General features: G+C 57.3%; 88 protein-coding genes, 3 tRNA genes, 1 other RNA gene and 2 pseudogenes (1 of these 94 only partly in view). 65 read left to right on the top strand and 29 right to left on the bottom strand.

Going from position 1 to position 115343, the window contains the following annotated elements:
• The 8 genes from ACVWYU_RS12675 to ACVWYU_RS12640 all read left to right on the top strand — a co-directional run.
• A protein-coding gene (locus tag ACVWYU_RS12675; protein ID WP_248914282.1) for an NAD(P)H-dependent oxidoreductase crosses the window boundary here: on the top strand, positions 1 to 206 show its end. The gene continues 385 nt to the left of window position 1, outside the view; the window shows 206 of its 591 coding nt (coding positions 386-591); its start codon lies off the left edge, out of view; it ends in the stop codon at positions 204 to 206.
• Between the two features lie 222 nt (positions 207 to 428).
• A complete protein-coding gene (locus tag ACVWYU_RS12670; protein WP_247257639.1) occupies positions 429 to 1364 on the top strand; it encodes a LysR family transcriptional regulator in 936 nt (311 codons plus the stop codon).
• A 79-nt stretch (positions 1365 to 1443) separates the two neighbouring features.
• Complete coding sequence (locus tag ACVWYU_RS12665) at positions 1444 to 2337, top strand: NAD-dependent epimerase/dehydratase family protein (protein ID WP_457372823.1); 894 nt, start codon at positions 1444 to 1446, stop codon at positions 2335 to 2337.
• Positions 2338 to 2534: 197 nt separating this feature from the next.
• Entirely contained in the window at positions 2535 to 3980 is a 1446-nt protein-coding gene (locus ACVWYU_RS12660) for a SulP family inorganic anion transporter (protein WP_247257637.1), read from the top strand.
• A 188-nt stretch (positions 3981 to 4168) separates the two neighbouring features.
• On the top strand, positions 4169 to 5518 hold the full coding sequence (locus ACVWYU_RS12655) for a GntP family permease (RefSeq protein WP_457372822.1): 1350 nt from the start codon (positions 4169 to 4171) through the stop codon (positions 5516 to 5518).
• 15 nt (positions 5519 to 5533) lie between these two features.
• On the top strand, positions 5534 to 6394 hold the full coding sequence (locus tag ACVWYU_RS12650; protein WP_457372821.1) for a MurR/RpiR family transcriptional regulator: 861 nt from the start codon (positions 5534 to 5536) through the stop codon (positions 6392 to 6394).
• A gap of 1 nt (position 6395) precedes the next feature.
• Entirely contained in the window at positions 6396 to 7853 is a 1458-nt protein-coding gene (locus tag ACVWYU_RS12645; protein WP_457372820.1) for a D-aminoacylase, read from the top strand.
• A 118-nt stretch (positions 7854 to 7971) separates the two neighbouring features.
• Positions 7972 to 8340 (top strand): glyoxalase superfamily protein, encoded by a 369-nt coding sequence (locus ACVWYU_RS12640; protein ID WP_457372819.1) that lies wholly within the window; start codon positions 7972 to 7974, stop codon positions 8338 to 8340.
• A 119-nt stretch (positions 8341 to 8459) separates the two neighbouring features.
• Here the strand turns inward: ACVWYU_RS12640 and ACVWYU_RS12635 are convergent, their stop codons facing one another.
• Both ACVWYU_RS12635 and ACVWYU_RS12630 read right to left on the bottom strand, forming a co-directional pair.
• Positions 8460 to 9164 (bottom strand): methyl-accepting chemotaxis protein, encoded by a 705-nt coding sequence (locus ACVWYU_RS12635; protein ID WP_425524321.1) that lies wholly within the window; start codon positions 9162 to 9164, stop codon positions 8460 to 8462.
• Positions 9165 to 9365: 201 nt separating this feature from the next.
• A pseudogene (locus ACVWYU_RS12630) lies at positions 9366 to 10244 on the bottom strand (methyl-accepting chemotaxis protein); the annotation flags it as partial.
• 391 nt (positions 10245 to 10635) lie between these two features.
• Here ACVWYU_RS12630 and pmrG point away from each other — a divergent pair.
• Entirely contained in the window at positions 10636 to 11307 is a 672-nt protein-coding gene (pmrG, locus tag ACVWYU_RS12625; protein WP_457372818.1) for a lipopolysaccharide core heptose(II)-phosphate phosphatase PmrG, read from the top strand.
• A gap of 26 nt (positions 11308 to 11333) precedes the next feature.
• The gene (locus tag ACVWYU_RS12620) at positions 11334 to 12164 is read left to right on the top strand and encodes a phosphatase PAP2 family protein (protein ID WP_248914290.1); all 831 of its coding nucleotides are present in this window, start codon (positions 11334 to 11336) and stop codon (positions 12162 to 12164) included.
• Between the two features lie 51 nt (positions 12165 to 12215).
• Here ACVWYU_RS12620 and ACVWYU_RS12615 read toward each other — a convergent pair whose 3' ends face one another.
• The 3 genes from ACVWYU_RS12615 to ACVWYU_RS12605 form a co-directional block, all read right to left on the bottom strand.
• Positions 12216 to 13655, bottom strand: a complete 1440-nt coding sequence (locus tag ACVWYU_RS12615; RefSeq protein ID WP_457372840.1) for an ArnT family glycosyltransferase — start codon at positions 13653 to 13655, stop codon at positions 12216 to 12218.
• A gap of 84 nt (positions 13656 to 13739) precedes the next feature.
• Positions 13740 to 14327, bottom strand: a complete 588-nt coding sequence (rimJ, locus tag ACVWYU_RS12610) for a ribosomal protein S5-alanine N-acetyltransferase (protein ID WP_457372817.1) — start codon at positions 14325 to 14327, stop codon at positions 13740 to 13742.
• A gap of 170 nt (positions 14328 to 14497) precedes the next feature.
• Entirely contained in the window at positions 14498 to 15904 is a 1407-nt protein-coding gene (locus ACVWYU_RS12605; protein ID WP_390958604.1) for a DUF2252 domain-containing protein, read from the bottom strand.
• A gap of 751 nt (positions 15905 to 16655) precedes the next feature.
• On the opposite strand from ACVWYU_RS12605, the gene ACVWYU_RS12600 reads away from it, so the two are divergent.
• Entirely contained in the window at positions 16656 to 16790 is a 135-nt protein-coding gene (locus ACVWYU_RS12600) for a hypothetical protein (RefSeq protein ID WP_457372816.1), read from the top strand.
• A gap of 249 nt (positions 16791 to 17039) precedes the next feature.
• On the opposite strand, the gene ACVWYU_RS12595 is transcribed toward ACVWYU_RS12600, so the two are convergent.
• Positions 17040 to 17888 (bottom strand): hypothetical protein, encoded by an 849-nt coding sequence (locus tag ACVWYU_RS12595; RefSeq protein WP_457372815.1) that lies wholly within the window; start codon positions 17886 to 17888, stop codon positions 17040 to 17042.
• Positions 17889 to 18324: 436 nt separating this feature from the next.
• Here ACVWYU_RS12595 and ACVWYU_RS12590 point away from each other — a divergent pair, with 436 nt between their 5' ends.
• Together ACVWYU_RS12590 and ACVWYU_RS12585 are read left to right on the top strand one after the other, a co-directional pair.
• Positions 18325 to 18525 (top strand): helix-turn-helix transcriptional regulator, encoded by a 201-nt coding sequence (locus ACVWYU_RS12590; RefSeq protein ID WP_457372814.1) that lies wholly within the window; start codon positions 18325 to 18327, stop codon positions 18523 to 18525.
• Positions 18526 to 18957: 432 nt separating this feature from the next.
• Complete coding sequence (locus ACVWYU_RS12585) at positions 18958 to 19614, top strand: inovirus Gp2 family protein (RefSeq protein WP_457372813.1); 657 nt, start codon at positions 18958 to 18960, stop codon at positions 19612 to 19614.
• A gap of 202 nt (positions 19615 to 19816) precedes the next feature.
• Here the strand turns inward: ACVWYU_RS12585 and radC are convergent, their stop codons facing one another.
• The 5 genes from radC to ACVWYU_RS12560 form a co-directional block, all read right to left on the bottom strand.
• On the bottom strand, positions 19817 to 20314 hold the full coding sequence (gene radC, locus ACVWYU_RS12580) for a RadC family protein (RefSeq protein ID WP_457372812.1): 498 nt from the start codon (positions 20312 to 20314) through the stop codon (positions 19817 to 19819).
• A 50-nt stretch (positions 20315 to 20364) separates the two neighbouring features.
• Positions 20365 to 21285 carry a recombination directionality factor gene (locus ACVWYU_RS12575; protein WP_457372811.1) on the bottom strand — a complete coding sequence of 307 codons (921 nt, stop codon included), beginning with the start codon at positions 21283 to 21285 and terminating at the stop codon, positions 20365 to 20367.
• 106 nt (positions 21286 to 21391) lie between these two features.
• On the bottom strand, positions 21392 to 22396 hold the full coding sequence (locus ACVWYU_RS12570; protein ID WP_457372810.1) for a YqaJ viral recombinase family nuclease: 1005 nt from the start codon (positions 22394 to 22396) through the stop codon (positions 21392 to 21394).
• An 81-nt stretch (positions 22397 to 22477) separates the two neighbouring features.
• On the bottom strand, positions 22478 to 23446 hold the full coding sequence (locus ACVWYU_RS12565; RefSeq protein ID WP_457372809.1) for a DUF932 domain-containing protein: 969 nt from the start codon (positions 23444 to 23446) through the stop codon (positions 22478 to 22480).
• 70 nt (positions 23447 to 23516) lie between these two features.
• Positions 23517 to 23846, bottom strand: a complete 330-nt coding sequence (locus tag ACVWYU_RS12560) for a hypothetical protein (protein WP_457372808.1) — start codon at positions 23844 to 23846, stop codon at positions 23517 to 23519.
• A 611-nt stretch (positions 23847 to 24457) separates the two neighbouring features.
• Here ACVWYU_RS12560 and ACVWYU_RS12555 point away from each other — a divergent pair.
• The 9 genes from ACVWYU_RS12555 to ACVWYU_RS12515 all read left to right on the top strand — a co-directional run bounded on the left by ACVWYU_RS12555 (position 24458) and on the right by ACVWYU_RS12515 (position 42775).
• Positions 24458 to 29707: a DEAD/DEAH box helicase gene (locus ACVWYU_RS12555; protein WP_457372807.1), complete on the top strand. Its 5250-nt coding sequence runs from the start codon at positions 24458 to 24460 to the stop codon at positions 29705 to 29707.
• Entirely contained in the window at positions 29704 to 32547 is a 2844-nt protein-coding gene (locus ACVWYU_RS12550) for a helicase-related protein (protein WP_457372806.1), read from the top strand. The genes ACVWYU_RS12555 and ACVWYU_RS12550 overlap by 4 nt, the downstream gene beginning before the upstream one ends.
• Positions 32548 to 32618: 71 nt before the next feature.
• Positions 32619 to 36722: an Eco57I restriction-modification methylase domain-containing protein gene (locus tag ACVWYU_RS12545; RefSeq protein WP_457372805.1), complete on the top strand. Its 4104-nt coding sequence runs from the start codon at positions 32619 to 32621 to the stop codon at positions 36720 to 36722.
• A gap of 9 nt (positions 36723 to 36731) precedes the next feature.
• The gene (locus tag ACVWYU_RS12540) at positions 36732 to 37328 is read left to right on the top strand and encodes a hypothetical protein (RefSeq protein WP_457372804.1); all 597 of its coding nucleotides are present in this window, start codon (positions 36732 to 36734) and stop codon (positions 37326 to 37328) included.
• Positions 37318 to 38067 carry an AAA family ATPase gene (locus ACVWYU_RS12535; RefSeq protein WP_457372803.1) on the top strand — a complete coding sequence of 250 codons (750 nt, stop codon included), beginning with the start codon at positions 37318 to 37320 and terminating at the stop codon, positions 38065 to 38067. The genes ACVWYU_RS12540 and ACVWYU_RS12535 overlap by 11 nt, the downstream gene beginning before the upstream one ends.
• The gene (locus tag ACVWYU_RS12530) at positions 38064 to 38597 is read left to right on the top strand and encodes a hypothetical protein (RefSeq protein WP_457372802.1); all 534 of its coding nucleotides are present in this window, start codon (positions 38064 to 38066) and stop codon (positions 38595 to 38597) included. The genes ACVWYU_RS12535 and ACVWYU_RS12530 overlap by 4 nt, the downstream gene beginning before the upstream one ends.
• On the top strand, positions 38594 to 39283 hold the full coding sequence (locus tag ACVWYU_RS12525) for an RNA ligase family protein (protein WP_457372801.1): 690 nt from the start codon (positions 38594 to 38596) through the stop codon (positions 39281 to 39283). Before ACVWYU_RS12530 ends, ACVWYU_RS12525 begins: the two co-directional genes overlap by 4 nt.
• 58 nt (positions 39284 to 39341) lie before the next feature.
• A complete protein-coding gene (locus ACVWYU_RS12520) occupies positions 39342 to 41528 on the top strand; it encodes an AAA family ATPase (RefSeq protein WP_457372800.1) in 2187 nt (728 codons plus the stop codon).
• Positions 41525 to 42775, top strand: coding sequence for an McrC family protein (locus ACVWYU_RS12515; protein ID WP_457372799.1), 1251 nt, complete (start codon positions 41525 to 41527; stop codon positions 42773 to 42775). The genes ACVWYU_RS12520 and ACVWYU_RS12515 overlap by 4 nt, the downstream gene beginning before the upstream one ends.
• A gap of 143 nt (positions 42776 to 42918) precedes the next feature.
• On the opposite strand, the gene ACVWYU_RS12510 is transcribed toward ACVWYU_RS12515, so the two are convergent.
• A complete protein-coding gene (locus ACVWYU_RS12510) occupies positions 42919 to 43566 on the bottom strand; it encodes a hypothetical protein (protein WP_457372798.1) in 648 nt (215 codons plus the stop codon).
• Positions 43567 to 43785: 219 nt separating this feature from the next.
• Between ACVWYU_RS12510 and ACVWYU_RS12505 the strand changes: the two genes are divergently transcribed.
• The 4 genes from ACVWYU_RS12505 (at position 43786) to ACVWYU_RS12490 (ending at position 50436) form a co-directional block, all read left to right on the top strand.
• On the top strand, positions 43786 to 45267 hold the full coding sequence (locus ACVWYU_RS12505) for a hypothetical protein (RefSeq protein WP_457372797.1): 1482 nt from the start codon (positions 43786 to 43788) through the stop codon (positions 45265 to 45267).
• 72 nt (positions 45268 to 45339) lie between these two features.
• A complete protein-coding gene (locus ACVWYU_RS12500) occupies positions 45340 to 48741 on the top strand; it encodes a TM0106 family RecB-like putative nuclease (RefSeq protein WP_457372796.1) in 3402 nt (1133 codons plus the stop codon).
• A 516-nt stretch (positions 48742 to 49257) separates the two neighbouring features.
• Positions 49258 to 49470, top strand: a complete 213-nt coding sequence (locus ACVWYU_RS12495) for a hypothetical protein (protein WP_457372795.1) — start codon at positions 49258 to 49260, stop codon at positions 49468 to 49470.
• A gap of 372 nt (positions 49471 to 49842) precedes the next feature.
• The gene (locus tag ACVWYU_RS12490) at positions 49843 to 50436 is read left to right on the top strand and encodes a hypothetical protein (RefSeq protein ID WP_457372794.1); all 594 of its coding nucleotides are present in this window, start codon (positions 49843 to 49845) and stop codon (positions 50434 to 50436) included.
• A 562-nt stretch (positions 50437 to 50998) separates the two neighbouring features.
• Here the strand turns inward: ACVWYU_RS12490 and ACVWYU_RS12485 are convergent.
• A complete protein-coding gene (locus tag ACVWYU_RS12485; RefSeq protein WP_457372793.1) occupies positions 50999 to 51874 on the bottom strand; it encodes a WYL domain-containing protein in 876 nt (291 codons plus the stop codon).
• Positions 51875 to 51993: 119 nt separating this feature from the next.
• Between ACVWYU_RS12485 and ACVWYU_RS12480 the strand changes: the two genes are divergently transcribed.
• The 4 genes from ACVWYU_RS12480 to ACVWYU_RS12465 all read left to right on the top strand — a co-directional run bounded on the left by ACVWYU_RS12480 (position 51994) and on the right by ACVWYU_RS12465 (position 60376).
• Positions 51994 to 52248: a hypothetical protein gene (locus tag ACVWYU_RS12480; RefSeq protein ID WP_457372792.1), complete on the top strand. Its 255-nt coding sequence runs from the start codon at positions 51994 to 51996 to the stop codon at positions 52246 to 52248.
• Positions 52249 to 52259: 11 nt separating this feature from the next.
• On the top strand, positions 52260 to 53312 hold the full coding sequence (locus tag ACVWYU_RS12475; RefSeq protein ID WP_457372791.1) for an ADP-ribosylglycohydrolase family protein: 1053 nt from the start codon (positions 52260 to 52262) through the stop codon (positions 53310 to 53312).
• 490 nt (positions 53313 to 53802) lie between these two features.
• Positions 53803 to 54951, top strand: coding sequence for a hypothetical protein (locus ACVWYU_RS12470; protein ID WP_457372790.1), 1149 nt, complete (start codon positions 53803 to 53805; stop codon positions 54949 to 54951).
• A 64-nt stretch (positions 54952 to 55015) separates the two neighbouring features.
• Positions 55016 to 60376 (top strand): sacsin N-terminal ATP-binding-like domain-containing protein, encoded by a 5361-nt coding sequence (locus tag ACVWYU_RS12465; protein WP_457372789.1) that lies wholly within the window; start codon positions 55016 to 55018, stop codon positions 60374 to 60376.
• Between the two features lie 113 nt (positions 60377 to 60489).
• On the opposite strand, the gene ACVWYU_RS12460 is transcribed toward ACVWYU_RS12465, so the two are convergent.
• From ACVWYU_RS12460 to ACVWYU_RS12410, 11 genes are all read right to left on the bottom strand, one after another.
• Complete coding sequence (locus tag ACVWYU_RS12460) at positions 60490 to 62085, bottom strand: hypothetical protein (RefSeq protein WP_457372788.1); 1596 nt, start codon at positions 62083 to 62085, stop codon at positions 60490 to 60492.
• 12 nt (positions 62086 to 62097) lie between these two features.
• Positions 62098 to 63144: a hypothetical protein gene (locus ACVWYU_RS12455; protein WP_457372787.1), complete on the bottom strand. Its 1047-nt coding sequence runs from the start codon at positions 63142 to 63144 to the stop codon at positions 62098 to 62100.
• Positions 63145 to 63567: 423 nt separating this feature from the next.
• Positions 63568 to 64824, bottom strand: coding sequence for an integrase domain-containing protein (locus ACVWYU_RS12450; protein ID WP_457372786.1), 1257 nt, complete (start codon positions 64822 to 64824; stop codon positions 63568 to 63570).
• Positions 64825 to 65008: 184 nt separating this feature from the next.
• Positions 65009 to 65406: a transfer-messenger RNA gene (ssrA, locus tag ACVWYU_RS12445) on the bottom strand.
• 114 nt (positions 65407 to 65520) lie between these two features.
• The gene (locus ACVWYU_RS12440; protein WP_390958659.1) at positions 65521 to 65772 is read right to left on the bottom strand and encodes a hypothetical protein; all 252 of its coding nucleotides are present in this window, start codon (positions 65770 to 65772) and stop codon (positions 65521 to 65523) included.
• 291 nt (positions 65773 to 66063) lie between these two features.
• Positions 66064 to 66339 (bottom strand): hypothetical protein, encoded by a 276-nt coding sequence (locus tag ACVWYU_RS12435; RefSeq protein ID WP_247257616.1) that lies wholly within the window; start codon positions 66337 to 66339, stop codon positions 66064 to 66066.
• A 196-nt stretch (positions 66340 to 66535) separates the two neighbouring features.
• Entirely contained in the window at positions 66536 to 69346 is a 2811-nt protein-coding gene (locus ACVWYU_RS12430) for an FAD-binding and (Fe-S)-binding domain-containing protein (protein ID WP_457372785.1), read from the bottom strand.
• Positions 69343 to 70014 (bottom strand): LutC/YkgG family protein, encoded by a 672-nt coding sequence (locus tag ACVWYU_RS12425; protein ID WP_390958665.1) that lies wholly within the window; start codon positions 70012 to 70014, stop codon positions 69343 to 69345. The genes ACVWYU_RS12430 and ACVWYU_RS12425 overlap by 4 nt, the downstream gene beginning before the upstream one ends.
• A complete protein-coding gene (locus tag ACVWYU_RS12420) occupies positions 70014 to 71468 on the bottom strand; it encodes a LutB/LldF family L-lactate oxidation iron-sulfur protein (protein WP_457372784.1) in 1455 nt (484 codons plus the stop codon). The genes ACVWYU_RS12425 and ACVWYU_RS12420 overlap by 1 nt, the downstream gene beginning before the upstream one ends.
• Complete coding sequence (locus tag ACVWYU_RS12415) at positions 71465 to 72289, bottom strand: (Fe-S)-binding protein (RefSeq protein ID WP_457372783.1); 825 nt, start codon at positions 72287 to 72289, stop codon at positions 71465 to 71467. The genes ACVWYU_RS12420 and ACVWYU_RS12415 overlap by 4 nt, the downstream gene beginning before the upstream one ends.
• A gap of 151 nt (positions 72290 to 72440) precedes the next feature.
• Positions 72441 to 74135: a lactate permease LctP family transporter gene (locus ACVWYU_RS12410; protein ID WP_457372782.1), complete on the bottom strand. Its 1695-nt coding sequence runs from the start codon at positions 74133 to 74135 to the stop codon at positions 72441 to 72443.
• A 263-nt stretch (positions 74136 to 74398) separates the two neighbouring features.
• Between ACVWYU_RS12410 and ACVWYU_RS12405 the strand changes: the two genes are divergently transcribed.
• Complete coding sequence (locus ACVWYU_RS12405) at positions 74399 to 75166, top strand: FCD domain-containing protein (protein WP_090315870.1); 768 nt, start codon at positions 74399 to 74401, stop codon at positions 75164 to 75166.
• Positions 75167 to 75325: 159 nt separating this feature from the next.
• Here the strand turns inward: ACVWYU_RS12405 and smpB are convergent, their stop codons facing one another.
• Entirely contained in the window at positions 75326 to 75808 is a 483-nt protein-coding gene (gene smpB / locus ACVWYU_RS12400) for an SsrA-binding protein SmpB (RefSeq protein ID WP_090315874.1), read from the bottom strand.
• Positions 75809 to 75926: 118 nt separating this feature from the next.
• Here smpB and ACVWYU_RS12395 point away from each other — a divergent pair, with 118 nt between their 5' ends.
• The 3 genes from ACVWYU_RS12395 to ACVWYU_RS12385 are packed head-to-tail and all read left to right on the top strand — an operon-like array spanning position 75927 to position 78079.
• Positions 75927 to 77330: a sodium-dependent transporter gene (locus tag ACVWYU_RS12395; RefSeq protein WP_457372781.1), complete on the top strand. Its 1404-nt coding sequence runs from the start codon at positions 75927 to 75929 to the stop codon at positions 77328 to 77330.
• A 7-nt stretch (positions 77331 to 77337) separates the two neighbouring features.
• Positions 77338 to 77772 (top strand): type II toxin-antitoxin system RatA family toxin, encoded by a 435-nt coding sequence (locus ACVWYU_RS12390; protein WP_390958673.1) that lies wholly within the window; start codon positions 77338 to 77340, stop codon positions 77770 to 77772.
• Positions 77765 to 78079, top strand: a complete 315-nt coding sequence (locus ACVWYU_RS12385) for an RnfH family protein (RefSeq protein WP_248914307.1) — start codon at positions 77765 to 77767, stop codon at positions 78077 to 78079. Before ACVWYU_RS12390 ends, ACVWYU_RS12385 begins: the two co-directional genes overlap by 8 nt.
• Before the next feature lie 60 nt (positions 78080 to 78139).
• Here the strand turns inward: ACVWYU_RS12385 and ACVWYU_RS12380 are convergent, their stop codons facing one another.
• The gene (locus ACVWYU_RS12380; protein ID WP_247257608.1) at positions 78140 to 78673 is read right to left on the bottom strand and encodes an outer membrane protein assembly factor BamE; all 534 of its coding nucleotides are present in this window, start codon (positions 78671 to 78673) and stop codon (positions 78140 to 78142) included.
• Positions 78674 to 78770: 97 nt separating this feature from the next.
• Here ACVWYU_RS12380 and fur point away from each other — a divergent pair, with 97 nt between their 5' ends.
• Positions 78771 to 79175: a ferric iron uptake transcriptional regulator gene (gene fur / locus ACVWYU_RS12375; RefSeq protein WP_003197684.1), complete on the top strand. Its 405-nt coding sequence runs from the start codon at positions 78771 to 78773 to the stop codon at positions 79173 to 79175.
• 75 nt (positions 79176 to 79250) lie between these two features.
• Here the strand turns inward: fur and recN are convergent, their stop codons facing one another.
• Positions 79251 to 80924, bottom strand: coding sequence for a DNA repair protein RecN (recN, locus tag ACVWYU_RS12370; RefSeq protein WP_390958675.1), 1674 nt, complete (start codon positions 80922 to 80924; stop codon positions 79251 to 79253).
• 241 nt (positions 80925 to 81165) lie between these two features.
• On the opposite strand from recN, the gene grpE reads away from it, so the two are divergent.
• From grpE to ACVWYU_RS12330, 8 genes are all read left to right on the top strand, one after another.
• Positions 81166 to 81732, top strand: a complete 567-nt coding sequence (grpE, locus tag ACVWYU_RS12365) for a nucleotide exchange factor GrpE (RefSeq protein WP_090315897.1) — start codon at positions 81166 to 81168, stop codon at positions 81730 to 81732.
• Between the two features lie 102 nt (positions 81733 to 81834).
• Positions 81835 to 83751, top strand: a complete 1917-nt coding sequence (dnaK, locus tag ACVWYU_RS12360; protein WP_090315900.1) for a molecular chaperone DnaK — start codon at positions 81835 to 81837, stop codon at positions 83749 to 83751.
• Between the two features lie 298 nt (positions 83752 to 84049).
• Positions 84050 to 85174 carry a molecular chaperone DnaJ gene (dnaJ, locus tag ACVWYU_RS12355; RefSeq protein WP_090315903.1) on the top strand — a complete coding sequence of 375 codons (1125 nt, stop codon included), beginning with the start codon at positions 84050 to 84052 and terminating at the stop codon, positions 85172 to 85174.
• 9 nt (positions 85175 to 85183) lie between these two features.
• On the top strand, positions 85184 to 85990 hold the full coding sequence (dapB, locus tag ACVWYU_RS12350; protein WP_457372780.1) for a 4-hydroxy-tetrahydrodipicolinate reductase: 807 nt from the start codon (positions 85184 to 85186) through the stop codon (positions 85988 to 85990).
• A 259-nt stretch (positions 85991 to 86249) separates the two neighbouring features.
• Positions 86250 to 87386: a glutamine-hydrolyzing carbamoyl-phosphate synthase small subunit gene (gene carA / locus ACVWYU_RS12345; protein ID WP_090315910.1), complete on the top strand. Its 1137-nt coding sequence runs from the start codon at positions 86250 to 86252 to the stop codon at positions 87384 to 87386.
• A gap of 118 nt (positions 87387 to 87504) precedes the next feature.
• On the top strand, positions 87505 to 90726 hold the full coding sequence (carB, locus tag ACVWYU_RS12340) for a carbamoyl-phosphate synthase large subunit (RefSeq protein WP_090315914.1): 3222 nt from the start codon (positions 87505 to 87507) through the stop codon (positions 90724 to 90726).
• 2 nt (positions 90727 to 90728) lie between these two features.
• Positions 90729 to 91205: a transcription elongation factor GreA gene (greA, locus tag ACVWYU_RS12335; protein WP_047539307.1), complete on the top strand. Its 477-nt coding sequence runs from the start codon at positions 90729 to 90731 to the stop codon at positions 91203 to 91205.
• 34 nt (positions 91206 to 91239) lie between these two features.
• Positions 91240 to 91644, top strand: a complete 405-nt coding sequence (locus tag ACVWYU_RS12330; RefSeq protein ID WP_457372839.1) for an MFS transporter — start codon at positions 91240 to 91242, stop codon at positions 91642 to 91644.
• A gap of 9 nt (positions 91645 to 91653) precedes the next feature.
• Here the strand turns inward: ACVWYU_RS12330 and ACVWYU_RS12325 are convergent, their stop codons facing one another.
• Complete coding sequence (locus ACVWYU_RS12325) at positions 91654 to 91962, bottom strand: YhbY family RNA-binding protein (RefSeq protein WP_007942889.1); 309 nt, start codon at positions 91960 to 91962, stop codon at positions 91654 to 91656.
• Between the two features lie 101 nt (positions 91963 to 92063).
• Here ACVWYU_RS12325 and rlmE point away from each other — a divergent pair, with 101 nt between their 5' ends.
• From rlmE to ACVWYU_RS12240, 17 genes are all read left to right on the top strand, one after another.
• Positions 92064 to 92693: a 23S rRNA (uridine(2552)-2'-O)-methyltransferase RlmE gene (rlmE, locus tag ACVWYU_RS12320; RefSeq protein ID WP_247257605.1), complete on the top strand. Its 630-nt coding sequence runs from the start codon at positions 92064 to 92066 to the stop codon at positions 92691 to 92693.
• Between the two features lie 201 nt (positions 92694 to 92894).
• Entirely contained in the window at positions 92895 to 94805 is a 1911-nt protein-coding gene (ftsH, locus tag ACVWYU_RS12315) for an ATP-dependent zinc metalloprotease FtsH (protein ID WP_390958681.1), read from the top strand.
• Between the two features lie 8 nt (positions 94806 to 94813).
• On the top strand, positions 94814 to 95665 hold the full coding sequence (gene folP / locus ACVWYU_RS12310) for a dihydropteroate synthase (RefSeq protein ID WP_390958683.1): 852 nt from the start codon (positions 94814 to 94816) through the stop codon (positions 95663 to 95665).
• A gap of 16 nt (positions 95666 to 95681) precedes the next feature.
• On the top strand, positions 95682 to 97019 hold the full coding sequence (gene glmM / locus ACVWYU_RS12305; RefSeq protein ID WP_090315935.1) for a phosphoglucosamine mutase: 1338 nt from the start codon (positions 95682 to 95684) through the stop codon (positions 97017 to 97019).
• 66 nt (positions 97020 to 97085) lie between these two features.
• Positions 97086 to 97841, top strand: a complete 756-nt coding sequence (gene tpiA / locus ACVWYU_RS12300) for a triose-phosphate isomerase (protein WP_457372779.1) — start codon at positions 97086 to 97088, stop codon at positions 97839 to 97841.
• A 4-nt stretch (positions 97842 to 97845) separates the two neighbouring features.
• Positions 97846 to 98229, top strand: a complete 384-nt coding sequence (gene secG / locus ACVWYU_RS12295) for a preprotein translocase subunit SecG (protein WP_457372778.1) — start codon at positions 97846 to 97848, stop codon at positions 98227 to 98229.
• Positions 98230 to 98251: 22 nt separating this feature from the next.
• Positions 98252 to 98337 (top strand) — tRNA-Leu (locus ACVWYU_RS12290).
• 97 nt (positions 98338 to 98434) lie between these two features.
• Positions 98435 to 98511: transfer RNA gene (locus ACVWYU_RS12285), tRNA-Met, on the top strand.
• 139 nt (positions 98512 to 98650) lie between these two features.
• Positions 98651 to 99109, top strand: a complete 459-nt coding sequence (gene rimP, locus ACVWYU_RS12280; protein ID WP_149972091.1) for a ribosome maturation factor RimP — start codon at positions 98651 to 98653, stop codon at positions 99107 to 99109.
• A gap of 47 nt (positions 99110 to 99156) precedes the next feature.
• The gene (gene nusA, locus ACVWYU_RS12275) at positions 99157 to 100638 is read left to right on the top strand and encodes a transcription termination factor NusA (RefSeq protein WP_047537517.1); all 1482 of its coding nucleotides are present in this window, start codon (positions 99157 to 99159) and stop codon (positions 100636 to 100638) included.
• 27 nt (positions 100639 to 100665) lie between these two features.
• Positions 100666 to 103188 (top strand): translation initiation factor IF-2, encoded by a 2523-nt coding sequence (infB, locus tag ACVWYU_RS12270; RefSeq protein ID WP_090315942.1) that lies wholly within the window; start codon positions 100666 to 100668, stop codon positions 103186 to 103188.
• 159 nt (positions 103189 to 103347) lie between these two features.
• Positions 103348 to 103749 (top strand): 30S ribosome-binding factor RbfA, encoded by a 402-nt coding sequence (rbfA, locus tag ACVWYU_RS12265; protein ID WP_034148332.1) that lies wholly within the window; start codon positions 103348 to 103350, stop codon positions 103747 to 103749.
• Between the two features lie 3 nt (positions 103750 to 103752).
• Positions 103753 to 104670 (top strand): tRNA pseudouridine(55) synthase TruB, encoded by a 918-nt coding sequence (gene truB / locus ACVWYU_RS12260; RefSeq protein ID WP_457372777.1) that lies wholly within the window; start codon positions 103753 to 103755, stop codon positions 104668 to 104670.
• Between the two features lie 117 nt (positions 104671 to 104787).
• Positions 104788 to 105057, top strand: a complete 270-nt coding sequence (rpsO, locus tag ACVWYU_RS12255; protein ID WP_046820615.1) for a 30S ribosomal protein S15 — start codon at positions 104788 to 104790, stop codon at positions 105055 to 105057.
• Between the two features lie 196 nt (positions 105058 to 105253).
• Positions 105254 to 107359: a polyribonucleotide nucleotidyltransferase gene (pnp, locus tag ACVWYU_RS12250; RefSeq protein ID WP_090315948.1), complete on the top strand. Its 2106-nt coding sequence runs from the start codon at positions 105254 to 105256 to the stop codon at positions 107357 to 107359.
• 139 nt (positions 107360 to 107498) lie between these two features.
• Positions 107499 to 107574: transfer RNA gene (locus ACVWYU_RS12245), tRNA-Thr, on the top strand.
• Positions 107575 to 107912: 338 nt separating this feature from the next.
• Positions 107913 to 108218, top strand: coding sequence for a DUF6388 family protein (locus ACVWYU_RS12240; RefSeq protein WP_248914310.1), 306 nt, complete (start codon positions 107913 to 107915; stop codon positions 108216 to 108218).
• Positions 108219 to 108280: 62 nt separating this feature from the next.
• On the opposite strand, the gene nadC is transcribed toward ACVWYU_RS12240, so the two are convergent.
• The gene (nadC, locus tag ACVWYU_RS12235; RefSeq protein WP_457372776.1) at positions 108281 to 109129 is read right to left on the bottom strand and encodes a carboxylating nicotinate-nucleotide diphosphorylase; all 849 of its coding nucleotides are present in this window, start codon (positions 109127 to 109129) and stop codon (positions 108281 to 108283) included.
• 243 nt (positions 109130 to 109372) lie between these two features.
• On the opposite strand from nadC, the gene ACVWYU_RS12230 reads away from it, so the two are divergent.
• From ACVWYU_RS12230 to ACVWYU_RS12210, 5 genes and pseudogenes are all read left to right on the top strand, one after another.
• Positions 109373 to 111556 carry a DUF1631 domain-containing protein gene (locus ACVWYU_RS12230; protein WP_457372775.1) on the top strand — a complete coding sequence of 728 codons (2184 nt, stop codon included), beginning with the start codon at positions 109373 to 109375 and terminating at the stop codon, positions 111554 to 111556.
• Positions 111557 to 111620: 64 nt separating this feature from the next.
• Positions 111621 to 112196 (top strand): 1,6-anhydro-N-acetylmuramyl-L-alanine amidase AmpD, encoded by a 576-nt coding sequence (gene ampD, locus ACVWYU_RS12225; protein ID WP_248914312.1) that lies wholly within the window; start codon positions 111621 to 111623, stop codon positions 112194 to 112196.
• Positions 112193 to 113029, top strand: coding sequence for a regulatory signaling modulator protein AmpE (ampE, locus tag ACVWYU_RS12220; RefSeq protein WP_457372774.1), 837 nt, complete (start codon positions 112193 to 112195; stop codon positions 113027 to 113029). Before ampD ends, ampE begins: the two co-directional genes overlap by 4 nt.
• A gap of 207 nt (positions 113030 to 113236) precedes the next feature.
• Positions 113237 to 114328, top strand: a pseudogene (locus tag ACVWYU_RS12215) (methyl-accepting chemotaxis protein); the annotation flags it as partial.
• Positions 114305 to 115234 (top strand): methyl-accepting chemotaxis protein, encoded by a 930-nt coding sequence (locus ACVWYU_RS12210; protein ID WP_425524320.1) that lies wholly within the window; start codon positions 114305 to 114307, stop codon positions 115232 to 115234. The pseudogene ACVWYU_RS12215 and the gene ACVWYU_RS12210, both read left to right, overlap by 24 nt.
• Positions 115235 to 115343 lie beyond the last annotated feature (109 nt).

Raw genomic sequence — 115343 nt, 5'->3', positions numbered from 1 at the left:
AGCAAGCGTTTGATGACCCAAGCGACTTCTTCGAAGCCAAAGGTGTGGATGCGGTGTACTTTCCGTTCCACAAGGCCAATGAATTCCTCGGCATGACCGGGTTGCCGACCTTTCTCTGTGTTGACGTGATGAAGCGCCCGAACATCGAAGCCGATGTGGCGCGATACGAGCAGCATTTGATTGAGGTGTTTGGCCTGAAGGCTTGACGCTCCGCTACTATCGATAGCAGGAGCGGGCACTGACCTGTGGCGAGGGAGCTTGCTCCCGCTCGGCGGCGAAGCCGTCGTAAGATCCGCCAGCGAGATCAACCTGCATCACCGCGTCTGCAGGGTTTTGGCCTGCTTCGCGCACCAGCGGGAGCAAGTTCCCTCGCCACAAAGGGTTGCCCACACAGCAGACCTGTGCAGGACTATCGATAAGGAACACACGTGAAAGCCAGATCCGATGAGTTGCAGATTTTCGTCTGCGTGATTGAATGCGGGTCGATTTCTGCGGCGGCCGAGCAGGTGGGGCAGACGCCATCGGCGGTCAGCCGCACGCTGTCGCGGCTGGAGGCCAAGCTCGATACCACCTTGATCAACCGCACGACGCGGCGCATGGACCTGACCGAGGAGGGCAAGTACTTCTTCGAGCAGGCCAAGCTGATTCTCGATCAGATGGACGAACTCGAAGAGCGCCTCTCCTCGCGCCAGCAAACCCCGTCCGGGCGTTTGCGCATCAACGCCGCATCACCGTTCATGCTGCACGCGATCGTGCCCTACATCGATGAGTTCCGCCGGCTCTATCCGGAGATCCAGCTGGAGCTCAACAGCAACGATCTGATCATCGACCTGCTCGAACAGAGCACCGACATCGCCATCCGCATCGGCATCCTGGCCGACTCGACCCTGCATGCCCGTTCCCTGGGGTGCAGTCCGCTGCACATCGTCGCCAGCCCGGCTTACCTGGAAAAGCACGGCACGCCAAAGGCCGTGGCCGATCTGTCCAGCCACACGCTACTCGGATTCACCCAGAACGAAGGCCTCAACCAATGGCCGCTGCGCTACGTGCACGGTGACCGCTGGCCGATCCAGGCATCGCTCAGTGCCTCCAGCGGCGAAACCATCCGCCACCTGGCGCTGGAAGGCCAGGGCATCGCCTGCCTGTCGCATTTCATGACCATCGAGGACATCCGCGCCGGACGCTTGAAAGTCTTGCTGGCCGAGTTCAACAGTGGTTACCGCCAGCCAATCAACGCGGTGTATTACCGAAATACGCAACTGGCCCTGCGAATTCAATGCTTCCTGGATTTCATCCAGGGCAAATTGGCGCTGTACGCCACTGATGATTTCAACGACGGATTCGTGACTTCTGCGCAAAAGTGATTTGGGTCGGCAGGGATTTTTAGTCAGGGATCGCTGCTTGATACTCGTTGCATCACTTATCAACGCAGGGAGCTCCTCCATGAATGTCTTCGTCACCGGCGCCGCCGGCTTCATCGGCGGCTCGATCGCCACGGGCCTGATCCGGGCCGGCCACCAGGTCAGCGGTCTGGTGCGCAGCGCCCAACAAGCGGAAGAACTGACAGCGCTGGGAATCACCCCGGTCATCGGCACTCTTGACGACAGCGCACTATTGGCCGACCAGGCCCGCGCCGCCGACGCGGTGATCAACGCCGCCAGCAGCGACCATCGCGGTGCAGTACAAGCCCTGCTCGATGCCCTGCGCGGTTCCAACAAGGTGTTCCTGCACACCAGCGGTTCGAGCATCGTCGGTGATGCGTCGGGCGGTCAGTCCGGTGATGTCATCTACTTCGAAGACAACCTGCCGGAACCGACCGTCGACAAGGCTGCACGGGTGGCCATCGACAACCTGATCCTGGCGGCAGCCAGGGACGGCGTGAATTCGGCGGTCATCTGCAACACCCTGATCTACGGCCACAGCCTGGGCGTCCATCGCGACAGCGTGCAGTTGCCGCGTTTGCTGAAACAGGCGCGTAAAAGCGGCGTGGTGCGCCACGTCGGGACCGGCCAGAACATCTGGTCCAACGTGCACATCGAAGACGTGGTGGCCCTGTACCTGCTGGCGCTCACCAAAAACGTTCCCGGCACCTTCTACTTTGTCGAAAGCGGCGAAGCGTCGTTCATCGACATGACCACGGCGATGGCCGAGGCGCTGAACCTGGGCAAGCCGCAAGACTGGCCGCTCAAAGACGCCGAAGCCGAGTGGGGCTATGAGATGGCCAACTATGGCCTGGGCTCCAACAGCCGGGTTCGCGGCAAGCAGGCGCGGGAATTGCTGGGCTGGGCACCGAAGCGCACGTCGGTGGTTGAATGGATTCTTAACGAGATGGTGTGAAGTCTTTATTAGATCGCGTCATCGTTCATCGCGAGCAGGCTCGCTCCCACATTAGACCGCGCCGGTATGGAGAACGCGGTTCACTGTGGGGAGCCTGCTCGCGATAGCGTTTCTGAAATCTCATAAACTGGCCGGGCCGCCCTCGATTCCGTAACATCCGCACACTCTTTCCTGCTACTCCCTGCATGCGGTCCCCCATGAAACCAAAACACCTACGCGCCGATGCCCTGGCCGGCCTCACCACGTCTTTCGCCTTGCTGCCCGAATGCATCGCCTTCGCACTGGTGGCGCACCTCAATCCGCTGATGGGCCTGTACGGCGCGTTTATCATTTGCACCCTGACTGCGCTGTTCGGTGGTCGACCGGGTATGGTCTCCGGGGCCGCGGGTTCGATGGCGGTGGTGATTGTCGCGCTGGTGGTGCAACACGGCGTGCAGTACTTGCTGGCCACGGTGTTGCTCGGTGGCCTGGTCATGCTGGCGTTCGGGCTGCTGCGACTTGGCAAACTGGTGCGGATGGTGCCGCACCCGGTGATGCTCGGCTTCGTCAACGGCCTGGCGATCATCATTGCCCTGGCGCAACTGGAGCATTTCAAAAGCGGTGAGGCCTGGTTGAGCGGTGCACCGTTGTACATGATGGTCGGGCTGGTCGCGGTGACGATGGTGATTGTCTATGTGCTGCCGCGCCTGACCCGCACGGTCCCGCCAGCCTTGGTGGCGATTCTGGGCGTTGGCCTGGCGGTTTATCTGCTCGGTCTGCCGACCCGTACCCTGGGTGACATGGCGCACATCGCCGGCGGCCTGCCGACGTTCGCCCTGCCGGACCTTCCCTGGAACCTGGAGACCCTGCGCATCATCGCGCCCTACGCGATCCTCATGGCGCTGGTCGGTTTGCTGGAAACCCTGCTGACCCTGAACCTCACCGATGAAATCACCGAGAGCCGCGGTTACCCCGATCGGGAATGCGTGGCGCTGGGCGCGGCCAATGTGGTGTCCGGTCTGTTCGGCGGCATGGGTGGTTGCGCGATGATCGGCCAGACCGTGATCAACCTCAGTTCCGGTGGTCGCGGTCGTTTGTCCGGTGTGGTCGCCGGGGTGGCGATCCTGCTGTTCATTCTGTTTCTGTCGCCGCTGATTGAGCGCATACCATTGGCGGCCCTGGTCGGGGTGATGTTCGTGGTGTCGCAGCAAACCTTTGCCTGGGCCTCGCTGCGGGTGCTGAACAAGGTGCCGCTCAATGACGTGCTGGTGATCATCGCAGTGACGGTGATTACGGTGTTCACCGATCTGGCGACAGCCGTGCTGTGCGGCATCATCATTGCGGCGCTCAACTTCGCCTGGCAGCAGGCCCGCGAGCTGTATGCCGACACCCACGTCGAAGCCGACGGCAGCAAGCTGTACCTACTGCATGGCACGCTGTTCTTCGCCTCGACCACACCCTTTCTCAACCAGTTCGATCCTGCCAACGACCCGTCCGTGGTGACCATCGATTGTCGCCACCTGAGCTTTGTCGATTACTCGGCCATCGCCGCGCTCAAGACACTGCGCGAGCGCTATGAAAAGGCTGGAAAGCACCTGCGCGTGCTGCACTTGTCCGAGCGCTGCAAGAAACTGCTCAAGCGGGCACGCGTGCAACACGACTGAGACCCCGCCCCTGGCAGGCGCGATGTAAATCCGCCTGCCTGATTTTCATTATTCGCGACAAGACATGCCTCTGCGCGACACCCCTTACCTCTGCACGAAAATTACTTTCACCTCGTTTGAATATCGCGTCTCGAAATGTTTTAAGAGTTTCACAAAACTTTCGACGTGACCCTCTCGAGGAGTACCGCATGACCCCGTCCTTCGGCTATTGGCTGCTGGTGTACGCCGCGGTCGCCATCATCGCGCTGATCGTGCTGATCGCCCGCTACCGGCTCAATCCGTTCATTGTCATCACCCTGATTTCCATCGGTCTGGCGCTGGTCGCCGGGATGCCGCCGTCCGGTGTGGTTGGCGCGTATGAAGCTGGTGTGGGCAAGACATTGGGGCACATCGCGCTGGTGGTGGCGCTGGGGACGATGCTCGGCAAGATGATGGCCGAGTCCGGCGGCGCGGAGCAGATGGCGCGTACGCTGATCGAGCGTTTCGGCGAGAAAAACGCCCATTGGGCGATGGTCTGCATCGCATTCCTGGTCGGGCTGCCGCTGTTCTTCGAAGTCGGTTTCGTGTTGTTGGTACCGATTGCGTTTACCGTGGCGCGGCGGGTGGGTGTGTCGATTCTGATGGTCGGCTTGCCCATGGTGGCCGGGCTCTCGGTGGTGCATGCACTGGTGCCGCCGCACCCGGCGGCAATGCTGGCGGTGCAGGCCTATCAGGCGTCGGTGGGGCAGACCCTGCTGTATGCCATCCTGATCGGTATCCCGACGGCGATCATCGCCGGCCCGCTCTACGCCAAATTCATCGTGCCGCGTATCCAGTTACCGGCGCAAAACCCGTTGGAGCGGCAGTTCCTCGAACGCGAGCCGCGCGGCAGCCTGCCCGGTTTCGGCATCACCATGGCGACCATTTTGCTGCCAGTGGTGCTGATGCTGATCGGTGGCTGGGCCAACCTGATCTCCACGCCGGGCAGCGGTTTCAACCAGTTCCTGCAGTTCATCGGCAACTCGGTGATCGCGTTGTTGCTGGCGACGCTGCTGAGCTTCTGGACCCTCGGCCTGGCCCAGGGCTTCAACCGTGAAGCGATCCTGAAATTCACCAACGAGTGCCTGGCACCGACCGCCAGCATCACCTTGCTGGTCGGTGCCGGTGGCGGCCTGAACCGGATTCTGGTGGACGCTGGCGTCACCGACCAGATCGTCGGCCTGGCCCACGACTTCCACCTGTCGCCGCTGCTGATGGGCTGGCTGTTCGCCGCGCTGATGCGCATCGCCACCGGTTCGGCCACCGTGGCCATGACCACCGCGTCAGGTGTGGTCGCGCCGGTGGCCATTGGCTTGGGTTACCCGCACCCGGAGTTGTTGGTATTGGCGACGGGCGCCGGGTCGGTGATTTTTTCCCACGTCAACGACGGCGGCTTCTGGTTGATCAAGGAATACTTCAACATGACGGTCGCCCAGACCTTCAAGACCTGGACCGTGCTTGAAACCCTGATCTCGCTCGTCGCCTTCGGTTTGACCGCGGGTCTTTCTTACCTGATTTAGCCGGAGCCGCCCGCCATGGACATCCTCTACCAGATTCGCGCTCGCCAGGATTCCTTCAGCGCCGGTGAAGGACGGATCGCCCGCCTGATGCTCGACGACGTAGGGTTTGCCGCGTCGGCCAGCCTCGACGAGCTGGCACAGCGGGCGGAAGTCAGTACCGCCACGCTGTCGCGTTTCGCCCGTACGGTCGGCTGTCGCGACTTGCGTGATCTGCGCCTGCAACTGGCCCAGGCCAGTGGCGTCGGCAGCCGTTTTCTCGATCCGGCGGGGACGCCCGAGCAGTCGGCTTTTTATGGGCAGATTGTCAGCGATATCGAATCGACCCTGCGTCAGCATCTGTCGGCCTTCGACGAGTCGCGCTTTGCCGACGCGGTGAAACTGCTGGGCAAGGCGCGGATGATTCACGCCTTCGGCATGGGCGGCTGCTCGACCCTGTGCAGCGATGAGTTGCAGGTGCGCCTGGTGCGGCTCGGTTATCCGATCACAGCGTGTCATGACGCGGTGATGATGCGGGTCACCGCCGCCAGCCTCAGCGCCGAACACGTGGTCATCGTCTGTTCGCTGACGGGCATCACCCCCGAATTGCTGGAAACCGTGGAACTGGCGCGCAACTACGGCGCGCGCATTCTGGCGATCACGCGGGGTGATTCGCCGCTGGCGCAACTGGCCGACATCGTGCTGCCGCTGCAAAGTGCCGAGACCTCGTTCATCTACAAACCGACCGCCGCGCGCTACGGCATGCTGCTGGCCATCGACGTACTTGCCACCGAGCTGGCACTGGCCAATCCTGAAGACAATCAAGAACGTCTGCGGCGGATCAAACTCGCCCTGGACGATTACCGCGGCGGCGATGATCACTTGCCGCTGGGAGACTGACATGATGTACGACACGCTGATTCGCAACGCGCTGATCATCGACGGCAGCAACCGCCCCGGCTACCCCGCCGACCTGGCGATTCTGAACGGACGCATCGAGCGTATCGGCGACCTGCACGACGCCCGCGCCACCGAAGAAATCGACGCTGCCGGCCGCGTTCTGGCGCCGGGTTTCATCGACGTGCACACCCATGACGACACCGTGGTGATCCGCCAGCCGCAGATGCTGCCCAAGCTCAGCCAGGGCGTGACCACAGTGATCGTCGGCAACTGTGGCATCAGCGCCTCGCCCGTGAGTTTGCGCGGCGACCCACCGGATCCGATGAACCTGCTGGGCACCCGCGCCGCCTTTGTTTATCCGACGTTCAGCGATTACCGCGCGGCCGTCGAAGCGGCGAACACGACGCTGAACGTCGCCGCGCTGGTGGGCCACACCGCGCTGCGCAGCAATCACCTCGACGATCTGTTTCGCACCGCCACGGTCGACGAAATTGCCGCGATGCGCGAGCAACTGCGCGAGAGCCTGGAGGCGGGTGCACTGGGCTTGTCCACGGGCCTGGCATACGCCAGCGCGTTCTCGGCGTCCACCGACGAAGTGATGCAGTTGACCGAAGAACTGACGGCATTCGGCGCCGTCTACACCACCCACTTGCGCAGCGAATTCGAACCGGTGCTGGAGGCCATGGACGAGGCGTTCCAGATCGGCCGCCATGCGAAATCCCCGGTGATCATTTCCCACCTCAAATGCGCTGGCGCCGGTAACTGGGGCCGCAGCCCGCAGTTGCTGGAATCCCTTGAGCGTGCCGCACAAACCCATCCGGTGGGCTGCGATTGCTATCCCTATGCGGCGAGCTCGTCGACCCTGGACCTCAAGCAAGTTACCGACGCCCATCGCATCACCATCACCTGGTCGACGCCGCACCCGGAGATGGGCGGCCGCGACCTGATGGACATCGCTGCCGAGTGGAACCTGTCGTTGCTCGATGCCGCCCGCCAACTGCAGCCGGCCGGCGCGGTGTATTACGGGATGGACGAGGCGGATGTGCGCAGAATCCTCGCGCATCCACTGTCGATGGTCGGCTCCGATGGCTTGCCGGAAGACCCATTCCCGCATCCACGCCTGTGGGGCGCGTTCCCGCGGGTGCTGGGGCATTTCAGCCGTGACGTAGGGCTGTTTGCGCTGCACACCGCCGTGCACAAAATGACCGGGCTATCCGCCGCGCGATTCGGCTTGAAGGAGCGGGGCGAGATCCGCGAAGGGCATTGGGCCGACCTGGTGTTGTTCGACCCGGCGACCATCCGCGACGTGGCGGACTTCAATGATCCGCAACGGGCCGCAGAAGGCATCGACGGCGTGTGGGTCAACGGCGTTCTGAGTTACTGCGACGGTCAGGCGAACGGACGCAGGGAAGGGCGGTTTCTGGCGCGGGAAGGGGATCTGCGAGACGGGTTTGAGTGAGGATTGGGGGTTGCGTCACAATGATGGCGCATTGATATTAAAGAATGCCATGCCCCAGCCGAATTGCTGACGTACAGCCCGACTCCACTCCGGGCCATTTCCGTCTGGGAGCAACGCGATGAGCCTCGGCAAAACCACCCCGATCCTGCGGATCTTCGATGAGATCACGGCCATGGAGTTCTACGTCGACTTCCTCGGATTCAAGGTCGACTGGCAGCATCGTTTTGAACCCGGCTTCCCGTTGTACCTGCAGGTATCGCGCGGTGAATGCTTGCTGCATCTGTCCGAACACCACGGGGACGGCACCCCGGGCTCGGCCCTGCGCATCGAGACCGATGAACTGGAAGTGTTCCAGCAGCAATTGCTGGCCAGGGAATACCCCTTCGCTCACCCGCAAATTCAGGCGATGCCGTGGGGCAGCCAGGACATGACCGTGACGGATCCGTTTGGCAATCGGTTGGTGTTTACCAATGCGATCAGTGTTTGAGCATCTGCGGTGACAGTCGGATCGCCATCGCGGGCAAGCCCGCTCCCACAGGGCCCGGTGAATACCTGTGGGAGCGGGCTTGCCCGCGATTGGATCGTTGATTCAGCGCTGAGCGCACGTCAGACGCGGAAGTGACTCACCATCGCCTGCAACTGATTCCCCAAGCGCGCCAGTTCAATACTGGATGCTGCCGTTTCGTCGCTGGCCGCAGCCGTCTGTTCGGAGACGTCGCGCACGTTGATGATGCTGCGGCTGATCTCTTCGGCCACGGCGCTTTGCTGTTCGGCGGCGGCTGCGATCTGCTGGTTCATCGACTGAATGTTGGACACCGTGCGGGTGATGCTTTCCAGTGAGGCGCCGGCCTTGCGGGTCAGGGCCACGCTGCTGTCGGTCAGGACACGGCTGTTGTTCATCACCATCGCCACTTGCTGGGTACCGTTCTGCAGACCCGCCACCAAACCTTCGATTTCTTCGGTGGATTTCTGTGTGCGCTGGGCCAGGCCGCGGACTTCGTCGGCCACCACGGCAAAACCACGTCCGGCTTCACCGGCACGCGCCGCTTCAATGGCGGCATTGAGTGCCAGCAGGTTGGTCTGTTCGGCCACGGCCTTGATCACATCCATCACGCTGCCGATCTTGTCGCTTTCCTGTTGCAGCACGCTCATGGCTTCGGTGGAGCGCACCACTTCACTGGCCAGGCGTTCTATCTGGGCAATGGCTTCGCCAACCACTTTGTCACCTTCGCGAGCTTCACCATCGGCCGCGGCTGCCGCTTGCGAAGCGTGCTCGGCATTGCGTGCGACTTCCTGCACGGTGGCAGTCATTTCGTGCATGGCGGTGGCGACCTGATCGGTTTCAACTTTCTGGCTGTTGACCCCGGCGCTGGTCTGTTCGGTCACGGCCGATAATTCCTCGGCGGCGCTGGCGATCTGGGTGACGCCATCGCGGATGCCGCTGATCAGGTCGCGCAGGGTTACGCCCATGCGCGCGATGCCTTGCTGCAACACCCCCAGTTCATCGCGGCGTGTCACCCGGACGTCGTGGGTCAAGTCGCCGCTGGCGATGCGATCGACCACGGCCAGTGTGTCGCGCAGCGGGCCGGTGATCTGCCGGGTAATGATGACGGCGGCAATGACACCGACCAACAATGCCAGCAACGTGCTGACCAGTTGCAGGGTGCGGGCCTTGGCGCTTTCGGCATCACGGCGGTCGAGTTGAATCTGATACAGCGCATCGCTGAGGCTGACGATGGCGGCACCCTCTTCGGTCATTTCCTTGCGTGCCTGCACCACCTCGTTACTCGCGGTTTTGTAGGCTTGTAACGCACTGCGGTAGTTGCCCAGGGCGGTTTCCAGTCGACGCAGTGCGTCTGGCTCTACGTCAGCGAAATGCACATTGAGCTGTTTCAGGCTGGCGATGGCGGCATCCAGTTGGGCGACGGCTTTTTGCTCGGTGTCGGCATTGGTGGTCGCGGTGTAGCCGCGTACTTCGTAGCGGGCCAGCAAGAAGGCTTCCCTGGCAGCGGTGATGGCCTGGAACTGTTCGAAGCGCTGATCGCTCGGCGGCAGTTGTTGCACGCGGGTGTTGAGGTCGTTGATCAGCGTATTGGCGGTTTCGGCATTGGCGGTCATGGCATCGCGGGCGCTGTTGCCGGCGCGGTAGGCGCCACGCATCTTGTTCAGGGACGTCTTGTAGGCGTCGATGACGGCGCCTTGCTCTTTGAGCAACTTGAGGTTTTCCGGGCTCTTGAACTTCACCAGCAGCGCTTGTTGTTGAGCGGAAAAGGCTTCGAGGGTGGTCTGCACGCTTTGGGCGTTGGTTTCGTCGCCGTTGGTCAGCATGTATTGCAGGCGCGCGACCCGTAGTTTGGTCAGGCTGGCGTTGAGCTGGGTGATGTCGCTCATCCAGTTGCTGCGGTCAATCAAACTGCCCAGGCTGGTCCAGCCGGTGAGGGCGAGCACGCAGGTCAAGGCGAGGACCAGGCCAAAGCCCAGGCCCAGTTTCAGGTTCACGCTGATGTTGCCGAACCAGCTATTCATCAAAATTCCTCCAGGAACGTGTTGCTTCTTGATCGTCGGTTGGCTGGAAGATTGTTGTTTTTAGGGCCAGCAAGCGGTGTAGCAAGTGTTTATCGGCCGCAAACATGAGAGCTGAAAGGTTTTTTCAGGGGATCTGTAACAAGGTTTTTGCAGGGTTTTGAGCTTTTTTTCACAATCGTTTCACTTTGAGTCGACGCCCTCCTGTCTAGTCTCATGGCACTATTTTGAGTGGTGCATGCCGGCGAGGCGGCCTGATGTGGTATTGATACTGAGTCTTTTCGGCGTAAAACGCTCGATCGATCTGAGCCGGCTGGCCCGTCATCGCAATGCAATCGTGGTGCTGGCCTCGGCGTTGCTGGTGATACTCCTGACAATATTTCTCCTGCGGCCCGCCGCCGTGCCGGACCTGGCCCATGGCAATGTGGCCGGTGCCCAGGCATTGCTGGCCGGTTGGGCCAAGGGCGACATGATCGTGCTGGTACGCCATGTCGAACGTTGTGATCACTCCAGCGCCGCCTGCCTGGTGGGCAACGACGGTATTACCGAACGCTCGCGTAGCGTCGCGGTGGCAGTCGGTGCGCACTTCGAGCAGTTGGGGCTGAACAAGGCCGACATCTACAACAGCCCGATGCTGCGAACGGCACAGACAGCAGCCTACATGTTCAACAAGGTCGGCACCGGTGAGGACTGGCTGATCAGCTGCAAGGGCACTATGCTGCGCGACGCTTTGGCGCACAAAGTGGCCGGACGCAACCTGATTCTGGTGACCCACAGCGAATGCATGGAGCAGCTCGAGAAAGACCTCAAGTTGTCAGGCTCCACTTTGGGCTACGGCGCTTCGTTGTTTATTTCCGCCGAAACGCCACAGACACCTCGCATGCTGGGCTTCATCGACGCCGCGGACTGGCAATCGGTGACGGGCAAATGAATTCATCTTTTTGATCAGGACACACGATGCAGAGTACTTCCCACCGTTTTTACTGGCTGAATTTCGGCATTCCCCTGGCCTGCGCGGCCGTGGTCTTCCTGATGTTCGACATGACCTCAATCGACCGCGCGTTCAGCAATCTGTTCTTTGATCCAATTTCCCAGACCTTTCCAATCGACCATGTTCGCCTCTTTGAGCAACTGACCCACAAGTGGGCGCGGATCATTCCCAACTGGACCGCTGAAATTGCGTTGATTGGGGCAATCCTGTCGTTTGTCTGGCCGTTGCTCAATCCGCCAAAACATCCGCGACTGGGCAACTTCCTGGAGCGGACCAAAGCCGCCCCTGTGCTTCGATTTGCCAGGGACCATCGTCGGGATTTTCTGTTTGTGGTGTTTGCGTTCGCAATTTGCACCGGGGTGATTCATTTCCTGAAGTCGCATACCAGCGTGTACTGCCCGATTGAAACGACGCTCTACGGTGGAAAAATTGCCCACGTCGAGTGGTACGAGAATTTCCAGCTGTTCAGGGAAGCAGGCGACGGCCGCTGCTGGCCGGGTGGCCATGCTTCCGGGGGCTTTACCATGTTGGCGCTGTATTTCGTTGCGCGTCGCTACCAGTGGCGCTTTTCCAAAGCGGTGATGTACGGGTCGCTGCTGCTGGGTTTCGTCTACGGCACCACGCGAGTGCTGCAAGGCTGGCACTACATGTCCCACACCCTCTGGGCCGGGATCTTCGTATGGCTGGCGTGTTTGCTGACGGCGCTGGCGTTTTACGGCCGGGCGCGGCTGGATCAGCCGGTTCTGCAAAAGCATGAACGGCGGGTAGCTGTAGCGCAGGCTCAGGCAGCCAGTTAATCCAGATGTCGAAATGTAAAACCCGTGATCCCCAGGGATCACGGGTTTTTTTTATTGCCCTACAAAGTAGTAATCCTGCTTCCCGACCTTCATGGATTTGAGCACTTTCAAGGGGGCGGGCGGTTCTTCATTGGCAGCCATGACCGCTACGTTGGAAGGCGACGCCGTCAGGAACTCATGCAGCTGCGCCTCGGTATCCAGTCCTTTGAGCACGCGGTGGGTATAGAACACGCTGGCGCCGCCCAGGCGTTCGCTGGCCTGATACAGCGCGACCTGCTGACCGTTGGCTTGCAGGGTCTGGATCTGCTCGGTCAGTGGCAGGAAGGACAATTTGCGATCGGCCTGGGGGAACACCCATTGTGCAGCGGCGAGGTAGCTGACGATCACCACGGACAGCGTGCCAGCCACCACGCTGCGACGATGTCGGATAATGCTGCTCATCAGGGGCGGGGCGTCTTGCCGCGCCTTCAGTCTTGCGTACAGGACGCTCGCGTACTCGGCGGCGATGACAGCTGCCGCCGGTGTCATCGACATCAGGTACACAGTGCGTTTAGTCGACGCCAACGTCAGCATGACGAACTGGGCCAGGATCCACAGGGTGAAGAACAGCAGGTAACGGTTGGCCATCAGGCTTTTGCGGAAATGCCACAACCCCAGATACACCAGAATGTTCCAGGGCAAAAACGCCTGGGGCAGTTTGGCCAGATAGTAGTAGAACGGTTCGTGATGACCGGCTTCCACGAAGGAGCCACTGAAGCGTCCGACGCTGTTGGTCAGCAGCAGCTCCGTCAATGCCTGGATGCCGCCGCGCTGATACAGCAGCGCCAGCCAGATCATCAGTGGCAGCAACCCCAGCATTGTCAGCAGCCCCGGACGTACCCAGTGCGAGAGGTACAGACGCTTGTCCATCAGGCTTTCTGCGAGCAAAAAGGCGAAGATCACCACCCCCGGCATTGCCAGTCCCAGGATGCCTTTGCTCAAGGTAGCGATGGTGATGCCCAGGGCGAACAGCAGCGCATTGCCCAGGCTCGATTGGCGGTGGCCCTGGAAGAACGCCAGTAGCGTCAGTGTCACGCCGAAGGCGAGCAACGCGTCTTCGCCGACGCTGCGCACGTTACTCCAGTAACTGGCCATGGTCGCCAGCAGAAGAGCAGCAGTCCAGGCAAGGATTGTCGGCCGGCCGAACCGACGCAGCATCGTGAACAACAGCATCACGCTGAACAATCCGGCGAATGCCGAGGCAAGTCGCACTGCCCACGACGTGCCGCCGAAGATGCGAATGGCTCCGGCATCGAGCCACAGGCTCAGGGGTGGTTTTTCCAGGAAGGGTACGCCGAACAGGTGGGGCGTCACCCAGTCATTGTCCAGGTGCATTTCCATGGCAATGCCGGCGACCCGCGGTTCGGTGGAACCTTGCAACTGGTGATTGCCGAGGGCGAAGAAAAATAGCAGCGCGGCAAGCAGAAAAAGTGAAGAAGAGTAGCGTGACATGAGATGTTGGTAGCCGAAGAGGGGGGTAGAGCTTTCAAGCATACAAAGCGAATCCTTAACAAAGCGTGAACGCGGTGTGAAAGCTTAGGATAACTGTCTGGACCAGCACTGATCAGGGTCTTCATAGACCTTGCTGACCAGCGCCGTCAGTACATGATCCTGCCAACGCCCGCCGATGTTCAGGTACGCCTTGGCATAGCCTTCGCGCTCGAAACCCAGGCGCTCCAGCAACCGGGCGCTGCGCTCGTTGTCGGGGATGTAGTTGGCCATGATCCGGTGCAGGTTCATGGTTTCGAACATGTAGCGGATGCCCGCTTGCAGGGCTTCATGCATCAAGCCCTGGCCCTGGCGGGATTGGTCGATGTGATAGCCGAGGTAGCACGCCTGAAATGCCCCGCGAATGATGCCGCTGAAATTGCACGCACCGATCATCTGCTCGCTGTCGCGATCCAGCACGGCAAAGTGCACCGCGTAGCCGTCTTCAAAGGCAAAGGCCTGCTGCGCCAGGCGCGAGCGGATTTTTTCCGGGCTGTAGTAATCGTCAGGCCGAACCGGCGACCAGGGGGCAAGGTGGGCCTGGTTGCGTTGGTAGAAATCGCTTTCCAGTGGCGCCTGGCTGGGGCTGAGGATGGCCAGCGTTACGCGTTTGCACGGCAGGGTGAGGATTGTCATCGAGCGCTCCGGGTTGCGGTGGACGATGACCAATCTACAGGCAAAAAAAAGCCCGCGGGAGGGCGGGCAAACCGTAGTTTCTTGAATGAGCGAGGGAAATGTACAGGTTGCGACCAGGACCAGGGGTGAAGAAATGTTCATTTGTCCGGCGATGGCCGGCGCGCCCGAGGCTAAGGCAAATGATCTGCCGCAAAATCCGCTTCCGACCGCGCGCGCAAGCGGCCCTTGCGACAGGCCTGCTGGAAGCGCATGAAGTCGCGTTCGTTCTGTTCGGCATAACCCTTGGCGTATCGGTGGAGTGCATCAGCCAATGCGTCTCCCTTGCCGATGTAGCCAGTGATGTGCGCGGCGTAGCCTGACGACTTGGCGTGGGCATTGGCCAAGGCACGACCACAGACCCTGCCGTAGGCCGCAAAGGTCTCGGCGTCGAACGTTTCGAGCTCTGCGGAGACTTTCATATCGCGCAACTGACGCACATAGAAATGACGACCGTTCGGGCCGGTGGTCCAGCCAAGGAACAGGTCGCTGGCCGATTGCATCAGGCGCTGGCCATCGACGACTCGCTGCCCTTCATGCCGTGTCCGTGACTTGCTTTTGACGTAATTGGCGATCACGGATTGGCGTGCTTCCTTGAATTGCAGGAAGAGCGGGAACTCTTGTTCGTCGGTCAGCAAAGCCACCAGGCATCGGGTGCCAACGCTGCCGACACCCACCACCTTGAACGCCATGTCGTGAACCTGAAAGCGTGACAACAGTGCCCGGCGGTCAGTCTGCAAGGTGGCGCGGTAGTCGCGCATGAACGTTTCATACAGCGGCTGCCAGTCGGAAAGGCGCAACCAGTCATCCTCGGCATCCAGCAGGGTGGTGTTGTCGTGCAGGTGGAAGATTTCCGGCAAGTCATCACGAATGACCAGGCGACCCTGGGCGTCACGCTCGCTGATTTTCGGCAGCAGTTCGGCGTGGGTGCGACGTTCGGCTTTTTCGATGGCGCGCTCTACATGCTCAAGTGCGCTTTTACGCGCCTGTTCGCGCAAGTCGTCATAGGAAATGGATTCGTACCAGGTCTCCAGGGTGCTTTGTTCAGCGCATTCGAGCATGGTCTGTTGATAAGCGCGCACCGCTTCATGGCAGACCGCTTCCTCGACCGAGCTGCCGTGACGCAGGTCGCGGGCGGCCACCAGAAAACTTGCCACCAGGCGTTTCAAGTCCCACTCCCAGGGCCCGGGATGCGCTTCATCGAAGTCGTTGACGCTAAAGACCAGATTGCGTTCGGGGGTGGCGAAGCCGCCGAAATTCATCAAGTGACAGTCACCACAGATCGGCGACACCAGGCCCATGTTCGGCGTGCCCGCCAGATCGTGCGCTTGCAGCAACGCATTGCCGCGAAAGAAAGTGAAGGGTGAGACCAGCATGCGCCCATAGCGCAATTCGACCAGCGACTTGACCCGCCCCTCGCTCGACGCCTTGATCAGCGGAATCGGATCACGGTTGCCTTTACCCAGCGTTGCCTGTGCGCTGCGCGAGCATTTCTTGCGAGCGTCCTTGCCTTGTTTCAAGCGATCTTTGAGGGTCGTCATTTGGGCTCTATCGGCAGGGTGTGTAATGTATGCCAAGTGAGTGTAGAAGGAGTTGAAAGCGCCGTGCCTGCTGCCTCCAAGTTAATGGCCTGAAAATGCGGGCAATCGGCAGCACTGATGCGGGGGCGCCAATCGGGCCATGCTTGGGATGGAAGGAGTGGTGCGCTGGCAAAGCGCCGGAAAGGGAGGTTGCTGAAAAGGCGCTGGGATCGGCGTGAATCCGCAACTGCTCACGGCAGAATTCCAGAGTGCAGATGCAACGAAGCCCGCACTGGGCGGGCTTCGTTGGGTTTTGATTGGTGGGCCGGGGTAATCTGAACTGATCGTATATCCATTTGATTTTTATAAAAAATTATCGGTTAACTTTACTGGTGGAATACCTATTGGAATACCGTTTCGTCAAGGATGCTTTGAAATAGCCATCGATGGCTGACACGGCTCCTATTTGGGTGCAAAAAAGTGGCCAAACTGAATGTCAGATTCCCACTCCTCTCAACTCACGCCTTCCTTTTGAATTGCACCTTTTCTGACGCGTGAGTCGTTTTTCGCTGCGGGTATACCCGGCGTCGCGTTTGTCTGATGGGCGATGAGGGGCGCGCGGGCAGGTAGCTTGCGCATCATCTGCTACTGGCAGCCCAATGATGGATAGTCATGTTAGCGATTTAAGGCAAGGAGAGCGTGAGAGCCTGACCTCCGACCAGGAAAAGCCCAAACAGGGCGTCACCGAAGTGCTGAGAGAGCGAGGTGCCAAATGAAAAAGCGCGATCTGCTTGCCGAGATGATGCAGGGCGTCAGTAAAGTGCTAACCCATCGCGAAGGCATGAACATCTTGTGTCAGTGTGAGCTTGAAAAAATGCCGGCATCCGAGGCTATCGCTGCTTATTAGATCGATGTTTCTGCAAGACGATGCGTCTGTCCCAACATGTATTTGTACGTCCTTTCCGTGTCAGCAGGGAGACACTGGGAAGATGGGCGCAGGGAAGAGCGAGGTCCAATACCCAGTCTGCAGTATTCAAGTTGGATGAAAAATATTCAGACATGGTAGGGCGTCTGGAGAATTTCTGATATCCAAGCCCCCGAAAAAATAGGGGCTTTTAATCGGCATATGCTTTGCCTGGCCGCTAAAGACTGTTGGTTAAACATCCAGCAGTGGCCGGAGCTTTTCTGCAATATAGATTCCCTTCTCTTCCTCCATCTGCAGCAGAATCTCTAATACCTGGGTTCGTTTCAAGTCATATTTTTCTACTAGCTTGTCTAGGCGCTTGATTGCTTTGTTTGACAAAATAAAGTTGTATTGTTTTTTGTCTGTCTGTTTCTCTCGATACTTGTTTTGACTCCAGCGCTTTTTTATTTCCTCGACGAGCAGTTTTACCTCCGCTGGGCCCATTACCAACGCGTCAAAAAAAATAACTAATTCTTGATGGCTTTGGATTTTGTCAAGGATCCATGGGAGGAATTTGTGCTTGTTGTGCACTATGTCCCAAGCTGCTTCCAGCTTTTTTTGTTCGTCGGACCCTTTGAACCAGTCAAATATTTTGTCGTTTGATTTTTGCTGTTTCCAAAGGGTTTCAAGTTGGAGTATTTCATTTGACTTACTTTGTGGATCTATTTTCCAGAAGTCAATCAAGGCTAATGCGAGTTCGTATTTTGGTAGAGTGTTTAGTGTGTGCATGTGTGGGATTGGTGTTTTTTGTTGTAGTCGTTGAACTATCCACCCGATTTGTCTTTCATCTTTGGTGATCCATTGTAGATATTCATCGGAGATGAAATAGTAGTTTTTGTTGGTCTCGATCTCTATTTTTAGCTGGGGATGTTGGTCGATAAACTTTGCCATCTCGTCCCTTATCCCGTGGCTTCGCAATTCGCCGATCTGAAAGCTTGGTACGGATGTCTTTAAATACAGCCACAACCAGTTAGTGAATCTTGTATTTGTGTCTATGTTGCTTATGGATTTTGCGAGTTGGTCGTGTCTACTAACTTCCATGGTGGTTTCTCCTGGATTTAAGAATTAGTATTCTCTATTTGTTTCTAGTAGAAATCAAGTGGAAAAAATGGTGTTTATTGATGTAATTTTATCTGATTTCTAGGGCATTTATAGTAGATTAAAATATGCTTGGATCCACGGATTTTCTGGATTTTATATGGCGTGGGTTGACGTTGCGCAGTAGTAATGTGGCTGTAAGCCGCTCGTATAAATCGCTCCTCACGAAGAAGCTCCTCGGAGGTGATTGCTTAATAAAGTTGATCGCGTTAGATGATCATTGAACGGTGCTGATTCGAAACGACGCTTTTCCCAATATGATGAGGGACGCCTTGAGGCGCTTGGAGTTTTTTGGTGTGTGGGGGTGGTCCTCACTTATTGGTGATGTAAAGATTTACGTGGCTCGCCAATCCATTGAGTGGATATGAGGAGCTCAATCATGAAAATAATTCGACTGAATCAAGTGAAGGATGTAACGGGGCTGGGGCGCTCTACCGTTTACAAGTATATCGCGGAGGGATCATTCCCAAAGCCGATTTCATTGGGGGATCGCTGTGTTGGCTGGCTCGAGAGCGAGATCCACGATTGGATCTTGGCGAGAGTCGCAGAGCGTGATCTGCAGGAGCCTGCAGTTGCTTGAGGATGGCAGCGATCTAGTGGTAAAGCGACAAATTTATTACTTTGCTTGATTTAAGAAAGCAACATGGCTGGGGGGCGTCCATCCAGTCATGATGTTTTTTTGTCGGAGTATAAGTTTTTTTGAAAGTGATGGTTTTTTAATTGATTTCCTCAATGTTTATTGTGTTTGGGGTTGTTCGTCTTTTCGGTATTGGTAGTATGCTTTAGTAGTGTCGATTGGTAGTGCATGTCTGTAGTTGAAATTTCTTTATGTTATTGCTTCCAGGCTAAATTAGCTAATCGTCTGTGTTGGCTGTCGTTAGTGTGTCGAGGTGCATTTGGATGGGTGTCAGGTGCTCAATACAGCACTTGGTACAGCTTTGTCTGTTTGTGAGGCTCAGTAAAAATGTACTTGGTGTACTGAGGGTATGAACCTAAGCCATGGAGTACCAGCATGACTCGCCATCCTAGCAATACAAACTTGACTCTTCACTACGAAAATATCTACCAAGGTTTGCCTGTGCAGGTAGCGAAGGGGCCTTTTATCAGTGAGTATCTAAACCGTCTTTACCAGACGGTGGGTCGAGCACTTACTCAGTACCCCCGTGTATTTGCATTCAGGTTTGATTTACGACTTCCTGCCGAGGACCAGTTACCTGAGAATGCTTACACGAACGAAGTGATTGGCCGTTTCATTGAGTCATTCAAGGCCAAAATCAAACATAATCGGAATAAAGCCCGACAACTGAACAAGTACGCCCATGACAGCAACGTTCGCTTCGTCTGGGCACGTGAGCAAGGGCAGCATGGAAGGCCTCACCACCACCTGGCAATCTTGCTGAATTACGATGCTTTCAATGCACTGGGCAAGTTCGAGCCGGGCAGGGATAACATGTTTAACCGTTTGGTGGAGGCTTGGGCCAGTGCTCTGGGCCTATCTGTAGAAGCGGTCAGCGGCTTGGTCGAGATCCCGGATAACCCCTACTATCACCTGCTTCGTGACGACCTGGTTGGACAGGCCGAGTTCTTCTATAGAGCTAGCTACCTCTGCAAGTCGGCTACCAAGGGCTTTGGTGATGGTCATCACGGCTTTGGGTCTAGTCGGATCTGATACGACTCGTTTGGCTTTACATGTAGTGCTGGCTAGCGCCGGATTTAGTCAATCGTCGCTGGCTGCAGAAAGGATGTGCATGCAATATCGGCAGCAGCCGACGCTGAGTAATAGCGCTCAATGCAAAAAAAATAGTGGCTGAGAGGGATGACTGCCCTGGCATTAGCCAAGGGCAGTCTGTCGGACGGTGTGAGGCTAAGAGTTACACGTAACCTCGTTCAGCCAACGATACGCAGCCTTCATGACCTACAACCACATGATCCAATATTCGGGTACCAACCATGTTCAGGGCGCTCTTGAGGGTCGTGGTTAGTGTGCAATCGGCTTGGCTGGGTTCTGGGTCACCGGAAGGATGGTTATGGACCAGAATCACGGCTGCCGCATTGTGCTCCAGGGCTATCTTGACCACTTCCCGTGGGTACACGCTGGCTCCATCCAGCGTGCCTCGGAACAGCTCCCTGAAGCCAATAACCCGGTGTTTGGCATCGAGCAGTAGTAGCGCAAAGACTTCGTACTCGTGGTACTGCAGCAGTGTTTGCAGGTGGCTAAAAACCTGCTTTGGCTCAGTCAATGCCCGGCCTTTAGACAGACGGCTCATTGCCAGTTGTTGCGCCATCTGCAGGATGTCAGCCTCGGTAACCGGGGATTCCATGACATAGGTGCCGGTTGTTTCACCGGCTATCAGCTTGTGATATTTCATGCGGGTATTCCTGAGCGAATAGGGAGAGCGCAGAAGAGTTTGAGAAGGGGTTACTGAACCGAAGATCTGTCTTTGTGCCGCGAGGCTTGCGACTCCAGCTTTTGGGCGAGTGAGGGTTTGTCGGGCACTGCCAGTTGGGCTTGAAGCTCTATGTGGTTGTGCTGATCCTCAAGGGAGGGAAAGAACTCCTCAACGATGGCACAGGTGTCTTCCTCGCTGTCTTCAAAGGCCCCATTGTTAAAGCCCTGCCGGGCCGCTTGATCCAAGGCGCTCTGGTCAAAGCCAGAGGCTTGTCGGGTCTCCTCCAATTGTTTGGCTGTGAGTAAGGCATCCTCCATGCCCAGGCCACTGCGTACTGTGATGTCTACGTAGAAAATCGGTGTACCGTGGCTTTGGCGAGTGGACTTGCCCCGCAGACGCAACTCCAGCGGTAGGCAGGCCAGTCGATCGCCGGAGATTGCTTGCAGGTAATGGAGACGCGCTGCCAGGGTGCGGATGCTGTTGTAGCCTGTGGTGCGAAAGACAAAACTGCCCAGCGTATCTTCATCACCAATCACCACGTTGAGCCGGCCGTAAGGCTTGCAGGCATTTCCTTGAGCCAGTGAACAGCCATCCGGTGAAGGGCAGGGCAAAGACTGAATGCCGTCCTTGGTCAAACGCTTGCAGGTCTCGCCATTGCCGACGCACAGCGGCCGCCCAGTGTTACGGTCGAACAGGCTGTAGTCAGCCCGAAAGTTGAGTTCTGGCTCGTTGAACAGCAGCCGGATCGGAATGCTGCGCAGTTTGCCGTCCTGGCCATTGCGCAGTTCTTCGTTGAGGGGATGCAGTAACCAGCCGTCACGGCTCTGTACTTGGGAGGTGAGGGTGAATTGATCGTCCTTTTCCGGCAGACGCTTGCCGTTCTTTTCGACGACCTTGCCGATGGATATTCGGCCCAAAATCGGCGGTGTGATGGCTAAACCTTTGAGCATGGGAGTTCTCCTGTATCTGAAATAGAAACTCCACCGAGACCGCATGAGCAGCCAGGGTGGCATTGGAGAGAAAGGGCATGGGGATAAGGTCGGAGCGAACAAACGTTCAGGCCAGCAGAAAACGTCGACTGCCGGCTTTGGTGGTCGAGTAGCGGACTTGCAGATGGGGCTTTTCTTTTAGTAGACGGGGGATATCCAGGGTCACGCTGTCTTTGGCTTTCTTCCAAGTGATGCAGCCGGTTGTGAAGGTCGCCCGACTGGCATCTCCCATGGCCTGTTGTAACGTTTGCTTGAGTTGAGCTTCCTGCTTCTCCTGCAAAGCAATTGACTCGCGCACGCTCTGCAGTTCGGTAAAGGTTGTACAGAGTAGCGTGTCCTGGCTGAAATCCAGGCTTTGCCCACTGTCCTGTGGATACAGACAGCGTAACGCCTGCTCCGCCGAGGCAGAACCGTCTGCCGGTGGCGGTGTATCGCTGACCACGTAATCCCAGAACAGCTGCTCCAGGTCGATCAGCTGAGCAATCAGCGCTTCGTCGCGTTCGATGCGATGGATTTCCAGGTGCTGGCCACCGAGCAGTACCGCCACATCAGCGGCCTGCTTGCCGGTGACGGCGAGCTGGTGCATGACTTGCAACTGCACATACTCAGGCACACCCTCTTTCCAGAGGCGTGCGCCGTTTATGCCGGCGGTTTTGCATTCGAGAATCTGCACGTCTGAGGCGCCGATCACCTCACGGTCGATGTTGGCCAACATCCAGGGCAGTTTTGGATCAGGATGCTGCAGCACCGCATTGACCCGGCGCACCCGGTGACCACTGCGCCGGGTGTAATGTGTTGCGACAATCGGCTCCAGGATATTGCCCCAATAAGCAGGGCTCTCTTCATCCTGTGGATCGATCTTGGGCAGGGAGCTATCACGCCCGGTTTTCTCCAGCCACAGCTCCAGCTGGGATTTGTAAGGATTTAGGCCCACAGCAGCGGCGGCATCCGAGCTTCCAATACCTTGTTTGCGCACGGCCAACCAGTCCTCGCGCGGCAGTTGTTTAGTCCCCACCAGACGTAAGGCAGGACGGGGTTTGCTGCTGGGTTGTTGCAGAGTTTGTGTGCCCATGATGTTTTCCTGTGCGGCATAAAAAACGCCCGGCCAGCAGAAGCTGACCAGGCGCTTTAATGATTGAATAAGTGAGTGGGGCTAGGCGGCGAGTTGCAGTGCGGCCTGCAGGGCGCGATGTTTGAGGGCAGCACCTTGGCCAAACCAGGCCGAGTCCATGCGGTATTCGGTACTTCGGGCACGCCGCTCGTGATCAACGTATTCGGTCACAGCATTGAGCAAGCCCCAGGCGGTTCCTTGAGCCGACACCAGTGTGGCGCCACGCCCCTGACCTTCATACAGGCTCTGCACCTTGCGCAGCGCCCGCTCGTTAGGAAGTACTGCTGGTAGTGGGCTGTTGGGGCTGGCATCACACAATACGCTCATGAAAAACCCCAAGGCCTCATGCCATTGAACCTTGTGTTCAGACAGCATTTGCATGCGGTGCATGAAGTCGTCCCATTGCGAGACGGCGATACCTAGCTGCTTCTTCACCGCTTGCGGATCAAAGCGGGTGTTGTGCGGCACTTTGATTGCCCGGGCCCTACCATCCAGAGCGATGGTCAACGTGTTATTGCAGACCACTCGCACCGTGGTGGGTGTTGCGGTGGTGGCCAAGGTGCCGTCACAGGAGGTGGCCAGCAGTAGGTAGCCATTGATCTGATCGTTGCCTTTCAAAGCAGTGGATTGGCCAGTACGGGCCAGAGCCCAGAACTTGCGGCCGCCTTTGAGCACTCCAGCGGTTTCCAGCTCGTAGCCCGAGACCTCAGTCAAATCCCGGTAGAACTCCAGTACTTCACGAGGCTGCACAACCTGGTAGCGGTGGGAGACCACCGACAACGGTGCCTTGGTATCGGAGCGATACAGCACCTTCTGTTCAGGGAAAGAGTGAATCGATCCAAGAGCACCGATGCTCTCGGATTTGAAATGCACTGGACTGTCCTGGATCTTCCAGTCCATACCCGCTTCCCGCTGCCAGACTTCGAGGGGTTGTTTGGGGGAGAGGCGACTGCCCAGGCCATGCCAAGGCGTGGCTCCAACGTAAGCCATTTGTTCAACAAGATGAGCCATGGGAATGATTCCTGACAAGTAATCGATAAAAGGCAGCGTTTCTACGAAAACGCCGCCGGTTCACAACGACTTAACGCCTGACGCTAAAGCGATGACCGCACTCCACGCATTGGTAGTTGTCCAGAACCTTGTCATCAATCTGTTCGCCAATCGTTGCGCCGGCGAGACCACCGGCGACGCCGCCAAACAGCCCGCCGAGAAGGGCGCCGGCAATACCACCCACCGCGATACCGACGGGGCCGCCGATTGCTCCCAGCACTGCGCCGGCTTCCGCTCCCGATAGGGCGCCGGCAGCGCCACTGGCCGCCCCACCAGCGGCGCCAATCAAACCACCTGTTTGCTTTCCGATGTTTTTCGTGATGACTCGTTCAGAGTTGCAGCGAGGGCAAGGGGTATACATACGTAAATCCTCTCAAGTGATAAGCGTGCTGAGCCAAAAAGCAGGCACGCCAAATCCCCTACCGCAGTCATACGGTGGGGCGTTCACAGAGGTGATATAGGTTTGAAATTTTTTTGATTGGGATTTCAAGCAGCAATGAGTTGAAGTCAGGCAGAAAGTCGAGATGTGGTAGGGGGGGCCGGGAACTGGAAATTGAGTGTGCGTTGCTGACGCGCTAGCTCAATGAGTTCACCAATATCCGCGTGTCCGAGCTCAGTCACTCGATCAAGAAAATCGAGCACTTTTACATAGTCCGGCGCGACAGCGACGTTGACCTCGGCACCGTCGCGGCGACACGTAAAGCATTGGGCATTCATCAAAGGAGTGATAGTTAATGGGCTGGTTGCTGATCTGTTACGTAAATCAGGTTGCATCGCAGAGGCTCTAGCTCATACCGGCATTCCCCTTGCCAGCTAGACGTTCGCTACTCACCGCTATCCAATTAAGACCATCAGCCCACCTGAGATACGCCTACGAACATGTGACCTTAGACACTTATGAAGTAAGATGCTGTTTTGATATGAAGCGGGGCCGGTGTCCCAGTAGTTTTCGAGCCCAAGGAGCGCATCAAGGTGGATGCATTTAGCTTTCGCAATCAGGTTATTCGAGATTACGAGCAGTTTGCTCGCAGCTTCACCAATCCGAGAGCTGAGGATATCCGTGCGTATTTGGAGGCTGAGTACAGCACTGGGCGTTACTGGCCATCGCCTTTGGTTCAGGTAAATCCCTTTTTTGTCGCCGGGCAAAATATAGAGCAACTGGTTGCCAACCGGACCCTACACCCGGAGTGCGCGCATATTTTCCGCTTCGGCAAAGAGGGTGGAAAACCAGGCGTGCCGGCGAGCTTGCATAAGCACCAGCAGGAGGCCATTTCTCGCTGCCAAGCAGGTGAGAGCTATGTTCTGACTACCGGCACGGGCTCCGGTAAGTCGCTCAGTTACTTCATCCCGATCTTCGATGCAATCCTCAAGGGCAAGGCGCAAGGAGCCAAAGCGGGCATCAAGGCGATCATCATTTATCCGATGAACGCATTGGCGAACAGCCAGTGTGAGGAGCTGGAAAAGTTTTTAGCTAGCTATGGCGCTGAGCCGCGCCCGGTTACCTACGGTCGCTACACCGGACAAGAAAAGGCCGATGAACGCGATCGAATGCGCATCAATCCGCCAGACATCATCCTCACAAACTTTATGATGCTCGAACTGCTGATGACCCGGCAGAGTGAGCAAGATCGTGCTTTTATACAGGCGGCAGAGGGACTGCAATTTTTGGTGTTGGACGAACTCCACACATATCGCGGCCGTCAGGGGGCGGACGTTGCTATGTTGGTGCGAAGGGTGCGCGAGCGTCTAAATAGTGGGCTGTTGTGCGTTGGCACTTCAGCCACTATGTCCACAAAAGGCACTCTCGCCGAACGCAACAAGGTTGTAGCTGAAGTTGCCGGGAAGATCTTTGGTGCGAAGGTCAAACCGGAAAACATCATCACTGAAACTCTGCAGCGGGTGACACCAGCACTGGAGATCCCCGCTGCGGATGTGCTGGCCAGCGCCATCAACGCCAGCGTGCCTCAGGCCCCCTCCTTCAAGAACTTGCGTGAGCACCCAATTTCCGCCTGGGTCGAGCTGACGCTCGGGCTCTCTCATACCGAAGGTCGTTGGGTGCGAGCAAAACCGCTTAGCATCGAGGAGGCCGCCCGTCGGCTTGCCGATTCGAGCGGAGAGTCGGCCGAGCGTTGCGCAGTCTACCTATCAGAGTTCCTTCTGACGGCTTATCAGTGTAAGGACGTTAGTGGCAAACCTCTATTCGCCTTCCGCTTGCACCAGTTCGTCTCCGGTGCCGCTGACATGTACGCCACTTTGGAGGCACCAGGCACACGCAAGCTGGATTTATCCGGGCAGCTTACTGTTGCCGGTGAGCGCGAACGGCGTTTTTACAGCGTGCATTTCTGCCGCAATTGTGGCCAGGAGTACTATCCGGTTTGGGATGAAGTCGAGAACGGCAATCGCTCATTTGCACCGCGCAGCATCAAGGAAACCAGTCACGATGATGAGGATGTGCACCACGGTTTTTTGATGATCGATCCTCAGCGCAGTTGGGATGGTGAAAACCTCGAGAGTTATCCAGAAAACTGGGTGGAACTGACTGGTAAGGAACCTCGCATCAAGTCCTCCTACCGCAAATACAAGCCGCAGGAAGTCTTTGCCGCTAGCAATGGCCAGACAACCTTGCAGGGCGTGCGCAGCTGGTTTATCCCCGGCAGCTTCCGCTTTTGTTTGTGCTGCGGGGCCAATCAGTCGCGTGGTCGGGACTGGACGCGGCTGTCCGGCCTATCTGGTGAAGGGCGCAGCTCGGCCACCACTATTTTGAGCATTTCCGCCTTGCGCTACATGCTGGGAGCGGACAGCGAACTGGCGGCTGATGCCCGCAAGCTGCTTGGCTTCACCGACAACCGCCAGGACGCTTCGTTGCAGGCCGGGCACTTCAACGACTTCATGCAGATACTGCTGATGCGCAGTGCCTTGTTCAGCTGCGTGCGTCAGCGTGGTGATGATCCGCTCAGCGATAGCCAAATCACGCAGCAGGTTTTCCAAGCCCTAGGTTTCGCGATCGATGATCCGTTGATTCGTAGCGAATATCTGCAGAATCCCGGCAACGTCGCGCCGCGACTGCGCCGCGATGCCGAGGAGACCATGCGCAACATCCTCGGTTACCGGCTGTATTTCGATCTGCGCCGCGGCTGGCGCTTCAACAATCCCAACCTCGAACAGCTTGACCTGTTGCGCATCGAGTACGAGGACTTGCCGACCCTTTGTGACAACGATGCCCGCTGGCAGAAAACCTCCAGGCCTGGAGCCGCAGGTGAACGTCAGGTACACCCGATGCTGGCGCTCGCCAGCTCCACTGTGCGACAGAAGCTGGTGCAGATGCTGTTGGACGTGATGCGTCGCAACTTGTGCATCAAGACCCGTTACCTCGATCGCTACAATCTCGAAGAGTGGAAAAATAAGAGCCGCCAGCATCTCAAGGAACCATGGGCCTTTACCGAGGACGAGATCCTCACCGAAGCCGGTTACGCTACGCTCAGTAAACCTCGCAAAGACCTGAACACGGTGCCCCTGGGCCTGCGTACCCGCTTTGGCCAGATGGTTAAGACCACTTCGTTCTGGGAGGGTGGACATTATGAGCCGCTTAAGGAAGCTAACTACGCACAGTTCATCCAGGACCTGCTGGATATCGTCGAAAGCTATGGGCTGATCGAGGGCGTCGAACTCGAGAAGGGCATTCGCGGTTATCAGGTGCTCGGCGAGGCTCTGCTTTGGCGCATGGGTAAAGGTGATCCACGGCCCGACGTGCTCAACCAGACGGTCAGCCGTAACCCCTATTTCCAGCGGCTCTACAATGGCGTGGCTGACATGCTAGAGAGTCAGCAGCGTGATTTGTTCACCCTAGAGGCTCGTGAGCACACGGCCCAGGTGCCAGCAGAGTTGCGCGAGGAGCGTGAAGAGCGCTTCCGTGCAGGCGACCTGCGCGCCATGTTCTGCTCACCGACCATGGAGCTTGGGGTGGACATCGCCTCGCTCAATACCGTCTACCTGCGTAACGTTCCGCCGACGCCGGCCAACTACGCTCAGCGCAGTGGCCGGGCAGGGCGTTCCGGGCAACCGGCGCTCATCATCACCTACTGCGCTGCACTCAGCCCGCACGACCAGTACTTCTTCCAGGAGCCGCGGCGCATGGTCTATGGCGAGGTCAGCCCGCCGACCTTAGACCTAGCTAATGAGGATTTGGTGGAAAGTCACCTGTTTGCCACTTGGCTGGCGGAAACTGGCTGCAAGCTGCCCTCGACCATCAACACCATGCTGGATATGGAAAGCCCCAGCGAGATGCCGCTGCTCGACGACTATGTGGTTGCCCTTGGCAACAAGGACGCGCTGGCGCGGGCAGGTCGGCGCGGCACTCGCTTGCTGGGCATGTTGCATGACGAGCTAACGAGCGCGCAGGGTATTTGGCTAGACCGCGGCAAGCCTGTTGACGAGGCTGCTGCTCAATGGCTGAATGCCAAGCTTGGTTCTGCCTTCCTACGCTTCGACAAGGCTCTGCAGCGCTGGCGTGACCTCTATGCCTCCACACGCCGGCAGATCGACGAGGCGAGCGCGATCATGACCAACCCGGCTGCGCCCGAGAAGGAGCGCAAGATTGCCGAGCGTCGTCACCGCGAGGCGATGATTCAGCATAATCTGTTGCTGGAAACCAGTGGGGGCAGTCATTCGGATTTCGAGACCTACCGCTACCTGGCCAGTCAGGGCTTCCTGCCCGGTTACAACTTCCCGCGCCTCCCCCTCTCCGCGTTCATACCTGGCCGTATGGGTGGGGTCGGCCGTGACAGCGTGCTATCTCGTCCGCGCTTTTTGGCTATCTCTGAGTTTGGACCGCTGAGCTTGATCTACCACGAGGGCAGTCAGTACCGGGTCAAGCGAGTAATTCTAGGTGTGCGCAATCAGGGCGCCAATGAGGCTCGGGTTGTTACCGAAGAGGCTCTGCTGTGTCCCGCCTGTGGCTACGGACATTTCCGCAATCAGCGGCACTACGAACAGTGCCTCTCGTGCCAGGCACCACTAGCAGGCGGCAAGGTCATCAACAACCTGTTCCGTATTGAGAACGTCAGCACCCAACGGGTTACCCGCATCACATGTGATGAAGAAGAGCGCATGCGACAGGGCTACGAGGTGCGTACCACCCTGCAGTATCAGGAAGAAAATGGCGTGCCCAAAGTAGTCCGCAGCCTGATGTTGGAGGGTGACGCTCCGTTGCTCGACCTGCAATATGCTCCGGCCGCTACGGTGTGGCGCATGAATCTTGGCTGGCGCCGCCGTAAGGATACGGAGATCTACGGCTTCAAGATTGATCCGGTTAGCGGCTACTGGAGCAACGACGAGCAGGCACCCAAGGAGGAAAACGAGAACGCCGAGATCGATAGAATCCAGGCTCAGCGTATCTCGCCCTTTGTCGAGGATCGTCGGAATGTCCTGGTGATCAAGCCTTCGATACCACTCGATGAAGGTGGCATGGCCACCCTGCAGTACGCCTTTAAACGCGGTATTGAGGCTGAGTTCCAGCTTGAAGAAAGCGAGTTGATGGTCGAGCCATTGCCTGGTCGCGACGAGCGCAACAGCATGTTGTTCTACGAGTCGGCGGAAGGCGGTGCCGGGGTGCTCACTCGCTTGGCTACCGATCCGGCCGGACTACCGCGCGTTGCACGCCGGGCGCTAGATATCATGCACTACCGGAGCCCGGACGATAGTTGGTCAGCCTCCAACCTGCAGAACGCAAGCGAGGAGTGCGACGCAGCCTGTTACCGCTGTCTACTCAGCTACTACAACCAGCCCGACCACAAACTGCTGGATCGCAAGCTCAATGAAGTCACTGACCTGCTCTGCGCCCTGGCTAGCGCCACTTTAGAAGTCGGTCACCTGGACGGCGAAGGGCAGGACCACATGGCCAACCTGCGTCAGCAGTCCGCCAGCAGCCTGGAGCAGGCATGGCTGGACTTCATCGAGCAACATCAGTTGCGCAAGCCAGATCTTGCCCAGCATTACCTGGAGCCCCAGAAGACCCGGCCCGATTTTGTTTATCGGGAAGCGCTGGCACTGGTCTATATCGATGGCCCACACCATGAGCAGCCGGGTCAGCGCGCGTTCGATGAGCAGTTGACCCGAGAGCTGATAGACCACGGTTTTACCGTCATCCGCTTCACCCGTGATACCCGTAGCTGGCCCGACGTCGTGCGCCGCTATCCGGACATTTTTGGAGATTTCCGCGCATGACCGCTTTTCAGGAGTTTCAACCCGGCAGCATCGTCAGCGCCCGTGGCCGTGAATGGATCGTACTGCCTGAGTCCGACGGCCCTCGTTTGCATTTGCGCTCATTGGGTGGCTCGGACGAAGATGTAATTGTTATTCACGCTCTACTTGAGCGAGAGGCGCTGAAACCGGCCACCTTTCCGTTGCCCGATGCTACCCAGGCACAGCGCGGTACGCAGAATTCGGCGTTGCTTCTGCGTGATGCCTTGCTACTAAAATTGCGTGCTGGAGCTGGCCCGTTCCGCGCGCTAGGTCACATCAACGTCGAGCCGCGCGCGTACCAATTGGTCCCGCTGTTAATGGCGCTGAAACACGAAGTGATTCGCCTGCTGATCGCCGACGATGTAGGTATCGGTAAGACCATTGAGGCTGGGCTAATTGCCCGGGAAATGCTCGACCGTGGCGAAATCCAACGCTTCACTGTACTTTGCCCGCCGCACCTCTGCGAGCAGTGGCAGGAGGAGCTGCAGCGAAAGTTCAACATACGCGCCGAGGTGGTCACCACGGGTACTGTCGAGCGTCTGGAACGAGGCCTGCAGACCCACACTTCAATCTTCACTGAATACCCCTTCACCGTAGTTAGTCTTGACTACATTAAGTCAGACCGACGCCGCGACGAGTTCCAGAACGCGTGTCCAGAGCTGGTGATCGTCGACGAAGCGCATACCTGTGCCGAAGGCGTTGGTCGCGGTAAACATCAACGCTATCGTCTCCTGCGCGCCTTGGCCGACAACCCAGAGCGTCACCTGTTGCTGCTCACCGCCACCCCCCACAGTGGCAACGAGGATGCCTACTACAATTTGCTCGGCCTGCTGAACAAAGCTTTTATTGGTCTGAAAGATATCTCCCGCGTCGACCATCCGCTGTACAAACAGCTTGGCGATCATTTGGTTCAACGGCGTCGCATCGACATAAGTGAGTGGCAGGACAGCACCAGCTTTCCTCAGCGCGAAACAGCAGAAAAGACGTACCAGCTCAGTGGTTCTTGGGGCGCCCTTTTCAACGATGTGCTCGATTATGCTCGCGAGTTGGTTCGTGAGGCTGAAGGTTTGGGTACCCTGCATCAGCGCCTCAATTGGTGGGCTGCTCTGGCTTTGCTGAGGTGTATCTCGTCCTCGCCTGCAGCCGCCGTGCGCGCATTGCAGACTCGTCTAAAAGGAGCTGCTGGCGATAGTGGCGCTAACGATGTTGCCCAACTGGCGGAAATTGAGGTCATGGGCATCAATACCGTGCTAGATGGCTCCAGCGAACTTGGGCTGTCTTCCGACGACATTGAGCCGGGGGCGGCGCTGGAGCAAGGTGCTGAGCGCCTGCGCAATTTGATCGAAAAGGCAGGTCGCCTTGTCGATGGCAACGATCCAAAACTGCAGCAACTGATCGTCGAGGTGAGGGGGCTGGTCAAGCAGGGATTCAAACCGGTAGTCTTCTGCCGCTATATCGCTACCGCCCACTATGTGGCGAATGCCTTACAGCCACTGTTCAAGGATCACGAAGTGGTTAGCATCACCGGTGAACTCAGTCCGGGCGAGCGCGAAGAAAAGATTCTTGCTCTGCGCGACATCGATAGGCCAGCGATTCTCATAGCCACCGACTGCTTGTCCGAGGGTATCAACCTACAGGACCTATTTGATGCTGTGGTGCACTACGACCTGTCGTGGAATCCAACTCGGCACGAGCAGCGCGAGGGCCGCGTCGACCGCTTTGGCCAGCGTTCTGGCAAGGTGCGTGCACTGATGCTCTACGGAGCAGACAACCCAGTAGATGGGGCTGTGCTGCAGGTGATCCTGCGTAAGGCAGAAAGCATCCGTAAGGCGCTGGGTATTTCGGTACCCATGCCCGAGGACGAAACCCGCATCAGTCAGGCAATCATGCAGACTGTCCTGCTCACTCGTGACGAGATGAAGCACAACTTCTCTTTGGACTTTGGTTTCGGTAGTCAGCAGGCTATCGAGGATGACCTGGAGAGCAAGTGGCAGAACGCTCAAGAAAAGGCGCGGCGCAACCAGACCATTTTCGCCCAGCGAGCCCTCAAACCAGAGGATGTCATCCCGGAATTCACCCGTATGTCCGAGGTGTTGGGCGACGAGGCTGACGTGCGCCGTTTCGTCATATCCGCCTGCCAGGCGCTCAATGCACCGCTGGGTCAGCACAAGCAGTTCATGCGCCTCCCTTTTGCCGAATTGCCCGAGCCACTGCGAGACCGTCTGACCCAATCCGGTATTGATAGACTGCGAAACATCGACTTCAGCTACCCGCCGGCTAGTATGTCCGAGCATATCCACCGCACCCATCCGCTGGTGGCAGGCCTGGCCGACCAGCTTGCCGAGGAGGCGCTTAAAGGCGACGTCAACGCTGCTGCCAGCCGGTGTGGGGCTTGGTTCACCCGGGCGGTGTCACTGCGAACCACCATTATGCTGGTTCGTCTGCGTACCCAACTGACGATGACTCGAACAAGCCAGCGTCGCGAACTGCTCGCCGAAGAAGCTATCGCCGTCGCTGTTAGCGGCCAAAACCTGCCGCAAGTCATTACGCCGACCGAGGTGCTGGCGCTGATGCAACAGCCGGTAAGTCGCAATATGGCTCCGGAGATGCGCCAGCGTCAGGTTGAGCAAGCTTTGGAGCAGGTGCAGGCCTGGCAACCTGCGCTCGATGATATTGCCCGCCAGCGTGCCAACGAACTGCTGAAGGATCACCGTCGTGTGCGCGATGCTGCTAAGGCTAAAGGCACCTATGACGTATATCCGCAACTGCCGGTCGATGTGGTCGGTCTTTACGTGCTGATGCCGGACGCGCAACTGGTCTGAAGCATCAACCGACAGCAATGAATGATCGCTCGCTGGCCAATGCCGGCAGACAAGAAACGGAAAATCACCCCATGACCCGCACCATCCACCGCGAATTCGACAGCCTGCGTATCGAAGGCGGTATTTTCCCTGGCGAGTTCCTCAATACTTTGCGCGACCTCAAACTCAAGGGGCAGGGCAGCACTGACTACGGTCTGCACCGCACGCTTAAGCTGCGTGAGGAGATTAGTCGTTATTGGCGTATCGCCAAGGCTGAGTGGGAGGCCTTCAACGAGGCGCGCCAGCGTCAGGACATTGATCATACTGCGCTGGCCGTAGAGCGCTTCCTGGTGCCACTTCTGCAGCAAGTTTTTGCCTTCAATGATCTGCAGGCCTGTCGCCAACCAGGCTACCTAGGTGAGCGCTGTTTTCCGCTCACTCATGAGGCCGGCTATGTCGAGCAGGACCCAGTTGGCTCAGGGTTTACCTTGGGAGTTGGTGCCAGCAGCGAACCACGCCGTATCGCACATATTCCGATGGTATTGACGGGGCCAGATTTTGATCTCGACAAGAGTCACACAGCCTTTGGGGATGATGGCCGTCGCCGTTCTCCGCAGGGGCTGTTGCAGGGATATCTTAACGCTAGCAGCGAAGCGCTGTGGGGCATCGTCAGTAATGGGCTGGTACTGCGCATTCTGCGCGACAATCCGTCGATGACCCGCCCGGCCTTTATCGAGGTAGATCTGGCTCATCTGTTCGAGGACGATCTTTACTCGGATTTTGTCAGCCTGTGGCTGACCCTGCACTCCAGCCGCTTTCTTGCCCAGGACGGTAAGATCGGCCAGTGTTGGCTCGAGCAGTGGCGCGAGCAGGCAGCGATTGAAGGTGAGCGGGCGCTCGATGATCTGCGCGCTGGTGTGGAGCGGGCTCTACGGGCGTTAGGCAGCGGTTTCGTTGCCCATCCTGCCAACCAGGCGTTACGTGATGCGCTGTCAAGTGGCCAGCTCAACTCCAATGATTACTTCCAGCAATTACTGCGCCTGGTCTACCGCTTGCTGTTCTTGCTCACCGCTGAGGACCGCAACATACTTCATGACCCTGCCAGCGCTACGCCGGAAGCTTTGGGCCTTTATGCCGAGGGCTATAGCCTCAGTTTGTTGCGTGAACGTGCTTATAAGAGGCGCTTCTACGACGACTATGCTGATCTATGGCATTCGTTGAGTATCACCTTCACGGCACTGCGCAGTGGCCAGCCGTTACTAGGCCTGCCGGCACTTGGCGGGCTGTTCGCGGGTGATCAATGCCCGGATCTGGACGCAGCCCAGCTTGGCAACAAGGCGCTGCTGCGCGCCATTCGTGCCGTTACCTGTGTGGAGCGCAAGAGTGGCGCCACACGCATCAACTACCTCAACATGGACACTGAGGAGTTGGGTTCGGTTTACGAGTCGTTGCTCGAGCTGATCCCGCGCATCAACCCGGCTACTTCACCCTGGCAATTTGGCTTTATTGGTGATGCCGAGGGGGAGAGCGACCTGGGCAACGCACGCAAAACCAGTGGTTCTTACTACACCCCGGACAGTTTGGTGCAGGAACTGATCCAGTCCGCCTTGCTACCGGTGATCGACCAGCGGCTCAAGGCCAATCCCGAGCAGCCGCGGGCCGCGTTGCTGTCTATCAAAGTCTGCGACCCGGCTTGCGGCAGCGGCCACTTCCTGCTTGCCGCGGCCCGTCGGCTGGCAGCGAAAGTGGCCGAGCTAGATGCACACGGCGATCAGTACAGCGAAGAGCAATACCGCCACGCCTTGCGCGAGGTGGTGCTGCACTGTATCCACGGTGTTGACCTCAACCCCATGGCTATTGAACTGTGCAAGACGGCGCTCTGGCTAGAGGCGCTGGAGCCGGGCAAGCCGTTGGGTTTTCTCGATGCACATATCCAATGCGGTAACGCGCTGCTTGGTATCAATGAGCTCAAGGCGTTGGAAAAAGGCATTCCAAAAGATGCTTTCAAGACGCTTTCTGGAGATGACAAGGATGTCTGCAAGCAGCTTGCGAAAGAAAACAAGGATGGTCTCAAAGCGCTTGAGAAAGCATTTGATCGCCAGCAGACCATAAGTCTTTCGTTGGAGTCTGCGGTCGGTTACAACGAGTTAGAGGCTCTAGAAGGCTTACCGGACAATACACTTGCCGATATTGCCGCTAAAGATCAGGCTTACCGCGCTTTCCAGCAGCAAGCTCAGGACAGCCGTTTGCTGCACGCCGCCAATCTACTGGTTGGTGGTTTCCTACTGGAGAAGTCCGAGCCTGCGCAGGCCAATATCCCCACCAGCAAGACGCTTTATCTGGAGCTGTTCAGCGAATCCCGCAGTGAGCAGCACAAGCAGCAACTCATTGCAGCAACCGCTGCCTGTGAGCAAGCGCGTGTTCTGCACTGGCCGCTAGTGTTTCCGCAGGTGTTTAGGCGAGGCGGTTTTGACTGCGTGCTTGGAAACCCACCGTGGGAGCGCATCAAGCTGCAGGAGGAGGAATTTTTTGCCTCACGTAGCCAGATGGTTGCCAGCGCGGGGAATAAGGCCGAACGCAGCCAGCGTATTGATTGGCTGTCTCAGGGCCTGCTTGCACAAAATCTATATCCGGGCCAGCAATCGAGCTTTGAGACTCGCAAGGCCGAGCAGCGGCTGTATCGCGAGTTTATCATCGCCCGCCGTACTGCCGAGGCTGCCAGTGTATTTGCCCATGTGAAGGGCGACGATGGTGGACGCTTCCCTCTGACCGGTGTCGGTGATGTGAATACCTACGCGCTGTTTTCAGAAACGATCCGCAAGGTAATTGGCCCGATGGGACGTGCTGGTTTCATCGTCCCGTCCGGACTAGCTACCGATAACACCACCAAGGCGTTTTTTGGTGACCTGATTGAGCAACGGTCGCTGGAGAGCTTCTTTGAATTTGAGAACGAGGGCTATTTCAAGGGTGCGGGTCAGGGGCACATGCTTCGTTTTGCCTTGACCACAGTGCTGGGCTTCCAGCAGTCGTCGGGTGTGACGCGTTTTCTATTCCAAGGCAAGCAGCTTGATGAGTTGCTGGATTCTGAGCGTGTATTCACGCTGACTGCGGAGGAAATTTTTCAGGTAAACCCAAATACCCGTACCTGCCCGATCTTCCGTTCCCGCATGGATGCGGAAATTACCCGCCGTGTATATGCCAAGGTACCGGTACTGGTCAGGGAGGCTGTTGGTGATAAGGCGGAACAAAACCCGTGGGGTATTGGCTTCCTTAGAATGTTCGACATGGCTAATGACTCCTATTTATTCAAGGACAAAAGGGATACCTCGAATGAAGGGTTTGAGCGGGTTGGTTCCTTGCTATTCAGCGGTAAAGAGTGCCTGGTGCCGTTGTATGAGGCCAAGATGGTACACCTCTACAATCATCGCTATGGTGATTTTGCTGACGCTCCGGAAGGTGAACGAGTTCACATATTGCCTACGATTCCGCCTGAAAGGTGGAAGGATAGTGAATATACAACCTTGCCATTTTACTGGGTGCCCAAAACAGAGGTTGATAGGAAATTGGGCGAAAAAAATTGGGACGCTGATTGGATTATTGGCTGGCGTGATGTTACTGACGCAAGAGCAAGTGCAAGGACGCTGATCGCAAGCGTTATTCCAAGAACAGGGGTTAATGATAAGTTTCTGTTGATGCTTCCAAAAAGAGAGCCGCGTAGAGTCGCTGCTTTGCTAGGGAACTTATGTTCGATAGTGTGTGATTATTTTGCGAGGCAAAAAGTTGGTGGCCTGGCTTTGAAGTATTTCACAATGCGGCAGCTACCGATTCTTAGTCCGGAAGCATACTCTGATCAGGATCTTGAGTTTATTGTTTCGCGAGTTGTTGAACTTACCTATACAGCATGCGACTTGAAAGGCTGGGCGGCAGACCTTGGCTGTTCTAATAGGCCATTCGTATTTGACCCTGCCCGTCGCGCACAGATAAGCGCGGAGCTTGATGCCTATTTTGCGCGTCTTTATGGATTATCTTTACATGATCTTGGATTCATTCTAGATCCAGAGTCAGTTGCGCCTGGATATCCTTCTGAGACTTTTTCTGTTCTTAAACGCAATGAAATTCGAATGTTTGGTGAGTATCGCACCCAAAGGCTGGTATTGGAGGCGTGGAACAAACTGGAAAAGGGCGAACTAGTTTAAGGCGCTAACATGCTGACCCATCTGAAACTGGATAACTTCAAAATCTGGCGCTCCACCGGTGCCATGCGGCTGGCGCCGATCACCCTGCTACTAGGTACCAACTCGTCGGGTAAGTCCAGCCTCATCCAGAGCCTGTTGCTGATCCGCCAAACAGTGAAAGGCGACGACCCCAACTTGGATCTTAATCTCGGCAATCCTGACGAAGGTGACTCCGTCACGCTGGGGCAATTCAAGGATCTGCTGTCCCGTCATGGCGGTGAGTCTGAAGCGATCAAGGCCAATCAGGTCGGGGTCGAGTTCAAGTGGAGCGAATCCGGCCAACCGGAAGAAGCAACCATCTTTTCCGCACGCTATCGCCAGGGGCCAGGGGCCAGGTGGCAGTGCCGAGCTGGATTATCTGCGTCTTGGCAAGGATGGTCAGGGCTTTTTTGTGGCGCGGCGCAGGCCGGGCATCTACCGCTTGCAGTTGGGAGCGGAGCATCGCCCTGTGGGGCAAAGCCCACACTTTCGGCCTCAGCGCTCCTTCGCCTTTGCAGCCTCTGCGATTGCCTCACTGGGCACGCGAGGCGAACTGATCAGAGATATTGGCCCCGCATTGCTGGATGAGCTGGGCAAGATCATCTATCTAGGGCCGGTTCGCCGCCTTGCCCAGCGCGATTACATTTGGGCAGGCCGTATGCCAGCTAGTATCGGCGATGATGGCGCGAGGGCTGTGGATGCGCTGATTGCCAGTGGGGTGGCGTTACAAGCTGCACACAGGGGCAGAAAGGCCCCGCCAGCTGAGGCGCAACTCTTCCAGCAGACTATCCACTGGCTAAAGGAAATGGGGCTCGCCGATGGCCTTACCGTTCGTGCGCTCGGTGGCTCAGCGCGTTATGAGCTGCTAATTGAGAATCAGGGCAGCATGTCGAACCTCAAGGATGTAGGCGTAGGCGTATCGCAGGTTCTCCCGGTCATCGTGTCGGCTCTGTTTGCCGAGCCTGGACATATTGTGATCATCGAGGAACCAGAAAGTCATCTGCACCCGTTGGCGCAGTCCCTATTGGCCGAACTGTTTGCCCAAATCAGCCGTGAGCGCAAGGTGCAGTTCATCGTCGAGACACACTCCGAGCACTTGTTCCGGCGTATGCAGACGCTTGTGGCAAAGCAGGAAATTAGTACGGTAGCCGAGGCAGCGATGTACTTCGTCGAGCGCGAACATAACTGTGCAAGGTTACGTGAGTTGGAGCTTGATGCGTTTGGACGGGTAAGGAATTGGCCTGAAGGTTTCTTCGGCGATGCGTTGGGTGAGACACGCGAACAGGCACGACTGATGTTTGAGCGTCAGAAAAGTGCCAAATCATGAAAGATTTGAAAGCGCGTTATGTGGTCGATACCAATGTGCTGATCGCAGCGAGTGCTGCTGATCCGGTATATCCCAGTGACATTGACGCAACTCCTCAAGATCCGGCGCTGCGCATGGTGGTCTGGACCTGGCTGGACAGCTTTCAGCAAAGCGACTCCCGGTTGGTCCTGGATGGGGAGGGCCAAATTTATGGGGAGTACAATCACAAGCTGGGTTTTAACGACTTCGGCATTCAGGTGGTGATGCACAAATGGAGCACCGCCGCCGTGGACAATGTGATAGTGGAATACGATGAAAGCGGTGGGGTCTTACCGCAATCCTTACAGGACGTTGTACATGATTTAGCAGACAGGAAAATGGTGGCCGCTGCTTTGGCTTCACATGTGGCGTTCGGGGAGGGATGTGTCGCTTTTGCTGGGGACACGGATTGGCATGACTGGGAAGGGGTGCTTCAGACCCATCAGATACTACTTGATCCCATCATTGAAGACTGGTCGCGGCAGAAACATGCAGAAAAGCAGGTGCGATGACTGAGTTCTTTCGTTTCCCCCACACACCACATCTTGTTTGGTTGGGTGCAGATAAACCCCGCGACGACAAGGTGCTCGACGCAGCCGAGGCCAAGGTCCTCCTGGCGGGTAGCGTGGTGGTGGAGGAAAAGCTCGACGGGGCAAATTTGGGCCTCTCATTGGCGGACGACAGCCAACTGCGTGCACAGAATCGTGGCCAGTACCTACAGGAGCCGCATGTCGGGCAGTTCTCACGCCTGCCTGCCTGGCTGGCCCTGCATGGCGAAGCGATCCGCGAGGTTTTATGCCCCGAACTTCTGCTTTTCGGCGAGTGGTGTGCTGCTCGGCATTCACTGGAATACGGCACCTTGCCGGACTGGTTCCTGTTGTTCGATGTATATGACCGCCACGCCGGTAAGTTCTGGAGCACCACGCGGCGTAATACGCTGGCCGCGCAGGCTGGTTTGAAGATCGTGCCGCAGGTGTGTTCTGGGCGAACCAGCGTGAAGTCGCTACTTGAGCAGGTACAGATTTCGTCTAGCCATTTTCGTAGCGGCCCTTTGGAGGGGCTGGTTATCCGCCGCGAATCTGCCGACTGGTGCGAGGCTCGCGCCAAGATTGTCCGCGCCGACTTTACCCAGGCCATCGAACAGCATTGGCGTAAGCGTGCAATTGAGTGGAATCGGGTCGACTACAACGCGCAGTAGTACTTAACGTCAGGTGCGTCTGGTACCTGAATTCGCAGTTGCTTTTACAGGGAACGTCATGTCGACTTTCAACCCTCATCACAATGCAGCACCCATCTTTGCCGCCTTCGAGCAGTGGAAGCAAAACTGCCTGCTCGACGGTCAGACGCTTTTTGCTGTTGGCCCGCGCTGGACCAGTGATCTGCTTGGTGAGCTGCATTTGCGTTTCATCGACAGCCCCGATGAGACCTCGGCGGTCTTCTTGGAGAAGCTTAAAGGGCAGTTGGCTGACGCGTCACCCGAGGCTATCCAACTGATGGCCGAGGTGCTCTGGGTGGTGATGTTGTTCCAAAGCAATGTAACGGCGACCAAGAAGCGCGAAAATATCAAGCAGGTATGGAGTTGGTCGGGGAGCGATTTTCCGCTCAGTAATACGCTGATGACAGATGAAACCCTTGAGGGGCTAGGCTCGGCAGGGCAGGGCTTTAATCGTTACCGGGCTGAAGAGCTGGCTTGGTTAATTCGAATGGTCGAGGCTTTTCATCAGTTACCGCGCGCTCAGCAAGAGGAGTATCTGAAGGAGCCTTGGCACTGTGCTGAATGGTTGGATACTCAGCCATGGGGCGGCGGCCGGCAGATGCGGCATATTCTGCTTCATTTGTTGTTCCCGGGGACTTTCGAGCGGATTGCCAGCCCCAATGACAAAGCGACCATCATATCTGCCTTCAAGACTTTGCCACTTCCTGAGGTGAAGGCATGGCCAGCGATTAAGCTCGACAGGGAGTTGCTGGAAATTCGGCAGGCCGAGGAGACCGCAGTAGGTAGTGAAGTGGACTTTTATACAAGCCCTTGGGCAGATCGTTGGCGCCTGGCAAAGCCTGAAACTGAACAGCCGCCTTCGGATAAGCCATTGCTGGTCGAGGAACCGCGAAATCTGATCTTTTATGGCCCTCCTGGTACCGGTAAGACTCATAGCCTGAAAGCGCGCCTATCCAAGTATGAAGACAGTTCGAGCACGCTGACGGAGACCGAGTGGCTCCTTTCTAACTTAGTGGAGGTTGTCTGGTGGCAGGTGATTTTCATGGCCCTTCACGCCCTGGGGGGCAAAGCGAAAGTTAGTCAGTTGATGGGCCATCGCTATTTTGTCGCTAAGGCGAAGTCTCGCAGTAGCAACAGTAACCTGCGCGCGACTTGCTGGGAGGCATTGCAGAGCCATACAGTTCTCGGCTCAGCGACCGTTCAACGCGATACGGCAGCCCGGAGGGCACCGTATGTGTTCGATAAGGACGAGGAAGGGAGATGGTTTCTTGCAGGGGATTGGAAGGAGAGTTGCGCAGAATGGATCGAGCATTCGGAGCTGATCAAAAATGGCCCGAAGTTGTCCAATCAGCATTTGGTTAAGCGCTACGAGTTCGTCACGTTCCATCAGTCCTATAGCTACGAAGACTTCATTGAGGGTATACGTCCTGAACCGTCCGCTGACGGTCAGGGCGTTATTTATGCGGTGAAGCCAGGCGTGTTCAAGCGGCTGTGTGAACGGGCCAGGCTCAATCCGCAGCATCGTTATGCCATCTTCATCGACGAGATCAACCGCGGCAATGTTGCGAAGATCCTGGGTGAGCTGATTACGCTGATCGAGGTGGACAAGCGCGCTCACTATGACATCGAAGGCCGACTGTTGGATGGTATGGAGCTGACCCTGCCTTACTCTGGGGAGTATTTCGGAGTACCACGCAACCTAGATATCTACGGCAGCATGAATACAGCGGACCGTTCGATTGCGCTACTGGATGCGGCCTTGCGTCGACGGTTCCAATTCCGTGAGCTGATGCCTGATTCGCTGGTGATTTCAGGGGCACAGGGGGATGGATATATACCGGATGGCGAGGGTGGTGTGCTGAATTTGCGTGCGTTGTTAGATACGCTGAACCGTCGTATCGCTTATTTGCTGCACCGGGATCAGACAATCGGTCATGCCTTCCTTACTCGGGTGAGCGACATGGAAGGGTTGCGCAGTGTGCTGTGCCGCGAAGTCATTCCACTATTGCAAGAAGTCTTCTACAACGACTGGCAGCGCATTCGGCTGATATTCGGGGATGTAAAGGCTCCGCTTGAAATGCAGATCGTCCGCGAATTCAGTGACTTGGCAAGCGATATCTTCGGCGAGCTGGAGGATGACCTTCCCGAGTCGCAGCGCTACGAGGTGTGTTCTCCAGGTGAGATCAGTCCAGAGGCCATCCGAAAGATCTATGAGCTCCTGGCATGACGTTGTTGCAGGTTCTCGAGCACGAGTGGATACCCATTCGAGCCGGAGGCGGTCAGTCTCTGAGCTTGCAGCAAGCGGTATTGCTCGAACAGCTTGCTGCTTCCTTGCCAGCCAAGGCGCTTGAGTGGCGGCGGACAGCGGTGAAATTCACACAGTTTTGTGGGGTGATCCAGCTCGACGGGCTGATCATCGAGGTACTACCGAAGATTGCTCGCCACGAGCGTGACGCGCAGTTGTGCCGGCAGATTCTAGTACGCCTGCTGCAGCTAACCGGTTCGTTGTCGCCGCCCAGTATCGGAGAGGCTTCACTGGGCCAACAAAGACATGCTCTGTTGGATGTGTTCATTGAACACTTTCGCGGCATGATCGCACAGCAGATGCAGCTCGGACTGATTCGTCGATATGTGCCGAGACAAGATGAACTCAGCACTGTACGCGGACGAATTGATTTGGTCAGGCAGGTGCGGCTGAATGCCTTCACACCGCAGCGAGTACATTGCCGTTTTGATGAGTTCGATATCGACATCCCATACAACCAGGTGCTACGCCATGTGCTAGGTCTGCTGTTGCGGCGCACCCAGCATCCTGGCATCAAGCGTGGCATCAATGAGCTGCTGATACACCTTGCGGCGGTTTCGGATCGCAATTTCACGTCTGAGGCAGTTGAGGGGCTGGCATTCGATCGGCTCAATCAGCGTTGGAAGCCCGTATTCCAGCGTTGTGGGGACTTTCTACGTGCACTGCACCCTAATGTGACTGCCGGCGGTATGCCAGCGTTGGCCCTGCTGTTCGATATGAACCGTTTGTTTGAAGGCTATGTTACCTGGCGGATGCGCCGCACCTTCAAGGATCATGACATCCAGGCTCAGGGGCCAAGTCGCTATCTTGCGGTCAATGAGGTGGGACGTGAGGTGTTCCAATTGCGCCCAGATATCTCGGTGCTCCATGGAACGCAGGTGGTCGCTATTGCAGATGCCAAGTGGAAAATCCTTAATCTCAAAGAGCGCAAGCTGGGTATTTCATCAGCCGACCTGTATCAGTTGGTCAGCTATGCCCAGCGCTACCAATGTCAGCGGCTGGCGCTGATCTATCCGGCGATGGAAGGCGTCAGTCCTGGAGTGCATGACAAGCTATCGATCCAGAATACAGATGTACAACTGGTGATCTGTAGCGTTGATTTGGCTGGGGTACTTACTAGGCGCGATGCTGTTTTCGAGTGCTTGAATGGGTGGTTAGCAGAAGACTGAAGTGATGGGGCTGGCCGAACGCTTGCACTCCATGGAGATGAGGTATTCGCACACATTAAAACGCGTGTGAACTCCCTCGACTCAATATAAGTAGCAAGCGTAATCACCTGCTTTGTCATCGGGGGATTGGGAAGGTGGTCTATCTAAGCAACAACCGGATAACAAGCGTCACCCCATAGCGTTTCCGGGTTATCCAGCATGAGCAAAATAATCACCGGCACCAGCTTGCCGAGGAGGTTTGAACAGTCGCGCAGCTGATCCCGGTTCACACTGCTGTTCCAAGTTGCGCCCCCATGCATTACCTGGTTATGCAATGTGTAAATTCGATTGAACAGAACGCCCAGTACTGCTGGGGTATTGCGGTTGGCCAACGCTTGCTGCGCTGCTCGCCGACCGCTGGCAAAGCGCTCGGTCCACTGTTGCTCGCTGATCTTGCCGTTCTGATTATCCCAAAAGCTCTGGAACACGTAGGGGTTGTCCAGCAAAGCGCGAATGCTGCCGGAGAACTCGGACCAGACCAGGTTCTCGATCAGGTTGGCAGTGTCGAGCGCACAGAGTTTGTCCAGAAACGCCTTGAACGTGGATTGCTCGGAAAGGCGGTACTGCTCATCAATGTCCGTGGCATAGGCAGAGTTGAAGGCGATCCACAGAAAGATAAAGCGCCCATCAAGATCATCCGCCTGCTCGGCGCGATTCAGCCAGCTTAATGCACGATGAACGCGCAAGGTGAGGTTGGGATGATGGCCTTCACGTTCCTGGCGGTGACGGGTCTTGAGTGCTTGATGGTCCATGAAGTGCCTATCCTTGAGGTCGTGAGCGGTCCGTAAAGAGATAACGTGTGTCTGAAAACTTTACAGGTAGCCGGGCTAATCGCCGCTGCTGTTGAAAAGCGCCTATTCAGGGTATTAGAACCTGCTCCATTTGTTTACCTGTATGAACAGACAACGTGGACGTGGTCTGCCATTTTGCTTAGGGTATGGCCATTCGACATTGCTCGCAAGGCGGCCTGCATGAAGCGTGAACAGTTCCTGGCACAAACCGAAGTGGAGTCTTTCATTGCATGGCTGGCAGCCAACTTGCCGACGCTCACGTTCAAGTTGCGCTTTAAATCCAGCAAGTTTGTACCTGGCGGTTTGACGGTTGATGTCCAGGGGATCGAGCAGGTACTTGAGCATTATCGCTGGAAGGCAAACTGGCACGACTCCAACCAGAGCGCGGTTGACTCTGAAACCTGGGCTCAGACCCAACGCTCTCTGGGGCAACTTCGTGAGTGGCTAGCAAGTGCGGTCAACGCCGGTGATGAACAACAAGCGCTTCAGGCGTGTTTGCAGATTCTTCGTTGGGGTGGCGTGCGGGGTGCCATTCCATTCTTGCATCGGCTGGCGGCAAGGGGTGAGTTGTCGAGCTATCTGCAAAAGGCGGCCGGGCTCATGTCGCTCGACGGTGAAAATGACCTGGATGACCTCGACGCAAGCAGTGTCGAGCGTTTCGATTCTGGCCTGACCAAGATTCACGCCTTGCTAGATTTGTCCGGTTCTCCAATCTATGACAGTCGTGTGGGCGCTGCGATTGCGATGTTGTATTCGCTGTTTCGTCAGCAGTGGGCGGGGCGTGGTAAACCCTTGCTGATGTTCCCATCCGGCGGCGCGCGTGGTAGCCAGATCCGCAACCCGGGAGCGTTCTTGAACGGTTTGGCAGCACCTCAGTTTTCGGCGATCGACTATGCTGCGTGGGCGCGCTGGCAGGTGCGGTTGGGCTGGATTATCCGAGCGCTGCTCGAACGCACCGGCTGGTTTGCTGAACAAGGGACACTGTCCGCGCGTTGCCATGCGGTTGAGGCAAGCCTGTTCATGCTCGGCTATGACCTTCGCTGCTTTGGTCTGACGCTGGCACCTGATCTCAAGGCTGCTGCGCCAGAGGTCGAGGTACCACTTCGGGAGCCTGGCAGTATTGGCTGGGTACCCACGGGGCACCCCTTCAGCCAGGTGCTCCGGGATTATCTGGCCTTCCGTCGCAGCGGTGCGCTCGACAACAAGGCATCCTTTGTTGACTGGTTGTTGGCCGAACCGCGTAACGAGAAGCCACTCACGCGCGCTACCGCGCTGGGCTACTGTTTCCCATTTTCCATTGAAGAGTTCGACTTGTTCGGTCGGCCACTTGCAGCGCTTGAGCGTATTGTCGCCGGTGGCGAGGACGGGCTGCGCGCGGCCCTGTCGACCGAAGCATTGGAGCCTTTCACGATGGGGGATGAACGCGTCAGTGTCTGTCTGGTGGATGTATTGATCACGGGCAATGCGTATGTGCGTGCGACGACTGACAAGGATCGCGTCGACTACATCCTGAGTGCCGGATATGCCGGTACCGAGAATTCTGCAAGGACGCTTATGGCCTTGGGGCGCAACGTGGGCAAGCACTTCGGCCTGCTCGATGCTCAGCATTTGCCGACGGCTTTGTTCAAGCAGTTTTACCAGGACTGTTCGCTCGACGTCTGACTCACACACACACACACGACATTCGCGCAGCATAAAGCGCCCGCGGCACGTTTCACAGGAGTGGATACAACCATGCAAACCCGAAACGGAATTCAGTTGTATTCCGCCTCTGACATCTGCGGTTTTCTCGAGTGTCAGCACCTCACGGCGCTGGATCTTCAAAACCTTGTCGCTCCTATGGAGAAAGCGGCGGCGAGCGATCAGAACCGATTGATTCAGGAAAAAGGCCTGGCCCATGAAGCCGCCTTTTTCGAACGGTTAAAAAGCGAACATGCCAACGTAGTCGACATTGCCGAGGGCAATCCAAGTTTCGCGCGCCGGGTGGAACTGACAATTGAGGCAATGAAGGCTGGCGCAGATATCATCTTTCAGGCGTCGCTTCAGGAAGGTGCCTTTATCGGGCACGCCGACTTCCTGCGTAAGGTGCCGCGGGGGTCGGCGCTGGGCGATCACAGCTATGAGGTCATCGACACGAAGCTGGCCAAAGCTGCAAAGGCCAAGTTCCTTGTGCAGGTTGCACTTTACTCGCGAATGCTGATTGCGATCCAGGGCGTACAGCCTCAGTTTATGTATGTAGTGCTTGGTGATGCTGCACGTACGGAACAGGCATTTCGGGTCGCTGACTACGCCGATTATCTGGAGCAAGTACTGCAGCGGTTCACTGCGTTCGTGAACAGTGAAGGACAGCGTGTGACTTATCCGGAGCCATGCGGGCATTGCGGGTTTTGTGTGTGGCGTGATCGCTGTGATGAACAACGGCTGAATGACGATCACCTGTCGGCAGTCGCCGGCATCAGCCGCTCGCAAATCAAGAAATTGCAGGCTGGCGGTGTGACCACATTGCAACAATTGGCGGACAGTAGCGATGACTTGCGCATCCCCAAGTTGCAAGTGGAGTCACTGAGCAAGTTGCGCCATCAGGCGCGCTTGCAGTTCCAGGGGCGCTCCAGTGATGCCCCGCTGTTCGAGTTTCTGCCGGTCGTGGGTGAACGGCGTGGTTTTAGTCGGATGCCCAGCGCGGCCGATGGCGATCTGTTCTTCGATATGGAAGGCAATCCGCTGGAGGAGGGCGGCCTGGAGTACCTCTTCGGTCTGTATATCGACGAAGGTGGCCAACAATCCTTCAAACCCTTCTGGGCGCATAGCCGAGAGGAAGAGAAGATCGCGTTCGAACAGTTTATCGACTGGGTCATCGTCCACTTCAAGCGTTACCCCAACGCGCATGTCTACCACTATGCCAGCTATGAAGAGACGGCCATCAAGCGCCTGATGAGCCAGCACGGCACGCGCGAGGCACAAGTGGACTGGCTGCTACGCAACGGCAAGCTGATCGACCTCTACAAGGTCGTGCGCGAATCGATCCGGGTGTCAGAGCCCAGCTACTCGATCAAGAACATTGAGCACTTTTACATGGGACAGCGCGGCGGCGACGTTACCAATGCCGGTGCGAGCATCGTGTTTTATGAGCGTTGGAAAGAGACTGGCGAGTTGGCCTTACTCGAACAGATCGAGCGGTACAACGAAGACGACGTGCTATCTACCTATCTTCTGCGCAACTGGCTTTTGAGCATTAAACCGTCGGATGCGGGAACTCTTTCCGGGCCTGAAGCCGAAAGCGAGAAAACGGTAGCGGAGCAAAAGGAGATTGAGGTTCGTCTGGAAAATTATCGCGTACGTTTGCTTGCGGGCCTGCTCGCCGACGAACGCTTGCTCAGCGAAGCGGAGCAGGTGAGGTTGCTCACCTTCCAGCTACTCGACTTTCACCGTCGTGCAGACAAACCGACATGGTGGCAGCTGTTCAGCCGTCAGGACATGAATACAGAGGAGTTGCTGGAAGATATCGAGAGCCTGGCTGGTTTACGGCGGACTAAAACGCCGGCCGAATCGATCGATAGGTCATTTCTATTTGAGTACAGTTTTGAGCCTCAAGAAAGCAAGATGCGCGCGGGCTCCCCAGGCGTCATCTCCGAGTCCTTGGCCAGTGTGCAGTTGGTTCACCTGGACCATGACACTTGCCTGGCGACGTTCAAGGCCACCGCGAACAAAGCGCCACCGGACGACTTCGACTTGATTCCCGGTACGCCGATCCCGTCGACTTCACTGCGCGCGGCACTGTTTCGCTATGCCGACAGCGTCTTGGTCGGTGAGCAGCGCTTCCAGGCGGTTGCAGACTTTCTGCATCGACGCGCTCCGCGAGTGAAAGGCATCGAACCGGGGGCTCCGCTGCTTGATCCGCGCTTGCCGATGACTGATGCCATCAAGCAGGTGGTGCGCAACCTTGAGAACAGCATGCTGTTCATTCAAGGACCGCCAGGTGCAGGCAAGACCTACACCGGCTCGCACGTCATCGTGGATTTGATCAAGGCGGGCAAGCGCATTGGCGTGACTTCCAATTCGCACCACGCCATCAACAACCTGTTGGCCGCTGTTGAGTTCCGTGCGCAAGCGGAGGGGGTCACGTTCAAGGGACTCAAAAAGTCCTCGAACGGAGAGGGCAGTGAATTCATCGGCCGCTGCATTCGCTCCATAGAGGACACCAAGGGCTTCCGTGCGGCCTGGAATGCGGACATTGCCTTGACGGCCGGCACCGCCTGGCTATTTGCCGACGCCACCTTCACCGAGGCGTTGGATTACCTCTTCATCGACGAGGCCGGCCAAGTGAGTGTGGCGAACCTTGTCACCATGGGCATGGCTGCACGCAACATCGTTTTGATGGGCGACCAGATGCAATTGTCACAACCGATACAAGGCGTGCATCCGGGCCGCTCCGGCGATTCGATCCTCGACTATCTGCTGGACGGCACGCCCACCATCGCGCCTGACCGTGGGGTGTTCCTGGCGCAAACCTGGCGGATGCACCCGCACGTTTGCTCGTTCATTTCTCATGCGGTGTACGAAGGGCAACTTTCGTCGGCGCCAGGTACCGAGCGGCAGGTGTTGCGACTGGATGGCCAACGACCGGACGTACCCAGCAGCGGCCTGATGTTTTGCCCTGTGGAACACGACGGCAACGGCCAGAGTTCCGACGAAGAAGCCGCGTACGTCAAAGCGCTTTACACGTACTTTCTGCACCAGCGCTATGTGGATAACACCGGCGAGGAGCACGCGGTCTCGCTCGAAAACATCCTGGTCGTGGCCCCCTACAATTTGCAGGTACAGCTGTTGAAGCAGGTGCTGCCTGCGGGGGCGCGTGTCGGCACTGTGGATAAGTTTCAGGGGCAAGAGGCGGAGATTGTCATCGTCTCAATGGCGACGTCGAACGAAGACTACCTGCCCAGGGACATCGGCTTCCTGTACTCGAAAAACCGTTTGAATGTGGCGGTCAGTCGGGCGAAGTCGCTGGCCTGTATCGTCGCCAGCCCTGATCTGACGGCCATTCGCTGCCAGACGCCGCAAGACATGAACCTGGTCAACGGTTTGTGCATGGCGGTCAGGTACGGAACGGCCGACGAAACGGTGGCCCTGTGTGAGTAGCGGCTTCAAGGGGCGCGACACTTCCCGTCGCTGGCCCCTCATGCTTGTCGCATCAGCAGGTCGAGCGATGGCTTACACCGATCCAAACCGCTGAAACCCTTCAATCCCTAGAGGTTGTGATATGAAAAATCTGTTCGCAATTATCGGTGTCATCGTTGTTGCCAAGAAGGGCTACGAGTTTGTCCGTGAATACATAGAGATGAAACAGGAGCTGGACCGACGTGCCTCTGATTCGGCCTGACAAACGCCGATAACGTCGACAACGTCGTCCTTTGTCTGCTTCCAACTGGTGTCTCCTTTAATACCCAGCACGGCCCGTCCTTTTATCTTCACCTGCGCTCAATGCCACTGGTGTACCACAACAGTACCGCCCAGCGACGCGCTACGTGAGGGCAAAAACTGGTTTTCGAGCCAGAGCGCTGATCTGGATGCCCGGCCTGATATGCGGCTGGAAATCTTCAAGGCCAAGTTGGCGCGACCGTTCAGCTAAGGTCCCATTTCAATGCGAGGTTCGTGATGTGTAACGATCAAGAGGATGGTCACTCGGATGACCCAGCACCCGCGCAAATTGAGACCGAGGGTGAGGTCGAATACAGCGAGGAGTTCGCCGCCATGATCCTAGAGCAGGAGGCGAAGGGCTGCTTCCAGGAAATTGATGTCGATGACATGCTCGCTCTGCTCGATCGCATGATCATCGAGGCCCAGGACATAGGGCGGAAACTGCAGTGACCGGGAAAGACCTGATTGTTGATACAGATGTCGTCAGCTGGTTCGGCTGAAATCCTCGACGGCTGGATTTCTTCTTGGCTGGCCCTGGATTAGTCGTCCTCCGAATTTGGCCCGGCAGTGACTTTTCTGGTTACAGTGCGCGGCCATGAGTGATGGGGCGCTGGCGAGTGAGCGCCTCGCAGATGCCTACCGCTCGACCTTTAACGTAACTCCTGACCCAAAGGATCGGCTTTATCGTTTCTGGCGAGACGATGTGATTAATCAGGAGAGCAACTGGGCAACAGAGATGCCCGCCATGGATGGTGAGTGCCAATTGGCAACGAATCGATATAGGATGCGCGGGCTCATCCAGCAATGCAGCAGAGAGGTCATATGGAGCTTTTTAGAGCGATTCCGTCCAGCCAGATAGAGAAGGCTGGAAAGGGACAGAGTCGTCATCCGACTGTACGCATTCCAAGCAACGTGCCCTACATAGTCGACAATCTTTGGGAATGGTTAAGGCCAGAAAGCATGCCTTCCCGGCGGCACGCCATTTATGCCAGCCCCACGGCAGAGCTGGCGCTTGTCAATGCAAGTGCGCCTCTGATCAACGGCGAGCACTACATAGCTTGTCGTGTGATCGTCGATCCGAATCACGTGCATATCGCTCAACTGACAGTCCGTGATGCCCGAGAGCATCCAGATATTCGAACCGTCACCCGATGGGTAAGCGGCCATGGGCAGACATTTGTTGCCTTGGATCCTGTTCAGAAGCAGCAGATAGCCCAGTTGTTCATGCCGGGGCTGAGGCGAGACGAACTTGAAGACCTGCATCATGCAAACAGCTTAATTGGAGAGGTTTGCCACTACATCAGAGAGGCTTCAACGTTCTGGGGTACCGCGGCGACACCGGCGGCCTCATCCGAGGGCGAACTGTTCTTTGAGCTCACTGATCCATCCGTCACCTATCGGCTGGAGCCGGTTTAAAGACACTGTGAAATGCTGGACGTTTACCAGCTGGAGCCGCTGACCCAGATCGCTCAGGCATGAGTCTGGTTCGATGATAACCTGTTGGTGCTGATGTGATTTTGATTCGGGCTGTCGGAATTCATTTACCCATCCGAATACTCAACAAGTGATGAGGTTGTGCAGGATTTCAGAGGTTCAATTTGTATTCAATCTACCACCTGGATGTCGGCAAGGGCGTAGCCTGAATGACCGTGATGCAGTGGGTAATGCGCCACCCCATTGGCTGGCCGTGAACGGCCACGCCAAAGCAGCGAAGTACTTTGCCAACCGCTTCATGATGTTCAGCCGTGATCTGAACGCGAGGAACAACGAGGGTCCCACCGCCCAAAATGTGACCATGTTAGTGGGGCATCACGACATAGCGACGCAGCTGCTTATCCGAGAAATCGACAACTACCTGGGTGCGGCGCTTATCTGGCAACAGATGTGTGCCAGGTTGAGCAGATATAGCTGCACCTGAACGAGCATGAGCCGGCCATCGACTTGGGGCATCATGCCCCTCGTCTCAGGGATTTGAGAATCAGTCATGCATCAGCCACGGCCTCAGTTCCTTGAGGTTGCTCACCACAATTTGCTGGGCCTCAGGGCTCGTCGCCAGGTTGCGCGGGTCGATTCGATAACGCTGCAACACATATTTCACTAAGGCCCTGCGGCTGGGCACCACCAATTGTCCTTGCGTCATCCCGAAGTCGGTTTGGATGATTGCCTTCTGCGCCTCGTTCAATCGCCCATCGGGCTCGAAGATAATCGGAATCTCGACATTCCAGTCTTCATCCAGCTCCCGTGTGTTCGGCGATTCGTCGAGCAAGTCCGGCTGCCCGCGCAGGCGGCTGAGTACGAAGTCGCGGTACTGGCCGTTCTTTTCGCAGTAAGCCCGCACATGCCAGCGCATGCCGGTGTAGACCAGCGTGTGAGGGGCGATGAGGCGAACCTCCACGTTCGGTGTATTAAACGACACGTATTCGGTTTCCAAGCGCAGGCCTTCACGACAGGCCTTGAGCAAGGGGCGCAGGACCTCCGGCCGAATGGACCGATCCGGCACTTCCAACACCTTGGTGTGAGCGTAGGCAAGAGCCAGTCCGTCAATGTGTGGGGCACGCTCATTATTCTGATAGAGCAGGTGTAGATAGGCACTGGCACTGTCATCGATGAACAGGGGTTTGAACTGCTTGCTCGGCAAATAGCCCTTGAGCTGTTTGTCATATGTCAAGTTTTTGGGCGCATGGTCGGTGATGTAGGTATTGATGTCTTTCGACGCTTGCTGCCGACTGATGCCAAAGCTCTGCATCAAGTGCCTCGTGGTTAGCCTGCCCTCCCACCAGGCGACTGTCTCAATCAAACGATAGCGAAGTGCCAGGTCCCAGCGTACCTGTTCGATGGACTGCTTGCGTTTCATACCCTCTCCATGTGCGCGAATATTTTACCTGTATAAGTCTACATTCTAGACCTGTCGTTCAACACTACATATCGTGTGAATGTCTTCGAGATTTTTCGAACTCACGGAAGGAAGTGGACATGGCTACATGGGACGCGGTTTCGATAGGAGCATTGCTGGTGATGGGGGCAATCCTGCTGGTGCTTTTGCTGCAGTACCTGAGGTTACGCGAGCTCTTGCAAATGGCTCTTGGTTGTCAAAAAAACGTGCGCTGGGCGCAGATTTGGGAAATGGAAAACCGGGAACTACGTTCGGCGCTGCGAGCAGAGAAAGCGCACATCGAGCAGTTGCAAAGAAAGCTGGTGATTTTGCAAGACTTGATACCAGCAGTGTGAAGGGAAAGGACATGACAAGGCTTGAACGGATTAAGGGTTGCCTGCTGGGCGGTGCTGTCGGTGATGCGCTAGGTGCGCCAGCGGAGTTCCTCGAGTGGTCGGTGATCGAAGCCAAGTACGGCCGCCACGGTATCGTCGACTTCGCCCCGGCCTACGGCGTTACCGGCGCCATCACGAATGACACCCAGATGATGCTCTTTACTGCCGAAGGTTTGCTGCGGGCTTTTGTGCGTGGCAGCTCGGGTGGGGATTGCCATGTGCCGAGCGTTATCCACCATGCCCTGCTGCGCTGGTTGCTGACCCAGGATTATCCCGCACCGGTAGCGGTCAGCCAGGACGGATGGCTGATGGAGCAATCGGCACTTTGGTCGCGCCGCGCCCCAGGCTCCACCTGTCTCATGGCCCTAAAGGTCAGCCAACGGCTTGGTGCTATCGCGGAGAACAAAAGCAAGGGCTGCGGCGCCCTGGTCCGCGTTGCGCCTTGTGCATTCTTTGGCAACGCCTTCGACTACGCAGTCCAGTCCGGCCGCCTGACCCATGGGCACCCGGCTGGCTACCTGACCGCAGGCTTGTTCGCGGACATCCTCCAGCGCATGGTCGACTGGCAAGACAGCCTCGAACACGCTGTCAGTGAAGGCCTGGCCAAACACGGACATAAGCCCGGTATGGAAGAAACCCGCAGCCTGATCGAGCGCCTGCTGTTCTTCTTCTACGAAGGCTACCGGCCCACCCCGCAACGCATCGCTGAACTCGGGGGTGGTTGGATTGCCGAAGAGGTGCTGGCCATCGGGCTGTGGTTCGCAATGTTTGCGGACTCATTTGAAAACGGTGTCATCACGGCGGTAAACCACGGCGGCAACAGCGACAGCACCGGCCTTATAGCCGGCCACTTACTCGGCGTGCAGTACGGCGCCGCCGCTATCCCTCAGCGCTGGCTTGCACAACTGGAACTGCGTGAGGTGATCGAACAAATGGCCGAGTATATCGACCGTGTTCCGCTTGAGTACTGCGGGTATGGCGGGGAGTTCGATCAGCAGATCGAGTTTGCGTATCCCGGTAGTTGAGAGGGCTGACGGTAGTGGACCCAGACAAGTACTCAGGGGAGCAGAAATGCCAATGAAACCCAGGCCCTTTAGGTATGTTTGTGAAGAGTGCGGTTGGAAGAAAACAGTAGCGCCGCGCAGTGATGCATTGAGGCCGGGGGAGTGGTTTGATCGGTGTCCGAAGTGTGGGAGCAACGGGCTGAGGATGCGGGCTGCATGATGTTTTGAGGCGGCGATAGCCGAGTTTCTGGCACGACGGCGATTCTGAATCGTGGATGAAGTTGATATCACGAGTTGGGAGGCTCGCCGACAGGCGATAATCTTAAGTGGTAAAGGGATCGGGCTTTGTTGGGGGCAAATCAATACGCATTCGGTAGCCAGCCAAAGCCGCTTCAGTGAAACTTTTTCAAAGGGCATAGCTAGGTAGATTGGAATACTGGCAGTTTGCCCTGCCTGCTGGCATGCTCTCGACCATCCGACAGCAGATGCTGCCGTGCCAAGGAGAGCAAGCGTGGGTTTGGAGAAGAAAGCTAAAGCAGCACAACTAAGCGTGCTGAGCAAATATGGTGTCCTGGCGGATTTTTCCGGGCTAGAAGATGCGGAACTTGATCGCGCGCTCAAGGGTGGAATACCGGCAGCAGCGGCACAAGACCTGACCTTTGCCACCTGGTGTGATCAACTGCTTGGGCAGGGCACGCGCGTGCCGGTGGCTCGTTTCGATGGACCGATTGCAGGACAAACCAGGCTTACTAATCTCGCTGCCGGTCATGAACTAGTCAAAAGCCTCAAGGCACGTGACAGGCAGCTTCAAACTTCGCTCAAAGCTGCCCGATTAGAAATCGTGACGCTGCAGAGCGAGTTACAAGCGCTTCGGCAAATCAGGGCTCATGCCGTGTTGGTCGAGCCGGTATCCGATATCGCGCAGCAACTGCGCGATTGGTACAACCGCACTACACCTCCCCTGCATCGCATCCTCTGGGAAATCAAGGAGATCGAAGGGGCTATTTTCGAACACCAGGGACAGCAAAACAGGGACTACCGTAAGCAACTGGTCGAAATCATCCTGAGCGCACTGGCAGATCTGGAGCATCTCGGCTTTTTCATCGAGGTGGAGTTACGGGACGCTTCGTCTCGAGAACCGATTGCTCCTTCGGTCGTGCTGCATCGCAGCCAACCATTTGATGGCGAAGAGTGCGAGCGCGAGGGATTTGCGTTTGTTGTCGATGGCGTACAGCCAGATGTGCTTGAAGCCGCCAGCGAATTCCTCTGGCCTGGACGTGCGTTGCCATCGGTCAACAATCAAATACGATTCGATTGCCATGTCAATGTCGCTCTCAATCAACGGCTTGTCATGAGTGAGGACGAGATGTTCCATCTCTCGTGCTTCATGCATAAATTGTTCGAGGCCATGGCCAGATCCGGCGATCACCGACCAAGGGGAACCTTGCGCGAAAAGGTGATCCTCTGCCTACTGCTGTCCTGTACAGCTCCATGCATGCCCGCTCGATTACAGCGGCAGGAATTACCTCGACTACAAGACACCTTCTACCGTGGACATAGTCCGCTCGCAGCGCAGGACCTGAATACTGATCCGAATGCCTCGGCCGGGAAAATCGTCGAATACTTGTTCCATATCCTGCATGCACAGATCTGGCGGTGATATGACACTGCCTGCCTGGTCGCTGGACAGGGTACGCCGAGATGGATAATTGTCGGAGACAATCATGAGCAAGTTCGAAGTGCCTTCCAAATCAGTGGAAGCCCGGCGGGATATCGAGTCCAAGACCCGCGCGGAAATTGAGGCGTACCTTCTCAGCCGCGGCAAGACTCAAGTTCACAAGAGTGCCCGTAACCTTTCGCTGAACGTCTCTGACGACTACGGAAATCGCTTTCTTGTCGAACTCATCCAGAACGCTCATGACGCTCATCCGCATGGACACAATGATGGTGAGGTCGCCATTGTTTTCTCCCCGGACGAATTGCCTCATGGTTGCCTCTACGTTGCTAACCGGGGGAACGGTTTTTGCGCAGGAAACTTTGAGTCCATCACGCAAATCGCGCTGAGCAGTAAATCTGTAAACGAAAGCATCGGTAACAAGGGGCTCGGTTTTCGCAGTGTGCTGCAAATTTGTCAATGGCCGCAGGTCTATTCCGTCAGTGATAGTGCGGGCGGCAATAGTTTTGACGGTTACTGCTTTCGCTTCGCTGAGCAAAGCGATATCGAGACCATTCTGACGGAGACAGGTGAGGATCCTGTACTTGCGGGAGAAATCCTGCGGAACATGCCGTGCTGGTTCCTGCCTGTTGTTGCAGAGGATCGTCCGGGGTTGGTTCCGAGGTTTGCGTGCGAAGGATTCGCATCGGTTGTTCGTATGCCGCTGGACTCTGCGCAAGCAAGAGCATCCGTCCTCGAGCAGATTGAATGGTTGTGCACGTTGCAGACACCGCTTCATCTCTTTCTCGAGCGCCTGGCGCGCATCACCATTGAGCGTGAGCCTGGGCAGGTGCATACGCTCAGTCGCACGGTGCGCCAGTCCTGGAAACGCGACCAGGTGGATATCCAGCGTGTTGCGGTCGGTGACAAGCAGGAGTTTCTCTTCCTGAGTGCAGATCTTGACGCCGTGGAGTTTCGCCAGCAACTCGAAGACAGCGTCGGCAAGGGAGAGCTACCTGCTAAATGGCAGGACTGGCAAGGCTCGGCCCGTATTACTGTTGTGGTGCGCCTGGATGCCTCTGCCGAAAAAGGTTTGTTGTACTGTTTTCTCCCGCTTGGCGCAGAGGCCGTTGCTCCCTTCGCTGGTTACATCAATGCCAATTTTTATACGAACATGAATCGTCGTTCGATCAAGGAAAGCGTCGGTCTGAACCAGTATTTCATTCAGTCAGCAGCAAAACTTGTGCGTCCGGGAATTGAGTTCCTTATTGAGCGGGACTGGCCGACGTCACCTGGTGCAGTGATCGATTTGATGTGTTGGCGTGAACCCTATGCCGAAATTATCAGGCGGACATTCAGCGAAAGTGATTCATCGTTCCTGGAACAACCCATCCTTCCAGTAGTGACAGCCGCCGGTAGTGTTCGTTGGGCGCCAGCGACCAGTACTCATCTATGGGACACATCGCCTGGGGCCATGTTTTCCAGCGAAGCGATCGTCTCGGCCACATTGGCGGACATCTTTACGTCCAGCGTGACGGCTCTTCAGCGCGATGCATTTGTCGCGTTTTTCGACCTGATTGACAAGGACTTCGATCCTGCGCCCGAAACTATGGCGCAATGGGTGGAGGCAGTTGCTCTACGTCTTTACAAAAAAAAGGTATCGATAGAAACGTGGGCACTTTTCTATGACGAGGTTGCGATTAGTCTCAAGGAAAGTCCCTCTGCCTTGTTCGACAAGCACTTCCTGTTGGGCCAGGACGGCGAGCTGATTGCAAGCTCCAGGATTAAATCGAAGAGGAAAACCAGAACCACCGACATCTACTTCCCTCCTGCCGCCCGGGTGGGTGCAGAGGATGAAAACGATGGCGAACACGCACCTTTAGCCAGCCTGCCAAAGAAGCTGCGTGAGTGGTTTGCCTTCGTCAGCCCGCAGATCCCTTGGTTGACCAAGGACGGGTACCGACCCGCTCATACCTTCCTGGTTAATGGAAAACTGGTTCGTGAGTACGACACCCGCAGTGTGATGAGAACGCTGGCAGGCATTACCTCCAGTCAGGCGGCGCACAGCACGAAGATGGCGGCACTCGAAGCGGCATTGCGCTTCTGGTTGGTCTCGACTCCTGAGATTGGTGAACTCAGGTTTTTCCTTCCCGCCAGGCAAGGATGGGTTGCTGCCTCCGAGGCGATGTTTGGGAATGGTTGGACTTCCCCCAACGGTAAAGCGCTGGAAACATTGTTGCAGCGTTGCGGCGCGCTATCTGCTGAACTGGCAGCGGCATCAGGCCGGCTGCTACCGGATTTCAAGGAGTGGGAAGGTGGCGGAGACGTGGCGCAGTGGTACCACTTTCTTGGCGCTTTGGGTGTCCGCGATTGCTTGCAGCCGACAGGTTCATCGAGGCGGATACAACAGGAGGTGAGAGCCTGGCCGATGGTGCGTTTGATCACTTCGGCAGTCACTGATCTGGATGAGCAGAGCAGTGAGGTGTGGCGAAATGTGCTCAGTCAACTCGCTGAAAAAATTCCCCACCCCTACACAAATTATCACTGCGAACTACGCGCTTGGCGTTTGCCAGGCCAGACCGATTCGCTCCAGTTTCCGCCAGAATTGCGTCGCGACTTTGCTGTACAGGTGTTGCGTGCAGTTCAGAACCTTTCGAAGGAGTATTTTGGCTTCATCATGTCGGCCCGGGGCGCATCATGGGGCCACGTAGAGTGGCCAACACCACTTCAGGCATTTCTGACGCAAGTGCCGTGGGTGCCTGTGGTGGACAATGTCAACCACACGGTATTCGTCACTCCGAAGGAGGCATGGCATTTTTCCAGCGACGATGATCATCAGAAACCCCGATTCATGCCGCTCGTTGCACGCCCGATAGCAAAGCTGCTGAATGAGGGCTATACCCGGCCCGCCGGCTTGGGTATTTTGAATGATCCTGACGACGCTGAGCGTGCGCTCCAGGTCTATGCAGCGGCTGCAGAACAGGGCATTGCCGAGTCGCGGGACGTGCGCCGGTTTAAAGAGCTGTTCAGCAAGGCGTGGAATGAGGTCGCGCGAAGGGGGTGCTACCCCGAGATTAAAGTGATTCCGGTTTCCTCCGGGGGCCAGATCACTGCTGTTCCAGTGACGCTGGACACTTCACTGGAGGCTTCAGCCCAACCCGTCTATTTCATCGATGAAGAAAACTCGGCAAAGACCCGGCTCCTGGAAGAACTCGGAGATCCCCTCTTCGAGTTCGACATAAAGGACCGCCAGGGCGCCTGGACGCATCTCCAGACTCAAGCACCTGGACGCTTCATACGGGTCAGCGAGCAGACGCTCGAAGTGCACATTGATGGCATTCCCATTGACCAGGTCCAGACATTGCCCTTGCTGCCGGACTTGTATGGCGCGTGGTTGGTTGAATTCATTCTTTGCGCCGCCGAGTCCAAGGGCGGCGGGCACTTCCAGCGTACACCGCAAAGCTTTGCCCAGCTGCGAAAAAACACCAGTTCGTTGCGCTTCCTCGTCGGGCAAAGCATTTCCGTTTCCATGGGTGGGCAGCCTCGCTCGCTCCCTGCTGGACTGCGGGGCGCATTGACTACACGAATAGGTAACCAAGTCATTCTAGTTGCGCAGAGTGCTCGGGCCCCCGATTTCAGTTTGCTCGCAGAGATCCATGAACAGTTGGCTGCGGCGCTGAATCAACCCGGCCTCGCCGCTGGACTGGAGGCGGCTTTTCTTCGCCTGATGATGCGTTTCCCTGATGGGGAAGTAGTGCCGAGCAACGATGAAATCGCAGAAATCCTGGGAATGGAGGTGTCTTCGGTCCATGCCGTTCGCCGTTTGTCTCAGGCAGACCTTTCTGCGCAGATCCGTTTTGCCCATGTTCTGGCGGTCTTACACAACCGGGATGAAGTGGTGCAACAGCTGGTGGCGCTACCAGAGCGCGATGACGTAGGAGAGGAGGTGCTGCTGGAGTGCTGCAATGACCTGGCAGTCATCTTCGGTGTCGCACCGCGTGAGCTGTTGACTCGTTTGAGCCAGATAGCTGACTTTCGCGGGCTCCAGAGTGCATTCAATCTGGATTTCGCCATGCTCAATGGCACTCTGAGCAGACTGGGCAAATATTACCCTCCGATCAACAACAAAGAACTGCATACGCGGCAGTTTCAAGCACACCTCAAACACCGCGAATTTCATTACGTCGAGCATTTACGGTCCAACTTTCTCGGGCACTTCGATAGTCAGGGCTCCCTGGCGCGTTATCTGCAGCTTCGCGCTGAGCTGGCGGCTCTGCCCCCTGACCCTGATTGGTTTGAATCGTACGATGACCTGCCAGACCTGGTGGTTGAAAAATATGTGCTAGGTTGGCTGCAGCAACAACAGTTAGTTACGGATTTACCGGTTCAAACGCCAGCGCTAAGCAGATGTCGCGAACAGAATATCCAGTTCCTGCAAAGTTTTGCGCTGCGCTATGGCAAGCTGGTATCGGCTTGGCTGAGCTCAACTCTCGAGCAGGTTGCGCAGGCCTGTCGATCGCTTTGGCAAGATCCGGGTGCCGCTAAACTGAGGTTGCCAGTGCAGGCCCAGCAGTGCGGCTGGAATGACTTCCGCTTGCTCAATGATGATCTTGTCGTCCAATGGCTTACCCTGGACGGTGCTTGGCCGAGTGGGAAGCTGGCTAGTCAAAGGCCTGAAGACTGGGGAATATCTCTAACTGCCGTGCATGACGCACAAGAGGCAGCCAAACAAGCGAAAGAGCAACAGCGTCGCCTGAGAACCCAGATCACTTTTGCGGGCGACTCGTTTTCTGCGCTAACGGAAAATTACGCTGAATTAGCGAACGCGCTGCGTGCCAGATTGAGTGAGGCATCTCGTTTGACTAGCGATTCGACGGAGTTTTGTTCGCTTGCTGATGTGTCACCGTCCCCTGTTAACACTACTTCAGGTGCTGGAGGTGGTGGAGTAGGGAATCGGCCTGCACCCGATACGCAAATGTCGGAAGAGCAGCGCAAGGCTATTGGTTTCATTGGCGAGCTTTGGGCGTTCGCATGGATCAAGCAGCATCATCTACAAAAGCATGCGATGGAATTGGATGAGAACTGCTGGGTGTCGGGGTACCGCGACATCATGCTCGCTACTAAAAACGGAGACGACAGTCTGGGCTACGACTTCGTGGTAAGGGACAAGCAGACTACTTATTACTACGAGGTCAAGGCTAGTTCTGGCAATCCCTGCCGATTCGAGCTTGGTCCAACTGAACTCGTCGCCGCGCAGCGATACAGTACTGATACCAAAAATAAATACAGGATTCTCTACATCTCTAACGCGACCGATCCGGATCGTGTACAACCGCTGTTGATCGACAATCCGTTCTCAAGTCGCGGCAGGAAAAAACTGCGCATTGTGGGTCGAGGTAGCGTGACATACGCTTTCGAGCTTAGAGATTGAGCGGTAACCGTCCGGCCAAGTCACCTTCCAAACTTCGGCATTCCGATACGCTTAATCCGTAGGGAGGAGACTACGCTGGAGCAGTAAACCCTTCGCTCCAGCGTAGGTAAAACTCAAGCCGGCGAGGGTGCATCTAGCAAATACCCATCCAACTCTTCAATGACGCTCACCGACAACGCCATCTGCGCACTGATGCGCGTATCCAGCGCCCCGATCACCTGCCTGTCCCGCTCAGCCCGCACAACGCCAAACAGGTCGATCTTGTCGAGCAGATAGCAGACAAAGGTCATGCTCAGCGCCGTCGCCGCTCCCACCAGCACCGCCGTCAGTACACCGGCGATAGGGGCGAACAGGGGCACGCTGAGGATCAGCTTTTCGGCAGCTTCTTCCAGGGCCACGCCGCCGACCACCACTCCGCCTGCAGCCAGCAGCTTCAACGCCTCGTGTGCCGCCTGGGCGAAGCTCATGTTCTTGGGTGGGAAAAGGAAGGTCTTGAGTGCCTTGAGTAGTGAGAAGATCCCCTCGCGAATCATCCGTACGGCGCGCTTGCCGGTGGTGACGAACAGGTTGATTAACACGGTCACCGCATTGGAGATGAAACCGGAGATGAAACCACCGCTAAAGCTGTCGAGCATCTGCTCCCACTTGCCTGCAACCTTGACGCCGACACGCTTCAGGCGTTCGCCAAGTTCGGCCAGGACGGTCTCGCTCTGGCGGCCATTTCGGTAGAGGTCTTTGATCTCGTCCAGGGAGCTGCTGAACAACTCTACCATCAGCATGCCAAAGGCCTGCTGGGCACCCATCTTCAAGCCTTCGGTCATGCCCGTCTGGGCTGCGTGGGTGGTGTAGAAGGCGGCTTTTTCCGAGGTGCTGGGGCCGTGGTGGTCGGCGGCGGTCTGGCCGCGTTTCACTGCTGCCTCGAGTCGGTCACGATCGATGTCGTAGTGTTCTTCGTTGGTGACTGTACGACCGTTGGATTTCTTATCCACCCACTCCAGTTTCTCTTCATCGCTCATCGATTGGTTGATGCTGCGCTGGGTGGAGATCAGGTTTTCGGTATCGGTCCCGAAGTCGGCGCGCTGGGTCTTCGACTGCATGAACCCGCCGTTCTTGTGGTAGGACTTCAGCGGTACGATGTGGTCGGGGCTGGTGTGCTTACCCATGACGGTTTCGCCGGTGTAGCCATCAGTGAGCTGGCCCTTGCTGTCCAACTGGCCTTTGGTGAACGTGGCACCCACCGAATTCTCGTGGTCGCCGGCAAACTTCTTACCTTGGCTGTTCAATCCTCTGTCGTAGTCATCGCGGTTGTATCGTTCGTCGGTGTTGGCATAGATACCTTGTTGGGCATTGTGAATAGTAGTCACATTGCCCCCTTGTTTGTCATACACCGCAAGGACCTTACCCAGTCCCAGGGGGCCGGCAATTGCCGCGACGATATCGCGTTGTGCCTTGGCCAGCAGATCGTTCACCCGCGCCTGGTCGAACTCCTTCTCAAGTTCGTCCAGCAGCACGCGAGCCTCCTGCGGGGCAGCCTGGAGGGTGACGCTCAGCGAGGCATGGTAGTCCAGACTGGCAAGGCGCGTGGTGTCGGCTTGGCTGGCCAGCAGGGCCGCCACGTCCTCAGGGTTGGCTGCGGCATGAATCAGCGGGCGGTTGGCCAGTTGCGCGCGCAGGGCTTGTTGCTTTCGGAACTGTTCGAGTTTGCTCATCGGGCGCTTTCCTTACGCGGCTTTTAGGCTGTTCCAGGCTTGCATGAAGGCTGCTTCCTGCGGGTGAACGCTTGCTTTGCTGAGTACCAACAGTTTGATGATCTCGTCGAAGATGGACATGTCCATGCCCGACTCTATTGCCAAAATGAAGGCTTCCTTGATGGTGGGTGGCTGCTGGTAAAGCGATTCGATCTTGGCCTTTACAATGTCCGGAATGGCGCCTGCGGCGACACCTGTGATGAACTGCTCGATACCTTCCCTATCCTCCTCGCTGATCCCGCCTTTGCAGTTGGCGGTCGCCACCGCAACCGCATTCAGCGCCATGATGGCATTGAAATGCTTGCCAGCAAGCTTGAGGCTTTGCATGGCCTTCTCGAGTTCCTGGTTCAGCTTTGTGATCTCGGCCAGATGCTCGGCCTTGGCTTGCTTGCGACCAGCCTCGACGCCAGCCTTGTGCGCCTCTTCATCGCCATCGAGATTCGCAGCGACCACGGCTCCGGCAACACCCGCGCCCACCGCAACGGCAATTGTGCCGGCTCCGGCTAGTGAGCCGAGCAATGTTGCGCCACCGACTAGTGAGCCACCGCCGGTGAAGGGCGCCGCGGCAACGGCGCCGACCCCGATCGCGGCGCCGCCGAGCACCTTCCAGTAGTCGATTTCCTTTTCGCCCGAGGCCACGTCCTCGACATAGTTGCGGGTAGCGTCAAAGCCATCGGAAACCGCATCACCTACGGTTTCGACGGCATCGGAGAGGGTTTCGACGGTAGAGTTATAAGCGCTTGAAGCCGTTTCCGAGACCGACTCGGCTACGGTGCTGACGGTGTCGACGGTGGCATCGTAGGCATCGGATACCGTCTCGGCGACTTTGTCGGCAACCTCGCTGACGGTTTCCTTGGCCGAGTCGTAGGCCCTAGACAAGGCGTCGCCGATGGACGAGAAGATGAAGGTGCCGCCCAGCGTGCCGCGGGTCATCAGGGCACTATCGTGGCTGATCAGGTTTGCGCCGAAGCCTTCTGTGGATTGCAGGAAAATATGTCGATACACGAGCGGGCCATCCATGGTGGACAAAAGTGCCTGAGATTCTCCATGGGGATAGAGCGATGTCAATATGCCTTTATAGGCTTTTCGAATGGCTCCCCGCTATATGAGGCTTCGGCAGCTGCAGCTCGATAGCCTCAACCCTACTCATAAAGTCAAGGCTTCACGCTCCTTGAGCTGCTCGAGGCGTTGCAAAAGAGCGGCTATGAATTCCTCCCCGTGATTGAAAGTTTTGGATGCGGTAGGGGCGGAACACCGTTACTGATGCTGCACCAAGTCGAAGGATGCGACTTGCGCGGGCTGCAGGAGCCTGAGCGCGATACCGCTTTAATCGTTGCCCGGAAGCTGATGGTAGCGATTGAATGTCTTCATGAGCAGCAGCTAAGCAACATGTCGTTCGCTCTACCCGAAAACCACTAGTTTTTTCCGATACTGAGCCGTGGATCAACGTATTAACACGACTTTTCTATCTCTGTTTTCTTTGATAGCAGACACTGACAGGTTGCCGGTAGCCGCTTCTTGAATATGCTCGCTCCACCAAGCCATCATTGGACGTCTGCGCTCGATGTAGTCAGCTCGGTTGTAGGCGCTGCGTACCTCATCTTTATCGACGTGGGCTAGCGCAACCTCGATTAACTCAGGATCCCAGCCGTGTTCATTGAGGATGGTACTCGCCATTGATCGCATGCCGTGACTTACCAGGCGCCCCTCGAAACCCATGCGCTTCAGTGCCATGTTGGCGGTCTGGCTGTTGCAGTGGGTGCGAGGGTTTCGGTCTGCAGGGAAAACGTACTCCCGATATCCACTGTAGGGCTTGATCGCTTCCAGGAGCGCCAAAGCTTGTTCCGTGAGCGGAATGATGTGTATCCGACGTTTCTTCATACGCTCTGCCGGTATAGTCCAGATCTTCTTTTCGAAGTCGATATCAGCCCAGCGGGAAGTGGCAGCCTCGGCTGGCCGAGTCATGGTGTGAAGTTGCCACTCAATTAGGCAGCGTGTAGTTCTTTTTATGCTGGCATTGGCAATTGCCACCATGAGCTCTTTCAGCTCATCGGGCGCAAGGGCCGCCATATTTTTCTTTTTGGGCTTTTTGAAGACGGAACGGATTCCACTGAGCGGATTCGCGTGAATCAATCCCGAATTGACACCATAGGTCATGATCTCATTGAGGCGTTGGGTTAGACGTTTAACGGTTTCGAGACTGCCCTTCGTCTCGAGGGGGCGCAGCAAATTTATGACTTTCGGGGCAGTGATAGCAGAGATTGGGGTGGTGGCCAGATCAGGGAAGACATGCAGCGTGAGGGAGCGCCAAATATCCTCGGCGTATGCAGGGGTAACTGAATCCTTTTTGAGGTCGAACCACGCTGCCGAGATATTTTCGAAAGTGTGTTCCGTGGCTGCTTTTTTCGCGTGCCGCTCGGCGTCGCGTTTCTCTTTAGGGTCCAGCCCCTGGGCGACGAGCTCTCTCGCTTCCACGGTTCTCTTGCGTGCTTGAGCCAGACTTACCTCAGGAAAGGTGCCCAATCCCATATTTATCCGCTTTTTCGTCACGGGTTGGATGTAGTTGAAATTCCATAGCTTTGAACCATTGATTCTCACTCGCATCTGAAGGCCGTTGCCGTCGGTGAGTATGTAGTCCTTTTCCTTCGGCTTCGCGGCTTTGACTTTTACGTCTGAAAGGCGCGTGGCTTGGGCCCCCATGGTGTATTCCAGTGCTGTTTATGTATTCCAAAAAATAGCAGGTGAGGGCTTGGAATACCACTTGGAATACACGAAAACGTAGATGGTCACGGATGCTGGTGGACGCTCGTAGACTCTAAACCCCTGTATTTACTGGATTTCAGGCACAAAAAAAGACGTCCGTGGACGTCTTTAGATGTTGAAGTGGTGGAGCCGGGGGGATTTGAACCCCCGTCCGCCAGTACTCCGCTGTCGGTACTACATGCGTAGCCGTGTCTATTAAGTTAACCCTCAGCGACCCGACGGGCAGGGTGCTTTGGGCGAGTTGTGTAAGTTTTAGCCGCTTCGTCCACAACGTACTGCACGGCGATTCTGTTCTATATGACAATCATTTTGGGTTTACAGACATCCCCTGATGATTGCTGGACCCGAAGGTACCAGAAGCTCAGGCTCTAAGGCTGCTTACGCAGCGATAGCGAATTCCTGGCCGTAGTTATCGTCATTGGCAACTATAAGTAGTTGCAACAGTGGATTTACGAGTTCTGTTACCAACTCGGCATGCACCTAAAGTTTCGCGACCGGCGTCGAATCCTAAACGGCCCCGAGCCTGTTACTCGGTGAATCAAATTGAGCAACAAGCCTGCACAGTGTACGCCAACACGCTTCAGAAGGCCACCCGCAAGGTTGGCCTCGATTGATCATGGGCTGGTTCGTTGGTCAATTTGCCATAGACAATGCCTGGCTGGCCTCGGTGGCGCATTTTTTGTCATCTTTGGCGGCTTGTGAAGCTTTGGCGCTGGCCAACAGCCTTTTGATCTCGGGCGCATTGGTGGAGGTCGCTGGCAGCGAATTCACTTTGGCTTCGAGCTCTTGCAGCTTGCTCGTACACAGGTTGTTGTCCGCGGCAAATACGGGAGAGGCCAACATGGCAGCAGAAATGAACAGGCCAGCGACTAAGGTACGTTTCATGGGGATCTCCTCGAACTGATGGGCTCGGTGCTGCTGTATGGGCGGGGGCTCGGCCGAGTCTAAAAATCAGCCACGTTGATTGGGCTTATCTAAAGACTGCGGGGCGGCAAAGTAATTCGGTCTTGGCAGAAAAGCGATGAAAAAACTGCGCGACAGGCCCAATGGCACTAAAAAGGTTTGCCGAGCCCCAGATGCACCAAAACCCGCAATTTGACGGGTTCTGGATTTGCTTCGTACTGGATGGAGCCAGTACGCCGGCAAGGCCAACCCGAGGGTTGGCCCGGAGCTGGGTTATTTCCCGCCTTTGTTCGCGTTCTTGATGTCCTGAATGGTTTGGTTGGTCTCGGCGACGCAATCATCAATCCCTTGCTTGGTGCCTTTTGCGTGGTCTGCTTGGGCTTGCTTGACGGAATCCGCTACCTGGTCAGCCATTTCCTCAGGAATCTGTGCCTGGGCGTCTTCGATGGTTTGCAGATTGACGGCGCATTGATCTTTTTCGGCGGCAAACGAGGGGGAGGCCAGCAGTGAGGCAGTAACGAACAGACCAAACAGTACAGAACGTTTCATGGGTATCTCCTTGAACTGAGTGGCCAGGCATCGCTGACCATCAGGACGGGCTGCCAAGTGTTGGAAAGGTCCCGCATTTGCGGGACTTGGTCAGTAGACTGCGGCGGCACATCAGGGTTCTAATTTTTTGCTGTACTGCTGTCGGTTCTGGCAAGAAACAAAAAGGCGCCTGAATGCGCCTTCCTTGAGGTCTTGCTCAGGTCACCCTAGCCTGGGTAACGCGGTCCACCAGATAGACTAGCCCGTGGTAATCAATGCCGCCATGTTGCGACAGCCCGATCTCACAGGTGCGGCTGGTCGATATCCCCTCGCTGCACTGCTGTACCGCGTCCTTGAGCGTTCTTAACGAATGAGCGTTCAGTTCCGGCGTGGTGAAACCCTTGTCGCCGGCAAACCCGCAGCAATGAATGCCTTCAGGAATGATGACGGTTTTGCTGCACTTGCGTGCCAGATCAATCAACGCATGGCTCTCGCCCAAGTGCTGGGTGCTGCAAGTGACGTGTACGGCAATCGGCGCCTCCTGCGGTGTGAAATCCAGGCGATCCATCAAATGCGTGCGGATGAAGCGCACCGGGTCATATAGGTCCAGTCGAACTTCGCCCAAGTCTTGAACCAGCCGTAGCGTACAGGGGCTGGTGTCGCAATAAATCGGATCGAGCCCTCCGCGACTGGCGTGCAGCAAGGCGCCAATCAGTTCCTGTCGTTTGTGTTCGGCTTGTTCGGCATAGCCCTTGGAGGCGAATGGCTGGCCACAGCAGAGATTGTCCAGATTGTCCGGAAAGATCACTTGGTAACCGGCTTTTTCCAGCAGTCCGCGGGTTTTGTCGTACAGCGACATCTGCTCTTCATCACCTGCCGCCGGGCCCATGACCCGCGACACACACGCTGCCAGGTACACCACCCGAGGGCGTTCGTCCGACACGGTCGGGCTGAAGCGAATGGCTTTTTCCGGCTGTGGCATGGCGTTGGTCCATTGCGGGACCTGCCCTTTGGACAGTTTTGTCAGCGTCGCCGACAGCTTCGCCAGGCGCGGCGCTCCCAACAGCATCCGGGCGCCGTTAGCGACGTGCAGTGTGAAACGTGCACCTTGCAGCGCCGTGGCGAAATTGCCTTCCAGCCAATTGGCGGTTTTCTTATGCGTGGCGTGGCGTCCGCGAAGCTTTTTCACCAGCTCGCCGGTATTGATGCCTACAGGGCAACGCTGTGCACAGAGCCCGGTGGCGGCGCAGGTATCGATACCTTGATACTCGTAAGCCGCTTCGAGTTCGGTGGTGTCCACGCCCGCGCGTTTCTTCGCCTGAATGTCACGCCAGATCACGATGCGTTGGCGAGGGCTGAGGGTCAGGCCTTTCGACGGGCAAACCGGTTCGCAGAAACCGCATTCGATGCACTTGTCCACAATCTCGTCGGCGGCCGGCAAGGGCTTGAGATGCTTGAGGTGGATCTGCGGATCTTCGCTGAGCACAACGTCCGGGTTGAGAATGCCGTTGGGATCGAGCAGGCGTTTGAGTTGCCACATCAACTGATAGGCATCGCTGCCCCATTCCAGTTCGACAAACGGTGCCATGTTGCGCCCGGTACCGTGTTCGGCCTTCAGCGAACCGCCAAACTCCACCGCAACCAATTGCGCCACGTCATCCATGAACGCCTGATAGCGTGCGACTTCTTCCGGGTTATTGAAGCCTTGGGTGAAGACGAAATGCAGATTGCCTTCTAGCGCGTGTCCGAAAAGGATCGCTTCGTCGTAGTGATGTTTGTCGAACAACTCGATCAGCCGGTTCACGCCGATGGCCAGTTGTTCCACCGGGAAGGTCACATCCTCGATGATCACCGTGGTGCCGGTTTTGCGCACCGCACCGACGGCGGGGAAGGTGTCTTTGCGGATCGCCCAGAGACGGGCGTTTTCCAGTGGGTCTTCGGTGAAATCGACCTGTTTCTCCACCGGGAACGACGCCAGGGACGCCATGATCTGCGCCAATTGTTCATGCAGCAGTGTGGACGACGCGGCGCGGGATTCTATCAGCAGGGCGCAGGCGTTATTCGACAGCTGCTGTACGAAAGCCGGCATGCCGGGCTTGTTCTGTACCGAGCGCAAACTGCGGCGGTCCAGCAGCTCCACCGCCGACACCGGTTGGCTTTTGAGCACGGTAACCGCGTTGCAGCAGGTTTCCACATCGGGAAACACAATCAGCGCCGAGGCCTTGTTCGGGTGATCGATCACGGTGTCGTAAGTCACGGCACTGATGAAACCGAGGGTGCCCTCGGAGCCCACCAGCAAGTGGCTCAAGATATCCACAGGCTCGTCGAAATCCACCAGGGCATTGAGTGACAGGCCGGTGGTATTTTTCAGGCGGTATTTGTGGCGAATCTTTGCTGCCAGTTCGGTGTTTGCGCGTGTCTCGCGACCCAATGTCGCCAAGCGCTCCAGCAGCGCTGCATGGCTCTGGCGAAACGCCGCGACGCTGGCGGCGTCTTCGGTATCGACTCGACTGCCATCGGCCAGCACCAGCCGAATCCCGGCCAGTGTGTGATAGGTGTTTTGCGCCGTGCCGCAGCACATGCCGCTGGCGTTGTTGGCGACGATGCCGCCGATTTTGCAGGCATTGATCGAGGCCGGATCAGGGCCGATTTTGCGCCCGAACGGTGCCAGCCAGGCATTGGCCTGGGCGCCGATCACACCGGGTTGCAGGCGGATTTGTGTGCCCTGGCCACGGATCTCGCGACCGTTCCAGTTATCCCCAAGCACGATCAGCACCGAATCGCTGATCGCCTGGCCAGAGAGACTGGTACCGGCAGCGCGGAACGTCACCGGCACTCGGTCACGCTGGGCCATTTTCAGCAGCGTGACGACTTCTTCTTCGGATTCGACGCGAATCACCAGCTGCGGAATCAGTCTGTAGAAACTGGCATCGGTGCCGAAGGCCAGCGTCGACAACGGGTCGTCGAAGCGTCGTTCCCGGGGAATCAGTTGCTGTGCATCACGCAGAAAAGCGGCCGGTAGACTCATTGGTCCTCCAGGATCAATACCACCAGGTCTTTCGGGCCGTGGGCGCCGTAGGCCAGCACCTGCTCGATGTCGGCGGTTTTCGAAGGGCCGGACACCAACAGAGCATTGGTCGGCATGCCCTGGGCCCATTCGAACTCTTGCTGTACCTGATAGAAGTTGTCGCGAATTGCGCTGGCCTTGAGCAGGGCGAAATGCACCGGTGGCGCGAGGCTCATTAGTCGCGGCTCCTCCCGGGTCGGCCAGAGAATCAAGCTGCCTGTGGCAGCGATTGCGCCGAGGGTGGTGGTGAGACTCGCAGGTGTGTCATTGAACAGTTCGGCTTTCCATTCCTCTACCGGACGGTCGTAGGCCTTGAGTGCCGGCAGGTGCGGATTATTCGCCCAGTGTTGAGTGATGCGTTGACCATGAACGGTGGTTGGCGCGATCAACAGGCTTGGCAACTGACGGTCCCCCAGAAGTTTTGCCAGCAGCGCTGGCCAGTCTTCGTCGGTTGTCAGATGGATTTCCGTGTGCACCGCTTCCATCAATTTGCGCAATTGAGCGATGCGTTGCTCGGGCGCGTAGGTGTAGGGCTGTGTCACCAGATCGACGTCGAAGTTGTCGGCAACCGGCGTAGTGCCTGTCAGACTTTTACGCAGTTTGGCGAGGATGTTTTGCTTGGCGCTCATCAACGATCTCCCTGTTTGGCCAGATGCTCGCGGGCCATGTCATGCAATGAGCGGGCGGCGGGTTTCGGTGCGCTGTGGTTTTGTGTCCACGGACCGACATTGTTCGGTGTGAGGGCACGCAGCCGTGTGGCGAAGAATCCGAACAGGCGATACAGCGTCGGCGAACTGTTGAGCTTCGCCCAGGCGTTCCAGATGAGTCGCTCTTTGCGCGAATACTTGCTGCCCTGGCCGCGCATTACTTGGTGGGGGCTGTCCGGGGCTTTGACGTTTTCCTCCCGCAGGCGACGCAGCAATGAAGGGATCGGTATCTTCACCGGGCACACTTCACCGCAGGCACCGCATAAAGAAGAGGCGCTCGGGTGGTCCGGGACTTTCGCCAGGCCGACCATGTGCGGGGTGATGATTTTTCCGATGGGGCCAGGGTAAACCTCGCCATAGGCATGGCCGCCGATTCGGGTGTAGACCGGGCAGTGATTCATGCAGGCGCCGCAGCGAATGCAGTTCAGGGTCTGGCGCAATTCGCTGTCGGCAAAGGCCTGGCTGCGACCGTTGTCGAGCAAGACCAGGTGCACTTCCTGCGGGCCGTCGAGTTCATGCGCCTTGCGAGGGCCGGAGATCATGTTGACGTAAGTGGTGATCGGAATGCCCAGGGCCGAGCGGGTCAGCAGCGACAAGAGCGGCACCACGTCGCGCAGGTTTTCCACGACTTTCTCGATACCGGTGACGGCGATATGCACCGGCGGCACGGTGGTGGTCATGCGGCCGTTACCTTCGTTTTCCACCAGCAACAGGGTGCCGGTTTCGGCCACGGCGAAGTTGACACCGGAGACGCCGATGTCCGCCTCGAAGAATTTCTGCCGCAGGACCCTGCGACCGATCTGAATGAGTTGGTCAACGTCCTTGGTGTATTCCACGCCAAGTTTGTCGTGGAACAAGGACGCGACCTGACCGGCATTCTTGTGGATCGCCGGCATAATGATGTGTGAAGGCTTCTCGTTGTCGAGCTGGACGATGTATTCGCCCATGTCCGATTCAAGGCATTCAATGCCCTGATCAGCGAGGAAATGGTTCATCTCCATTTCTTCGCTGACCATCGATTTGCCCTTGATCACTTGCCGCCCCTCGTGAGCGCGGATGATCGAGAGGACGATGCCATTGGCTTCGTCCACCGTTTCCGCCCAGTGCACTTTCACACCGTTGCGGGTCAGGTTCTGTTCAAGTTGCTCGAGCAGGTCGGGCAGCTTGGATAATGCTCGGGCACGGACAGCGTTGCCCAGCGCTCGCAAATGTTCTCTTTCATTGGCATCGCTGAACGCCGCTGCCCGTTTGGTCATCAGTGAATCCATCGCCTTGCGAAAGTTGTTTCGCAATTGCGCGTCACCCAGCGCCTGGTGAGCACGGGTGCGAAAATCTTCTTCTACGGCAATCGTAGGAATAATCGTGGAAGTGCTCATTGGGCACCTCCGGTACGCTGCCAAAGGAAGGTGGCCAGGTGTTGGCCGCGCAGCGCTTCCTTTTGTTTTTCCAGCGAGCCATTGATGTTCATCAGGCAACCGCAGTCGGCACTGAGTACCTTGTGCGCACCGGATTCCTTCAACGACCGGGTCTTGTCGGCCACCATCGCGCCGGAGATGTCTGGCATACGGACGCTGAAAGTCCCACCAAAGCCACAGCATTCACTTTCGTGGCTGTGCTCGACTCGCTCTACATTGCTTAACTGCGCCAGCAACGCGCGGCCATGCAAATGGGTGTTCATTTCCCGACGTGCCGAGCACGAAGTGTGCAACGCCACTTTTACAGGCTCGCCGCTGTCCTTGAGCTGCACCTTGCAGACATGCAGCAGGAATTCGGCGAGTTCGTAGGTTCTGGCAGCCAGTGCCTGAACCTGTTTCAACGTTTGCGGTTCGTCCTTGAACAAGTCGGCATAGTGTTCACGCAACATGCCTGCGCAAGAACCGGATGGCACCACCACCGGATAATCCCCGGCAAACAGCGCCAGTTGCGAGCGTGCCACAGTCCTTGCCTGCTCGGTGTAACCCGAGGTGTAGGCCGGTTGGCCGCAGCAACTTTGCCCTTGCGGGTACTCGACACGGATGCCTTCGCGTTCCAGCAAGTGGATCGCGTCCATTCCGGCTTCCGGGTAGAACAAATCCACTACGCAGGTCCCGAACAGGTAGACCCTTTGCGGTTTCTCGCTGGGGTATTGCCGAGGCTCGGGCAGTGGCGGGGCGACACGGGTCGCATTCGGCACAGCGTTGTAAAAGAGTTCGCTCATCAGGCGTGTCTCCGGGTGATCCCGGTTATCCGTCCGCTGAGGCTGCTGAATATAGAGAGTGATTCTTTCAGCAGCCTTACAGACCGGGTGGTGAATAGCTGACGCCGGAGTCGTGGTCCGGCGTCGGTTTTTTCCATGCCGCTTGTGGCGTTTAGTGCACCAGCATGCCGGTGAACCAGTAGGCCTGGCCCAAGGTGATCAGGCCGACGATCGTTGCAAAGAATAGGCTGTGCTTGAGGGTGAAGCGGAACAGATCCGACTCTTTGCCCACCAGGCCAGTCGCGGCGCAGGCCACGGCGATCGATTGTGGCGAGATCATCTTGCCGGTCACGCCGCCGCTGGTGTTCGCCGCGACCAGCAAGGTGTCGTTAACGCCGATCTGGTGCCCGGTGGTCGCCTGCAACGAGCTGAACAGGGCGTTGGACGAAGTGTCCGAACCGGTCAGGAACACACCGAGCCAGCCGAGGAATGGCGAGAAGAACGGGAACGCGGCGCCAGTGGCGGCCAATACCAGGGCCATGGTCGAGGACATGCCCGAGTAGTTGGTGACGAAGGCGAAGGCCAGCACCATGCCGATGGACAGGATCGGCCAGCGCAGCTCGTAGAAGGTCTCTTTTAAAGTGGTCAGACCAGTTTTGATGTTGATCTTCAGAATCAGCATCGAGATCAGCGCCGAGAAGAAAATCGCCGTACCGGTCGCGGAAATCGGGTCAAGCTTGAATACCGCCGGGATAGCCGTGGGCGCTGCCACGATCGGTGCAACCTTGATCACCATTTGATCCAGGTGCGGAATGGCGAAGTTGAACACCCAGCTGTACATCGAACCGCCGGCGGCGAACATGGCCTTGAACGGTTTCAGGGTCCAGATGGTGACCAGTACGGTCAGGATCAGGAACGGCGACCAGGCTTTGAAAATTTCACCCAGGCTGTAAGGCGAAGCCACGGTGGTGCGCTTTTGGCCAAAACCACCGGTGCTGGCGGTAACCACGGACGCCGAAACGGCGCCGACGATGTGTTGGCCGGCGGCGCGCTTCGGCTGCCAGACTTTCAGAAACAGGGTTAGTGAAACCAGGGAAACCAGCGCCGAGGTGATGTCCGGCAGTTCCGGGCCGATGAAATTGGAAGTGAAGAACTGGGTGACGGCAAAGCTCAGGCCGGCCACCAGTGCGGCTGGCCAGGTCTCACGGACGCCGCGCAGGCCGTCCATCATGAACACCAGCCAGAACGGCACGAACAGCGACAGCATGGGCAGTTGGCGGCCGGCCATGGCTCCGATCTTGAACGCGTCGATGCCGGTCACTTGCCCGGCGACGATGATCGGGATGCCCAGTGCGCCGAACGCCACTGGAGCGGTGTTCGCGATCAGGCAAAGGCCGGCGGCGTACAGCGGATTGAAGCCCAGCCCTACCAGCAGCGCGGCGGTAATCGCGACTGGCGCGCCAAAACCGGCTGCACCCTCCAGGAAGGCACCGAAGCAGAAGCCGATCAGCAGCACTTGCAGGCGCTGGTCGTCGGTAATCGACAACACGGAGCTGCGGATGATTTCGAACTGCCCACTTTTGACCGTCAGTTTGTAGAGGAAAACGGCGGCCACGATGATCCACGCGATCGGCCACAGACCGTAGGCGAAGCCATACCCGGCGGCGGCGAATGCCATGTCGACCGGCATCTGGAAGGCAAAGATTGCCACCAGAATCGACAAGGCCAGGGTGATGCTGCCAGCCACGTGGCCTTTGAGGCGGAAGACGGCCAGGGCCAGGAAGAAAAACACGATGGGAATAACGGCCGCGAGGGCGGACAAGCCGAGGCTGCCGAGCGGGCTGTAGAGCTGTTGCCAGGTTTGCATATGGGGTGGCCCCTAATTGTTGTTGGTCAGGCACTGATCAGCGTTCTTGGCTAATTGGTAATACCAATTTACAATCGCTGTTGGCTAGGGTAAAAGCCTTGTGGGCGGTGTGTCAATTTGCCGCTCTAAAACTTTTGTCGAATGCCTGCGTGTTCAGGTCGTCTGGTCTGTTCAAGCAATTGCTGTCTGGCAGGTGTCGGCGCTGCGCCGATAGGCCAGAATAGAGCCCCGGCGAGTCGTCGGGATCGTGGAGAAATTGAGTTATGGGGTTTGATCAGATTCGGCAGCGCCGTTTGTCTGACGATATTGTCGAGCGGCTTGAGGGCATGATCCTTGAGGGCACGCTGAAGGCGGGTGAGCGCTTGCCAGCTGAGCGCGTATTGGCCGAACAGTTCGGCGTGTCACGCCCTTCGTTGCGCGAGGCCATTCAAAAACTGGCGGCCAAGGGCTTGCTCGTCAGTCGGCAGGGTGGCGGCAATTATGTGGTGGAATCGCTGGGGACGACCTTCAGTGATCCATTGCTGCATCTGCTGGAAAGCAATCCTGAAGCGCAGCGCGATCTGTTGGAGTTTCGACATACGCTCGAAGCGTCCTGCGCCTATTACGCTGCGTTACGCGCCACGGATGTTGATCGTGAGCGGTTGACGGCGGCGTTCAACGAATTGCAGGACTGCTATTCGCGTCACGATGACGTAAGTCGCGCGGAAGAGGGCGCGGCAGATGCGAAATTCCATCTGGCAATCGCCGAAGCCAGTCACAACGCCGTGTTGTTGCACACCATTCGTGGGTTATTCGATCTGCTCAAGCGCAATGTGGTGACCAACATTGGCGGCATGTACAAGCAGCGCACGGAAACCCGGGACATGCTGATCACCCAGCATCGCGAGTTGTACCAGGCGATTGTCGAAGGTCGTGCGGAGCAAGCGCGGGAAGTCTCCAGTCGACATATCCTGTATGTGCAGGAAGTGCTGGAAGAAGTGCGTCAGGAAGTGCAGCGCGTAGCTCGGGCGGAGCGGCGCAAGGGGATGTAACGGTTGCAATGAGATTCAATGTGGCGAGGGAGCTTGCTCCCGTTGGGGTGCGAAGCGGCCCTGGCTTTTGGCGTAGTCGTCACGAGTGCATTGGCGACGGCCGCGCAGCCGGGCGGGAGCAAGCTCCCTCGCCACAAAAGCAGTGATCAGGTCGGAAGATTAATCTTCCTTGCCCTTGTTGCGCACCGCGCGCTGCAACTCGCGGCCGGCATCGCGCTCACGCTCGGTATCACGCTTGTCGTATTCCTTCTTGCCCTTGCCCAGAGCGATCTCGCACTTGACCATGTGCTTGCTCCAGTACCAGGACAGGCATACGCAGGCGTAACCCTTTTGCTGCACAGCGGCAGACAGCTTGTCCAGCTCGCGCCGGTTCAGCAGCAACTTCCGGGTGCGGGTCGGGTCAGCGATGACGTGGGTGCTGGCGGTTGTCAGGGGCGTAATGTGACTGCCGAGCAGCCAGGCTTCGCCATCCTTGAGCAGCACGTAACTGTCGACCAGTTGCAGCTTGCTCGCCCGCAGACTTTTTACTTCCCAGCCGGCCAGGACCAGTCCAGCCTCGAACCGATGTTCGATGAAGTAATCGTGCCGCGCCTTTTTATTTTGCGCGATGGTCCCTGTTGGGTGTTTCTTCTGTTTAGCCATAGGGGCGGCATTATAGGGAGTTGCACGCGAGTCGGCTACGGTGTTGCTGCGTGCTTGAGCAGGTTGATTGAATCCCGGACAATGCGCGCTCTTTTTTGAATGCTTGGTCGTAATAACGATGTCGACAGACAAGGTTTCTGTCCACGGCAGTTGGGCTAGCCGCTGGGTCTTCATACTCGCCGCGACCGGTTCGGCCGTTGGCCTGGGTAGTATCTGGAAATTCCCGTACATGGTTGGCGTCTATGGCGGCGGCGCCTTCGTGCTGATGTTCCTGGCCTGTATTGCGCTGATTGGAGTGCCGGTCATGCTGGCGGAAACCCTGATCGGCCGGCGTGCCCGGCAGAGTCCGGCCAATGCGCTGAAGGTGCTGGCGCAGGAAGCCGGGCATTCGGGTAAATGGTCCTGGGGGGCCTTTGCCGGCATGATCACGGCGTTGTTGATCCTGTCTTTCTATAGTGTCGTGGGCGGCTGGTCGCTGGATTACATCGTCGAAATGGGCCGGGGCGACTTCCAGGGTGTGACACCGGATCAGGTGGGCGCCTACTTCGGTAATGTGATCGCCGATCCATGGCGTCTGACACTTTGGCACTCGATTTTCATGCTGCTGTCAGCTCTGGTGATTGCCAAAGGGGTGGTAGCAGGTCTTGAACGCAGTCTGCGGATCATGATGCCGCTGCTGTTTGTGATGATCCTGGTGTTGCTGGGCTACAGCATGACGACCGGGCATTTCATGGAAGGCGTGCATTTCATGTTCGACTTCCATCCGGAAAAGGTCCTCGATGGTTTGTTGCCAGCCATGGGGCATGCGTTCTTTTCCCTGAGCGTCGGTGTGGGTTCGATCATGATTTATGGCGCTTACATGCCGAAGCATTCGTCGATTTCCGGGACTGTCGTTGGCGTGGCGCTGCTCGATACCTTCGTTTCGCTGGTGGCCGGTCTGGCGTTGTTTCCGATTGTGTTCGCCGCAGGCTTGAATCCAAGCGAAGGCCCCGGCCTGATGTTTGTAAGCTTGCCATTTGCCTTTGGTAACGTAGTCTTCGGCCAATTGATGGGCGTAGTGTTTTTCGTACTGGTAGCGATTGCGGCATGGAGTTCGGCCATTTCGCTGCTTGAGCCGATGGTGGCGTACCTGGTCGAACGGACGAAAGTCAGCCGCGCCTGGGTAACCTTCTGGCTGGCGTTCACCTGCTGGTTTGTCGGTCTCGGTACGGTGTTCTCGTTCAATATCTGGAAGCAAGCCAAGTTTTTCGTGAGCGAAGGCGGTTTGTTCCACCTCTACCAATGGGGAGCCGCGGGCGGTCTGGATTTTTTTGGAGTCATCGATTTCTTCACCTCACGGATCATGTTGCCACTCGGTGGTTTGTGTTTCGTGGTGTTTGCAGGCTGGGTGATGGGGCGTGAAGCGGTGCGCGACGAGTTGTCGATCCGCAACCCTGCGTTGTTCGCCCTGTCCTTGTTCTTGATGCGCTATGTGGCGCCCATCGGCATTCTCGTAGTGTTTGCCGCACAGCTGTGGAAGTGACGCTGACATGACGACACATATTTCACGTTCGGCCTTGCTGCCCTATCCGGCGCAAGCGCTTTATGACCTGGTCAACGATGTGGCGCGGTATCCGGAATTCTTGCCGTGGTGCTCAACGGCCGAAGTCCTGGAAAGCTCTTTCGAGCATATGCGTGCCAGTGTTGGAGTGGCCAAGGGTGGGCTAAGTCAGCATTTCGTGACGCGTAACACCCTGGTTCCCGGTCAATCGATTGAAATGAATCTCGAAGAGGGGCCATTCACTCAGTTGCACGGTATCTGGGTGTTCAAGCCATTGGGCGAGAAGGCCTGCAAGATCAGTCTGGACCTGTCGTTCGACTACGCAGGGCCGATTGTTCGGGCGACTCTGGGCCCGCTGTTCAATCAGGCCGCCAACACGCTGGTGGATGCATTCTGCCAGCGGGCCAAGCAAATGTATGGATGAGGTGCTGATAGAGGTCGAGGTGGTGTATGCCGCTGTTGATCGGCAACTGCTTCTGTCGGTGTCAGTGCCAACCGGAACGACCGTCAGGGCGGCATTGCTGGCATCGGGTATAGGTCTGGCTTTTCCGGAGCTGGACTTGACCGAGTGCCCGGTGGGCATCTTTGGAAAGGCGTTAAACGATTCTGACAGTCGTCCGGTTCAACCGGGAGATCGAATCGAGATTTACCGATCGTTGCTGGCGGACCCGAAAGAAGTTCGCAGGTTGCGTGCAGCCAAGGCTGCCGAGGCCAAGGCGCGGAATCAGTGAGGCGTTTAAATTTCACGCAATAAAAAACCCGGCATGCCGGGTTTTTTATTGCGTTGCAGATTATTGCGGCGAAGTATCCAGAGGTTCTGGCGTCGGGACCGGAGCGGTCTCTACACCGTCAACGTCCTTCTGGATCTGGTCCAGTAGCGAGCCTGGCTTGACCGGTTTTTCAGGTTTTGGTTTCGGCTTCTCGGTGTTTTCTACAGGGGCAGCCACTGTCGTGGCGGTGTCCTTGCCGAGAATCGCCTCGTCGCGGCTCATGCCCGGCATGAAGTCTCCGGAGAGGCTGACAAGCTGGTCATTTGCGTTGAAGATGACGCTAATGCGTTCTTGTTGGCGTTCACCACCACCCGGTTGCAGGCTATACAGATAATCCCAGCGATCGGCGTGGAACGTGTCGGTCAGCAGAGGGTTGCCCATGATAAACCTTACTTGCTTACGGGTCATTCCCGGGCGTAACTGGTCTATCATGTCCTGCGTGACGACATTGCCCTGCTGGATGTCGATTTTGTAAACCCCGGGGAATGAACAACCGGCGAGTGCGAGCAGTCCCACAAAGGTGAAACTGGTTAGCAAGAGCTTGGTGTTTTGCATCGGTGGGCGACTTCCACTATCTTGGCTGGGACAACGTAAACGCCGATCATACCCGCATTAAGAGAAGCTGCGAAGCAGCATCGCGAGAAAGCTGACCATGGTTGAAAATAGCGAACTACGCAAAGCCGGCCTCAAAGTGACCCTTCCACGGGTCAAAATTCTGCAAATGCTCGATTCCGCCGAGCAGCGTCATATGAGTGCTGAAGATGTCTACAAGGCACTGATGGAGGCTGGCGAGGATGTCGGTTTGGCCACGGTTTACCGTGTACTGACTCAGTTCGAGGCGGCTGGCCTTGTGGTGCGGCACAACTTCGACGGAGGCCATGCGGTCTTCGAGCTGGACGACGGCAAGCATCATGACCATATGGTTAACGTCGAGACCAGTGAAGTGATCGAGTTCTTCGACGAAGAAATCGAGCGCCTGCAGAAAGCCATCGTCGACAAATATGGCTTCGAAATGGTTGATCACAATCTTGTGTTGTATGTACGCAAGAAAAAGTAATCAAGTCGCGCGAACCTGAGGTTCGCGAAACGAACGAAGGCGACCCAAGGGTCGCCTTCGTGCTTTCTGCCGAACTTAAATCTTCGCGGTTACGACCATTTTCCTGGCGTGAGCCAGGGATTCCTTGGTGAGGTCGATACCTCCCAGCATCCGTGCGACTTCTTCGACACGATCATTTTTACTTAGTCTGGAGACGGCGGTGCGGGTGGCGTCTTCGCCGCGCACCTTGTGGACAAACAGGTGTTGATGACCTTGTGCTGCTACTTGTGGCAAGTGGGTAACGGTCAGAACCTGTCCTCGTTCCCCCAGTCGACGTAGAAGCTGGCCGACGATTTCGGCTGTCGGTCCACCGATGCCCACGTCCACTTCGTCGAATACCAGGGTGGGTACGCGGGAGGTTTGTGCGGTGATCACCTGAATGGCAAGGCTGATTCGGGACAATTCGCCGCCCGACGCTACCTTTGCCAGTGCTTTTAAGGGCTGCCCGGGGTTGGCGCTGACCAATAGCTCGACCTGTTCAAGTCCGTTGGGCAGCAGTTCGTCACCGCTATTGGGGCGTAGCTCAATGGTAAAGCGACCACCCGGCATTCCCAGTCGCTGAATTTCCTGCTCTACAGCGCTCGCCAGGCTGCTTGAGGCCTGGTGGCGCAGGTCGCTTAGCTCTCGGGCTTTTTCCTGGTAGTGACGCGCATAAGCGGCCAACTCATCGCTCAGTCGTTCGATGGATTCGTCGTTGGCATTCAGCGTTTCAATCTCATCCAGTAGCTTTTGTTGCATCTCGGCGACTTCGGTCGGCTGGATGCGGTGTTTACGCGCCAAGGTGTAGATCGAATCAAGTCGTTCTTCGAGATATTGAAGACGCGATGGGTCGGCGTCGAAATTATCAAGGAAGCGATTCAGTTCGCCGACGGCTTCTTCGACCTGGATTTGTGCACTGGTCAACAGGCTGCTGGCCTCGCCCAGAGCGCCAATCGAGTTGTTCACGCTCGACAGGCGGTTGAGACTGGCGGTCAGGGCATTCAAGACATTGCCCGAATCGCTTTCGCTGCACTGTTCGACGACTTGCCGGCAGATGCCCAGCAAGGTTTCAGCGTTGGTCAGGTTCTTGTGTTCCTGCTCCAACTGCTCCAGTTCATTGTCGCCAAGGCCCAGGTTTTCAAGTTCTTCGAGTTGATAGCTGAGCAATTGATGGCGAGCTCGCTGCTCATCGCCTGAGTTGGAAAGGCGTTCCAGTTCCTGGCGCGTCTGGCGCCAGCGTTGGGCCGCCAGCTGTACCTGGCGGGCAAGATCCGTGGCGCCGGCGTACTCGTCGAGCAGGCGACGGTGGGTATCGGTCTTGAGCAGGGATTGGTGTTCATGCTGGCTGTGGATATCGATCAGCAGTTCACCCAGTGCCTTGAGATCGCCCAGTGGGCAGGGTGTGCCGTTGATGTAGCCACGCGAGCGTCCTTCCGCGGTGATCACGCGGCGCAAGATGCACGGGCCTTCATTTTCAAGGTCGCGTTCGGCAAGCCAGGTACGTGCTTCCGGAATGTCGACCAGATCGAAGGTGGCAAGGATATCGGCCTTGTCTGCACCGGGTCGGACCACACCGCTGTCGGCGCGATCGCCCAGGGTCAGGCCCAGGGCGTCCAGCATGATCGACTTGCCGGCGCCGGTTTCTCCTGTGATCACGCTCATCCCGCGATCGAGTTCGAGATCGAGATGTTCAACGATGGCGTAGTTATGTACTGACAGGTGCACCAGCATGAAGGCCGCTCCCAGGCATTAGGTCTGGTTATTTATACAGTGTTTTGTTTCTGGCTGACAATGCCCCTCGTTAGCTCGATTTGCTTGATCCGACGAAATCGTTAGTGCGTCCCGGAATGACAATGCAGGTGTTTTTGTAGGGTTAATACGCGGACACCCCTTGAAGCAGGATTTTGCGGCCCCATATAGGTGGGCAGAAGCGCGAGTTAAGGCTCGCGGACGATATTGAAAGGAGAATTCTATGGCTGACGAACAGACAGTGGATACGCAAAATCTAGACGCCGATCAGGCCTCCCAAGCCTCGGGTGATGACCTGACGGCTCGTGTACAAGTGCTCGAAGAGCAACTGGCAGGTGCGCAGGATCAGGCTTTGCGTGTAGCCGCCGATCTGCAGAACGTCCGCCGTCGCGCCGAACAGGATGTAGAAAAGGCTCACAAATTCGCGCTGGAAAAATTCGCCGGCGACCTGCTGCCGATCATCGACAGCCTGGAGCGTGGCCTGGAGTTGTCCAGTCCGGATGACGAAAGCATCCGTCCGATGCGCGAAGGCATCGAGCTCACCCTGAAAATGTTCCAGGACACCCTGAAACGTTATCAACTGGAAGCGATCGATCCGCACGGCGAACCGTTCAATGCCGTTCTTCATCAGGCAATGGCGATGCAGGAAAGCGCCGACCTTGAGCCGAACAGCGTGCTCAAGGTGTTCCAGAAGGGCTACCAGCTCAACGGACGCCTGCTGCGCCCGGCGATGGTGGTGGTCAGCAAGACGCCGGCGCCTGTTTCGCCTTCGATTGACGAGCAGGCTTGAAATTAGCCGCAAGGCCCCCATTTAGAAGTCAAGTGTTTAATTGCTACCGCAGTTAGCCACCACTGCTGCGGCAACCAAATCCAAAGTTTCGGGAGAGTGAACATGGGCAAAATTATCGGTATCGACCTGGGGACTACCAACTCCTGCGTCTCCGTACTTGAAAACGGCGTAGCGAAAGTTATCGAAAACGCCGAGGGCGCGCGTACCACGCCGTCGATCATCGCTTACGCCAACGATGGCGAGATCCTGGTTGGCCAGTCGGCCAAGCGTCAGGCAGTGACCAATCCGCACAACACCCTGTACGCGGTGAAGCGTCTGATCGGTCGCAAGTTCGACGAAGAAGTCGTACAGAAAGACATCAAGATGGTCCCGTACAAAATCGCCAAGGCTGACAACGGCGACGCCTGGGTTGAAGTGAACGGCCAGAAAATGGCTCCGCCACAAATCTCGGCTGAAATTCTGAAGAAGATGAAGAAGACCGCCGAAGACTACCTGGGCGAGTCAGTGACTGAAGCGGTGATTACCGTTCCGGCCTACTTCAACGACAGCCAGCGTCAAGCCACCAAAGACGCCGGCCGCATCGCGGGTCTGGACGTAAAACGTATCATCAACGAACCCACCGCAGCTGCGCTGGCTTACGGCATGGACAAGGCCAAGGGCGATCACACCGTGATCGTTTACGACTTGGGCGGCGGTACTTTCGACGTTTCCGTAATTGAAATCGCTGAAGTCGATGGCGAGCACCAGTTCGAAGTGTTGGCCACCAACGGTGACACCTTCCTGGGTGGTGAAGACTTCGACATTCGTCTGATCGACTACCTCGTCGACGAATTCAAGAAAGAAAGCGGCATGAACCTCAAGGGTGACCCGCTGGCGATGCAGCGCCTGAAAGAAGCTGCTGAAAAAGCCAAAATCGAGCTGTCTTCCGCTCAGTCGACCGACGTGAACCTGCCTTACATCACTGCAGATGCGACCGGTCCTAAGCACTTGAACGTGAAAATCTCGCGCGCCAAGCTGGAAGCGCTGGTTGAAGACCTGGTTCAACGCACCATCGAACCTTGCCGCATCGCTCTGAAAGACTCCGGTATCGACGTTGGCGCCATCAACGACGTGATCCTGGTGGGCGGTCAGACTCGTATGCCGCTGGTGCAGAAGCTGGTTACCGAGTTCTTCGGTAAAGAAGCTCGTAAAGATGTTAACCCGGACGAAGCGGTTGCCATGGGTGCTGCTATCCAGGGCGCGGTATTGGCCGGTGACGTGAAAGACGTTCTGCTGCTCGACGTCAGCCCGCTGACCCTGGGTATCGAAACCATGGGTGGCGTGATGACTGCGCTGATCGAGAAAAACACCACGATTCCTACCAAGAAATCGCAAGTGTTCTCGACTGCCGACGACAACCAGGGCGCCGTGACCATTCACGTGCTGCAAGGTGAGCGTAAGCAAGCGGCACAGAACAAGTCCCTGGGCAAGTTCGACCTGGCCGAGATTCCACCAGCGCCACGTGGCGTGCCGCAAATCGAAGTGACCTTCGACATCGACGCCAACGGCATCCTGCACGTAGGCGCCAAAGACAAGGCCACTGGCAAGACTCAGTCGATCGTGATCAAGGCCAACTCCGGTCTGTCCGATGAAGAGATCGAGCGCATGGTGCGTGATGCCGAGGCCAACGCCGAGGAAGATCGCAAGTTCGAAGAGCTGGCTGCTGCTCGTAACCAGGGCGATGCACTGGTTCACTCGACACGCAAAATGGTGGCCGACGCTGGCGATAAAGTGAGTGCCGAAGAGAAGACTGCAATCGAAGCGGCTGTAGTTGCTTTGGAAGCCGCTGTTAAAGGTGACGACAAGGCTGCGATCGAAGCCAAGGTTGAAGAGCTGTCCAAGGTCTCCGCGCCAGTGGCTCAGAAGATGTACGCCGAGCAGGCTCAGCCAGCTGAAGGCGCTGCACCGCACGCTGAGTCGGCTGGAAAGGCTGATGACGTCGTCGATGCTGAGTTCGAAGAAGTCAAAGACCACAAGTAAGTTGTTGGTCGGCCGGTTGACTGCCTTGAGGCGGTGACTGGTAGGATGTCGCCGCGCGGGAGCTTGCTCCCGCGTTGGCATGTCTGGAGTAAGCGAATTTTTACAGTATGCGACAACGTTCGCGTGCTGATGGTATGGCCGGGAATGCTCCTGCTTTCTGAGCCGCAAGTACCGCATCGAATCAAAGACCAGGATCGTTGAATTGACGTGAGTTGGGTCCGGGCCTGCATTGGGGCTCAACGGGTTTGGCGAGGCTCAGGAGAGGTTTGCCGAACGTCCTTAAGAGTGCAAAAGACTTATGGCAAAGCGTGACTATTACGAAGTATTGGGTGTTGAACGAGGCTCAAGCGAGGCGGACCTGAAAAAGGCCTACCGTCGCCTGGCGATGAAGCACCACCCGGACCGTAATCCCGATGACAAAGCGTCGGAAGAGAAATTCAAGGAAGCCAACGAGGCTTACGAAGTACTGTCCGATTCCAGCAAGCGTGCGGCGTACGACCAGTATGGTCATGCCGGTGTCGACCCGAGCATGGGTGGCGGCGGTGCCGGTTTTGGCGGTCAGAACTTCTCCGATATCTTTGGCGATGTCTTCAGTGACTTCTTCGGTGGCGGTCGCGGTGGTTCCCGTGGCGGCGCTCAGCGCGGCAGTGATCTGCGTTACACCCTGGAGCTGGATCTGGAAGAGGCGGTGCGCGGCACGACCGTGAATATCCGCGTTCCAACGCTGGTCAACTGCAAGCCGTGCGATGGCTCGGGTGCCAAGAAAGGCTCCTCTCCGGTGACCTGCCCGACCTGTGGCGGTATCGGCCAGGTGCGCATGCAGCAAGGTTTCTTCTCGGTGCAGCAGACCTGCCCGCGCTGCCATGGTCAGGGCAAGATCATTTCCGATCCATGCGACTCCTGCCATGGCGAAGGTCGCGTCGAAGAGTACAAGACCCTGTCGGTGAAAGTGCCGGCCGGTGTTGATACCGGTGACCGCATTCGTCTGTCTGGCGAAGGCGAGGCGGGTGCGCAAGGCGGGCCGACCGGCGACCTGTATGTCGTGATCAATGTGCGCGAGCACGCGATCTTCCAGCGTGACGGCAAGCATCTGTTCTGCGAAGTGCCGATCAGCTTTGTCGATGCGGCGTTGGGTGGTGAACTGGAGATTCCGACCCTCGATGGTCGGGTCAAACTGAAGATTCCCGAAGGGACTCAGACCGGCAAGCAATTCCGCGTTCGTGGCAAGGGTGTTGCGCCTGTGCGTGGCGGCGGTGCCGGTGACTTGATGTGTCGCGTGGCGGTCGAAACCCCGGTGAACCTGAGCCGTCGTCAGCGTGAAATGCTCGAAGAGTTCCGCAGCTCGCTGGCGGATGACAACAGTCACTCGCCGAAAACCACTGGCTGGTTCGAAGGCGTGAAGCGCTTCTTCGGCGATCTGTAAGGAGTGGTCATGCGACGTATAGCTGTGATGGGCGCTGCCGGGCGAATGGGTAAGATCCTGGTCGAGGCGGTGCAGCAACGCGCGCCGCTCACCGGTCTGACAGCCGCCATCGTTCGCCCCGGCAGTACGCTGATTGGTGTGGACGCCGGTGAGCTGGCTTCGCTGGGGCGTATCGGCGTGCCGTTGTCCGGTAACCTGGATGCGGTGGCGGATGAGTTCGACGTGTTGATCGACTTCACCCTGCCGGAAGTCATGCTGAAAAACCTGGCCTTTTGCCGCAAGGCGGGTAAAGCCATGGTCATCGGCACGACGGGGCTGGACGCTGCGCAAAAGCAGTTGCTGGCCGAGGCGGGCAAAGACATCCCTATCGTGTTCGCGGCCAATTTCAGCGTGGGTGTGAACCTGTCGCTGAAATTGCTCGATATGGCGGCTCGTGTGCTGGGCGACGAGGCGGATATCGAAATTATCGAAGCTCACCACCGGCACAAGATCGACGCGCCTTCCGGCACGGCGTTGCGCATGGGTGAGGTCATCGCCAGTGCCCTGGATCGTGACCTGCAGAAGGTTGCGGTCTATGGTCGCGAGGGGCATACCGGCGCGCGCGAGCGTGAAACCATCGGTTTTGCCACTGTTCGCGGTGGTGATGTGGTGGGGGATCACACGGTGCTGTTTGCCTGTGAAGGGGAGCGCCTGGAAATCACCCATAAGGCTTCCAGTCGCATGACCTTCGCCAAAGGCGCGGTACGTGCTGCCTTGTGGCTGGATGGTCGAGAGCCTGCTCTTTACGACATGCAAGACGTGCTCGACCTGCGATAAAACGCTATGGAAACCGGGCCCGAGCAATCTGCTTGAGTCCGGTTTTACACCGCCAAGCGACGTCCTGTCGCATTCTCTGGCCTTTCGGGCTCATTGGCGGTAGACCAAAAATGCCTTTTTCTGTAAGCTACAGCTTTAGTGTGTCCACTAAAAGCGCGCAGAATAATTCAGTGAAGAAGCGGGGTGACGTGTCCATACGTCACTCCGCTTTTTTACAACCTGCGATCGCCCTTTCAGGCTTTATTTACGGGAGGTCTTCTTGACTAAGCCAGCCATACTCGCCCTTGCTGATGGCAGCATTTTTCGCGGCGAAGCCATTGGAGCCGACGGTCAAACCGTTGGTGAGGTGGTGTTCAACACCGCAATGACCGGCTATCAGGAAATCCTTACCGATCCTTCCTACGCCCAACAGATCGTTACCCTGACTTACCCGCATATCGGCAACACCGGCACCACGCCGGAGGACGCCGAGTCCAACCGCGTCTGGTCCGCTGGCCTGGTCATCCGTGACCTGCCACTGGTTGCGAGCAACTGGCGTAACACCATGTCCTTGTCCGACTACCTGAAAGCCAACAATGTTGTGGCAATCGCCGGTATCGACACCCGTCGCCTGACCCGCATCCTGCGTGAAAAAGGCGCACAGAACGGCTGCATCATGGCCGGTGACAACATTTCCGATGAGGCCGCCATTGCCGCCGCCCAGGGCTTCCCTGGCCTGAAAGGCATGGACCTGGCGAAAGTCGTCAGCACCACTGAGAATTACGAGTGGCGTTCGACGGTCTGGGATCTGAAAACCGACAGCCATGCCACCATCGAAGCCTCCGAGCTGCCGTACCACGTGGTTGCCTACGACTACGGCGTCAAGCTGAACATCCTGCGCATGTTGGTCGAGCGCGGTTGCCGCGTCACCGTGGTACCGGCTCAAACGCCTGCCGCCGATGTCCTCGCCTTGCAGCCGGACGGCGTGTTCCTGTCAAACGGTCCTGGCGATCCGGAGCCTTGCGACTACGCGATCCAGGCGATCAAGGACGTGCTGGAAACCGAAATTCCGGTATTCGGCATCTGCCTTGGTCACCAGCTGCTGGCCCTGGCCTCCGGCGCCAAGACCCTGAAAATGGGTCACGGCCACCACGGTGCCAACCACCCGGTTCAGGATCTGGATACCGGTGTAGTGATGATCACCAGCCAGAACCACGGTTTTGCCGTAGACGAAGCCACCCTGCCGGCCAACGTTCGTGCGACTCACAAATCGCTGTTCGACGGTACCCTGCAAGGGATCGAGCGTACCGACAAGAGCGCCTTCAGCTTCCAGGGTCACCCGGAAGCCAGCCCTGGCCCGAACGACGTAGCGCCTTTGTTTGATCGCTTCATCAACGAGATGGCCAAGCGACGCTGATCGCTCGCCCTGATGTTGCAAAGCTTGAGGGCGGTCCCGATACCGGTGGCCCTCTCAAGGCTTCAGAGATTGATCAAGACGGCTTGCCGACTGACCTGCGGATTTGAGTGACAAACCCATGCCAAAACGTACAGACATTAAAAGCATCCTGATTCTCGGCGCTGGCCCGATCGTGATCGGCCAGGCCTGCGAATTCGACTACTCCGGCGCCCAGGCCTGCAAAGCCCTGCGCGAAGAGGGTTACCGCGTCATCCTGGTAAACTCCAACCCGGCCACCATCATGACCGACCCGGCCATGGCCGACGCTACCTACATCGAACCGATCAAGTGGCAGACCGTCGCCAAAATCATCGAGAAAGAGCGTCCGGACGCGCTGCTGCCAACCATGGGCGGCCAGACCGCCCTGAACTGCGCCCTGGACCTGGAGCGCGAAGGCGTTCTGGAGAAGTTCGGCGTTGAGATGATCGGTGCCAACGCCGACACCATCGACAAGGCTGAAGACCGCTCGCGTTTCGACAAGGCCATGAAATCCATCGGCTTGGCGTGCCCGCGCTCCGGTATCGCTCACAGCATGGAAGAGGCCAATGCGGTCCTCGAGAAGCTTGGCTTCCCGTGCATCATCCGTCCGTCCTTCACCATGGGCGGCACCGGCGGCGGTATCGCCTACAACCGTGAAGAGTTCGAAGAAATCTGCGCCCGTGGTCTGGACCTGTCGCCGACCAAAGAGCTGCTGATCGACGAATCCCTGATCGGCTGGAAAGAATACGAAATGGAGGTTGTCCGCGATAAGAAGGACAACTGCATCATCGTCTGCTCCATCGAAAACTTCGACCCGATGGGCGTGCACACCGGTGACTCGATCACCGTGGCCCCTGCACAGACCCTGACCGACAAGGAATACCAGATCCTGCGTAACGCCTCCCTGGCGGTACTGCGCGAGATCGGCGTGGAAACCGGTGGTTCCAACGTCCAGTTCGGTATCTGCCCGAACACGGGTCGCATGGTTGTCATCGAGATGAACCCGCGTGTATCCCGTTCCTCGGCCCTGGCGTCGAAAGCCACTGGTTTCCCGATCGCCAAGGTCGCGGCCAAGCTGGCCGTGGGTTACACCCTGGATGAGTTGTCGAACGACATCACCGGCGGCAAGACCCCGGCGTCCTTCGAACCGTCCATCGACTACGTCGTGACCAAGCTGCCACGCTTCGCCTTCGAGAAGTTCTCCAAGGCAGACGCGCGCCTGACCACGCAAATGAAGTCGGTCGGCGAAGTGATGGCTATTGGCCGGACCTTCCAGGAGTCCCTGCAGAAAGCGCTGCGCGGCCTGGAAGTAGGCGTTTGCGGTCTGGACGAGAAGGTTGACCTGAACAACCCGGAAAGCATGAGCATCCTCAAGCGCGAGCTGACCGTGCCGGGTGCCGAGCGTATCTGGTACGTGGCGGACGCAATGCGCGCCGGCATGAGCGTCGAAGATATCTTCGGCATGACCATGATCGATCCTTGGTTCCTGGTGCAGATGGAAGATCTGATCAAGGACGAAGAGAAGGTCAAGACCCTGGGTCTGACCAGCATCGACCGCGACCTGATGTTCCGCCTCAAGCGCAAAGGCTTCTCCGATCAGCGTCTGGCCAAGCTGCTGGGTGTGACCGAGAAGAGCCTGCGTGCCCATCGCCACAAGCTTGAAGTGTTCCCGGTCTACAAGCGCGTTGACACGTGCGCCGCCGAGTTCGCCACCGATACCGCTTATCTGTACTCCACGTACGAAGAAGAGTGTGAAGCCGCTCCATCGGGCCGCGACAAGATCATGATCCTGGGTGGCGGTCCGAACCGTATCGGCCAGGGCATCGAGTTCGACTACTGCTGCGTACACGCGGCACTGGCCCTGCGCGATGACGGGTACGAGACCATCATGGTCAACTGCAACCCGGAAACCGTATCCACCGACTACGACACTTCCGATCGCCTGTACTTCGAGCCAGTGACCCTGGAAGACGTGCTGGAAATCGTCCGCGTCGAGAAACCGAAAGGCGTGATCGTCCAGTACGGCGGCCAGACCCCGTTGAAACTGGCCCGTGCCCTGGAAGCCGCCGGCGTGCCGATCATCGGCACCAGCCCTGACGCCATCGACCGTGCCGAAGACCGTGAGCGCTTCCAGCAAATGGTTCAGCGACTGAACCTGCGTCAGCCGCCAAACGCCACCGTGCGCAGCGAAGACGAAGCGATTCGTGCGGCTGCCAAGATCGGCTACCCGCTGGTGGTGCGCCCGTCCTACGTGCTGGGCGGTCGTGCGATGGAAATCGTTTACGAAGAAGAAGAACTCAAGCGCTACCTGCGTGAAGCGGTTCAAGTGTCCAATGACAGCCCGGTGCTGCTGGACCACTTCCTTAACTGCGCCATCGAAATGGACGTTGATGCGGTCTGCGACGGCAAAGACGTGGTAATCGGCGCAATCATGCAGCACATCGAGCAGGCAGGTGTTCACTCCGGTGACTCCGCATGCTCGCTGCCACCGTACTCGCTGCCTGCGCATATCCAGGACGAGATGCGTGAGCAGGTCAAGAAAATGGCCCTGGAGCTGGGTGTGGTCGGCCTGATGAACGTACAGTTGGCGCTGCAGGGCGACGATATCTACGTGATTGAAGTCAACCCGCGTGCTTCGCGTACCGTGCCTTTCGTGTCCAAGTGCATCGGTGTTTCCCTGGCGATGATCGCGGCTCGCGTCATGGCCGGTAAAACCCTGAAGGAAATCGGTTTCACCAAGGAAATCATTCCTAACTTCTACAGCGTGAAAGAGGCGGTATTCCCGTTCGCCAAATTCCCGGGTGTTGACCCGATTCTCGGCCCAGAGATGAAGTCCACCGGTGAAGTGATGGGCGTGGGCGATACCTTTGGCGAAGCGTTTGCCAAAGCCCAGATGGGTGCCAGCGAAGTGCTGCCGACCGGCGGTACTGCGTTCATCAGTGTGCGCGACGACGACAAGCCATTGGTTGCAGGCGTGGCCCGTGATCTGATCAACTTGGGCTTCGAAGTGGTCGCCACTGCCGGTACTGCCAAGCTGATCGAAGCCGCAGGCCTGAAAGTGCGCCGCGTGAACAAGGTGACCGAGGGTCGTCCACACGTGGTCGACATGATCAAGAATGACGAAGTCACCTTGATCATCAACACCACCGAGGGTCGTCAGTCGATCGCCGACTCCTATTCCATTCGTCGCAATGCCCTGCAGCACAAGATCTACTGCACCACGACCATTGCTGCTGGCGAAGCGATCTGCGAAGCGCTGAAGTTCGGTCCCGAGAAGACCGTACGCCGCTTGCAGGATCTACACGCAGGATTGAAGGCATGAGCATAACGAAGTACCCAATGACCGTTCAGGGCGCTCGCGCCCTGGAAGAAGAACATGCTCACCTGACCAAGGTCGTTCGTCCGAAGCTCAGCCAGGACATCGGTACGGCCCGCGAGTTGGGTGACTTGAAGGAAAACGCCGAATACCACGCTGCTCGCGAGCAGCAAGGTATGGTTGAGGCGCGGATCCGTGACATCGAAGGCCGCATGCAAAATGCAGTGGTGATTGATGTCACGACCATCGCACATACTGGCAAGGTGATTTTCGGCACGACCGTTGAGATCGCCAACGTCGAGACTGATGAAAGCGTGACCTACCAGATCGTTGGTGAGGACGAGGCAGACATCAAGCTCGGCAAGATCTCTGTCGGTTCACCCATCGCCCGCGCCCTGATTGCCAAGGAAGAGGGTGACGTGGTCGCGGTCAAGACGCCGAGCGGCGTCATCGAGTACGAGATTGTCGAAGTTCGCCACATCTGAAGGTAAAAGCAGGCGTCTGCTTCGTGCGGGCGCGGTGCTTTGGCAGCTAACTCAGATGTTGTGGGTTGGCGGCCTGTGGTTGTTGCATATCGGTCTGTTGCCGGTGCTGGGGCTGATTGGCCTGGCACCGCTGCTGATCGACGAAATTGCAGGCATGCTGAATGCATTGATGGTGGGTTTTGCCACAGTGTGTCTGGTTTTTCAGGCTTTGGTGCTGATTCAGGCCGAGGGCCTTGCCAGTCTATGGTGCGATATTCGTGGGCAGCTGTTGCTGATGGGGCTGGGCGCGTGCGCGATGTACTTCGCGGTGCGTGTCGGGTGGCCCGAGGCGGTGCGTTGGCAGGTGTTCAGTTATCTTGTCCTGGGCTTTTCCGGGCTGGTGCTGGTCATACAGCCGGTGCCTGGGTGGAGTGGCAGGGTGCGCGAAGCACACCCTTGACCCTTGCCATCACTTGAAGCGATGGACGTTCGACAGCTGCTTGTTGACGCTGAAGTTCTTGCGGTAAATCAGTGCCATCTTGCCGATGACCTGAACCAGATCCGCTTTGCCGACCTTGCACAGTTCTGCAATGGACGCCAGGCGCGACTCGCGATCCAGGATGTTGAGCTTGATCTTGATCAGCTCGTGATCCGCCAAAGCGCGTTCAAGTTCGGCTAGCACACCTTCAGTCAGACCGTTGTCAGCCACAATCAAAACTGGTTTCAGATGGTGGCCAATGGATTTGTACTGTTTCTTCTGCTCTTGAGTGAGCGGCATAATCTGACCCTTTCGTCTGGATTCTGTAAAATGGCGGCCATTTTACCCGAGGGTTCGTGGATCCGCCCAATTAATCACGACCCTTATCATCGAGGTGCCCAATGGCGCGTTCCAAGACAAGCCTTGGTTGGCTGAAAAGACATGTCAATGATCCCTATGTGAAGCAGGCGCAGAAGGATGGTTACCGCTCGCGTGCGAGTTACAAACTTCTGGAGATCCAGGAGAAATACAAGCTGATCCGTCCGGGCATGAGCGTTGTCGACCTGGGTGCGGCACCCGGTGGCTGGTCGCAGGTCGCTAGCCGGCTGATCGGCGGTCAGGGACGTCTGATCGCCTCGGACATCCTGGAAATGGACAGCATTCCCGACGTGACTTTCATCCAGGGTGACTTCACCCAGGACGAAGTGCTTGCCCGGATCCTTGAGGCTGTGGGTAATTCGCAGGTGGACCTTGTGATTTCCGATATGGCCCCCAATATGAGTGGTACGCCTGCCGTAGATATGCCCAAAGCCATGTTTCTTTGCGAGCTGGCTCTTGATCTGGCCGCTCGGATACTCAAGCCGGGTGGTAATTTCGTGATCAAGGTTTTTCAGGGTGAAGGGTTTGATGCTTACGTAAAGGACGCTCGTCAGAAATTCGACAAGGTCCAGATGATCAAGCCGGACTCGTCCCGTGGCAGTTCCCGTGAGCAGTACATGCTGGCTTGGGGCTACCGCGGTCGGAGTGAATAAAGCGAAGTTTTTTTGCGGGGCAATAGGATTTTCGTATTTCGCCCTGTGGGAAATAACGAATATTGTGTAGGAAGTGTTTCACAAAGGGTTACAGACGGCGCCTGCCAAGTCGTAGGTAATGTAGTAAGTTAGGCCGGTGAATATCATGCGAAGCGCGCGCCATCAGCGGCGCTTGCTTCAGAGGGTAGTTAATTGAACGATATGGCAAAGAATCTGATCCTGTGGTTGATCATCGCGGCTGTCCTGGTGACGGTGATGAACAACTTCTCCAGCCCTAACGAGCCGCAGACCCTCAACTATTCCGACTTCATCCAGCAGGTCAAGGATGGCAAGGTCGAGCGCGTGGCGGTTGATGGCTACGTGATTACCGGCAAGCGCAACGATGGCGACAGTTTCAAGACCATTCGTCCGGCGATCCAGGACAATGGCTTGATCGGCGACCTGGTGGATAACCACGTCGTGGTCGAAGGCAAGCAGCCTGAACAGCAAAGCATCTGGACTCAACTCCTGGTCGCAAGCTTCCCGATCCTCGTGATCATTGCCGTGTTCATGTTCTTCATGCGGCAGATGCAGGGCGGCGCCGGAGGCAAGGGCGGGCCAATGAGTTTTGGCAAGAGCAAGGCGCGCCTGCTGTCTGAAGATCAGGTCAAGACCACGTTGGCTGACGTTGCCGGTTGTGACGAAGCCAAGGAAGAGGTCGGTGAGCTGGTCGAGTTCCTGCGTGATCCGGGCAAGTTCCAGCGTCTGGGCGGTCGCATTCCCCGCGGCGTGCTGATGGTTGGTCCTCCGGGTACCGGTAAAACCTTGCTGGCCAAGGCGATTGCTGGCGAAGCCAAGGTGCCATTCTTCACCATTTCCGGTTCCGATTTCGTCGAAATGTTCGTTGGTGTGGGTGCCAGCCGTGTTCGTGACATGTTCGAGCAGGCCAAAAAACACGCGCCATGCATCATCTTCATCGACGAAATCGACGCCGTCGGTCGCCATCGTGGCGCCGGCATGGGTGGCGGTCACGACGAGCGCGAGCAGACGCTCAACCAGTTGCTGGTAGAGATGGATGGCTTCGAAATGAATGACGGCATCATCGTGATTGCCGCCACCAACCGTCCAGACGTACTGGACCCTGCGCTGCTGCGCCCGGGCCGTTTCGACCGTCAGGTTGTAGTGGGTCTGCCGGATATCCGTGGCCGCGAACAGATTCTCAAGGTCCACATGCGCAAAGTGCCAATGGGTGACGACGTCGCTCCGGCCGTTATCGCTCGTGGTACGCCTGGCTTCTCCGGTGCCGACCTGGCCAACCTGGTAAACGAGGCTTCGCTGTTTGCCGCCCGTGCTGGCAAGCGCATTGTCGAAATGAAGGAATTCGAACTGGCCAAAGACAAGATCATGATGGGTGCCGAGCGCAAATCCATGGTCATGTCCGAGAAAGAAAAACAGAACACGGCTTACCACGAGGCGGGTCACGCCATTGTTGGTCGTGTCGTGCCCGAGCATGATCCGGTGTACAAGGTGTCGATCATTCCGCGCGGTCGCGCCTTGGGTGTGACCATGTTCCTGCCGGAAGAAGATCGCTACAGCTTGTCCAAGCGAGCGCTGATCAGTCAGATTTGCTCGCTGTACGGTGGTCGTATCGCTGAAGAGATGACGCTGGGCTTCGATGGTGTAACCACCGGTGCCTCCAACGACATTATGCGTGCCAGCCAGATTGCCCGGAACATGGTGACCAAGTGGGGGCTTTCGGAGAAACTCGGTCCTTTAATGTACGCCGAAGAAGAAGGTGAGGTTTTCCTTGGTCGCGGCGGCGGTGGTCAGAATGCAAGTTTCTCCGGCGAGACGGCCAAGCTGATCGACTCCGAAGTGCGCAGCATTATTGATCAATGCTACGGCACAGCTAAGCAGATCCTTACGGACAACCGTGACAAGCTGGATGCAATGGCCGATGCCCTGATGAAGTACGAGACGATCGATGCTGATCAGATCGATGACATCATGGCGGGTCGTACGCCTCGCGAACCTCGCGACTGGTCCGGTGGCACCGGCACTTCCGGAACCCCTCCGGTGGTGCACGAAGAGCGTCCGGAAACACCGATTGGCGGTCCGGCTGCCGACGTTTAAGGTTTGAAATGACTTCTGTTCTGTCCTCGACCCGGTTGCCTTGCGGCAACCGGGTTCTTGATTTGGCCCGGACTCATGTCATGGGCATTCTCAATGTCACCCCCGATTCTTTCTCCGATGGCGGTCAATACAGCCAGCTTGATGCTGCCCTACGGCACGCAGAAGCCATGGTGGCGGCTGGCGCGACGCTGATTGATGTGGGTGGTGAATCGACGCGACCGGGTGCCAGGGCGGTTTCGCCACTGGAAGAGCTGGAGCGCGTAGCGCCGATTGTCGAGCGGATCAGCCGCGAGCTGGACGTGATCATCTCGGTCGATACCTCCACCCCGGCTGTCATGCGTGAAACCGCACGACTGGGCGCCGGGTTGATCAATGACGTGCGTGCGCTCCGTCGCGATGGTGCCTTGGATGCGGCGGCGGCGACCGGTCTGCCGGTCTGTCTGATGCATATGCTCGGTGAGCCGGGCGATATGCAGGACAATCCGCAGTATCAGGACGTCACCAGGGAAGTCGGTGAGTTCCTTGTCGAGCGCATGGCACAGTGCGCATCGGTAGGGATCGCGGCTGAGCGGATCATTCTTGATCCAGGCTTCGGTTTCGCCAAAACATTGCAGCACAACCTAAGCTTGTTCAAGCATATGGATGCCTTGCATGCCTTGGGGCGGCCCCTGTTGGTCGGGGTTTCGCGAAAGAGCATGATCGGGCAGGCATTGAATCGTCCGGTGGGCGAGCGCTTGTATGGCAGTCTTGCCCTTGCTGCGCTGGCTTCGCACAAGGGGGCGCGTATATTGCGCGTCCATGATGTCGCTGAAACTGTCGATGTGGTGAGGATGATCACTGCAGTGGCATCAGCCGAATAAGAATGATGGAGTGTTTATGAGCAGGAAATACTTTGGTACCGACGGCATTCGTGGTCGAGTTGGTCAATATCCGATTACTCCTGACTTCATGCTCAAGCTTGGCTGGGCTGCAGGCATGGCGTTCCGCAAGATGGGTGCCTGCAAGGTGTTGGTCGGTAAGGACACCCGAATCTCCGGTTACATGTTCGAGTCTGCGCTGGAAGCCGGACTGACGTCGGCGGGCGCCGATGTCATGTTGCTGGGGCCAATGCCAACGCCAGCCATCGCCTATCTGACGCGTACCTTTCATGCTGAAGCGGGTATCGTGATCAGTGCGTCGCACAATCCTCATGATGACAATGGCATCAAGTTTTTCTCCGGAAAGGGCACCAAGCTGCCGGATGAAGTCGAGCTGATGATCGAGGAGTTGCTGGATACGCCAATGACTGTGGTTGAGTCGAGCAAGATCGGCAAGGTCACGCGAATCAACGACGCCTCGGGTCGTTACATCGAGTTCTGCAAGAGTAGCGTACCGACGGGGACCAGCTTCTCCGGCCTGAAAATCGTCATCGACTGTGCCCATGGTGCGACTTACAAGGTTGCGCCTAGCGTGTTTCGCGAGCTAGGGGCCGAGGTGGTAGTTCTTTCTGCGCAACCCAACGGATTGAACATCAACGATAATTGCGGTTCGACTCATATGGGGCAACTGCAGGCTGCTGTTCTCGCCGAGCACGCCGATCTTGGGATCGCATTTGACGGTGATGGTGATCGCGTTCTGATGGTCGATCACACCGGTACCATCGTTGATGGCGATGAGCTGCTGTACATCATTGCGCGCGACCTGCATGAGCGTGACAAGCTGCAGGGCGGTGTGGTCGGTACGCTGATGAGTAACCTGGGCCTGGAGCTGGCTCTCGCAGATCTGGCGATTCCGTTCGTGCGTGCCAATGTCGGCGACCGTTATGTCATTGCTGACCTGCTGGAGCGTAACTGGCTGGTGGGTGGTGAGAACTCGGGGCATATCGTGTGTTTCAATTACACCACTACGGGTGATGCGATCGTTGCCGCGTTGCAGGTGTTGAAGGCGCTCAAGACCCGATCGGAAGGGCTCGCCCAGGCTCGTCAGGCGTTGCGTAAATGCCCTCAGATCCTGATCAATGTGCGTTTTGGTGGTGGTGCTAGTCCCCTTGATCATCCCTCCGTCAAGGAGGCCAGTGAGCGTGTGACCAAGGCGATGGCGGGTCGTGGGCGGGTGCTTTTGCGCAAGTCCGGAACAGAGCCGCTGGTGCGCGTCATGGTCGAAGGCGAAGACGAAACGCAGGTTCGTGGCTACGCCGAAGAGCTGGCAAAACTGGTTAGTGAAGTTTCTGCCTGAATTCGGCTTGCCAGCCATGATTGTGTTGGGTAACATCTGCGCCCACTTTGACCGACGAGGTACAGCATGCGTCGCCCTATGGTAGCTGGTAACTGGAAGATGCACGGTACCCGCGCCAGTGTCGCTGAGCTGATCAAAGGCCTTTATGATTTGGCCTTGCCGAGCGGTGTTGATGTAGCGGTATTCCCGCCTTGCCTGCATATCAATCAAGTGATTGATGGCTTGAAAGGAAAGTCGATTGCAGTCGGCGCGCAGAATTCTGCGGTGGAGTCCACACAAGGTGCGTTGACTGGTGAGGTTGCTCCGAGTCAGTTGGTGGATGCGGGCTGTTCACTGGTGCTTGTCGGGCACTCCGAGCGTCGTCAGGTAATGGGCGAGCAGGACGGAATGCTGATCCGCAAGTTCGCAGCAGCTCAGGCATGTGGCTTGATTCCGGTGTTGTGCATTGGGGAAACCCTTGAACAGCGTGAAGCTGGAAAGACTCTTGAAGTTGTCTCGCGTCAGCTTGACAGCATCATTGAGGAGCTGGGTGTTGGTGCATTTGCGAAGGCGGTAATCGCTTACGAGCCGGTCTGGGCCATTGGTACCGGGCTGACTGCTTCGCCGCAACAAGCGCAGGATGTGCATGCAGCCATCCGCGCACAGTTGGCGGCAGAGAATTCTGAAGTCGCACGAGGTGTGCGGCTTCTATACGGCGGCAGCGTGAAGGCGGCCAATGCGGTCGAACTGTTCGGCATGCCGGATATCGATGGGGGGCTCATTGGTGGAGCTTCCCTGAATGCAGATGAGTTCGGTGCGATTTGTCGCGCCGCGGGAAACTGAAAAAATGCTGGAAACAGTCGTAGTCGTTTTTCATCTGCTGGGTGCATTGGGCGTAGTTGCTCTCGTATTGCTGCAGCAGGGTAAAGGTGCGGATGCTGGCGCGTCTTTCGGAGCAGGTGCTTCAAATACTGTGTTCGGAAGCCAAGGTTCCTCTACCTTTCTTAGTAAGTTTACTGCTATACTTGCCGCAGGTTTCTTCATAACCAGCTTAGGGTTAGGTTACTTTGCTAAAGAGAAAGCTCACCAGCTGACTCAAGTAGGTTTGCCAAACCCGGCAGTGTTGGAAGTTCCAAAGCAACAACCGGCTTCTGATGATGTCCCGGTGCTTCAAGAGCAAAAGTCGGCTACTCCAGCGACTGACGTGCCTCAAGCTCAAGAGCAGAAGTAAGAAGGGTTTCAAACGTAGTATTGCCGAGGTGGTGGAATTGGTAGACACGCAACCTTGAGGTGGTTGTGCCCATAGGGTGTAGGGGTTCGAGTCCCCTTCTCGGTACCAATTAGTCAGGAGAGCCCGCTGTTGCGGGCTTTCTTGCAGGTGGAAGGTTACATTGACCCTGTCAGGGATCGGTCGTATACTTCCGCCCCAGCTTTGTCGCGGGGTGGAGCAGTCTGGTAGCTCGTCGGGCTCATAACCCGAAGGTCGTCGGTTCAAATCCGGCCCCCGCAACCAGTTTAAGGAGCCCCTTTTCAGGGGCTTTTTGTTAGCTGGACACTTTATAACGCCGCTGTTCGACGGCGTTTCAGGGATGGGCGTTTCGCCCATTTTTTTATTTTGCATAGCATGCATTTACATGCACGAGGGGGTTCAGGTGTCGAGCAAGCTAGAACAGTTGCAGGCCTTGTTGGCCCCGGTGGTCGTGGCCCTTGGCTATGAATGCTGGGGTATTGAGTTTTCGGCTCAAGGTCGCCACTCACTGTTGCGCGTTTATATCGATAAAGAAGGCGGTGTACTGGTGGACGATTGTGCCATCGTCAGCCGTCAGATCAGCGGTGTCCTGGATGTTGAAGATCCAATTTCCGTTGAATACACCCTTGAAGTTTCCTCGCCTGGCATGGAACGCCCTCTGTTCACTCTTGAGCAGTTTGCAAAATTTGCCGGTGAACAAGTGAAGATCAAGCTGCGCTCGCCTTTTGAAGGTCGACGCAACTTTCAGGGCCTTCTGCGCGGTGTAGAAGAACAGGATGTCGTGGTGCAAGTAGAAGACCATGAGTTCCTGTTGCCGATCGATATGATCGACAAGGCCAACATTATTCCCAGTTTTGACTGAGACGCGGATCCCGCGGATCCAATGGCTTGCGAAAGGCGAGGCGTACGATGAGCAAAGAAGTACTGCTGGTTGTTGAGTCGGTATCCAATGAAAAGGGCGTACCGGCAAACGTAATTTTTGAAGCGCTGGAGCTGGCTCTGGCCACTGCTACCAAAAAGCGTTTCGAGGACGAAGTTGATCTGCGTGTGGAAATCAACCGCCACACCGGTGCTTACGAGACTTTCCGTCGCTGGACGGTCGTCGAAGAGGCAGACCTGGACGATCCGGCCATCGAAACCTGGCCGAGCAAGGTTGCTGAAACGCATCCAGGTGCCAAGGTGGGTGACGTCGTCGAAGAAAAAATCGAGTCGATCGAATTCGGCCGTATTGCTGCACAGACTGCCAAGCAAGTCATCGTGCAGAAAGTCCGCGAAGCCGAGCGTGCTCAGGTTGTGGACGCTTACCGCGAGCGCCTGGGTGAAATCATCTCCGGCACCGTGAAGAAAGTGACCCGCGATAACGTGATCGTCGATCTGGGTAACAACGCTGAAGCGTTGCTGGCTCGTGAAGACATCATCTCTCGCGAAACCTTCCGGGTTGGCGTGCGTCTGCGTGCGCTGCTCAAGGAAATCCGCACCGAGAACCGCGGCCCGCAGCTGATCCTGTCGCGTACCGCGCCGGAAATGCTGATCGAGTTGTTCCGCATTGAAGTGCCGGAAATCGCTGAAGGCTTGATCGAAGTGATGGCGGCATCCCGTGACCCGGGTTCGCGCGCCAAGATCGCCGTCCGCTCCAAGGACAAACGCATCGACCCGCAGGGCGCTTGCATCGGTATGCGCGGTTCGCGCGTCCAGGCAGTGTCGGGTGAGTTGGGCGGTGAGCGTGTTGATATCGTTCTGTGGGACGACAACCCGGCTCAATTCGTAATCAACGCCATGTCCCCGGCCGAGGTTGCAGCAATTATCGTTGACGAAGATGCCCACGCAATGGACATCGCCGTTGGCGCAGACAATCTGGCTCAGGCCATCGGTCGCGGTGGTCAGAACGTGCGTCTGGCGAGCCAATTGACTGGCTGGACCCTGAACGTGATGACCGAATCGGACATCCAGGCTAAGCAGCAAGCAGAAACCGGCGACATCCTGCGCAACTTCATCGACGAGCTGGAAGTCGACGAAGAACTGGCTCAGGTGCTGGTCGATGAAGGCTTCACCAGCCTGGAAGAGATTGCCTACGTACCGTTGGAAGAAATGCTCAACATCGACGGCTTTGACGAAGACATCGTCAACGAGCTTCGCGCTCGTGCCAAGGATCGTTTGTTGACCAAAGCCATCGCTACTGAGGAAAAGCTGGCAGACGCCCATCCGGCCGAAGACCTGCTCTCGCTTGAGGGTATGGACAAGGATTTGGCGATGGAACTGGCGGTGCGCGGCGTAATTACCCGCGAAGACCTGGCCGAGCAGTCTATTGACGATCTGCTCGACATCGACGGCATTGACGATGATCGTGCCGGCAAGTTGATCATGGCCGCCCGAGCCCACTGGTTCGAGTAATTAGGCGCGGCCTGAGGAGAGAAGTGCATGACGCAAGTCACGGTGAAACAACTGGCCGATGAGGTCAAAACACCGGTAGAGCGCCTGTTGCAGCAGATGCGTGAGGCAGGTCTGCCGCACACCGCCGCCGAAGAAAGTGTGACTGACAGTGAGAAGCAATCGTTGCTGACTCACTTGAAAAGCAGCCACAAGGCGAAAGTGGAAGAACCACGCAAGATTACGCTGCAGCGTAAAACCACCAGCACCCTGCGTGTTGCTGGCAGCAAAAGCATCAGCGTTGAAGTACGCAAGAAGAAAGTCTTCGTACAGCGCAGCCCGGAAGAAATCGAAGCCGAGCGCAAGCGTGAACTGGAAGAGCGTCGCGCAGTAGAAAATGCTGCTCGTCAGAAGGCTGAAGAAGAAGCCAAGCGTCGCGCCGAAGAAGAAGCGCGTCGCCAGCCTGCTGTTGCGCCGACCGCTCCAGCCGAACCTGTTGCTGCTGCACCTGTTGCCGTGGCCGAGCCTGTGCGTGAAAGCGCTCCGGTTGTAGCTGCCGCACCGGCTGCCGACACCCGCAAGCGTGACGAACAGCGCCGTCCGGACAAACCACGTGCCGACGATAACAATCGTCGCGGTGGCGGCGATGGTGAGCGCAAAAACGCTCCGCATCGTGCTTCGGTCAAGGAAAAAGCGCCTGCTCCACGCGTTGCCCCTCGTACTACCGACGAAGAAAGCGATGGCTTCCGTCGTGGTGGTCGCGGCAAGGCCAAGCTGAAGAAGCGCAACGCCCACGGTTTCCAGAGCCCAACCGGCCCTGTTGTGCGCGAAGTGAAGATCGGCGAGACCATCACTGTGGGCGATCTGGCCCAGCAGATGTCGGTCAAGGCAGCTGAAATCATCAAGTTCATGTTCAAACTGGGTACTCCAGCGACCATCAACCAGGTTCTCGATCAGGAAACTGCTCAACTGGTTGCTGAAGAGCTGGGCCACAAAGTGACCCTGGTCAGCGACACCGCCCTGGAAGACTCCCTGGCCGAGTCCCTGAAGTTTGAAGGCGAGGCTGTTGCCCGTGCGCCAGTCGTGACCGTAATGGGCCACGTTGACCACGGTAAGACTTCCCTGCTCGACTACATCCGTCGTGCGAAGGTTGCAGCTGGCGAAGCCGGCGGCATTACTCAGCACATCGGTGCCTACCACGTTGAAACTGACCGTGGCATGGTGACGTTCCTCGACACCCCGGGCCACGCCGCGTTTACCGCGATGCGTGCCCGTGGTGCCAAGGCGACCGACATCGTGATCCTCGTCGTTGCAGCGGACGACGGCGTGATGCCGCAAACCATCGAAGCTGTTCAACACGCTCAAGCAGCGGGCGTTCCGCTGGTTGTGGCGGTGAACAAGATCGACAAGCCGGGCGCCGATCTCGATCGCATCCGTAGCGAATTGTCGGTACACGGCGTGACGTCGGAAGAGTGGGGTGGTGACACGCCATTCGTACCGGTTTCGGCGAAGATGGGTACCGGTGTCGATGAATTGCTCGAAGCCGTTCTGCTGCAAGCCGAAGTTCTGGAACTGACAGCTACGCCTTCGGCTCCTGGCCGTGGTGTGGTGGTTGAATCGCGTCTCGACAAGGGCCGTGGCCCGGTGGCGACCGTTCTGGTTCAGGACGGCACCCTGCGTCAAGGTGACATGGTGCTGGTCGGTTCCAACTACGGCCGTGTTCGCGCCATGCTCGACGAGAACGGCAAGGCCATCAAGGAAGCCGGTCCAGCCATCCCTGTCGAGATCCTCGGCCTGGACGGTACTCCGGACGCTGGCGATGAGATGAGCGTGGTTGCCGACGAGAAGAAAGCCCGTGAAGTGGCTCTGTTCCGTCAAGGCAAGTTCCGCGAAGTCAAACTGGCTCGTGCTCACGCAGGCAAGCTGGAAAATATCTTCGAAAGCATGGGTCAGGAAGAGAAGAAGACGCTCAACATCGTCCTCAAATCCGACGTCCGTGGTTCGCTGGAAGCGTTGAACGGTGCCTTGAACGGCCTGGGTAACGATGAAGTGCAGGTGCGTGTTGTCGGTGGCGGTGTCGGTGGTATCACTGAATCCGACGCCAACCTGGCACTGGCCTCCAACGCTGTACTGTTCGGTTTCAACGTGCGTGCCGATGCCGGCGCTCGCAAGATCGTCGAGCAGGAAGGTCTGGATATGCGTTACTACAACGTGATCTACGACATCATCGAAGACGTCAAGAAAGCCCTGACCGGTATGCTTGGCAGCGATGTTCGCGAGAACATCCTTGGTGTGGCCGAAGTGCGTGACGTGTTCCGTTCGCCGAAGTTTGGCGCGATCGCCGGTTGCATGGTGATCGAGGGGACTGTTCACCGTAACCGTCCAATCCGTGTACTGCGTGAAGACATCGTTATCTTCGAAGGCGAGCTGGAATCCCTGCGCCGCTTCAAGGATGACGCTTCCGAAGTACGTGCCGGCATGGAATGCGGTATCGGCGTGAAGAGCTACAACGACGTCAAAGTCGGTGACAAGATCGAAGTCTTCGAGAAAGTTCAGGTTGCTCGCAGCCTCTAACTCGCGCACTTCAAGAGCCGTGATGGGCAGCCGCATGCAAATGCACGGCGCATCACCCGGACTCTAAACGCAACGCCCGGTCTGGCTTCTGTCAGGCCGGGCGTTTGCCGCTTTCAGACCTCACGGGTTTCGCCGTGGGGCAGTAACAGGTAACAAGACATGGCAAAAGAATATAGCCGTACCCAACGTATCGGCGATCAGATGCAGCGCGAGCTGGCACAACTGATCCGTCGTGAAGTCAAAGACCCGCGCGTCGGCCTGGTCACCATTACCGCCGTGGAAGTCAGCCGTGACGTCGGTCACGCCAAGATTTTCATCACCGTGATGGGGCAGGACAGCGCCGAAGACATCGCACAGAGCATCAAGGTGCTCAACTCCGCCGCCGGTTTCCTGCGCATGCAGTTGGCTCGCGAGATGAAACTGCGCAGCGTCCCACAGTTGCACTTCCACTACGACGAAAGCGTCGTTCGTGGTGCGCACCTGTCGGCATTGATCGAGCGCGCAGTGGCAGAAGACAATCAGCATCCGGTTGCGGCAGAAGCCGAAGACACCAAGGAGTAATCGGTGGCTCAGGTCAAACGTATCCGTCGTAACGTCAGCGGTATCATCTTGCTCGACAAGCCGCTGGGGTTCACCTCCAACGCGGCCTTGCAGAAGGTCCGCTGGTTGCTCAACGCCGAGAAAGCCGGACACACCGGCAGTCTCGACCCGCTGGCCACCGGTGTGTTGCCGTTGTGCTTCGGTGAGGCCACCAAGTTCTCGCAATACCTGCTCGATTCCGACAAGGGTTACGAAACCCTGGCGCAACTGGGCAAAACCACGACCACGGCGGATGCCGAGGGCGAAGTTTTGCAGGAGCGTCCCGTGACCGTTGGTCGCTCCGATATCGAGGCTGTGTTGCCGAATTTTCGTGGGCAAATCAGTCAGATACCGCCGATGTACTCGGCTCTCAAGCGTGATGGTCAGCCGCTGTACAAGTTGGCTCGTGCTGGCGAAGTAGTGGAGCGCGAACCGCGTTCTGTTACTATTACGCGCTTGGAATTACTGGCTTTCGAATGTGATACTGCGCGGCTGGCAGTGGATTGCAGCAAAGGCACCTATATCCGTACCCTGGTGGAGGATATCGGTGAGCAACTCGGTTGTGGCGCTTACGTTGCAGAACTGCGACGTACCCAGGCCGGGCCTTTCACGCTGGCCCAGACGGTCACCCTGGAAGAGCTGGAAGCGGTACATGCCGAAGGCGGCAACGAAGCAGTCGATCGCTTCCTGATGCCATCGGACAGCGGCCTGCTGGATTGGCCGCTTTTGCAGTTCTCGGAACATAGTTCGTTCTACTGGCTTAACGGCCAGCCGGTACGAGCTCCGGACGCACCGAAATTCGGTATGGTCCGGGTACAGGATCACAATGGTCGCTTCATCGGTATCGGCGAAGTGAGCGAAGACGGGCGCATCGCGCCGCGTCGACTGATTCGGTCAGAATGACCGGACGAGGGTGGCTGTCAACAGGCACGGTCACTACTCATTTTTAGATACAGGGATTTGTCCCTGGCCTGTTGAAACTGTTTTTCTGAAACAGTTTCCTGATAAAAGGATTGCCTCATGGCTCTCGACGTTCAAGAAAAAGCCCAAATCGTAGCTGACTACCAGCAAGCTGTTGGTGACACTGGTTCGCCAGAAGTGCAAGTTGCACTGCTGACCGCCAACATCAACAAACTGCAAGGTCACTTCAAGGCCAACGGTAAAGATCACCACTCCCGTCGTGGTCTGATCCGCATGGTAAACCAGCGTCGTAAGCTGCTGGACTACCTGAAAGGCAAAGACGTGAGCCGTTACAGCGCTCTGATCGGTCGCCTGGGTCTGCGTCGCTAATAAGCGATTGCGCTAGAGGTTGGTTGTCTGTCGTGCGTCCGCGGGTTTCCCGTTGGCGCATGGCAGGCTCCCAGCCTCAAGTTTTATCTGGATACACGTTTTACCCTGGACAATCGAGTCGGGCCGATTCCCGGCGTTGCCCAAGAATTTCGCAAGAAACCAGTTCCCTCAAGAGCCACAAAGAAGGTAGGACACCGTGAACCCGGTAATCAAAAAATTCCAGTTCGGTCAGTCGACCGTTACCCTCGAGACTGGCCGTATCGCCCGTCAGGCCTCCGGCGCAGTATTGGTCACCGTTGACGACGACGTCACCGTATTGGTGACCGTAGTGGGTGCCAAGCAAGCCGATCCAGGCAAGGGCTTCTTCCCTCTGTCTGTTCACTACCAGGAAAAGACTTACGCTGCCGGTAAGATCCCTGGCGGTTTCTTCAAGCGTGAAGGCCGTCCTTCCGAGAAAGAAACCCTGACTTCCCGACTGATCGACCGTCCGATCCGTCCGCTGTTCCCAGAAGGTTTCATGAACGAAGTGCAGGTTGTCTGCACCGTTGTTTCCACCAGCAAGAAGACCGATCCGGACATCGCTGCGATGATCGGTACCTCGGCTGCACTGGCCATCTCCGGCATTCCTTTCGATGGTCCGATCGGCGCTGCCCGCGTTGCGTTCCACGAAAGCACCGGCTACCTGCTGAACCCGACTTACGAACAACTGAAAGCTTCGAGCCTGGACATGGTCGTTGCCGGTACTTCGGAAGCCGTTCTGATGGTTGAATCGGAAGCCAAAGAGCTGACCGAAGACCAGATGCTGGGCGCTGTACTGTTTGCCCACGACGAATTCCAGGCCGTTATCCAGGCCGTCAAGGAGCTGGCCGCCGAAGCTGCCAAGCCAACCTGGACCTGGGCTCCGCAAGCCGAAGCCACTGAACTGCTGGGCGCTATCCGCTCCGAGTTCGGCGAGGCGATCTCCCAGGCTTACACCATCACCGTCAAGGCTGACCGTTACGCTCGCCTGGGTGAGCTGAAGGACCAGGTCGTTGCCAAGTTGTCCGGCGAAGAAGGCCAGCCTTCCGCTGCTGACGTCAAAGCTGCTTTCGGTGAAATCGAATACCGCATCGTTCGCGAAAACATCGTAAACGGCAAACCGCGTATCGATGGCCGCGACACCCGCACCGTACGTCCGCTGAACATCGAAGTCGGCGTACTGCCGAAGACTCACGGTTCGGCGCTGTTCACCCGTGGTGAAACCCAGGCTCTGGTTGTGGCAACACTGGGTACTGCCCGTGACGCACAGCTGCTGGACACCCTCGAAGGCGAGAAAAAAGACCCGTTCATGCTGCACTACAACTTCCCTCCGTTCTCGGTAGGCGAGTGTGGTCGCATGGGTGGTGCCGGTCGCCGCGAAATCGGTCACGGCCGTCTGGCCCGTCGTTCGGTTCAGGCCATGCTGCCGGCCGCTGACGTGTTCCCGTACACCATTCGTGTCGTATCGGAAATCACCGAATCCAACGGTTCGAGCTCGATGGCTTCGGTCTGCGGCGCCTCCCTCGCTCTGATGGACGCTGGCGTGCCGATGAAGGCACCAGTTGCCGGTATCGCCATGGGTCTGGTTAAAGAAGGCGAGAAGTTCGCCGTACTGACCGACATCCTGGGTGACGAAGACCACCTGGGCGACATGGACTTCAAAGTAGCCGGTACCGCCAAAGGCGTGACCGCGCTGCAGATGGACATCAAGATCAAGGGCATCACCGAAGAAATCATGGAAATCGCTCTGGGCCAAGCCCTGGAAGCGCGCCTGAACATTCTCGGCCAGATGAACCAGATCATTGGCCAGTCGCGTACCGAGCTGTCGGAAAACGCTCCGACCATGATCGCGATGAAGATCGACACCGACAAAATCCGTGATGTCATCGGTAAAGGCGGCGCGACCATTCGTGCGATCTGCGAAGAGACCAAGGCTTCGATCGATATCGAAGACGATGGCTCGATCAAGATCTTCGGCGAAACCAAGGAAGCAGCTGAAGCGGCACGTCAGCGCGTTCTGGGTATCACCGCAGAAGCCGAGATCGGCAAGATCTACATCGGTAAGGTTGAGCGCATCGTCGACTTCGGCGCATTCGTCAACATCCTGCCTGGCAAGGACGGCCTGGTTCACATCTCCATGCTGAGCGATGCTCGCGTTGAGAAAGTGACCGACATCCTCAAGGAAGGTCAGGAAGTGGAAGTACTGGTACTGGACGTGGATAACCGCGGCCGTATCAAGCTGTCCATCAAAGACGTGGCAGCTGCCAAGGCTTCGGGCGTTTAATCCGCTCTCCAGCCTGACCGCTTCAACGTTGTAAAAAAGACCCCGCCGTGAAAACGACGGGGTCTTTTTTTGCCTGTAAACAATCGATGCATTGGCTAAAGTTGCCGGTATGCCTTGGCGATGCTAGGTTTAGCGCACCGCCCGTGTAGCTCAGTCGGTAGAGCAGCGCACTCGTAACGCGAAGGTCGCAGGTTCGATTCCTGTCTCGGGCACCATCCCCCCTGTTGTTTCGCCTTTCTGCTCAAATCCTCGATCGTACTTTTTAGTTCGTCCCTTGCGTTGCTGTCGGCGCTTTCGCTGGAACAGATGCCGGTATGTCCGTGGGCGAGACTGAAGGTGAGGGCGGTTTATTTGTGGATTGATGTAAAGAGTCGTGTAAATCGTCTGATAAACATCCTATATTCGGAACCTGCATGAGCTTGGCCCTGCAGTTTTCAGATGATCCCGAATGGTTCTGAAGGCCAGACAAACCGGGTTGAACACGGTTATTTGCGTCAGAGAGATCCTTGATGATCCAGATCCATCTTCCATTCCCCAGATCAGCGAGAACACCATGACCGTTAAAGAATTGAGCCAGGAAGCCCGGCACGAAGAGGCACTCAAGAAGTATTTGCTGGATTCGCCCCAGCTAGCCGAAGAGATCAAGGACTTGCCAGCCGACGATCAGAAAGACCAGATCCAGTGGGCCTTCGAGGATGAGGCTGAAGCCCAGGGCCTGCAGCCGTGGGAATTGACGCTCAAGTACACGTCGAGCCCGGAAGAGTACGAGGCCGCGCGCCTGGCTCTGCACAAGGAGGCGGCTGAAGTGTTGGGCGTCGAGTGGGATGAGTACTGCGAGATGAATAATCTGGTGGTCTGAAAAAGCGCCCGCCAGGTGCAGGAGCGAGCAAGCTCGCTCCTGCAGTTTTTCATTGCGTGTGATCAGACGCTCAGACGCATCGACAGATCGACAGCCTTCACATCCTTGGTCATTGCACCAATCGAAATGTAATCCACGCCAGTTTCGGCGATGGGCAGCAACGTGCTTTCGTTGATGCCACCGCTGGCTTCCAGTTTTGCCTTGCCAGCGTTCAAGCGCACGGCTTCGCGCATGTCATCCAGGCTCAGTTCATCAAGCATGATGATGTCGGCACCGGCCGCCAAAGCCTCTTTCAGCTCATCCAGGCTTTCCACTTCGATTTCGACCGGTTTGCCCGGGGCGATTTTGTGCGCGGCGGCGATGGCTTGCGGGATACCTCCGCAAGCGGCGATATGGTTTTCCTTGATCAGGAAGGCGTCATACAAGCCGATGCGGTGATTGTGACAACCGCCACAGGTCACGGCGTACTTTTGCGCCAGACGCAGGCCCGGCAGGGTTTTGCGAGTGTCGAGCAGCTTGACCTGGGTCTGGGCGACGAAGTCCGCCAGGTATTGCGCGCGAGTGGCCACGCCGGACAGCAGTTGCAGGAAGTTCAAGGCACTGCGTTCACCAGTCAGCAACGAGCGTGCGGGGCCTTCGAGGTGGAACAACGCCTGATTGGGTTTGACCCGTTCGCCATCGGCAACTTGCCAGTGCACCGCAACCCGTGGGTCCAGTTGGCGAAATACGGCATCGACCCAGGCGGTACCACTGATAACGGCGGCGTCGCGGGTAATGATGGTGGCTTTGGCCAGGCGTTCGGCCGGGATCAACTGGGCGGTGATGTCGCCGCTGCCGATGTCTTCGAGTAACGCGCGGCGCACGTTGGCTTCGATTTCGGCGGTCAAATCGGCGAGACGTAGATTCGGCATAACGGACTCCACAAACAAAGTGGCCCGATTATAGGGCCATGGTGCGAGGCAACCCAAGGCATCCGAGCTGTCGCCATCGCTCAGATGCCTGCATTTGGTCGATTCCCCAGGCCTGCCTGTCTTCAAGGGGGGCTATTTGCGCAGAAGCTGAAGAGTCCTCTGGCACAAGCGCTATCTTTTACAAGATAATTCGCCTTGTATTTGACGTCATGACTTTGACGAACTGGATTTTCAGGAGGCCGGATGCTCAAAGACGGGAATGTAGTGCCTTTGCGCAAGGCGACTACCGATCAGGCGACACCTTCGCCGCTCGCCCGCTTGCCTGTGATCCTGCTTCAGGTTCGCGACAAAGCCACGCAACAACTTCGGCAGGGTTTGCAGGAGCTGTTCGATAACGCCGACGACACGCTTTTCGAAATGGCCGACCGCGCTCGTACCGACGTCGAGCAGAACATTTTCTTTCGGGCGATGCGCGACTTGCGCCTCAAGCGCAAAAGTATCGAGCGGGTTTTTTTCGAACAGTTTTTCGAGGCATTCATTGGTCTCGCCCGTTACGACGCCACTCATACCCTCATGGATAGGGCATTGCCGGTCGACTCCCCTGCTGCGGTGCCGCATGACGAGCTTGAGCGTCATGTGGCGGTGGAGTCGATGGTCAACAAGGTGCTCAATCGCGACGGATTCGCCCTCGATCAACTCACCGCGCGGCTCAGTACGTTGCTGGGCCGAACGCTGATCGAGCAGCACAACCCCATGGGGCCGACGATGCTCTGCGCGTTTTTCCTGCAAGCCGCGCGCAACCTCGGGGTGGAGATCAAGGTCAAGCTGATCATCCTCAAGCTGTTTGATCGCTATGTGCTCAATGGCGCCGAACAGCTCTATGCACAAGCCAACCAACTCTTGATCGCCACCGGCGTGCTGCCTGATCTCAAGCCTGCCCCGACGTGTCGTTTCGCGGATCAGGCGACCGTTGGTGTCGCCCCTGAGTCCGGCGAAGTGCCAGGCGAATACGACAGCGTGCCGCAAGTATTCGCTGCGTTGCAGGAACTGCTGTCCCACGTCCGCGGCAGCATGACCCCGAACCTCGAAGCCAATACCCTGGCGCAGCCGATCTCCAGCCGCGACCTGCTGCGTCTGCTCTCGCACCTGCAGCAATATGCGCCTGCGCCGGGTGACCACGACGACTTTGATCTACGCACGCGGTTGGCACAGTTGCTGTCGCGCAGCAGCGTCAAAAGCGGCAAGTCGCGTGTTGTCGGTGCGGCGGATGAGGACGCGATCAATCTGACCCTCATGTTGTTCGAATGCATGCTCGACGACCGTAATTTGCCCGTCTCGCTCAAGGCAATGATCGGCCGTCTGCAGATCCCGATGGTGAAAGTAGCGGTGCTCGACAAGAGTTTCTTCAGCCGCGGCAGCCATCCGGCCCGGCGTCTGCTCAACGAAATCGCCAACGCGGCCCTGGGTTGGGGCGAGTGTGATGACCATGAACGTGACAGCCTGTACATGCGGATCGAGCAGGTGGTGCAGCGTCTGTTGAGCGAGTTTAGGGACGATCCGGCGATATTCTCTGAATTGCTGGCCGATTTCCTGGCATTCACCTGTGATGAACGTCGGCGCAGCGAATTGTTGGAACAGCGTATCCGTGACGCCGAAGAAGGTCGCGTCAGAACTGTGTTGGCCCGTCAATGTGTCGAGCAAGTGTTGAATCAGGCTTTACTGGGCAAGGTATTACCGAAAACGGTCTTTGCGTTTGTCCGGGATGCCTGGAGCAAAGTCTTGCTGTTGACCTGCCTCAAACAGGGCGATCAGTCCGCACAGTGGCACGCCGATGTGCAAACCATGGAGCAACTGATCTGGAGCGTCCAGCGCCATGACGAGCCCGACGCCCGTTCACAACTGTTGGCGTTGGTACCGGGTTTGCTCAAGGCCTTGCGCGAAGGTTTGAGCGGTTCGGCATTCGACCCGTTCGCCACCAGCGAATTTTTCAGTGAGCTGCAAAACCTGCATGTGCAGTCGTTCGAGCATCTGCCGGGCTCGCCTGCCGGCACGCCGCTGTTGATCGAAGTGCGGGAAAAAATCGTTTTGCCGAGCGCCGATGAAGGCCCTGTGGAAGGCAATTCGGTACGGTTGCCGGTGGGCGATGCAGGATTGCGTCAGGTCGATCAGTTGCGTCCGGGCTGTTGGGTCGAATTCCAGGAGGATCCGGAAAACACCCTGCGTTGCAAACTGGCGGCGATCATTGAGGGCACCGGCCAATTCATCTTCATCAACCGTACCGGCATGAAGGTACTGGAGCGCAGTCGCACGAGCCTGGCTCTGGAGTTTCGCCAGGGTTCGGTGCGCACACTCGATGACACCCTATTGTTTGATCGTGCCCTTGAGTCGGTGATCGGCCATCTGCGGCGTCTCAATCGCGGCAAGTGATCGCGTCCCGAGGGGCTATCGCGGCATACTGATCACTCACACAGTCGTCGTTGAAGGAACCTTTATGCAGTTGGACCCCGCAAGCGGTTGGTGTAAGGACGTGCGCCTCTGCCCCTCGCCCAACTTCAACGAGCGCCCCTCGGGCGAAATTTCCCTGCTGGTGATCCACAACATCAGCCTGCCGCCAGCGCAATTTGCCACGGGCAAGGTGCAGGAGTTTTTCCAGAATCGCCTGGATGTCACTGAGCACCCCTACTTTGTAGGGATTGCCGATTTGCGCGTGTCGGCGCATTTTCTGATTGAGCGTGATGGCGCCGTCACCCAGTTTGTCTCTTGCCTGGAGCGCGCCTGGCACGCTGGCGTTTCCAATTTCGAGGGGCGCGAGACCTGTAACGATTTTTCCGTGGGCATTGAACTCGAAGGCACGGATGATCTGCCGTTCACCGACGCCCAATATGACGCGTTGACGGGCCTGACCTTGCAGCTGCAAAGCGTCTTCCCGGCCATCACGGCACAGCGTATCTGCGGGCATAGCGACATTGCGCCCGGACGAAAGACCGATCCGGGACCGGCGTTCGACTGGGCACGCTACCGCGCGGCCCTGGCAAAGGCTACATTGGAAAAAAAGGAGCAACGATGAGCTTTCTGGTGTTGCTGTTGGCAGTCTGGATCGAGAAATTCTCGGCCTTGCGCCACCGTGTACAGCGCGACGGTTTTTGGCTGCGTGAACTGGCCAGGCTTGAGGTCAGCACGCGTCTGGTCAATCGACCCTGGCTGATCCTGGCCGTGATGGTGCTGTTTCCGGTGGCGCTGCTCGGTTTGCTGTTGCTGGGGCTGACCCCGGTGGCCTACGGTCTGTTCGCATTACCCGTGCACCTGCTGGTGGTGATTTACAGCCTGGGGCGCGGTGATCTGCTGGCCGGTCTCGGGCCGTTTCGCGATGCGTGGCGCCGGGAGGACCTGCAAGCCGCGGCCCTCGTCGCCAAACGCGATGTGGATATCTGCGCCGACAGCGGTGAACAACTGCTTGAGCGAGTGGAAGGGCATTTGCTGTGGGAGGCCTACCAGAGCTTTTTCGCGGTGATTTTCTGGTACTTCCTGTTGGGCCCGGTGGCGGCCCTGAGCTATCGATTGCTGGCGCTGGCCGAAGAGCACGGGCAAAACCCGGCCGTGGTCGAGCGCGCCAAACAACTGCGTCACGCCTTCGATTGGGTGCCGGTGCGCCTGCTGGCGGCGAGTTTCGCCCTGGTTGGCAACTTTGTCGCGGTCGGTCGTGTGATGTTGCACGAACTGCTGAACTGGAACATCAGCGCCGCTCAATTGATCGAGAAGGCCGGGCTGGTGGCCGGTGAAATTCCGGCGCCGGTGGTTGGGCCTGAAGGTATCAACAACCTCGACCGCATCTGGGAGTTGCTTCTGCGAGCCGCAGTGCTCTGGTATGCGGGATTTGCCCTGTGGACGGTACTGCCCTGATTGGGTCCTGAAGACCCAAAGTTCGCAGCCAGTGATGGCTGCGAACTTTCTCGTTAACCTTTAGTTACAAAACCTCCCGTCGATTTAAGTTATACAGAGATAGCGCCGGTTAGTGGCTATTTGCTCTCGGTCTGCGCCTGCCAATAAAAATAAGAAATCAATGGGAGACTTCCAGTGAAGAGCTTGCTCTATCCCGCCGTCGCGCTTATGAATCGCCTGAGCTTTGGCATGAAGTTCAGCTTGATCAGCGTGTTGTTCCTGGTGCCGATGCTGGTGACCAACTTCTACCTGGTGCGTGACTCCTATCGCGAATTCCAGGGCACCCGTATCGAACTGCAAAGCCTCGACCTGTTGGGCAGCAGCCTGGCGTTGCGGCGCGATCTGGAAACCCTCAACAACCTGGTGCAGATCAACGTCACCCTTGGCCAGTCGGGCAAGGCGGGCAATGTCGAGTCGCAGATCAGCGCCCTGGAGCAAAGCCTTCTGACCCGCTTGCAAGGGCTGACCGCGATGAGCACGGACCCCGAACAAATCACGGTGTTCGATGCCAAGCGCGATGAAATGATCGCGGCCTTCAAGGCGCAACACAGCGAAACTTCCCTGCAAAGCAAAAGCGGGATGATCGGCAAGTTGCTGGGCAGTGCGCAGGTTTTCAGCCAGATCGTCGCCAGCCAGGCCGGACTGAGCCGCGATACCGAGAGCGACATGCGCCAGTTGAGCGAGCTCATTACCAATGTCACCCCGCCAGTCACCCAGCTTCTGGGGGAAGGCCGTGCCATGGGCTCTTTTTCCCTGGGGCAGGGCTTTCTCAATTCGGCTTCGAGTACCCGTTTCGATGAGCTGTTGGCGCAGATCGAAAAATTGCAGGGCGAATATGGCCTGAAGTTGCAGGACGCATTGGGCTCCAGCAAAGCGGCGCGGGAAACCCTGGCCGCGCAGGCTGACAGCAGCCGGGCGACATTGAAGAAGGCCAGTGAACTGTTCGAAGAACAGGTCGTGATGGCCGACACCCTTGATGCACCGTGGCAGGGTTTCTACGATCAGGTCACCGGCCTGATGGACAAGACGTATCAACTCAACGAAGCCACTCTGAAATTTCTTGGCACCCAATTGCAGCAACGCCTGGATCAGAACCGCACCCACATGGTTTTGCAGGCTGTGGCGCTGTCGGTGGTGTTTGTGCTGATTTTTTATCTCTATGGCGGCTTCTACGCCTCGACCCGCACCACCCTCAAACGCCTTGGCGGGGTGATGGATAAAGTCGCGGCCGGCGACATGACGGTGACGTTCAGCGCCAACAGCCGCGATGAACTGGGCGAGTTGGGCGAGGTGTTCAACGGCACCGTGAAGAAAATCCATGACCTGATCGAGCGCGTAGGGCAAACCGTCAGCGAGGTCGAACGCCAAGCCGGGCAAGTCGAGAATGTGTCTGCGCAAAGCAACCATGCCGTGGCTGGGCAACGCAGCCAGATCGAGCAAGTCGCCACGGCAATGAACCAGATGTCGGCCACCTCCCTCGAGGTGGCGCGCAGTGCCGCCGCGGCAGTCAGCAGTGCCCACAGTGTCAACGACGAAACCATTAGCGGGCGTGGACTGGTGGAGTCCCAGCAAGGCAGCATCGCAGCACTGGCCAGTGAAATAGATCAGTCGGTGCTGGTGATCAATCAACTGGCCAGTGATAGCCAGTCCATCAGCCGCGTGCTGGAGGTGATCAAGAGCATTGCCGAACAGACCAACCTGTTGGCGCTCAATGCTGCGATCGAAGCCGCGCGGGCCGGCGAACAGGGGCGTGGGTTCGCGGTGGTGGCAGACGAGGTCCGGACACTGGCCAAGCGTACCCAGCAATCGACCGAAGAAATCGAACAGATGATCGCCAAGCTTCACAGTGGTGTCGGCGCCGCCGTGAAGGCGATGGGTGTGAGCCATGAAATGGCCAACGGCACGGTTGGACAATCGGAAAAGGTCCAGCAGGCGCTGGAAAACATCCTCGGTGCCGTCGGCATGATCGTCGACCAGAACCAGCAGATTGCCGCAGCCGTGGAACAGCAAACGGCGGTTGCCCACGATATCGACCAGAACATTGTCGAGATCAATCGTGCCGGTGAACGAACCGCTGAAGGTGCGCACCAGACCGAGGATGCCAGTCGCGTGTTGTCGGCTCAGGTGATGGAACTCAAGCAGCTGATTAGCGCATTTCGGGTCTAGATAGGCCCCTGTGGGCTCGCTTGTTGGCGATGATGGCGTGATGGTCGATGTTGTCGATTGGCACCCCACTGTCGCGAGCAAGTCCGGTCTCACGGGTTCTATCAGTGGC

The organism is Pseudomonas sp. TE12234 (assembly GCF_054061835.1).
The sequence above is the reverse complement of the archived record's forward strand: the minus strand, read 5'-3'. Positions and strand labels throughout refer to the sequence as shown.

Coding starts and splice junctions, on each gene's coding strand:
- ACVWYU_RS12665 (WP_457372823.1), top strand. CDS start 1,444: ATGAATGTCTTCGTCACCGGCGCCGCCGGCTTCATCGGCGGCTCGATC.
- ACVWYU_RS12660 (WP_247257637.1), top strand. CDS start 2,535: ATGAAACCAAAACACCTACGCGCCGATGCCCTGGCCGGCCTCACCACG.
- ACVWYU_RS12655 (WP_457372822.1), top strand. CDS start 4,169: ATGACCCCGTCCTTCGGCTATTGGCTGCTGGTGTACGCCGCGGTCGCC.
- ACVWYU_RS12650 (WP_457372821.1), top strand. CDS start 5,534: ATGGACATCCTCTACCAGATTCGCGCTCGCCAGGATTCCTTCAGCGCC.
- ACVWYU_RS12645 (WP_457372820.1), top strand. CDS start 6,396: ATGATGTACGACACGCTGATTCGCAACGCGCTGATCATCGACGGCAGC.
- ACVWYU_RS12640 (WP_457372819.1), top strand. CDS start 7,972: ATGAGCCTCGGCAAAACCACCCCGATCCTGCGGATCTTCGATGAGATC.
- ACVWYU_RS12635 (WP_425524321.1), bottom strand. CDS start 9,164: ATGACTGCCACCGTGCAGGAAGTCGCACGCAATGCCGAGCACGCTTCG.
- ACVWYU_RS12620 (WP_248914290.1), top strand. CDS start 11,334: ATGCAGAGTACTTCCCACCGTTTTTACTGGCTGAATTTCGGCATTCCC.
- ACVWYU_RS12615 (WP_457372840.1), bottom strand. CDS start 13,655: ATGTCACGCTACTCTTCTTCACTTTTTCTGCTTGCCGCGCTGCTATTT.
- rimJ (WP_457372817.1), bottom strand. CDS start 14,327: ATGACAATCCTCACCCTGCCGTGCAAACGCGTAACGCTGGCCATCCTC.
- ACVWYU_RS12605 (WP_390958604.1), bottom strand. CDS start 15,904: ATGACGACCCTCAAAGATCGCTTGAAACAAGGCAAGGACGCTCGCAAG.
- ACVWYU_RS12600 (WP_457372816.1), top strand. CDS start 16,656: ATGAAAAAGCGCGATCTGCTTGCCGAGATGATGCAGGGCGTCAGTAAA.
- ACVWYU_RS12595 (WP_457372815.1), bottom strand. CDS start 17,888: ATGGAAGTTAGTAGACACGACCAACTCGCAAAATCCATAAGCAACATA.
- ACVWYU_RS12590 (WP_457372814.1), top strand. CDS start 18,325: ATGAAAATAATTCGACTGAATCAAGTGAAGGATGTAACGGGGCTGGGG.
- ACVWYU_RS12585 (WP_457372813.1), top strand. CDS start 18,958: ATGACTCGCCATCCTAGCAATACAAACTTGACTCTTCACTACGAAAAT.
- radC (WP_457372812.1), bottom strand. CDS start 20,314: ATGAAATATCACAAGCTGATAGCCGGTGAAACAACCGGCACCTATGTC.
- ACVWYU_RS12575 (WP_457372811.1), bottom strand. CDS start 21,285: ATGCTCAAAGGTTTAGCCATCACACCGCCGATTTTGGGCCGAATATCC.
- ACVWYU_RS12570 (WP_457372810.1), bottom strand. CDS start 22,396: ATGGGCACACAAACTCTGCAACAACCCAGCAGCAAACCCCGTCCTGCC.
- ACVWYU_RS12565 (WP_457372809.1), bottom strand. CDS start 23,446: ATGGCTCATCTTGTTGAACAAATGGCTTACGTTGGAGCCACGCCTTGG.
- ACVWYU_RS12560 (WP_457372808.1), bottom strand. CDS start 23,846: ATGTATACCCCTTGCCCTCGCTGCAACTCTGAACGAGTCATCACGAAA.
- ACVWYU_RS12550 (WP_457372806.1), top strand. CDS start 29,704: ATGACCGCTTTTCAGGAGTTTCAACCCGGCAGCATCGTCAGCGCCCGT.
- ACVWYU_RS12545 (WP_457372805.1), top strand. CDS start 32,619: ATGACCCGCACCATCCACCGCGAATTCGACAGCCTGCGTATCGAAGGC.
- ACVWYU_RS12540 (WP_457372804.1), top strand. CDS start 36,732: ATGCTGACCCATCTGAAACTGGATAACTTCAAAATCTGGCGCTCCACC.
- ACVWYU_RS12530 (WP_457372802.1), top strand. CDS start 38,064: ATGAAAGATTTGAAAGCGCGTTATGTGGTCGATACCAATGTGCTGATC.
- ACVWYU_RS12525 (WP_457372801.1), top strand. CDS start 38,594: ATGACTGAGTTCTTTCGTTTCCCCCACACACCACATCTTGTTTGGTTG.
- ACVWYU_RS12520 (WP_457372800.1), top strand. CDS start 39,342: ATGTCGACTTTCAACCCTCATCACAATGCAGCACCCATCTTTGCCGCC.
- ACVWYU_RS12515 (WP_457372799.1), top strand. CDS start 41,525: ATGACGTTGTTGCAGGTTCTCGAGCACGAGTGGATACCCATTCGAGCC.
- ACVWYU_RS12510 (WP_457372798.1), bottom strand. CDS start 43,566: ATGGACCATCAAGCACTCAAGACCCGTCACCGCCAGGAACGTGAAGGC.
- ACVWYU_RS12505 (WP_457372797.1), top strand. CDS start 43,786: ATGAAGCGTGAACAGTTCCTGGCACAAACCGAAGTGGAGTCTTTCATT.
- ACVWYU_RS12500 (WP_457372796.1), top strand. CDS start 45,340: ATGCAAACCCGAAACGGAATTCAGTTGTATTCCGCCTCTGACATCTGC.
- ACVWYU_RS12495 (WP_457372795.1), top strand. CDS start 49,258: ATGTGTAACGATCAAGAGGATGGTCACTCGGATGACCCAGCACCCGCG.
- ACVWYU_RS12490 (WP_457372794.1), top strand. CDS start 49,843: ATGGAGCTTTTTAGAGCGATTCCGTCCAGCCAGATAGAGAAGGCTGGA.
- ACVWYU_RS12485 (WP_457372793.1), bottom strand. CDS start 51,874: ATGAAACGCAAGCAGTCCATCGAACAGGTACGCTGGGACCTGGCACTT.
- ACVWYU_RS12480 (WP_457372792.1), top strand. CDS start 51,994: ATGGCTACATGGGACGCGGTTTCGATAGGAGCATTGCTGGTGATGGGG.
- ACVWYU_RS12475 (WP_457372791.1), top strand. CDS start 52,260: ATGACAAGGCTTGAACGGATTAAGGGTTGCCTGCTGGGCGGTGCTGTC.
- ACVWYU_RS12465 (WP_457372789.1), top strand. CDS start 55,016: ATGAGCAAGTTCGAAGTGCCTTCCAAATCAGTGGAAGCCCGGCGGGAT.
- ACVWYU_RS12460 (WP_457372788.1), bottom strand. CDS start 62,085: ATGAGCAAACTCGAACAGTTCCGAAAGCAACAAGCCCTGCGCGCGCAA.
- ACVWYU_RS12455 (WP_457372787.1), bottom strand. CDS start 63,144: ATGGATGGCCCGCTCGTGTATCGACATATTTTCCTGCAATCCACAGAA.
- ACVWYU_RS12450 (WP_457372786.1), bottom strand. CDS start 64,824: ATGGGGGCCCAAGCCACGCGCCTTTCAGACGTAAAAGTCAAAGCCGCG.
- ACVWYU_RS12440 (WP_390958659.1), bottom strand. CDS start 65,772: ATGAAACGTACCTTAGTCGCTGGCCTGTTCATTTCTGCTGCCATGTTG.
- ACVWYU_RS12435 (WP_247257616.1), bottom strand. CDS start 66,339: ATGAAACGTTCTGTACTGTTTGGTCTGTTCGTTACTGCCTCACTGCTG.
- ACVWYU_RS12430 (WP_457372785.1), bottom strand. CDS start 69,346: ATGAGTCTACCGGCCGCTTTTCTGCGTGATGCACAGCAACTGATTCCC.
- ACVWYU_RS12425 (WP_390958665.1), bottom strand. CDS start 70,014: ATGAGCGCCAAGCAAAACATCCTCGCCAAACTGCGTAAAAGTCTGACA.
- ACVWYU_RS12420 (WP_457372784.1), bottom strand. CDS start 71,468: ATGAGCACTTCCACGATTATTCCTACGATTGCCGTAGAAGAAGATTTT.
- ACVWYU_RS12415 (WP_457372783.1), bottom strand. CDS start 72,289: ATGAGCGAACTCTTTTACAACGCTGTGCCGAATGCGACCCGTGTCGCC.
- ACVWYU_RS12410 (WP_457372782.1), bottom strand. CDS start 74,135: ATGCAAACCTGGCAACAGCTCTACAGCCCGCTCGGCAGCCTCGGCTTG.
- ACVWYU_RS12405 (WP_090315870.1), top strand. CDS start 74,399: ATGGGGTTTGATCAGATTCGGCAGCGCCGTTTGTCTGACGATATTGTC.
- smpB (WP_090315874.1), bottom strand. CDS start 75,808: ATGGCTAAACAGAAGAAACACCCAACAGGGACCATCGCGCAAAATAAA.
- ACVWYU_RS12395 (WP_457372781.1), top strand. CDS start 75,927: ATGTCGACAGACAAGGTTTCTGTCCACGGCAGTTGGGCTAGCCGCTGG.
- ACVWYU_RS12390 (WP_390958673.1), top strand. CDS start 77,338: ATGACGACACATATTTCACGTTCGGCCTTGCTGCCCTATCCGGCGCAA.
- ACVWYU_RS12385 (WP_248914307.1), top strand. CDS start 77,765: ATGGATGAGGTGCTGATAGAGGTCGAGGTGGTGTATGCCGCTGTTGAT.
- ACVWYU_RS12380 (WP_247257608.1), bottom strand. CDS start 78,673: ATGCAAAACACCAAGCTCTTGCTAACCAGTTTCACCTTTGTGGGACTG.
- fur (WP_003197684.1), top strand. CDS start 78,771: ATGGTTGAAAATAGCGAACTACGCAAAGCCGGCCTCAAAGTGACCCTT.
- recN (WP_390958675.1), bottom strand. CDS start 80,924: ATGCTGGTGCACCTGTCAGTACATAACTACGCCATCGTTGAACATCTC.
- grpE (WP_090315897.1), top strand. CDS start 81,166: ATGGCTGACGAACAGACAGTGGATACGCAAAATCTAGACGCCGATCAG.
- dnaK (WP_090315900.1), top strand. CDS start 81,835: ATGGGCAAAATTATCGGTATCGACCTGGGGACTACCAACTCCTGCGTC.
- dnaJ (WP_090315903.1), top strand. CDS start 84,050: ATGGCAAAGCGTGACTATTACGAAGTATTGGGTGTTGAACGAGGCTCA.
- dapB (WP_457372780.1), top strand. CDS start 85,184: ATGCGACGTATAGCTGTGATGGGCGCTGCCGGGCGAATGGGTAAGATC.
- carB (WP_090315914.1), top strand. CDS start 87,505: ATGCCAAAACGTACAGACATTAAAAGCATCCTGATTCTCGGCGCTGGC.
- ACVWYU_RS12325 (WP_007942889.1), bottom strand. CDS start 91,962: ATGCCGCTCACTCAAGAGCAGAAGAAACAGTACAAATCCATTGGCCAC.
- rlmE (WP_247257605.1), top strand. CDS start 92,064: ATGGCGCGTTCCAAGACAAGCCTTGGTTGGCTGAAAAGACATGTCAAT.
- ftsH (WP_390958681.1), top strand. CDS start 92,895: ATGGCAAAGAATCTGATCCTGTGGTTGATCATCGCGGCTGTCCTGGTG.
- folP (WP_390958683.1), top strand. CDS start 94,814: ATGACTTCTGTTCTGTCCTCGACCCGGTTGCCTTGCGGCAACCGGGTT.
- glmM (WP_090315935.1), top strand. CDS start 95,682: ATGAGCAGGAAATACTTTGGTACCGACGGCATTCGTGGTCGAGTTGGT.
- tpiA (WP_457372779.1), top strand. CDS start 97,086: ATGCGTCGCCCTATGGTAGCTGGTAACTGGAAGATGCACGGTACCCGC.
- secG (WP_457372778.1), top strand. CDS start 97,846: ATGCTGGAAACAGTCGTAGTCGTTTTTCATCTGCTGGGTGCATTGGGC.
- nusA (WP_047537517.1), top strand. CDS start 99,157: ATGAGCAAAGAAGTACTGCTGGTTGTTGAGTCGGTATCCAATGAAAAG.
- infB (WP_090315942.1), top strand. CDS start 100,666: ATGACGCAAGTCACGGTGAAACAACTGGCCGATGAGGTCAAAACACCG.
- rbfA (WP_034148332.1), top strand. CDS start 103,348: ATGGCAAAAGAATATAGCCGTACCCAACGTATCGGCGATCAGATGCAG.
- rpsO (WP_046820615.1), top strand. CDS start 104,788: ATGGCTCTCGACGTTCAAGAAAAAGCCCAAATCGTAGCTGACTACCAG.
- ACVWYU_RS12240 (WP_248914310.1), top strand. CDS start 107,913: ATGACCGTTAAAGAATTGAGCCAGGAAGCCCGGCACGAAGAGGCACTC.
- nadC (WP_457372776.1), bottom strand. CDS start 109,129: ATGCCGAATCTACGTCTCGCCGATTTGACCGCCGAAATCGAAGCCAAC.
- ACVWYU_RS12230 (WP_457372775.1), top strand. CDS start 109,373: ATGCTCAAAGACGGGAATGTAGTGCCTTTGCGCAAGGCGACTACCGAT.
- ampD (WP_248914312.1), top strand. CDS start 111,621: ATGCAGTTGGACCCCGCAAGCGGTTGGTGTAAGGACGTGCGCCTCTGC.
- ampE (WP_457372774.1), top strand. CDS start 112,193: ATGAGCTTTCTGGTGTTGCTGTTGGCAGTCTGGATCGAGAAATTCTCG.
- ACVWYU_RS12210 (WP_425524320.1), top strand. CDS start 114,305: ATGACGGTGACGTTCAGCGCCAACAGCCGCGATGAACTGGGCGAGTTG.